This window comes from Paraburkholderia sp. GAS333, from assembly GCF_050435665.1.
In the GTDB taxonomy this organism is placed as follows: Bacteria; Pseudomonadota; Gammaproteobacteria; order Burkholderiales; family Burkholderiaceae; genus Paraburkholderia; species Paraburkholderia fungorum_A.
Genome location: NZ_JBNDKS010000010.1, coordinates 1 through 112,326 on the forward strand (window position 1 = coordinate 1; position 112,326 = coordinate 112,326).

At 61.0% G+C, this 112,326-nt stretch carries 118 protein-coding genes, 5 tRNA genes and 1 riboswitch; of the genes, 105 read left to right on the forward strand and 18 right to left on the reverse strand.

The annotated features are described in order from the left end of the window. Positions 1-200: 200 nt before the first annotated feature. The 11 genes from ABH945_RS32520 to rplL all read left to right on the forward strand — a co-directional run bounded on the left by ABH945_RS32520 (position 201) and on the right by rplL (position 5,396). Positions 201-286: transfer RNA gene (locus ABH945_RS32520), tRNA-Tyr, on the forward strand. A 40-nt stretch (positions 287-326) separates the two neighbouring features. Continuing rightward, positions 327-400: transfer RNA gene (locus tag ABH945_RS32525), tRNA-Gly, on the forward strand. A gap of 16 nt (positions 401-416) precedes the next feature. Beyond that, a tRNA-Thr gene (locus ABH945_RS32530) sits at positions 417-491 on the forward strand. A gap of 63 nt (positions 492-554) precedes the next feature. Continuing rightward, positions 555-1,745 (forward strand): elongation factor Tu, encoded by a 1,191-nt coding sequence (tuf, locus tag ABH945_RS32535; RefSeq protein WP_074762375.1) that lies wholly within the window; start codon positions 555-557, stop codon positions 1,743-1,745. A 64-nt stretch (positions 1,746-1,809) separates the two neighbouring features. Further along, a tRNA-Trp gene (locus ABH945_RS32540) sits at positions 1,810-1,885 on the forward strand. A gap of 36 nt (positions 1,886-1,921) precedes the next feature. After that, a complete protein-coding gene (gene secE, locus ABH945_RS32545; RefSeq protein WP_015003929.1) occupies positions 1,922-2,302 on the forward strand; it encodes a preprotein translocase subunit SecE in 381 nt (126 codons plus the stop codon). A gap of 1 nt (position 2,303) precedes the next feature. Beyond that, a complete protein-coding gene (gene nusG, locus ABH945_RS32550; protein WP_007180147.1) occupies positions 2,304-2,861 on the forward strand; it encodes a transcription termination/antitermination protein NusG in 558 nt (185 codons plus the stop codon). A 164-nt stretch (positions 2,862-3,025) separates the two neighbouring features. Next, positions 3,026-3,457 carry a 50S ribosomal protein L11 gene (gene rplK, locus ABH945_RS32555; protein ID WP_074762374.1) on the forward strand — a complete coding sequence of 144 codons (432 nt, stop codon included), beginning with the start codon at positions 3,026-3,028 and terminating at the stop codon, positions 3,455-3,457. Then, positions 3,458-4,156, forward strand: a complete 699-nt coding sequence (gene rplA, locus ABH945_RS32560; RefSeq protein ID WP_074762373.1) for a 50S ribosomal protein L1 — start codon at positions 3,458-3,460, stop codon at positions 4,154-4,156. It abuts the gene before it with no gap. A 301-nt stretch (positions 4,157-4,457) separates the two neighbouring features. Continuing rightward, positions 4,458-4,961 carry a 50S ribosomal protein L10 gene (rplJ, locus tag ABH945_RS32565; protein ID WP_074762372.1) on the forward strand — a complete coding sequence of 168 codons (504 nt, stop codon included), beginning with the start codon at positions 4,458-4,460 and terminating at the stop codon, positions 4,959-4,961. A 63-nt stretch (positions 4,962-5,024) separates the two neighbouring features. Continuing rightward, positions 5,025-5,396, forward strand: coding sequence for a 50S ribosomal protein L7/L12 (gene rplL, locus ABH945_RS32570; RefSeq protein WP_074762371.1), 372 nt, complete (start codon positions 5,025-5,027; stop codon positions 5,394-5,396). A 33-nt stretch (positions 5,397-5,429) separates the two neighbouring features. On the opposite strand, the gene ABH945_RS32575 is transcribed toward rplL, so the two are convergent. Beyond that, entirely contained in the window at positions 5,430-5,642 is a 213-nt protein-coding gene (locus ABH945_RS32575; protein ID WP_429253401.1) for a hypothetical protein, read from the reverse strand. Between the two features lie 124 nt (positions 5,643-5,766). Between ABH945_RS32575 and rpoB the strand changes: the two genes are divergently transcribed. The 38 genes from rpoB (at position 5,767) to dsbD (ending at position 38,157) form a co-directional block, all read left to right on the forward strand. Next, complete coding sequence (gene rpoB / locus ABH945_RS32580; RefSeq protein ID WP_074762370.1) at positions 5,767-9,873, forward strand: DNA-directed RNA polymerase subunit beta; 4,107 nt, start codon at positions 5,767-5,769, stop codon at positions 9,871-9,873. 21 nt (positions 9,874-9,894) lie between these two features. Continuing rightward, complete coding sequence (gene rpoC, locus ABH945_RS32585; RefSeq protein ID WP_074762369.1) at positions 9,895-14,133, forward strand: DNA-directed RNA polymerase subunit beta'; 4,239 nt, start codon at positions 9,895-9,897, stop codon at positions 14,131-14,133. A 246-nt stretch (positions 14,134-14,379) separates the two neighbouring features. After that, on the forward strand, positions 14,380-16,227 hold the full coding sequence (gene recQ, locus ABH945_RS32590) for a DNA helicase RecQ (protein ID WP_429253402.1): 1,848 nt from the start codon (positions 14,380-14,382) through the stop codon (positions 16,225-16,227). Between the two features lie 220 nt (positions 16,228-16,447). Continuing rightward, entirely contained in the window at positions 16,448-16,828 is a 381-nt protein-coding gene (rpsL, locus tag ABH945_RS32595) for a 30S ribosomal protein S12 (RefSeq protein WP_012434574.1), read from the forward strand. Positions 16,829-17,006: 178 nt separating this feature from the next. Next, on the forward strand, positions 17,007-17,477 hold the full coding sequence (gene rpsG, locus ABH945_RS32600) for a 30S ribosomal protein S7 (protein WP_006053291.1): 471 nt from the start codon (positions 17,007-17,009) through the stop codon (positions 17,475-17,477). A gap of 134 nt (positions 17,478-17,611) precedes the next feature. Beyond that, positions 17,612-19,714, forward strand: coding sequence for an elongation factor G (gene fusA, locus ABH945_RS32605; protein ID WP_074766162.1), 2,103 nt, complete (start codon positions 17,612-17,614; stop codon positions 19,712-19,714). Positions 19,715-19,762: 48 nt separating this feature from the next. Then, positions 19,763-20,953 (forward strand): elongation factor Tu, encoded by a 1,191-nt coding sequence (gene tuf / locus ABH945_RS32610; RefSeq protein WP_074762375.1) that lies wholly within the window; start codon positions 19,763-19,765, stop codon positions 20,951-20,953. Between the two features lie 136 nt (positions 20,954-21,089). Further along, the gene (gene rpsJ / locus ABH945_RS32615; protein WP_006998489.1) at positions 21,090-21,401 is read left to right on the forward strand and encodes a 30S ribosomal protein S10; all 312 of its coding nucleotides are present in this window, start codon (positions 21,090-21,092) and stop codon (positions 21,399-21,401) included. A gap of 201 nt (positions 21,402-21,602) precedes the next feature. Next, positions 21,603-22,262, forward strand: coding sequence for a 50S ribosomal protein L3 (gene rplC, locus ABH945_RS32620; protein ID WP_007180137.1), 660 nt, complete (start codon positions 21,603-21,605; stop codon positions 22,260-22,262). Continuing rightward, complete coding sequence (gene rplD / locus ABH945_RS32625; RefSeq protein WP_007180136.1) at positions 22,262-22,882, forward strand: 50S ribosomal protein L4; 621 nt, start codon at positions 22,262-22,264, stop codon at positions 22,880-22,882. Before rplC ends, rplD begins: the two co-directional genes overlap by 1 nt. After that, positions 22,879-23,193 (forward strand): 50S ribosomal protein L23, encoded by a 315-nt coding sequence (gene rplW / locus ABH945_RS32630; RefSeq protein ID WP_007180135.1) that lies wholly within the window; start codon positions 22,879-22,881, stop codon positions 23,191-23,193. The genes rplD and rplW overlap by 4 nt, the downstream gene beginning before the upstream one ends. 2 nt (positions 23,194-23,195) lie before the next feature. Further along, a complete protein-coding gene (rplB, locus tag ABH945_RS32635; protein WP_074766160.1) occupies positions 23,196-24,023 on the forward strand; it encodes a 50S ribosomal protein L2 in 828 nt (275 codons plus the stop codon). Positions 24,024-24,033: 10 nt separating this feature from the next. Beyond that, entirely contained in the window at positions 24,034-24,309 is a 276-nt protein-coding gene (gene rpsS / locus ABH945_RS32640) for a 30S ribosomal protein S19 (protein ID WP_054036552.1), read from the forward strand. Positions 24,310-24,316: 7 nt separating this feature from the next. Then, entirely contained in the window at positions 24,317-24,649 is a 333-nt protein-coding gene (gene rplV, locus ABH945_RS32645; RefSeq protein WP_197070230.1) for a 50S ribosomal protein L22, read from the forward strand. A gap of 11 nt (positions 24,650-24,660) precedes the next feature. After that, entirely contained in the window at positions 24,661-25,458 is a 798-nt protein-coding gene (gene rpsC, locus ABH945_RS32650; RefSeq protein ID WP_074766158.1) for a 30S ribosomal protein S3, read from the forward strand. A 2-nt stretch (positions 25,459-25,460) separates the two neighbouring features. Beyond that, complete coding sequence (gene rplP, locus ABH945_RS32655) at positions 25,461-25,877, forward strand: 50S ribosomal protein L16 (protein ID WP_042329259.1); 417 nt, start codon at positions 25,461-25,463, stop codon at positions 25,875-25,877. 10 nt (positions 25,878-25,887) lie between these two features. Then, positions 25,888-26,082 (forward strand): 50S ribosomal protein L29, encoded by a 195-nt coding sequence (gene rpmC, locus ABH945_RS32660; RefSeq protein WP_007180130.1) that lies wholly within the window; start codon positions 25,888-25,890, stop codon positions 26,080-26,082. Continuing rightward, positions 26,079-26,351, forward strand: a complete 273-nt coding sequence (gene rpsQ, locus ABH945_RS32665) for a 30S ribosomal protein S17 (protein WP_007180129.1) — start codon at positions 26,079-26,081, stop codon at positions 26,349-26,351. The genes rpmC and rpsQ overlap by 4 nt, the downstream gene beginning before the upstream one ends. A gap of 289 nt (positions 26,352-26,640) precedes the next feature. Then, positions 26,641-27,009, forward strand: a complete 369-nt coding sequence (gene rplN / locus ABH945_RS32670; protein ID WP_006052212.1) for a 50S ribosomal protein L14 — start codon at positions 26,641-26,643, stop codon at positions 27,007-27,009. Positions 27,010-27,018: 9 nt separating this feature from the next. Next, a complete protein-coding gene (rplX, locus tag ABH945_RS32675; RefSeq protein ID WP_074766156.1) occupies positions 27,019-27,327 on the forward strand; it encodes a 50S ribosomal protein L24 in 309 nt (102 codons plus the stop codon). Positions 27,328-27,344: 17 nt separating this feature from the next. Next, positions 27,345-27,884, forward strand: coding sequence for a 50S ribosomal protein L5 (gene rplE, locus ABH945_RS32680; protein WP_006052214.1), 540 nt, complete (start codon positions 27,345-27,347; stop codon positions 27,882-27,884). 7 nt (positions 27,885-27,891) lie between these two features. Then, the gene (gene rpsN, locus ABH945_RS32685; protein ID WP_006052215.1) at positions 27,892-28,197 is read left to right on the forward strand and encodes a 30S ribosomal protein S14; all 306 of its coding nucleotides are present in this window, start codon (positions 27,892-27,894) and stop codon (positions 28,195-28,197) included. 14 nt (positions 28,198-28,211) lie between these two features. Beyond that, on the forward strand, positions 28,212-28,607 hold the full coding sequence (rpsH, locus tag ABH945_RS32690; protein ID WP_006052216.1) for a 30S ribosomal protein S8: 396 nt from the start codon (positions 28,212-28,214) through the stop codon (positions 28,605-28,607). 18 nt (positions 28,608-28,625) lie between these two features. Continuing rightward, the gene (rplF, locus tag ABH945_RS32695; RefSeq protein ID WP_074766154.1) at positions 28,626-29,156 is read left to right on the forward strand and encodes a 50S ribosomal protein L6; all 531 of its coding nucleotides are present in this window, start codon (positions 28,626-28,628) and stop codon (positions 29,154-29,156) included. A gap of 12 nt (positions 29,157-29,168) precedes the next feature. Next, a complete protein-coding gene (gene rplR, locus ABH945_RS32700; RefSeq protein ID WP_012434568.1) occupies positions 29,169-29,534 on the forward strand; it encodes a 50S ribosomal protein L18 in 366 nt (121 codons plus the stop codon). A gap of 14 nt (positions 29,535-29,548) precedes the next feature. After that, entirely contained in the window at positions 29,549-30,067 is a 519-nt protein-coding gene (gene rpsE, locus ABH945_RS32705) for a 30S ribosomal protein S5 (protein ID WP_006052219.1), read from the forward strand. Between the two features lie 10 nt (positions 30,068-30,077). After that, positions 30,078-30,260, forward strand: a complete 183-nt coding sequence (gene rpmD / locus ABH945_RS32710; RefSeq protein WP_007180126.1) for a 50S ribosomal protein L30 — start codon at positions 30,078-30,080, stop codon at positions 30,258-30,260. Between the two features lie 29 nt (positions 30,261-30,289). Further along, positions 30,290-30,724 (forward strand): 50S ribosomal protein L15, encoded by a 435-nt coding sequence (rplO, locus tag ABH945_RS32715; RefSeq protein ID WP_011490050.1) that lies wholly within the window; start codon positions 30,290-30,292, stop codon positions 30,722-30,724. 46 nt (positions 30,725-30,770) lie between these two features. After that, positions 30,771-32,117, forward strand: coding sequence for a preprotein translocase subunit SecY (secY, locus tag ABH945_RS32720; protein ID WP_042329256.1), 1,347 nt, complete (start codon positions 30,771-30,773; stop codon positions 32,115-32,117). 8 nt (positions 32,118-32,125) lie between these two features. Next, positions 32,126-32,344, forward strand: coding sequence for a translation initiation factor IF-1 (gene infA / locus ABH945_RS32725; RefSeq protein ID WP_004521905.1), 219 nt, complete (start codon positions 32,126-32,128; stop codon positions 32,342-32,344). A gap of 20 nt (positions 32,345-32,364) precedes the next feature. Beyond that, entirely contained in the window at positions 32,365-32,481 is a 117-nt protein-coding gene (rpmJ, locus tag ABH945_RS32730) for a 50S ribosomal protein L36 (RefSeq protein WP_004199844.1), read from the forward strand. Positions 32,482-32,522: 41 nt separating this feature from the next. Then, positions 32,523-32,888, forward strand: a complete 366-nt coding sequence (gene rpsM / locus ABH945_RS32735) for a 30S ribosomal protein S13 (protein WP_012434566.1) — start codon at positions 32,523-32,525, stop codon at positions 32,886-32,888. Between the two features lie 28 nt (positions 32,889-32,916). Further along, positions 32,917-33,321: a 30S ribosomal protein S11 gene (rpsK, locus tag ABH945_RS32740; RefSeq protein ID WP_006052224.1), complete on the forward strand. Its 405-nt coding sequence runs from the start codon at positions 32,917-32,919 to the stop codon at positions 33,319-33,321. 147 nt (positions 33,322-33,468) lie between these two features. After that, complete coding sequence (gene rpsD / locus ABH945_RS32745; RefSeq protein ID WP_027800372.1) at positions 33,469-34,092, forward strand: 30S ribosomal protein S4; 624 nt, start codon at positions 33,469-33,471, stop codon at positions 34,090-34,092. A gap of 124 nt (positions 34,093-34,216) precedes the next feature. Continuing rightward, positions 34,217-35,194, forward strand: a complete 978-nt coding sequence (locus tag ABH945_RS32750; RefSeq protein ID WP_074766152.1) for a DNA-directed RNA polymerase subunit alpha — start codon at positions 34,217-34,219, stop codon at positions 35,192-35,194. A gap of 170 nt (positions 35,195-35,364) precedes the next feature. After that, the gene (rplQ, locus tag ABH945_RS32755) at positions 35,365-35,757 is read left to right on the forward strand and encodes a 50S ribosomal protein L17 (RefSeq protein WP_074766150.1); all 393 of its coding nucleotides are present in this window, start codon (positions 35,365-35,367) and stop codon (positions 35,755-35,757) included. Positions 35,758-35,951: 194 nt separating this feature from the next. Continuing rightward, entirely contained in the window at positions 35,952-36,284 is a 333-nt protein-coding gene (cutA, locus tag ABH945_RS32760; protein ID WP_074766148.1) for a divalent-cation tolerance protein CutA, read from the forward strand. Then, positions 36,277-38,157 (forward strand): protein-disulfide reductase DsbD, encoded by a 1,881-nt coding sequence (gene dsbD / locus ABH945_RS32765; protein WP_429253403.1) that lies wholly within the window; start codon positions 36,277-36,279, stop codon positions 38,155-38,157. The genes cutA and dsbD overlap by 8 nt, the downstream gene beginning before the upstream one ends. Positions 38,158-38,272: 115 nt before the next feature. Here dsbD and hemB read toward each other — a convergent pair whose 3' ends face one another. Beyond that, positions 38,273-39,271: a porphobilinogen synthase gene (gene hemB, locus ABH945_RS32770; protein WP_074766144.1), complete on the reverse strand. Its 999-nt coding sequence runs from the start codon at positions 39,269-39,271 to the stop codon at positions 38,273-38,275. A 250-nt stretch (positions 39,272-39,521) separates the two neighbouring features. Beyond that, entirely contained in the window at positions 39,522-40,175 is a 654-nt protein-coding gene (gene yihA, locus ABH945_RS32775; RefSeq protein WP_074766142.1) for a ribosome biogenesis GTP-binding protein YihA/YsxC, read from the reverse strand. Between the two features lie 217 nt (positions 40,176-40,392). On the opposite strand from yihA, the gene ABH945_RS32780 reads away from it, so the two are divergent. From ABH945_RS32780 to msrQ, 5 genes are all read left to right on the forward strand, one after another. Then, positions 40,393-41,046 carry a c-type cytochrome gene (locus tag ABH945_RS32780; protein ID WP_074766140.1) on the forward strand — a complete coding sequence of 218 codons (654 nt, stop codon included), beginning with the start codon at positions 40,393-40,395 and terminating at the stop codon, positions 41,044-41,046. 115 nt (positions 41,047-41,161) lie between these two features. After that, positions 41,162-43,384 (forward strand): cytochrome c biogenesis protein ResB, encoded by a 2,223-nt coding sequence (locus tag ABH945_RS32785; RefSeq protein WP_429253404.1) that lies wholly within the window; start codon positions 41,162-41,164, stop codon positions 43,382-43,384. Between the two features lie 4 nt (positions 43,385-43,388). Then, positions 43,389-44,597: a c-type cytochrome biogenesis protein CcsB gene (gene ccsB / locus ABH945_RS32790; protein ID WP_074766136.1), complete on the forward strand. Its 1,209-nt coding sequence runs from the start codon at positions 43,389-43,391 to the stop codon at positions 44,595-44,597. Between the two features lie 197 nt (positions 44,598-44,794). Further along, entirely contained in the window at positions 44,795-45,790 is a 996-nt protein-coding gene (gene msrP, locus ABH945_RS32795; protein WP_429253405.1) for a protein-methionine-sulfoxide reductase catalytic subunit MsrP, read from the forward strand. A gap of 9 nt (positions 45,791-45,799) precedes the next feature. Beyond that, a complete protein-coding gene (gene msrQ / locus ABH945_RS32800; protein ID WP_429253406.1) occupies positions 45,800-46,531 on the forward strand; it encodes a protein-methionine-sulfoxide reductase heme-binding subunit MsrQ in 732 nt (243 codons plus the stop codon). A 93-nt stretch (positions 46,532-46,624) separates the two neighbouring features. Here the strand turns inward: msrQ and lysA are convergent, their stop codons facing one another. Next, complete coding sequence (gene lysA / locus ABH945_RS32805) at positions 46,625-47,887, reverse strand: diaminopimelate decarboxylase (RefSeq protein WP_429253407.1); 1,263 nt, start codon at positions 47,885-47,887, stop codon at positions 46,625-46,627. Between the two features lie 9 nt (positions 47,888-47,896). Further along, a complete protein-coding gene (gene lptM / locus ABH945_RS32810; protein WP_074766128.1) occupies positions 47,897-48,241 on the reverse strand; it encodes an LPS translocon maturation chaperone LptM in 345 nt (114 codons plus the stop codon). Positions 48,242-48,276: 35 nt separating this feature from the next. Here lptM and cyaY point away from each other — a divergent pair, with 35 nt between their 5' ends. Further along, the gene (cyaY, locus tag ABH945_RS32815) at positions 48,277-48,597 is read left to right on the forward strand and encodes an iron donor protein CyaY (RefSeq protein WP_074766126.1); all 321 of its coding nucleotides are present in this window, start codon (positions 48,277-48,279) and stop codon (positions 48,595-48,597) included. Between the two features lie 90 nt (positions 48,598-48,687). Here the strand turns inward: cyaY and ABH945_RS32820 are convergent, their stop codons facing one another. Next, complete coding sequence (locus tag ABH945_RS32820; protein ID WP_429253408.1) at positions 48,688-51,084, reverse strand: penicillin-binding protein 1A; 2,397 nt, start codon at positions 51,082-51,084, stop codon at positions 48,688-48,690. A 253-nt stretch (positions 51,085-51,337) separates the two neighbouring features. Here ABH945_RS32820 and pilM point away from each other — a divergent pair, with 253 nt between their 5' ends. The 7 genes from pilM to ABH945_RS32855 all read left to right on the forward strand — a co-directional run bounded on the left by pilM (position 51,338) and on the right by ABH945_RS32855 (position 58,764). Beyond that, positions 51,338-52,330: a type IV pilus biogenesis protein PilM gene (pilM, locus tag ABH945_RS32825; RefSeq protein WP_429253409.1), complete on the forward strand. Its 993-nt coding sequence runs from the start codon at positions 51,338-51,340 to the stop codon at positions 52,328-52,330. Next, the gene (locus tag ABH945_RS32830; RefSeq protein ID WP_429253410.1) at positions 52,327-53,085 is read left to right on the forward strand and encodes a fimbrial assembly protein; all 759 of its coding nucleotides are present in this window, start codon (positions 52,327-52,329) and stop codon (positions 53,083-53,085) included. Before pilM ends, ABH945_RS32830 begins: the two co-directional genes overlap by 4 nt. After that, entirely contained in the window at positions 53,082-54,002 is a 921-nt protein-coding gene (locus ABH945_RS32835; protein WP_429253411.1) for a hypothetical protein, read from the forward strand. Before ABH945_RS32830 ends, ABH945_RS32835 begins: the two co-directional genes overlap by 4 nt. Further along, positions 53,999-55,741 (forward strand): type IV pilus secretin PilQ, encoded by a 1,743-nt coding sequence (locus ABH945_RS32840; protein WP_429253460.1) that lies wholly within the window; start codon positions 53,999-54,001, stop codon positions 55,739-55,741. Before ABH945_RS32835 ends, ABH945_RS32840 begins: the two co-directional genes overlap by 4 nt. 107 nt (positions 55,742-55,848) lie before the next feature. After that, the gene (locus ABH945_RS32845) at positions 55,849-56,400 is read left to right on the forward strand and encodes a shikimate kinase (protein ID WP_429253412.1); all 552 of its coding nucleotides are present in this window, start codon (positions 55,849-55,851) and stop codon (positions 56,398-56,400) included. Further along, on the forward strand, positions 56,400-57,485 hold the full coding sequence (gene aroB, locus ABH945_RS32850) for a 3-dehydroquinate synthase (RefSeq protein ID WP_429253413.1): 1,086 nt from the start codon (positions 56,400-56,402) through the stop codon (positions 57,483-57,485). Before ABH945_RS32845 ends, aroB begins: the two co-directional genes overlap by 1 nt. A gap of 73 nt (positions 57,486-57,558) precedes the next feature. Beyond that, positions 57,559-58,764 carry a deoxyguanosinetriphosphate triphosphohydrolase gene (locus tag ABH945_RS32855; RefSeq protein ID WP_429253414.1) on the forward strand — a complete coding sequence of 402 codons (1,206 nt, stop codon included), beginning with the start codon at positions 57,559-57,561 and terminating at the stop codon, positions 58,762-58,764. A 235-nt stretch (positions 58,765-58,999) separates the two neighbouring features. Here the strand turns inward: ABH945_RS32855 and ABH945_RS32860 are convergent, their stop codons facing one another. Beyond that, complete coding sequence (locus ABH945_RS32860; protein ID WP_074766111.1) at positions 59,000-59,380, reverse strand: DUF883 family protein; 381 nt, start codon at positions 59,378-59,380, stop codon at positions 59,000-59,002. 345 nt (positions 59,381-59,725) lie between these two features. Beyond that, positions 59,726-60,451, reverse strand: coding sequence for an OmpW/AlkL family protein (locus ABH945_RS32865; protein ID WP_074766109.1), 726 nt, complete (start codon positions 60,449-60,451; stop codon positions 59,726-59,728). A gap of 187 nt (positions 60,452-60,638) precedes the next feature. On the opposite strand from ABH945_RS32865, the gene ABH945_RS32870 reads away from it, so the two are divergent. From ABH945_RS32870 to ABH945_RS32880, 3 genes are all read left to right on the forward strand, one after another. Continuing rightward, positions 60,639-61,346: a transposase gene (locus ABH945_RS32870; RefSeq protein ID WP_042329221.1), complete on the forward strand. Its 708-nt coding sequence runs from the start codon at positions 60,639-60,641 to the stop codon at positions 61,344-61,346. Positions 61,347-61,641: 295 nt separating this feature from the next. Further along, the gene (locus ABH945_RS32875; protein WP_074766107.1) at positions 61,642-66,345 is read left to right on the forward strand and encodes a glutamate synthase-related protein; all 4,704 of its coding nucleotides are present in this window, start codon (positions 61,642-61,644) and stop codon (positions 66,343-66,345) included. A 117-nt stretch (positions 66,346-66,462) separates the two neighbouring features. Beyond that, positions 66,463-67,932: a glutamate synthase subunit beta gene (locus ABH945_RS32880; RefSeq protein ID WP_429253415.1), complete on the forward strand. Its 1,470-nt coding sequence runs from the start codon at positions 66,463-66,465 to the stop codon at positions 67,930-67,932. Between the two features lie 203 nt (positions 67,933-68,135). On the opposite strand, the gene ABH945_RS32885 is transcribed toward ABH945_RS32880, so the two are convergent. Beyond that, complete coding sequence (locus ABH945_RS32885) at positions 68,136-69,401, reverse strand: D-amino acid dehydrogenase (protein ID WP_429253416.1); 1,266 nt, start codon at positions 69,399-69,401, stop codon at positions 68,136-68,138. Positions 69,402-69,421: 20 nt separating this feature from the next. Then, positions 69,422-70,681 (reverse strand): MFS transporter, encoded by a 1,260-nt coding sequence (locus tag ABH945_RS32890; RefSeq protein ID WP_074766101.1) that lies wholly within the window; start codon positions 70,679-70,681, stop codon positions 69,422-69,424. A gap of 365 nt (positions 70,682-71,046) precedes the next feature. On the opposite strand from ABH945_RS32890, the gene ABH945_RS32895 reads away from it, so the two are divergent. Continuing rightward, positions 71,047-71,997, forward strand: a complete 951-nt coding sequence (locus ABH945_RS32895; RefSeq protein WP_074766099.1) for a tyrosine-protein phosphatase — start codon at positions 71,047-71,049, stop codon at positions 71,995-71,997. 247 nt (positions 71,998-72,244) lie between these two features. On the opposite strand, the gene ABH945_RS32900 is transcribed toward ABH945_RS32895, so the two are convergent. Continuing rightward, positions 72,245-73,543 (reverse strand): ATP-binding protein, encoded by a 1,299-nt coding sequence (locus ABH945_RS32900; RefSeq protein WP_429253417.1) that lies wholly within the window; start codon positions 73,541-73,543, stop codon positions 72,245-72,247. Next, the gene (locus ABH945_RS32905) at positions 73,540-74,280 is read right to left on the reverse strand and encodes a response regulator (RefSeq protein WP_074766095.1); all 741 of its coding nucleotides are present in this window, start codon (positions 74,278-74,280) and stop codon (positions 73,540-73,542) included. The genes ABH945_RS32900 and ABH945_RS32905 overlap by 4 nt, the downstream gene beginning before the upstream one ends. 594 nt (positions 74,281-74,874) lie before the next feature. On the opposite strand from ABH945_RS32905, the gene ABH945_RS32910 reads away from it, so the two are divergent. From ABH945_RS32910 to ABH945_RS32920, 3 genes are read left to right on the forward strand one after another with little or no spacing between them, the layout of a single operon-like run. After that, entirely contained in the window at positions 74,875-75,072 is a 198-nt protein-coding gene (locus ABH945_RS32910) for a DUF6726 family protein (protein ID WP_074766093.1), read from the forward strand. 2 nt (positions 75,073-75,074) lie between these two features. Next, positions 75,075-75,752: a hypothetical protein gene (locus ABH945_RS32915; RefSeq protein ID WP_429253418.1), complete on the forward strand. Its 678-nt coding sequence runs from the start codon at positions 75,075-75,077 to the stop codon at positions 75,750-75,752. Between the two features lie 52 nt (positions 75,753-75,804). Beyond that, complete coding sequence (locus tag ABH945_RS32920; protein WP_074766089.1) at positions 75,805-76,473, forward strand: flagellar basal body L-ring protein FlgH; 669 nt, start codon at positions 75,805-75,807, stop codon at positions 76,471-76,473. A gap of 106 nt (positions 76,474-76,579) precedes the next feature. On the opposite strand, the gene ABH945_RS32925 is transcribed toward ABH945_RS32920, so the two are convergent. From ABH945_RS32925 to ABH945_RS32945, 5 genes are all read right to left on the reverse strand, one after another. Beyond that, a complete protein-coding gene (locus tag ABH945_RS32925; protein WP_074766088.1) occupies positions 76,580-77,317 on the reverse strand; it encodes a response regulator in 738 nt (245 codons plus the stop codon). 92 nt (positions 77,318-77,409) lie between these two features. After that, positions 77,410-78,042, reverse strand: a complete 633-nt coding sequence (locus tag ABH945_RS32930) for a hypothetical protein (protein WP_429253461.1) — start codon at positions 78,040-78,042, stop codon at positions 77,410-77,412. A gap of 187 nt (positions 78,043-78,229) precedes the next feature. Beyond that, on the reverse strand, positions 78,230-78,691 hold the full coding sequence (locus ABH945_RS32935; RefSeq protein WP_074766084.1) for a hypothetical protein: 462 nt from the start codon (positions 78,689-78,691) through the stop codon (positions 78,230-78,232). A gap of 255 nt (positions 78,692-78,946) precedes the next feature. Continuing rightward, positions 78,947-79,750 carry an SDR family NAD(P)-dependent oxidoreductase gene (locus ABH945_RS32940; RefSeq protein WP_429253419.1) on the reverse strand — a complete coding sequence of 268 codons (804 nt, stop codon included), beginning with the start codon at positions 79,748-79,750 and terminating at the stop codon, positions 78,947-78,949. Further along, a complete protein-coding gene (locus tag ABH945_RS32945) occupies positions 79,747-81,498 on the reverse strand; it encodes an ABC transporter ATP-binding protein/permease (protein WP_074766080.1) in 1,752 nt (583 codons plus the stop codon). Before ABH945_RS32945 ends, ABH945_RS32940 begins: the two co-directional genes overlap by 4 nt. Positions 81,499-81,917: 419 nt before the next feature. Then, positions 81,918-82,041, forward strand: a riboswitch (TPP riboswitch). Positions 82,042-82,260: 219 nt separating this feature from the next. On the opposite strand from ABH945_RS32945, the gene ABH945_RS32950 reads away from it, so the two are divergent. The 28 genes from ABH945_RS32950 (at position 82,261) to tatC (ending at position 104,088) form a co-directional block, all read left to right on the forward strand. Then, on the forward strand, positions 82,261-83,397 hold the full coding sequence (locus ABH945_RS32950; protein ID WP_074766078.1) for an FAD-dependent oxidoreductase: 1,137 nt from the start codon (positions 82,261-82,263) through the stop codon (positions 83,395-83,397). A gap of 84 nt (positions 83,398-83,481) precedes the next feature. Next, positions 83,482-83,679: a sulfur carrier protein ThiS gene (gene thiS, locus ABH945_RS32955; RefSeq protein WP_074766076.1), complete on the forward strand. Its 198-nt coding sequence runs from the start codon at positions 83,482-83,484 to the stop codon at positions 83,677-83,679. A 30-nt stretch (positions 83,680-83,709) separates the two neighbouring features. Then, entirely contained in the window at positions 83,710-84,549 is an 840-nt protein-coding gene (locus tag ABH945_RS32960; RefSeq protein ID WP_143026269.1) for a thiazole synthase, read from the forward strand. Further along, positions 84,546-85,649: a thiamine phosphate synthase gene (gene thiE, locus ABH945_RS32965; protein ID WP_429253420.1), complete on the forward strand. Its 1,104-nt coding sequence runs from the start codon at positions 84,546-84,548 to the stop codon at positions 85,647-85,649. Before ABH945_RS32960 ends, thiE begins: the two co-directional genes overlap by 4 nt. A 94-nt stretch (positions 85,650-85,743) precedes the next feature. Beyond that, entirely contained in the window at positions 85,744-86,565 is an 822-nt protein-coding gene (locus ABH945_RS32970; RefSeq protein WP_429253421.1) for an ABC transporter ATP-binding protein, read from the forward strand. Then, positions 86,562-87,329: a lipid asymmetry maintenance ABC transporter permease subunit MlaE gene (gene mlaE / locus ABH945_RS32975; protein ID WP_074766070.1), complete on the forward strand. Its 768-nt coding sequence runs from the start codon at positions 86,562-86,564 to the stop codon at positions 87,327-87,329. Before ABH945_RS32970 ends, mlaE begins: the two co-directional genes overlap by 4 nt. An 89-nt stretch (positions 87,330-87,418) precedes the next feature. Further along, positions 87,419-87,964, forward strand: a complete 546-nt coding sequence (mlaD, locus tag ABH945_RS32980) for an outer membrane lipid asymmetry maintenance protein MlaD (protein ID WP_429253422.1) — start codon at positions 87,419-87,421, stop codon at positions 87,962-87,964. Positions 87,965-87,975: 11 nt separating this feature from the next. Next, a complete protein-coding gene (locus tag ABH945_RS32985; RefSeq protein ID WP_429253423.1) occupies positions 87,976-89,001 on the forward strand; it encodes an MlaA family lipoprotein in 1,026 nt (341 codons plus the stop codon). A 114-nt stretch (positions 89,002-89,115) separates the two neighbouring features. Beyond that, positions 89,116-89,748 (forward strand): MlaC/ttg2D family ABC transporter substrate-binding protein, encoded by a 633-nt coding sequence (locus ABH945_RS32990; RefSeq protein WP_429253424.1) that lies wholly within the window; start codon positions 89,116-89,118, stop codon positions 89,746-89,748. Beyond that, the gene (locus tag ABH945_RS32995; RefSeq protein ID WP_074766064.1) at positions 89,745-90,041 is read left to right on the forward strand and encodes an STAS domain-containing protein; all 297 of its coding nucleotides are present in this window, start codon (positions 89,745-89,747) and stop codon (positions 90,039-90,041) included. The genes ABH945_RS32990 and ABH945_RS32995 overlap by 4 nt, the downstream gene beginning before the upstream one ends. Before the next feature lie 169 nt (positions 90,042-90,210). Beyond that, complete coding sequence (locus ABH945_RS33000) at positions 90,211-91,143, forward strand: ABC transporter ATP-binding protein (RefSeq protein WP_429253425.1); 933 nt, start codon at positions 90,211-90,213, stop codon at positions 91,141-91,143. Beyond that, positions 91,140-91,895, forward strand: a complete 756-nt coding sequence (locus ABH945_RS33005) for an ABC transporter permease (RefSeq protein WP_074766060.1) — start codon at positions 91,140-91,142, stop codon at positions 91,893-91,895. Before ABH945_RS33000 ends, ABH945_RS33005 begins: the two co-directional genes overlap by 4 nt. A gap of 15 nt (positions 91,896-91,910) precedes the next feature. Beyond that, positions 91,911-92,150 carry a BolA family protein gene (locus ABH945_RS33010; RefSeq protein WP_074766058.1) on the forward strand — a complete coding sequence of 80 codons (240 nt, stop codon included), beginning with the start codon at positions 91,911-91,913 and terminating at the stop codon, positions 92,148-92,150. A 114-nt stretch (positions 92,151-92,264) separates the two neighbouring features. Continuing rightward, on the forward strand, positions 92,265-93,527 hold the full coding sequence (gene murA / locus ABH945_RS33015; protein ID WP_429253426.1) for a UDP-N-acetylglucosamine 1-carboxyvinyltransferase: 1,263 nt from the start codon (positions 92,265-92,267) through the stop codon (positions 93,525-93,527). Further along, complete coding sequence (hisG, locus tag ABH945_RS33020) at positions 93,524-94,210, forward strand: ATP phosphoribosyltransferase (RefSeq protein ID WP_429253427.1); 687 nt, start codon at positions 93,524-93,526, stop codon at positions 94,208-94,210. Before murA ends, hisG begins: the two co-directional genes overlap by 4 nt. 94 nt (positions 94,211-94,304) lie before the next feature. Continuing rightward, positions 94,305-95,642: a histidinol dehydrogenase gene (gene hisD, locus ABH945_RS33025; protein WP_429253428.1), complete on the forward strand. Its 1,338-nt coding sequence runs from the start codon at positions 94,305-94,307 to the stop codon at positions 95,640-95,642. Between the two features lie 201 nt (positions 95,643-95,843). Then, the gene (gene hisC / locus ABH945_RS33030; RefSeq protein ID WP_429253429.1) at positions 95,844-96,914 is read left to right on the forward strand and encodes a histidinol-phosphate transaminase; all 1,071 of its coding nucleotides are present in this window, start codon (positions 95,844-95,846) and stop codon (positions 96,912-96,914) included. Positions 96,915-97,028: 114 nt separating this feature from the next. Then, positions 97,029-97,616 carry an imidazoleglycerol-phosphate dehydratase HisB gene (hisB, locus tag ABH945_RS33035; protein WP_074766048.1) on the forward strand — a complete coding sequence of 196 codons (588 nt, stop codon included), beginning with the start codon at positions 97,029-97,031 and terminating at the stop codon, positions 97,614-97,616. Between the two features lie 160 nt (positions 97,617-97,776). After that, positions 97,777-98,418: an imidazole glycerol phosphate synthase subunit HisH gene (gene hisH, locus ABH945_RS33040; protein WP_429253430.1), complete on the forward strand. Its 642-nt coding sequence runs from the start codon at positions 97,777-97,779 to the stop codon at positions 98,416-98,418. Between the two features lie 223 nt (positions 98,419-98,641). Continuing rightward, a complete protein-coding gene (gene hisA, locus ABH945_RS33045) occupies positions 98,642-99,394 on the forward strand; it encodes a 1-(5-phosphoribosyl)-5-[(5-phosphoribosylamino)methylideneamino]imidazole-4-carboxamide isomerase (protein WP_074766046.1) in 753 nt (250 codons plus the stop codon). 264 nt (positions 99,395-99,658) lie between these two features. Then, positions 99,659-100,432, forward strand: coding sequence for an imidazole glycerol phosphate synthase subunit HisF (hisF, locus tag ABH945_RS33050; protein WP_074766594.1), 774 nt, complete (start codon positions 99,659-99,661; stop codon positions 100,430-100,432). A 1-nt stretch (position 100,433) separates the two neighbouring features. After that, complete coding sequence (gene hisI / locus ABH945_RS33055; protein ID WP_171910238.1) at positions 100,434-100,844, forward strand: phosphoribosyl-AMP cyclohydrolase; 411 nt, start codon at positions 100,434-100,436, stop codon at positions 100,842-100,844. Continuing rightward, on the forward strand, positions 100,841-101,218 hold the full coding sequence (locus tag ABH945_RS33060) for a phosphoribosyl-ATP diphosphatase (RefSeq protein WP_074766044.1): 378 nt from the start codon (positions 100,841-100,843) through the stop codon (positions 101,216-101,218). Before hisI ends, ABH945_RS33060 begins: the two co-directional genes overlap by 4 nt. Positions 101,219-101,340: 122 nt before the next feature. Continuing rightward, positions 101,341-101,736: a DUF4870 family protein gene (locus ABH945_RS33065; RefSeq protein ID WP_074766042.1), complete on the forward strand. Its 396-nt coding sequence runs from the start codon at positions 101,341-101,343 to the stop codon at positions 101,734-101,736. Positions 101,737-101,851: 115 nt separating this feature from the next. Further along, a complete protein-coding gene (locus ABH945_RS33070) occupies positions 101,852-102,217 on the forward strand; it encodes a histidine triad nucleotide-binding protein (protein WP_429253431.1) in 366 nt (121 codons plus the stop codon). A 247-nt stretch (positions 102,218-102,464) separates the two neighbouring features. Further along, on the forward strand, positions 102,465-102,704 hold the full coding sequence (gene tatA / locus ABH945_RS33075) for a Sec-independent protein translocase subunit TatA (protein ID WP_074766038.1): 240 nt from the start codon (positions 102,465-102,467) through the stop codon (positions 102,702-102,704). A gap of 39 nt (positions 102,705-102,743) precedes the next feature. Continuing rightward, positions 102,744-103,274 (forward strand): Sec-independent protein translocase protein TatB, encoded by a 531-nt coding sequence (gene tatB / locus ABH945_RS33080; protein ID WP_074766036.1) that lies wholly within the window; start codon positions 102,744-102,746, stop codon positions 103,272-103,274. 34 nt (positions 103,275-103,308) lie between these two features. Next, positions 103,309-104,088, forward strand: coding sequence for a twin-arginine translocase subunit TatC (tatC, locus tag ABH945_RS33085; protein ID WP_074766034.1), 780 nt, complete (start codon positions 103,309-103,311; stop codon positions 104,086-104,088). Positions 104,089-104,254: 166 nt separating this feature from the next. Here the strand turns inward: tatC and ABH945_RS33090 are convergent, their stop codons facing one another. After that, positions 104,255-105,481, reverse strand: a complete 1,227-nt coding sequence (locus tag ABH945_RS33090) for a Do family serine endopeptidase (protein WP_074766032.1) — start codon at positions 105,479-105,481, stop codon at positions 104,255-104,257. Positions 105,482-105,500: 19 nt separating this feature from the next. Here ABH945_RS33090 and ABH945_RS33095 point away from each other — a divergent pair, with 19 nt between their 5' ends. The 8 genes from ABH945_RS33095 (at position 105,501) to ABH945_RS33130 (ending at position 112,261) form a co-directional block, all read left to right on the forward strand. Next, positions 105,501-106,247 carry a Nif3-like dinuclear metal center hexameric protein gene (locus ABH945_RS33095; RefSeq protein WP_074766030.1) on the forward strand — a complete coding sequence of 249 codons (747 nt, stop codon included), beginning with the start codon at positions 105,501-105,503 and terminating at the stop codon, positions 106,245-106,247. Positions 106,248-106,477: 230 nt separating this feature from the next. Then, positions 106,478-107,098 (forward strand): ubiquinol-cytochrome c reductase iron-sulfur subunit, encoded by a 621-nt coding sequence (petA, locus tag ABH945_RS33100; protein ID WP_074766028.1) that lies wholly within the window; start codon positions 106,478-106,480, stop codon positions 107,096-107,098. Next, the gene (locus tag ABH945_RS33105; RefSeq protein WP_074766026.1) at positions 107,098-108,477 is read left to right on the forward strand and encodes a cytochrome b; all 1,380 of its coding nucleotides are present in this window, start codon (positions 107,098-107,100) and stop codon (positions 108,475-108,477) included. Before petA ends, ABH945_RS33105 begins: the two co-directional genes overlap by 1 nt. A 22-nt stretch (positions 108,478-108,499) precedes the next feature. Continuing rightward, on the forward strand, positions 108,500-109,255 hold the full coding sequence (locus ABH945_RS33110; RefSeq protein WP_429253432.1) for a cytochrome c1: 756 nt from the start codon (positions 108,500-108,502) through the stop codon (positions 109,253-109,255). Between the two features lie 95 nt (positions 109,256-109,350). Beyond that, positions 109,351-109,962, forward strand: coding sequence for a glutathione S-transferase N-terminal domain-containing protein (locus ABH945_RS33115; RefSeq protein WP_006052302.1), 612 nt, complete (start codon positions 109,351-109,353; stop codon positions 109,960-109,962). Positions 109,963-110,029: 67 nt separating this feature from the next. After that, positions 110,030-110,539, forward strand: coding sequence for a ClpXP protease specificity-enhancing factor (locus ABH945_RS33120; RefSeq protein WP_074766022.1), 510 nt, complete (start codon positions 110,030-110,032; stop codon positions 110,537-110,539). Positions 110,540-110,558: 19 nt separating this feature from the next. Beyond that, positions 110,559-110,634: transfer RNA gene (locus ABH945_RS33125), tRNA-Thr, on the forward strand. Between the two features lie 502 nt (positions 110,635-111,136). Further along, positions 111,137-112,261, forward strand: a complete 1,125-nt coding sequence (locus tag ABH945_RS33130) for a methyltransferase (RefSeq protein ID WP_429253433.1) — start codon at positions 111,137-111,139, stop codon at positions 112,259-112,261. The last annotated feature ends 65 nt before the right edge of the window (positions 112,262-112,326 follow it).

The following is a 112,326-nucleotide window of genomic DNA, read 5'->3' on the forward strand; positions in this document are numbered from 1 at the left end:
ATGATAGTGCGGATTGCCCGTGTGAAAGTAGGTAATCGTCAGGCTCCCCAGCAGCATCAGAAACCCCACCCCACAAAGGTGGGGTTTCTGCGTTTTTGAGCGTGGATTTACTCACTATATAAGTGAGAGCATATGATTCGGAACAGTCAAGAAGTTGTTGACAACAAGTGGTAGTTCCATCATAATCACTAGTTCTCCGCGGAGGGGTGCCCGAGTGGCTAAAGGGGGCAGACTGTAAATCTGTTGGCTTACGCCTACGTTGGTTCGAATCCAACCTCCTCCACCAGAATGCAAGCTGTAGTAGTTGTTGGGAATCCATAAGTTCTGCGGGTGTAGCTCAATGGTAGAGCAGAAGCCTTCCAAGCTTACGACGAGGGTTCGATTCCCTTCACCCGCTCCAGCAATACAGAAGTAGCGCCCATGTGGCTCAGTGGTAGAGCACTCCCTTGGTAAGGGAGAGGTCGGCAGTTCGATCCTGCCCATGGGCACCAGAAATACACGGTGATTGTTTGCGCCCGGCGCAACGTACGGAAAAATCCTCTTAGGAGTCGAAAATGGCCAAGGGTAAGTTTGAGCGGACCAAGCCGCACGTGAACGTCGGCACGATCGGTCACGTTGACCACGGCAAGACCACGCTGACGGCAGCGATCACGACGGTTCTGACCAAGAAGTTTGGCGGCGAAGCAAAGGCATACGACCAGATCGACGCGGCGCCGGAAGAAAAGGCACGTGGTATCACGATCAACACGGCACACGTCGAGTACGAAACGGCTAACCGCCACTACGCACACGTTGACTGCCCGGGCCACGCTGACTATGTGAAGAACATGATCACGGGCGCAGCGCAGATGGACGGCGCGATCCTGGTGTGTTCGGCTGCAGACGGCCCGATGCCGCAAACGCGCGAGCACATCCTGCTGGCCCGTCAGGTTGGCGTTCCGTACATCATCGTGTTCCTGAACAAGTGCGACATGGTGGACGACGCTGAGCTGCTGGAACTCGTTGAAATGGAAGTTCGCGAACTTCTGTCGAAGTACGACTTCCCGGGCGACGACACGCCGATCATCAAGGGTTCGGCCAAGCTGGCGCTGGAAGGCGATGCGGGCGAGCTGGGCGAAGTGGCGATCATGAATCTGGCCGACGCGCTGGATACGTACATCCCGACGCCGGAGCGCGCAGTTGACGGTGCGTTCCTGATGCCGGTGGAAGACGTGTTCTCGATCTCGGGTCGTGGCACGGTGGTGACGGGTCGCGTTGAGCGCGGCATCGTCAAGGTCGGCGAAGAAATCGAAATCGTCGGTATCAAGCCGACGGTGAAGACGACCTGCACGGGCGTGGAAATGTTCCGCAAGCTGCTCGACCAGGGTCAGGCAGGCGACAACGTTGGTATCCTGCTGCGCGGCACGAAGCGTGAAGACGTGGAGCGTGGCCAGGTTCTGGCGAAGCCGGGTTCGATCAACCCGCACACGCACTTCACGGCTGAAGTGTACGTGCTGAGCAAGGACGAAGGCGGTCGTCATACGCCGTTCTTCAACAACTACCGTCCGCAGTTCTACTTCCGTACGACGGACGTGACGGGCTCGATCGAGCTGCCGAAGGACAAGGAAATGGTCATGCCGGGCGACAACGTGTCGATCACGGTGAAGCTGATCAACCCGATCGCGATGGAAGAAGGTCTGCGTTTCGCAATTCGCGAAGGCGGCCGTACGGTCGGCGCTGGTGTGGTTGCAAAGATCCTCGAGTAAGCCAGTTAGTTCTCGTTGATCGGTAGTTTTAGGGGTTGGCGGTGTCGTCAACCCCAAATGGTTTAGGGGCATAGCTCAACTGGCAGAGCGTCGGTCTCCAAAACCGAAGGTTGGGGGTTCGATTCCCTCTGCCCCTGCCAACTTTCGCGTCGTGTATGGCGCTTCGTTAAGGTGTTATGGCGAATCCTTCCGTCGAAACTGTAAATACATCCGGCGACAAGCTGATGCTCGTCGCGGGCGTATTGTTGGTCTTGGCCGGGTTCGTGGGGTTCTTCTGGCTTAACGGTCAGGAATGGTACGTCCGCGGAGCTGCCTTGGCTGTTGGTGCTATCGCGGGTGTTGCAGTCGGTCTCCTCTCCGCGCCTGGCAAGGGTTTCATCGCTTTCGCCAAAGACTCGTACAAAGAAGTTCGCAAGGTTGTTTGGCCAACTCGTAAAGAGGCCACCCAAACAACGCTAGTAGTGTTCGGCTTCGTGTTTGTCATGGCAATCTTTCTTTGGGTTAGTGATAAATCCATCGAATGGGCGATTTTCTCGGTGATTCTGGGTTGGAAATGATATGAGCGATACTCCGGCGTCCCCGAGCGGCAAGCGTTGGTATGTGGTGCACGCCTACTCCGGCATGGAGAAGAGCGTGCAACGTGCGCTTCAGGAGCGCATTGAACGTGCTGGCATGCAGGACCAGTTTGGTCAAATCCTTGTTCCGACTGAAGAAGTGGTTGAGGTCAAGGGCGGTCACAAATCTGTGACCGAACGTCGTTTCTTCCCTGGCTACGTGCTGGTGGAAATGGAAATGACGGACGAAACGTGGCATCTCGTGAAAAACACGGCTAAGGTGACTGGTTTCGTCGGCGGTGCGCGTAATCGCCCAAGCCCGATTTCCCCGCGGGAAGTCGAAAAAATCATGTCGCAAATGCAGGAAGGCGTGGAAAAGCCGCGTCCGAAGACCCTGTTTGAAGTTGGCGAGATGGTTCGAGTGAAGGATGGTCCTTTCACGGATTTCAACGGCAGCGTCGAAGAAGTGAACTACGAAAAGTCGCGCGTGCGTGTTTCCGTTACAATTTTCGGCCGCGCAACGCCGGTCGAGCTGGAATTCGGCCAAGTCGAAAAGTTGTAATCCAGAATTCCACGGAGCGCACCAGATGGTGCGTTCCGTATTTCGCGCTTACGGTCCGCGTAATGGCCGTTGAGGAGCGTAAGTAGTTCAGTTTCGACGAACGCGCGCTATCACTCACTGAGCGCCTGGTTGTTTTCATCCGGCGTTCCAAAGAGGTTTTCAAAATGGCAAAGAAAATCATCGGCTTTATCAAGCTGCAGATCCCTGCAGGTAAAGCCAACCCGTCGCCGCCGGTCGGTCCGGCACTGGGCCAGCGCGGCCTGAACATCATGGAGTTCTGCAAGGCGTTTAACGCGCAGACTCAAGCACTGGAGCCGGGTCTGCCGACTCCGGTCGTGATCACCGCGTTCGCGGACAAGAGCTTCACGTTTGTTCTGAAGACGCCGCCGGCTACGGTTCTGATCAAGAAGGCAGCGAAGATCGACAAGGGTTCGAGCAAGCCGCATACCGACAAGGTCGGCACGATCACCCGCGCTCAAGCTGAAGACATCGCCAAGGCCAAGATGCCCGATCTGACGGCAGCTGATCTGGACGCAGCGGTTCGTACGATCGCTGGTAGCGCCCGCTCGATGGGCATCACCGTGGAGGGCGTGTAAATGGCTAAGCTTTCAAAGCGTCTGCAAGCATTTGCAGCCAAAGTTGATCGTCAAAAACTGTACGCGATCGACGAGGCTCTGTCGCTCGTCAAGGAATGCGCAAGCGCGAAGTTCGACGAGTCGATCGACGTCGCAGTGCAACTCGGCATCGACGCGAAGAAGTCGGACCAAGTGGTTCGTGGTTCGGTCGTTCTGCCGGCAGGTACTGGTAAGTCGGTTCGCGTCGCGGTGTTCGCTCAAGGCGAAAAGGCTGAGCAGGCTCGCGCAGCTGGCGCAGAAGTCGTCGGTATGGAAGACCTGGCTGAACAAGTCAAGGCTGGCAAGCTGGACTTCGACATCGTGATCGCTTCGCCGGACACGATGCGCGTTGTCGGTACGCTGGGTCAGATCCTCGGCCCGCGCGGCCTGATGCCGAACCCGAAGGTTGGCACGGTTACGCCGGACGTCGCGACTGCGGTCAAGAATGCCAAGGCTGGTCAGGTGCAATTCCGTGTCGACAAGGCGGGTATCATCCACGCCACCATCGGCCGTGCTTCGTTCGAGCCGACGGCTCTGCGTAGCAACCTGAATGCTCTCGTCGACGCGCTGCAAAAGGCGAAGCCGGCAACGAGCAAGGGTGTCTACCTGCGCAAGGTTGCAGTGTCGAGCACGATGGGTGTTGGCGTTCGCGTCGACCAGGCATCGATCGCTGCACAGTAATGAATCTCATCGCCTCGGCGTGAGTCGGGGCGGTTTTATGGGCTTTGGGCGGTTGCGAGGTGGCAGTATGCATCGCGCAACCGGTTGTCAAAGACCGTTGGTGGGCAAGCAGCAGGTAGGCGGGCCCTTAATTCAAGCCAACGCAGATGGCGAACCCGAAAAGGTTTTGTAGTGATGAAGCCGGTTGATCTCCGCAGTAATGCGGGTGTCAGGCGGTCGAAATACTCCTGACTGGTCGGACGCCGTTATTGAACGCGGTACGCATGGCGCACGCTGTGTGTATCGAATCTGGAGGTTAACCGTGCCACTCAACAAAGAAAGCAAGCAGGCCGTCGTCGCTGAGGTTGCCGCGCAAGTCGCGAAAGCCCAGACCGTGGTTCTGGCTGAGTATCGTGGAATCGCGGTTGGCGATCTGACCAAGCTGCGCGCGAAAGCGCGTGAGCAACAGGTTTACCTTCGCGTGTTGAAGAACACGCTGGCGCGTCGCGCTGTCGAAGGTACCCCGTTTGCTCCGCTGGCAGAGCAGATGACTGGCCCCCTGATCTACGGCATCTCGGAAGATGCAATTGCTGCTGCTAAGGTCGTCAACGACTTCGGCAAAACCAATGACAAGTTGATCATCAAGGCTGGTTCCTACGAAGGCAAGGTGATGGACAAGGCTGGCGTGCAAGCGCTGGCAAGCATCCCGAGCCGCGAAGAACTGCTCTCCAAGCTGTTGTACGTTATGCAAGCACCTGTTTCTGGCTTCGCGCGCGCTCTGGCCGCGCTGGCTGAAAAGAAACAAGGCGAAGAAACCGCTGCGTAACGCACTTCAGTCGAGCGTGATTGATCGCTGGCTGTATCCGAATTCAATTTAGGAGTATTTCAAATGGCAATCGCAAAAGAAGACATCCTCGAAGCAGTAAGCTCGATGTCGGTTCTGGAACTGAACGAACTGGTCAAGGCGTTCGAAGAGAAGTTTGGCGTGTCGGCAGCTGCTGTTGCAGTGGCAGGCCCGGCAGGCGGCGCTGCTGCTGCTGCTGAAGAGCAAACCGAATTCACGGTCAACCTGACGGAAGTCGGCGCGAACAAGGTTTCGGTCATTAAGGCTGTTCGTGAACTGACGGGTCTCGGCCTGAAGGAAGCGAAGGACCTGGTCGACGGCGCACCGAAGCCTGTTAAGGAATCGGTACCGAAGGCTGCTGCTGAAGAAGCCAAGAAGAAGCTGGAAGAAGCCGGCGCGAAGGCTGAAATCAAGTAAGTTTCAGCGCGCTGTGCGAAGGCTGGCGGTTTTTCACCGCCGGCCTTTTTGTGCTTTGTGGGGGCTACGTTTTTGCAGGCTTGTTTCGGCAGAAACGTCGTTCCTAGAAGCCAAAGAAAATCGCCATTCGGCAACATTGACCGGCGTTTCTCTTTGTCTTCTGAAGCGACTGCAGAAGGCAAGTTTGGTCGGGTAGCGGGCAACATAGGCATCCGCTGCCGTCAGCCAGCGGTTGGTAGCGGCCAACCACCAAGCTTCTAGGCTCGTTCAAGCCATCGGACGGCCATCGGGTCTCAGTCGGTGAACACTCGGGTTGTCTCATCAAGGTATCCTGCCTCGACAACAATGCCCGCCGTGATTCGGAGATCGTATGCAATATTCCTTCACCGAGAAGAAGCGTATTCGCAAGAGTTTTGCGAAGCGCCCCATCGTTCACCAAGTACCTTTCCTGCTGGCTACCCAGCTTGAATCATTCAGCACGTTTCTGCAAGCAGACACGTCGTCTACGCAACGCAAGCCGGAAGGCCTGCAAGCGGCGTTTACATCCGTTTTCCCGATCGTTTCGCACAACGGGTTCGCTCGTCTCGAGTTCGTCAGCTATATGCTGTCGCCGCCGGCATTCAACATCAAGGAATGTCAGCAGCGCGGTTTGACGTACTGCTCGGCCCTGCGCGCGAAAGTGCGTCTGGTGCTGCTCGACAAGGAATCGCCGAGCAAGCCGGTCGTCAAGGAAGTGAAGGAACAGGAAGTCTACATGGGCGAAATTCCGCTCATGACGCCGACCGGTTCATTCGTCATCAACGGCACGGAACGCGTGATCGTTTCGCAGTTGCACCGTTCGCCTGGCGTGTTCTTCGAACACGACAAGGGCAAGACGCACAGCTCGGGCAAGCTCCTGTTCTCGGCACGTATCATTCCTTACCGCGGTTCGTGGCTCGATTTCGAGTTCGACCCGAAGGACGTGCTGTACTTCCGCGTCGACCGTCGCCGCAAGATGCCGGTCACGATCCTGCTGAAGGCTATCGGCCTGTCGCCGGAACAGATCCTCGCAAACTTCTTCGTGTTCGACAATTTCACGCTGATGCCGGAAGGCGCGCAGATGGAATTCGTGCCGGAGCGTCTGCGTGGTGAAGTCGCGCGCTTTGACATCACCGACCGTGATGGCAACGTGATCGTCCAGAAGGACAAGCGGATCAACGCGAAGCACATTCGCGATCTCGACAACGCGAAGACCAAGTTCATCTCGGTCCCGGAAGACTATCTGCTCGGCCGCGTGCTTGCGAAGAACGTTGTCGACGGCGACACGGGTGAAGTCATCGCTAACGCGAACGACGAAATCACCGAAACCGTCCTCGACAAGCTGCGCGAATCGAAGATCAAAGACATCCAGACGCTCTATACGAACGATCTGGATCAAGGTCCGTACATCTCGTCGACGCTGCGTATCGACGAAACCGCGGACAAGATGGCCGCTCGCATCGCGATCTACCGCATGATGCGTCCGGGCGAACCGCCGACCGAAGAAGCGGTTGAGGCGCTGTTCAACCGTCTGTTCTACAGCGAAGACGCATACGACCTGTCCAAGGTGGGTCGTATGAAGTTCAACCGTCGCGTGGGTCGCGACGAGATCGTCGGCCCGATGACGCTGCTGGACGACGACATCCTCGCAACGATCAAGATCCTGGTCGAGCTGCGTAACGGCAAGGGCGAAGTGGACGACATCGACCACTTGGGCAATCGTCGTGTGCGTTGCGTCGGCGAACTGGCGGAAAACCAGTTCCGTGCAGGTCTCGTGCGTGTCGAACGTGCTGTGAAGGAACGCCTCGGCCAGGCCGAAAGCGAAAACCTGATGCCGCACGACCTGATCAACTCGAAGCCGATTTCGTCGGCAATTCGCGAGTTCTTCGGTTCGTCGCAGCTGTCGCAGTTCATGGACCAAACGAATCCGCTGTCGGAAATCACCCACAAGCGCCGTGTTTCGGCACTTGGCCCGGGCGGTTTGACGCGTGAGCGCGCTGGCTTTGAAGTCCGCGACGTGCACCCGACTCACTACGGTCGCGTGTGCCCGATTGAAACGCCTGAAGGTCCGAACATCGGCCTGATCAACTCGCTCGCTCTGTATGCGCACCTGAACGAATACGGCTTCCTCGAAACGCCGTATCGCAAGGTCGTGGACAGCAAGGTGACCGATCAGATCGACTACCTGTCGGCGATTGAAGAAGGCCGTTACGTGATCGCTCAGGCGAACGCGGCGGTTGCTGAAGACGGCTCGCTGACCGACGAACTGGTGTCGTCGCGTGAAGCGGGCGAAACGCTGATGGTCACGCCGGACCGCATCCAGTACATGGACGTGGCGCCGTCGCAGATCGTGTCGGTGGCAGCATCGCTGATTCCGTTCCTCGAGCACGATGACGCGAACCGCGCATTGATGGGTTCGAACATGCAGCGTCAGGCTGTGCCGTGTCTGCGTCCTGAAAAGGCCGTGGTCGGTACGGGTATCGAACGCACGGTGGCAGTCGACTCGGGTACGACGGTTCAGGCATTCCGCGGCGGTGTGGTCGATTACGTCGACGCAGGCCGTATCGTGATTCGCGTGAACGACGACGAAGCGGTTGCCGGTGAAGTCGGTGTCGACATCTACAACCTGATCAAGTACACGCGTTCGAACCAGAACACGAACATCAACCAGCGTCCGATCGTGAAGATGGGCGACAAGGTTGCTCGTGGCGACGTGCTGGCTGACGGCGCATCGACCGATCTGGGCGAGCTCGCGCTCGGCCAGAACATGCTGATCGCGTTCATGCCGTGGAACGGCTACAACTTCGAAGATTCGATTTTGATCTCGGAGAAGGTCGTTGCTGACGACCGTTACACGTCGATCCATATCGAAGAACTGAACGTCGTAGCTCGCGACACGAAGCTCGGACCGGAAGAAATCACGCGCGACATCTCGAACCTGGCTGAAGTGCAACTTGGCCGTCTCGACGAGTCGGGCATCGTGTACATCGGCGCGGAAGTCGAAGCAGGCGACGTGCTGGTCGGTAAGGTCACGCCGAAGGGCGAAACCCAGCTGACGCCGGAAGAAAAGCTGCTGCGCGCGATTTTCGGCGAGAAGGCTTCGGACGTGAAGGACACGTCGCTGCGCGTGCCGTCGGGCATGAGCGGCACGGTCATCGACGTGCAAGTGTTCACGCGTGAAGGCATTCAGCGCGACAAGCGTGCGCAACAGATCATCGACGATGAACTGAAGCGTTATCGCCTCGACCTGAACGACCAGCTGCGCATCGTGGAAGGCGACGCGTTCCAGCGTCTGGCACGTATGCTCGACGGCAAGGTCGCGAACGGCGGTCCGAAGAAGCTGGCGAAGGGCACGAAGATCGAACAGGCTTACCTGGAAGATCTGGATCACTACCACTGGTTCGACATCCGCCTCGCGGACGAAGAAGCAGCGGCACAGCTCGAAGCGATCAAGAACTCGATCGAAGAAAAGCGCCACCAGTTCGACCTCGCGTTCGAAGAAAAGCGCAAGAAGCTCACGCAAGGCGACGAACTGCCGCCGGGCGTGCTGAAGATGGTCAAGGTGTATCTGGCAGTCAAGCGTCGTCTGCAACCTGGCGACAAGATGGCTGGCCGTCACGGTAACAAGGGTGTCGTGTCGAAGATCGTTCCGATCGAAGACATGCCGTACATGGCCGACGGCCGTCCGGCTGACGTCGTTCTGAACCCGCTCGGCGTGCCGTCGCGGATGAACGTGGGTCAGGTTCTCGAAGTGCATCTGGGTTGGGCCGCGAAGGGTCTGGGCTGGCGTATCGGCGAAATGCTGCAACGTCAGGCGAAGATCGCTGAACTGCGCGAATTCCTGACCAAGATCTACAACGAGTCGGGCCGCGCTGAAGAGCTGGACAGCTTCACCGACGAGGAAATCGTCGAACTGGCGAAGAACCTGCGCGAAGGCGTTCCGTTCGCAACGCCGGTGTTCGACGGTGCGACGGAAGAAGAAATGTCGCGCGCGCTGGATCTGGCATTCCCGGACGACATCGCGAAGAACCTCGGCATGACGCCGTCGAAGAATCAGGTTCGTCTGTACGACGGCCGCACGGGCGAGATGTTCGAACGTACGGTAACGGTCGGCTACATGCACTACCTGAAACTGCACCACCTGGTCGACGACAAGATGCACGCGCGTTCCACGGGCCCGTACTCGCTCGTGACGCAGCAGCCGTTGGGCGGTAAGGCGCAATTCGGTGGCCAGCGTTTCGGTGAGATGGAAGTGTGGGCGCTCGAAGCGTACGGCGCATCGTACGTGCTGCAAGAAATGCTGACGGTGAAGTCGGATGACGTGACAGGCCGGACCAAGGTGTATGAGAACCTGGTCAAGGGCGATCACGTGATCGATGCAGGCATGCCGGAATCCTTCAACGTGTTGGTGAAGGAAATCCGCTCGCTGGGTATCGACATCGACCTCGACCGCAACTAATCGGACTACGGAGAGAAGGCAATGAAAGCTCTGCTCGATCTATTCAAGCAAGTCCAACAACCCGAAGTTTTTGACGCGATCAAGATCGGTCTGGCTTCGCCAGACAAGATCCGTTCGTGGTCGTTCGGCGAAGTGAAGAAGCCGGAAACCATCAACTACCGGACGTTCAAGCCGGAACGCGATGGTCTGTTCTGCGCGAAGATCTTCGGGCCGATCAAAGACTACGAATGCCTTTGCGGCAAGTACAAGCGCCTGAAGCATCGTGGCGTGATCTGCGAGAAGTGCGGCGTCGAAGTGACGCTGGCCAAGGTGCGTCGCGAACGGATGGGCCACATTGAGCTGGCCTCGCCGGTCGCTCACATCTGGTTCCTGAAGTCGCTGCCGTCGCGTCTGGGCATGGTGCTCGACATGACGCTGCGCGACATCGAACGCGTGCTGTACTTCGAAGCATATGTCGTGATCGACCCGGGCATGACGCCGCTGAAAGCGCGGCAGATCATGACCGAAGAGGATTACTACAACAAGGTCGAAGAATACGGTGACGAATTCCGTGCCGAGATGGGCGCGGAAGGCGTTCGCGAGCTGCTGCGCGCGATCAACATCGACGAACAGGTCGAGATGCTCCGTACCGAACTCAAGAACACGGGTTCGGAAGCGAAGATCAAGAAGTACGCGAAGCGCCTGAAGGTGCTCGAGGCTTTTCAGCGTTCGGGCATCAAGCCTGACTGGATGGTGCTCGAAGTGCTGCCGGTGCTGCCGCCGGAACTGCGTCCGCTGGTGCCGCTGGACGGCGGCCGTTTCGCGACGTCGGACCTGAACGACCTGTATCGCCGCGTGATCAACCGTAACAACCGGTTGAAGCGTCTGCTCGAGTTGAAGGCGCCTGAAATCATCGTCCGCAACGAAAAGCGGATGCTGCAGGAAGCCGTCGACTCGCTGCTCGACAACGGCCGTCGCGGTAAGGCGATGACCGGCGCGAACAAGCGTCCGCTGAAGTCGCTCGCTGACATGATCAAGGGTAAGGGCGGTCGTTTCCGTCAGAACTTGCTCGGTAAGCGCGTTGACTATTCGGGCCGTTCGGTGATCGTGGTCGGCCCGACGCTCAAGCTGCATCAGTGCGGTCTGCCGAAGCTGATGGCGCTCGAACTGTTCAAGCCGTTCATCTTCAACAAGCTCGAAGTGATGGGTGTTGCTACCACCATCAAGGCTGCGAAGAAGGAAGTCGAGAACCAGACGCCGGTGGTGTGGGACATCCTCGAAGAGGTGATCCGCGAACATCCGGTCATGCTGAACCGTGCGCCGACGCTGCACCGTCTTGGCATTCAGGCTTTCGAGCCGGTGCTGATCGAAGGTAAGGCAATCCAGCTGCACCCGCTCGTTTGCGCGGCGTTCAACGCCGACTTCGACGGTGACCAGATGGCTGTTCACGTGCCGCTGTCGCTGGAAGCGCAGATGGAAGCGCGCACGCTGATGCTGGCGTCGAACAACGTCCTGTTCCCGGCCAACGGCGATCCGTCGATCGTGCCGTCGCAGGATATCGTGCTCGGTCTGTACTACGCGACCCGCGAAGCAGTGAACGCCAAGGGCGAAGGCCTGACGTTCACGGGCGTCTCGGAAGCGCTGCGTGCGTACGAGAACAAGGAAGTCGAGCTGGTATCGCGCGTCAACGTGCGGATCACTGAAATGGTCCACAACGAAGACAAGTCGGAAGGCGCTCCGGCATTCGTGCCGAAGATCACGCTGTACGCAACGACCGTTGGCCGCGCGATCCTGTCGGAAATTCTGCCGCCGGGCCTGCCGTTCTCGGTGCTGAACAAGCCGCTGAAGAAGAAGGAAATTTCGCGCCTCATCAACACCGCGTTCCGCAAGTGCGGTCTGCGTGAAACGGTGATTTTCGCCGACCAGTTGATGCAGTCGGGTTTCCGTCTGGCAACGCGCGCTGGTATCTCGATCTGCGTCGACGACATGCTCGTGCCGCCGCAGAAGGAAACCATCGTCGGCGACGCCGCGAAGAAGGTGAAGGAATACGACCGTCAGTACATGTCGGGTCTCGTCACGTCGCAAGAGCGCTACAACAACGTGGTCGACATCTGGTCGGCAACGTCGGAAGCGGTCGGCAAGGCGATGATGGAGCAGCTGTCGACGGAACCGGTTGTGGACCGCGACGGCAACCAGACGCGTCAGGAATCGTTCAACTCGATTTACATGATGGCGGACTCGGGTGCTCGTGGTTCTGCAGTTCAGATTCGTCAGCTGGCCGGTATGCGTGGCCTGATGGCGAAGCCGGACGGCTCGATCATTGAAACGCCGATTACGGCGAACTTCCGTGAAGGCCTGAACGTGTTGCAGTACTTCATCTCGACCCACGGTGCACGTAAGGGTCTGGCTGATACGGCACTGAAGACGGCGAACTCGGGTTACCTGACGCGTCGTCTGGTCGACGTGACGCAGGATCTCGTGGTGGTCGAGGACGATTGCGGTACGTCCAACGGCGTCGCGATGAAGGCGTTGGTCGAAGGCGGTGAAGTCGTCGAAGCGCTGCGTGACCGTATTCTGGGTCGCGTAACGGTCGCTGACGTCGTCAATCCGGAATCGCAGGAAACGCTGTACGAAACGGGCACGTTGCTCGACGAAGATGCGGTCGAAGAAATCGAACGCCTCGGCATCGACGAAGTGCGCGTGCGTACGCCGCTGACTTGCGAAACGCGTTACGGTCTGTGCGCAGCCTGCTACGGCCGCGACCTGGGCCGCGGCTCGTCGGTCAACGTCGGTGAGGCAGTCGGTGTTATCGCTGCGCAGTCGATCGGTGAACCGGGCACGCAGCTCACGATGCGTACGTTCCACATCGGTGGTGCGGCATCGCGTGCGGCAGTGGCTTCGTCGGTTGAAGCGAAGTCGAACGGTACGGTGCGTTTCACGGCAACGATGCGTTACGTCACCAACGCGAAGGGCGAGCAGATCGTCATCTCGCGTTCGGGCGAAGCGATGATCACCGACGACCACGGTCGCGAGCGCGAACGTCACAAGGTGCCGTACGGCGCGACGCTGTTGCAACTCGACGGCGCGCAGATCAAGGCCGGCACGCAACTGGCAACGTGGGATCCGATGACGCGTCCGATCATCACCGAGTGGGGCGGTACGGTGAAGTTCGAAAACGTCGAAGAAGGCGTGACGGTAGCGAAGCAGATCGACGATGTGACGGGTCTGTCCACGCTGGTCGTGATCGACGTGAAGCGTCGTGGTTCGCAAGCGGCAAAGACGGTGCGTCCGCAGGTCAAGCTGCTCGACGCAAACGGCGAAGAAGTCAAGATCCCGAACACCGAGCATTCGGTGCAGATCGGCTTCCAGGTCGGCGCTCTGATCACCGTGAAGGACGGTCAGCAAGTGCAGGTCGGTGAAGTGCTCGCACGTATTCCGGTTGAATCGCAGAAAACGCGTGACATTACCGGTGGTCTGCCGCGTGTGGCGGAACTGTTCGAAGCACGTTCGCCGAAGGACGCAGGTATCCTGGCGGAAGTCACGGGTACGACGTCGTTCGGTAAGGACACGAAGGGCAAGCAGCGTCTCGTTATCACGGACCTCGAGGGCAACCAGCACGAGTTCCTGATCGCGAAGGAAAAGCAGGTTCTGGTGCACGATGGTCAGGTCGTCAACAAGGGCGAAATGATTGTCGACGGTCCGGCCGATCCGCACGACATCTTGCGTCTGCAAGGTATCGAAGCGCTGTCGCGTTACATCGTGGACGAAGTGCAGGACGTGTACCGTCTGCAAGGCGTGAAGATCAACGACAAGCACATTGAAGTGATTGTTCGTCAGATGCTGCGCCGCGTGCAGATTACGGACAACGGCGATACGCGTTTCATCCCGGGCGAACAGGTCGAGCGGTCGGATATGCTCGACGAGAACGACCGTATGATCGCGGAAGACAAGCGTCCGGCAACGTACGAAAACGTGTTGCTCGGTATCACGAAGGCGTCGCTGTCGACCGATTCGTTCATCTCCGCAGCGTCGTTCCAGGAAACGACCCGCGTGTTGACCGAAGCGGCGATTATGGGCAAGCGCGACGACCTGCGTGGTCTGAAGGAAAACGTGATCGTCGGCCGTCTGATTCCGGCTGGTACGGGTCTCGCGTTCCACAAGGCACGCAAGAGCAAGGAACTGTCCGACCGCGAGCGTTTCGATCAGATCGCAGCGGAAGAGTCGTTCGAATTCGGTACGCCGGAAACCCCGGCCGCCGAACAGCAGCACTCAGGCGAGTAAGTCCCAGCGGCGCAAGCCGCTTGGGGCTCTAGCCAGCGAAGCCGCTCAGTTTCGACTGAGCGGCTTTTTTTTCGACAAGACTGAGTGCTTTCACACCTGCTCCTGTCCCACGCACCGCGGGCGTCTTTTCTGTGCGTTTTTGTGGATTCGTAGCCCGGTTGGCTAACGTTGCCGCAAAGCGCGGGCGCGGCGCGAATGCGTTGGTAAAATTCGTGTTACCGGCTTTAGGCTGCTTCTTCCAAATACATGTCCCGTCCGCTCGAAATCCTCAACGAAGTTTTTGGTTACCCCGCGTTCAGAGGGCAGCAGGGCGAAATTGTCGATCACGTCGCCGGCGGCGGTGATTGTCTCGTGTTGATGCCGACGGGCGGCGGCAAGTCGTTGTGCTATCAGATTCCTTCGCTGGTGCGGCGTGAAGGTGGTTTCGGCACGGGCATCGTCGTGTCGCCGTTGATCGCGCTGATGCAGGATCAGGTGGCGGCGCTCACTGAAGTTGGCGTGCGCGCGGCGTATCTGAACTCGACGTTGTCGAGTGCGGAGGCAATGGCCACTGAGCGCGCGTTGCGCGAGGGCGAGATTGACCTGCTGTACGTCGCGCCAGAGCGTCTGATGACGCCGCGTTTCCAGGAGTTGCTGGAGCGATCGCGCATCGGCCTTTTCGCGATTGATGAGGCGCATTGCGTGTCGCAATGGGGGCACGATTTCCGGCCCGAGTACATTCAGTTGTCTGTACTGCACGAGCGATTTCCGAACGTGCCGCGCATCGCACTCACCGCTACGGCGGACGCGATCACGCGTGACGAGATCATCCACCGCCTGGCACTCGACGACGCGCGCGTTTTCGTGTCGAGCTTTGATCGGCCGAATATCCGCTATCGGATCGTCGAAAAGGACAACGCGCGTACGCAGCTGCTCGACTTCATTCGCGCTGAGCATTCGAAGCCGGACGGCACGACCGACGCCGGCGTGGTTTATTGCCTGTCGCGTCGCAAGGTCGAAGAGACGGCAGAGTGGCTGAAGGAAAAAGGTATGCGCGCGTTGCCGTATCACGCCGGTATGGATTTTGAGATCCGACAGAAGCATCAGGAGATGTTTCAGCGTGAAGAGGGCATCGTGATGTGCGCGACGATCGCGTTCGGCATGGGAATCGATAAGCCGGACGTGCGGTTCGTCGCGCATCTGGATTTGCCGAAGAGCGTCGAAGGGTATTACCAGGAAACAGGGCGGGGCGGCCGCGATGGAATGCCGGCGAATGCCTGGATGGCCTACGGTCTCGGCGACGTCGTGCAGCAGCGCAAAATGATCGACGAGTCGGACGCGGACGACGCCCATAAGCGCGTCCAAACGGGCAAGCTCGACGCACTACTGGGCTTGTGCGAAGCGGCCACTTGCCGACGCGTGCGCCTGCTCGCGTATTTCGGCGAATCGAGCAAGCCCTGCGGCAATTGCGACAACTGCCTTGAACCGCCCGCCACGTGGGATGCCACGCGCGAGGCGCAGATGGCGCTTTCCTGCGTGTTCCGCGCGCAACGGGCAAGTGGATTTCATTTCGGCGCCGGCCATCTGATCGACATCTTGCGCGGCAATAGCAGCGAGAAAATTTTGCAGCGCGGCCACGAAAAGCTCACCACCTTCGGTATAGGCGCGGCGCTTGGCGAACCGGAATGGCGCGCGGTGTTTCGTCAGCTCGTGGCGTTCGGTTACCTGACTGTGGACCACGAAGGTTTTGGTTCGCTGGTCCTGACCGAGGCGAGCAAACCGGTGCTCAAGGGCGAGCAGAATGTGACGATGCGTCGCTATGTGAAGCCGACTCGCACCCGTCAATCGTCCGGGCGTACGAGCGAACGTGCCGATCCTACGGTCGGCATGGGTCCGCGTGAACGTGCCCGTTGGGATCGGCTGCGCGCATGGCGTACAGAAACGGCAAAAAGCGACGGCGTGCCTGCCTACGTCATTTTCCACGACGCGACACTGGCAGAAATTGCCCGTAATGGCCCCGATTCCATCGAGGATTTGCGCGGCATTCCGGGCATGGGTGCACGTAAACTCGATCGTTTCGGCGACGAATTGCTGGAAGTCGTCGCGGCTGATTGAGCGCTCGTGACGGCTCATACAGATCGACAGGCCTGCGAAATATCGCAACCTGTTGACTCCCTTAGTATTTTCGGAATATTATGCTAGGTTCCGGTTCTTGGGATGCCTGCGCGCGGGGTTAACTCGCGAGTAAACAGACCGCCCGGAAGTTCGATGCGCAAGCGTTTCCGCTTTGCCCGGGAACATATGCGTCGATTTTGTTCAATTTCAGGAATAAACAATGCCAACCATCAATCAACTGGTTCGCAAAGGCCGCCAGTCGGAAACGACTAAGAGCAAGAGCCCGGCCTTGCAGGACTGCCCCCAGCGCCGCGGCGTGTGCACCCGTGTGTACACCACGACGCCTAAGAAGCCTAACTCGGCACTCCGTAAGGTTGCCAAGGTTCGTCTGACGAACGGCTTCGAAGTTATTTCGTACATCGGTGGTGAAGGCCACAACCTGCAGGAACACTCGGTCGTGCTGATTCGCGGCGGTCGTGTTAAGGACTTGCCGGGTGTGCGTTACCACATGGTTCGCGGCTCGCTGGATACCCAGGGCGTCAAGGATCGTAAGCAGGCTCGCTCGAAGTACGGCGCGAAGCGTGCCAAGGCTGGCAAGTAATTAGCCGGTCAGAGTAGTTTCAGGTCGCCTGCAAAGGCGGTAATAGCGGTGGTGCCGGAATAGCCGGTGCTGTCGAGTAAGTGGTCACCCGACCAGGCTGGTAAGTCTTAAAGATGAATCGGGTTAGTTGGTGGCCGCGGGGCTGAGTAGCTCCAACTGAAAAGTTAAAGGAAGAAACATGCCGCGTCGTCGCGAAGTCCCCAAGCGGGAAGTGTTGCCGGATCCGAAGTTCGGTAACGTTGATGTAGCTAAGTTCATGAACGTGCTGATGTTGTCCGGCAAGAAGTCGGTTGCTGAACGCATCGTGTACGGCGCTTTCGAACAGATCCAGACCAAGGGTGGCAAGGACCCGCTGGAAGTGTTCACGGTAGCGCTCAACAACGTCAAGCCGGTGGTCGAAGTTAAGAGCCGCCGCGTTGGTGGTGCAAACTATCAGGTTCCGGTCGAAGTGCGCCCGTCGCGTCGTATGGCATTGGCGATGCGTTGGCTGCGTGAAGCCGCGAAGAAGCGCAGCGAGAAGTCGATGGCCCTGCGTCTGGCAGGTGAACTCTCCGAAGCGGCCGAAGGCCGTGGCGGCGCAATGAAGAAGCGCGACGAAGTTCACCGGATGGCAGAAGCCAACAAGGCGTTCTCGCACTTCCGTTTCTAAGCTTCCCGAACCCGGGTTTAGCTGAAAAAGCGGAAAGAAATTCCGGGCGGGTGCGCTTACAAAGCGCCTCGCCCGTTTGTGTTACAGCGCGATGGGTATTTTCTCGCATCGCGTCATCCCAATAGAGGATCAAAGTGGCTCGCAAGACACCTATCGAGCGCTACCGTAACATCGGTATTAGCGCTCACATCGACGCCGGCAAAACGACGACGACCGAGCGCATCCTGTTCTATACCGGCGTGAACCACAAGATTGGTGAAGTTCACGACGGCGCTGCAACCATGGACTGGATGGAGCAGGAGCAGGAACGCGGTATCACGATCACGTCCGCTGCTACCACGGCTTTCTGGAAAGGCATGGCCGGCGACCGCGCTGAGCACCGTATCAACATCATCGACACGCCGGGTCACGTCGACTTCACGATTGAAGTTGAGCGCTCGATGCGCGTGCTCGACGGCGCGTGCATGGTCTACTGCGCTGTGGGCGGCGTTCAGCCCCAGTCGGAAACCGTGTGGCGTCAGGCTAACAAGTACAAGGTTCCCCGTCTCGCGTTCATCAACAAGATGGACCGTACCGGCGCGAACTTCTTCAAGGTCTACGATCAGCTCAAGCTGCGTCTGAAGGCGAATCCGGTTCCGGTCGTGGTGCCTATCGGCGCGGAAGAAAACTTCACGGGCGTCGTCGATCTGCTGAAGATGAAGGCGATCATTTGGGACGAAGCGTCCCAAGGCACGAAGTTCTCGTACGAAGAAATCCCGGCAGAACTCGTCGACACGTGCAACGAATGGCGCGAGAAGATGGTCGAAGCGGCTGCTGAGTCGAGCGAAGACCTGATGAACAAGTACCTGGAAGAGGGCGAGCTCTCCGAAGCGGAAATCATCAAGGGTCTGCGCGATCGTACGATCGCATGCGAAATCCAGCCGATGCTGTGCGGTACCGCGTTCAAGAACAAGGGCGTGCAACGGATGCTGGACGCCGTGCTCGACTTCCTGCCGTCGCCGATCGACATTCCGCCGGTTACTGGCGAACTCGAAAACGGCGAAAAGGCTGAGCGTCGCGCAGCCGACGACGAGAAGTTCTCGTCGCTCGCGTTCAAGATCATGACGGACCCGTTTGTCGGTCAGCTGATCTTCTTCCGCGTGTACTCGGGTACGACGAAGTCGGGCGACACGCTGCTGAACGCGACCAAAGACAAGAAGGAACGTCTCGGTCGTATTCTGCTGATGCACGCAAACCAGCGCGAAGAAATCAAGGAAGTGCACGCTGGCGACATCGCGGCTGCTGTCGGTCTGAAAGACGCGACGACGGGCGACACGCTGTGCGATCCGCTGCACCCGATCGTTCTCGAACGCATGATTTTCCCGGAACCGGTGATTTCGCAGGCTGTTGAGCCGAAGACGAAGCCGGACCAGGAAAAGATGGGTCTGGCACTGAACCGTCTGGCTCAGGAAGATCCGTCGTTCCGCGTTCAAACGGACGAAGAATCGGGCCAAACCATTATTTCGGGCATGGGCGAGCTCCACCTGGAAATTCTGGTTGACCGTATGAAGCGCGAATTCGGCGTGGAAGCAACGGTCGGCAAGCCGCAGGTTGCTTACCGCGAAACGATTCGCGGCAAGGCGGAAGACGTTGACGGCAAGTTCGTCAAGCAGTCGGGTGGTCGCGGCCAGTACGGTCACGCGGTCATCACGCTCGAGCCGAACGAACAAGGCAAGGGCTACGAATTCCTGGACGAGATCAAGGGTGGTGTGATTCCGCGTGAATACATCCCGGCGGTCGACAAGGGTATTCAGGAAACGCTGAAGGCAGGCGTGCTGGCAGGCTTCCCGGTCGTCGACGTCAAGGTTCACCTGACGTTCGGTTCGTACCACGACGTTGACTCGAACGAAAATGCTTTCCGCATGGCCGGTTCGATGGCGTTCAAGGAAGCAATGCGCAAGGCTCAGCCGGTCATCCTCGAACCGATGATGGCTGTCGAAGTCGAAACGCCGGAAGACTACATGGGCAACGTCATGGGCGACCTGTCGGGTCGTCGCGGCATTGTTCAGGGCATGGACGACATGGTTGGCGGCGGCAAGATCGTCCGCGCAGAAGTACCGCTGTCGGAAATGTTCGGCTACTCGACGTCGCTGCGTTCGCTGACCCAAGGTCGCGCAACGTACACGATGGAGTTCAAGCACTACGCAGAAGCACCGCGTAACGTGTCGGAAGCGATCATCAACGCCAAGTCGAAGTAATCGCGCGGCAAAGTCATTCAACGATTAACTTTTTGAAAGAAGAGAAACATGGCTAAAGGTAAATTCGAACGGACCAAGCCGCACGTGAACGTCGGCACGATCGGTCACGTTGACCACGGCAAGACCACGCTGACGGCAGCGATCACGACGGTTCTGACCAAGAAGTTTGGCGGCGAAGCAAAGGCATACGACCAGATCGACGCGGCGCCGGAAGAAAAGGCACGTGGTATCACGATCAACACGGCACACGTCGAGTACGAAACGGCTAACCGCCACTACGCACACGTTGACTGCCCGGGCCACGCTGACTATGTGAAGAACATGATCACGGGCGCAGCGCAGATGGACGGCGCGATCCTGGTGTGTTCGGCTGCAGACGGCCCGATGCCGCAAACGCGCGAGCACATCCTGCTGGCCCGTCAGGTTGGCGTTCCGTACATCATCGTGTTCCTGAACAAGTGCGACATGGTGGACGACGCTGAGCTGCTGGAACTCGTTGAAATGGAAGTTCGCGAACTTCTGTCGAAGTACGACTTCCCGGGCGACGACACGCCGATCATCAAGGGTTCGGCCAAGCTGGCGCTGGAAGGCGATGCGGGCGAGCTGGGCGAAGTGGCGATCATGAATCTGGCCGACGCGCTGGATACGTACATCCCGACGCCGGAGCGCGCAGTTGACGGTGCGTTCCTGATGCCGGTGGAAGACGTGTTCTCGATCTCGGGTCGTGGCACGGTGGTGACGGGTCGCGTTGAGCGCGGCATCGTCAAGGTCGGCGAAGAAATCGAAATCGTCGGTATCAAGCCGACGGTGAAGACGACCTGCACGGGCGTGGAAATGTTCCGCAAGCTGCTCGACCAGGGTCAGGCAGGCGACAACGTTGGTATCCTGCTGCGCGGCACGAAGCGTGAAGACGTGGAGCGTGGCCAGGTTCTGGCGAAGCCGGGTTCGATCAACCCGCACACGCACTTCACGGCTGAAGTGTACGTGCTGAGCAAGGACGAAGGCGGTCGTCATACGCCGTTCTTCAACAACTACCGTCCGCAGTTCTACTTCCGTACGACGGACGTGACGGGCTCGATCGAGCTGCCGAAGGACAAGGAAATGGTCATGCCGGGCGACAACGTGTCGATCACGGTGAAGCTGATCAACCCGATCGCGATGGAAGAAGGTCTGCGTTTCGCAATTCGCGAAGGCGGCCGTACGGTCGGCGCTGGTGTGGTTGCAAAGATTCTCGAGTAAAATCGCGAGTTGACCTTGCAGTACATGCAGTAAGTGGTGCCCGGAGCCGGGCGCCAGCCCCTCGCGGGGGCCCGGCTCTACGTTCTTTTACTATCTGGCGGCGCAATACCGCCTCGCTCTTTTCCAAGGAATTGTCATGCAGAACCAGAAAATCCGCATTCGCCTGAAGGCTTTCGACTATCGTCTGATCGATCAATCGGCAGCTGAAATCGTCGACACGGCCAAGCGGACTGGCGCGATCGTTCGTGGCCCGGTGCCCCTGCCGACCCGCATTCAACGCTTCGACATCCTGCGTTCGCCGCACGTCAACAAGACGTCGCGCGATCAGCTCGAAATCCGTACGCACCAACGTCTGATGGACATCGTCGATCCGACGGACAAGACCGTTGACGCACTGATGAAGCTGGACTTGCCGGCTGGTGTGGACGTTGAAATCAAGCTGCAATAAGGCTTTCAGAGCTTGCCCGGTAAGCCGGACAGCGCTAAGTCTTTGATTGCTTGCGGAAAACGAAAAGCCTTGCTATAGTGGTGGGCTTTTCGCGCATTTGCGCAAAAAAGTCGGTGTGCTGCAGCATGCATTCATGCCCGAAACGGCACCGGCATTTTGTAAATTAGCCCCGACCAATCGCAGTCGGGAATGGAGAAAACGATGAGCCTTGGACTCGTAGGTCGCAAGGTTGGCATGACCCGTATCTTCACGGCAGAAGGGGATTCGATTCCCGTTACCGTGCTGGACGTGTCCGACAACCGCGTGACGCAGATCAAGACTGTTGAAACCGACGGCTACACGGCCGTGCAGGTTGCATTCGGTACGCGCCGTGCATCGCGCGTGACGAAGCCTTTGGCCGGTCATCTCGCCAAAGCCGGTGTTCAAGCCGGTGAAATCCTCAAAGAATTCCAGATCGATGCTGCCAAGGCTGCCGAGTTGTCGAACGGCACCGTGGTCGGTCCCGACCTGTTCGAAGTAGGCCAGAAGGTCGACGTGCAAGGCGTGTCGATCGGTAAGGGCTACGCCGGTACCATCAAGCGTTACAACTTCGCATCCGGCCGTGCATCGCACGGTAACTCGCGCTCGCACAACGTGCCGGGTTCGATCGGTATGGCGCAAGATCCGGGTCGTGTTTTCCCGGGTAAGCGCATGACCGGTCACATGGGTGACGACACGGTAACGGTGCAAAACCTCGAAATCGCTCGTATCGACGCTGACCGCAAGCTGTTGCTGGTCAAGGGCGCCGTTCCGGGTGCGAAGGGTGGCAAAGTATTCGTTACGCCGGCCGTGAAGACGCGTGCCGTGAAAGGAGCGAAATAATGGAACTTAAGCTCCTGAATGCCAATGGTCAGGAAGGTGCAGGCGTTAGCGCGTCGGACGTAGTGTTCGGTCGCGATTACAACGAAGCCCTGATTCACCAGGTCGTGGTGGCGTATCAAGCGAATGCCCGTAGCGGCAACCGCGCGCAGAAGGATCGTGAGCAAGTTAAGCACACGACCAAGAAGCCGTGGCGCCAGAAGGGTACGGGCCGCGCCCGTGCCGGTATGTCGTCGAGCCCGTTGTGGCGCGGCGGTGGCCGGATCTTCCCGAATTCGCCGGAAGAAAACTTTTCGCACAAGGTCAACAAGAAGATGCATCGCGCAGGTCTCTGCTCGATCTTCTCGCAGCTGGCCCGCGAAGGCCGCATCTCGGTGGTCGACGAGCTGACGCTCGAAGCGCCGAAGACGAAGTTGCTGGCCGAAAAATTCAAGGCGATGGGTCTCGACTCCGTGCTGGTGATTACCGACACGGTTGACGAAAACCTGTACCTCGCGTCGCGCAACCTCGCCCACGTGGCGGTTGTCGAGCCGCGTTACGCCGACCCGCTGTCGCTGATCTACTTCAAGAAGATCCTGATCACGAAGGCTGCGGTCGCCCAGATCGAGGAGTTGCTGTCATGAGCGAGATTCGCAAGAACGATCATCGTTTGATGCAGGTCCTGCTCGCGCCGGTGATCTCCGAAAAGGCGACGCTGGTGGCCGACAAGAACGAGCAGGTTGTGTTCGAAGTCGCGCCCGATGCCACGAAGCAGGAAGTGAAAGCTGCAGTCGAGCTGCTGTTCAAGGTGGAAGTCAATTCCGTCAACGTGCTGGTCTCGAAGGGCAAAGCCAAGCGCTTTGGCCGCTTCATGGGCAAGCGCAAGGACGTGAAGAAGGCGTACGTCTGCCTGAAGCCCGGCCAGGAAATCAACTTTGAAGCGGAGGCCAAGTAATCATGGCAATCGTTAAAGTTAAGCCGACTTCGCCGGGTCGCCGCGCGATGGTCAAGGTGGTCAACAAGGATCTGCATAAGGGCAAGCCGTTCGCACCGCTGCTCGACGCGCAATCCACGACCGCGGGCCGTAACAACAACGGTCACATCACCACCCGCCATAAGGGCGGTGGTCATAAGCATCACTATCGTGTCGTCGATTTCCGTCGCAATAAGGACGGTATCGCAGCGAAGGTCGAACGTCTTGAGTACGATCCGAACCGTAGCGCGAACATCGCGCTGGTTCTGTACGCAGACGGCGAGCGCCGCTACATCATCGCTCCGAAGGGTATCACCGTCGGTCAGCAACTGATGTCGGGTTCGGAAGCTCCGATCCGCGCTGGTAACGCACTGCCGATCCGCAACATTCCGGTCGGTACGACGATCCACTGCATCGAAATGCTGCCGGGCAAGGGCGCGCAAATGGCGCGTTCGGCTGGTACGTCGGCGATGTTGCTGGCTCGTGAAGGCATCTACGCACAGGTCCGCCTGCGCTCCGGTGAAATCCGCCGCGTTCACGTTGAATGCCGCGCGACGATTGGTGAAGTTGGCAACGAAGAGCACAGCCTCCGTCAAATCGGTAAGGCTGGCGCAAACCGCTGGCGCGGTATCCGCCCGACGGTGCGTGGCGTTGCAATGAACCCGGTCGATCACCCGCACGGTGGTGGTGAAGGCAAGACGGCTGCAGGTCGCGATCCGGTGAGCCCGTGGGGCACGCCTGCTAAGGGTTATCGCACCCGCAGCAACAAGCGCACGACGAGCATGATCGTCCAGCGCCGTCACAAGCGTTAAGGAGTAGGCAATGGCACGTTCTGTAAAAAAAGGTCCGTTCTGCGACGCCCATTTGCTGAAGAAAGTTGAGTCGGCAGCCGCTGCACGTGACAAGAAGCCAATCAAAACCTGGTCGCGTCGTTCGACGATTCTGCCGGATTTCATTGGTTTGACGATTGCTGTGCACAACGGCCGTCAACACGTTCCGGTGTACATCTCGGAAAACATGGTCGGCCACAAGCTTGGCGAGTTTGCATTGACCCGGACGTTCAAGGGTCACGCAGCCGACAAGAAGGCTAAGAAATAAGGGGCTCATGATGGAAGTGAAAGCAATTCATCGCGGTGCCCGCATCTCGGCGCAAAAAACGCGCCTTGTGGCTGACCAGATCCGCGGTTTGCCGGTCGACAAGGCGCTGAACGTTCTGACGTTCTCGCCGAAGAAGGCTGCGGGAATCGTGAAAAAGGTCGTGCTGTCGGCGATCGCGAATGCGGAGCATAACGAAGGCGCCGATATCGACGAGCTCAAAGTAACGAGCATCATGGTCGACAAGGCTGCATCGCTGAAGCGTTTTACTGCGCGCGCTAAAGGCCGCGGTAACCGCATCGAGAAGCAATCCTGTCACATCACTGTGACGGTCGGGAATTAAGGGGTCATACGATGGGACAGAAAATTCATCCGACTGGCTTCCGTTTGGCCGTCAGCCGCAATTGGGCGTCGCGTTGGTACGCGAACAACAACAATTTCGCGGCGATGTTGCAGGAAGACATCGGTGTTCGTGAATACCTGAAGAAGAAGCTGAAGAACGCGTCCGTCGGCCGCGTGGTGATCGAGCGTCCTGCAAAGAACGCACGTATCACGATTTTCAGCTCGCGTCCGGGTGTCGTGATCGGTAAGAAGGGTGAAGACATTGAACTGCTGAAGTCCGAGCTGCAAAAGCGCATGGGCGTTCCGGTTCACGTCAACATCGAAGAAATCCGCAAGCCGGAAACCGATGCGCAACTGATCGCTGATTCGATCACGCAACAGCTCGAACGCCGGATCATGTTCCGCCGCGCGATGAAGCGTGCGATGCAAAACGCAATGCGTCTGGGTGCTCAAGGCATCAAGATCATGAGCGCTGGTCGTCTGAACGGTATCGAAATCGCTCGTACGGAATGGTATCGCGAAGGTCGCGTGCCGCTTCATACGTTGCGTGCTGATATCGACTACGCAACTTCGGAAGCGAAGACGACGTACGGCATCATCGGCGTGAAGGTGTGGGTCTACAAGGGCGACACGCTCGGCCGCAACGACGCACCGGTGGTTGAGGAAGTCGCCGAAGAAAAGCGTCCGCGCCGCAACGCACGTCCGGGTGGCGATCGCCGTCCGCGTCGCGATGGTGAAGGTGGTGGCCCGGCAGGTGCACGCCGTGGCGCTCCTCGTCGTGCTGGTGGCGACGGGAAGACTGGAGAATAACGATGCTGCAACCGAAACGCAGAAAGTATCGCAAAGAGCAGAAAGGTCGTAACACCGGTATCGCCACACGCGGCAACGCGGTGTCGTTCGGTGAGTTCGGCCTGAAGGCTGTCGGTCGTGGTCGCTTGACCGCGCGCCAGATTGAAGCGGCACGTCGTGCAATGACGCGTCACATCAAGCGTGGCGGCCGCATCTGGATCCGGATCTTCCCGGACAAGCCAATCTCGCACAAGCCGGCTGAAGTACGTATGGGTAACGGTAAAGGTAACCCTGAGTACTACGTCGCAGAGATTCAACCGGGCAAGATGCTGTACGAAATGGACGGCGTAACCGAAGAGCTGGCACGCGAAGCGTTCCGTCTGGCTGCAGCGAAGCTGCCGCTTAAGACGACGTTTATCGTGCGTCAGCTCGGCGCCTAAGGAGCAAATGATGAAGGCTTCCGAACTTCACCAGAAAGATCAGGCCGCGCTCAACAAGGAGCTGTCGGACCTGTTGAAGGCGCAATTCGGCCTGCGCATGCAACTCGCGACCCAGCAGCTCACGAACACGAGCCAGCTGAAGAAGGTCCGTCGCGACATCGCACGTGTGCGGACCGTCCTGACTGAGAAGGCGAACCAGAAATGAACGATAGCGTAAAAACCTCGCTCAAGCGGACGCTGGTCGGCAAGGTCGTCAGCAACAAGATGGACAAGACGGTCACCGTGCTGGTCGAGCACCGCGTGAAGCACCCGATCTACGGTAAGTACGTTGTGCGTTCGAAGAAGTACCACGCGCACGACGATGCGAACACGTACAACGAGGGTGACCTCGTTGAAATCCAGGAAACTCGTCCGATTTCGAAGACGAAGGCTTGGGTTGTTGCTCGCCTGGTCGAGGCTGCTCGCGTCATCTGACGCCGCAAGTTGTAGAAGTAATTGAAATCGCAGTAAGTTTCGCTTGCAAGACCGGGGTTATGTGATATGATCTCGGTCTTCCCTCTTTTATGGGAGCCCCGTCGCGGGCGAAGTTGGTGGGGGAAGCGGTTCGGGCGCCAGCCTGTTCCGAAGGATTCACCGGATTGCGATGGCGGGTTTCGTTTGCCGTCGCTGCTGTTCATACCCAAGCAGCCGATTGGCTGACGGGACCAAGACTGACCGGGTACGCCATGGTGGTGTGGCCGGATTAAGTTGGGAAAGATAAACCATGATCCAGACCGAAACTCGGCTTGAAGTGGCCGACAACACGGGTGCACGTGAAGTCATGTGCATCAAGGTGCTCGGCGGCTCGAAGCGTCGTTATGCCAGCATTGGCGACATCATCAAGGTGACCGTCAAAGAAGCAACGCCGCGCGGGCGCGTAAAGAAAGGCGAAATTTATAACGCCGTGGTGGTTCGCACCGCCAAGGGCGTTCGTCGTCAAGACGGCTCGCTGATCAAGTTCGATGGCAACGCCGCTGTGTTGTTGAATGCCAAGCTCGAACCTATTGGCACCCGTATTTTCGGGCCTGTTACGCGCGAGCTGCGCAGCGAACGATTCATGAAGATCGTTTCGTTGGCACCTGAAGTGCTGTAAGGAGTCGCGATGAACAAGATTCGCAAAGGTGACGAAGTTATCGTCATCACCGGCAAAGATAAAGGCAAGCGCGGCGTCGTGCTGTCCGTTGGCGAAGACAAAGTTATTGTCGAGGGTATCAACCTCGTCAAGAAACACGTCAAGCCGAACCCGATGAAGGGTACGACGGGCGGTGTGGAAGCCAAGACGATGCCGCTGCAAATTTCGAACGTCGCATTGGTCGACGCGAATGGCAAGGCGTCGCGTGTAGGCATCAAGGTCGAAGGAGACAAGAAAGTCCGTTTCCTTAAAACGACCGGTGCCGAGCTGAGCGCCTGACGCTGCGGAGTAAAAAAATGGCTCGTTTGCAAGAGTTTTACAAAGAAAAGGTTGTACCCGGCCTCATCGAGAAGTTCGGTTACAAGTCCGTGATGGAAGTGCCGCGCATCACCAAGATCACCCTGAACATGGGCCTTGGCGAAGCGGTTGCTGACAAGAAGATCATCGAAAACGCCGTTGGCGACCTGACGAAGATCGCAGGCCAAAAGCCGGTGATCACGAAGGCACGCAAGGCAATCGCTGGCTTCAAGATCCGTCAGGGCTATCCGATCGGTGCAATGGTCACGTTGCGTGGTCAGGCAATGTACGAATTTCTGGACCGTTTCGTGACGGTTGCGCTCCCCCGTGTGCGTGACTTCCGTGGCGTGTCGGGTCGTGCGTTCGATGGTCGCGGCAACTACAACATCGGTGTGAAAGAGCAGATCATTTTCCCCGAAATCGACTACGACAAGATCGACGCACTGCGTGGGCTGAACATCAGCATCACGACGACTGCGAAGACCGACGACGAAGCAAAGGCTCTGCTCGCCAGCTTCAAGTTCCCGTTCAGAAACTGAGGTTACCGTGGCTAAACTGGCACTGATCGAACGTGAAAAGAAGCGTGCTCGCCTGGCCGCTAAGTACGCTCCCAAGCGTGCTGAGCTGAAAGCGATCATCGGCGATATGAGCAAGTCGGACGAAGAGCATTACGCAGCACGTCTGGAACTGCAACAACTGCCGCGCAACTCTAACCCGACCCGTAAGCGCAACCGCTGCGCAATTACTGGTCGCCCGCGTGGCACGTTCCGTAAATTCGGGCTGGCGCGTAACAAGATTCGCGAAATCGCGTTCCGCGGCGAGATCCCTGGCCTGACCAAGGCGAGCTGGTAATAGGAGAAACGTAAATGAGCATGAGTGATCCTATCGCCGATATGCTGACTCGCATCCGCAATGCGCAGATGGTTGAGAAAGTCTCGGTGACTATGCCCTCGTCGAAAGTCAAGGTTGCGATTGCGCAGGTCCTGAAGGACGAAGGCTATATCGATGATTTCGCAGTGAAGTCCGAAGGTGCGAAATCTGAATTGAACATCGTGTTGAAGTACTACGCTGGCCGCCCGGTCATCGAACGCATCGAACGCGTTTCGAAGCCTGGTCTGCGTGTGTACCGCGGCCGTAACGACATCCCCGTGGTCATGAATGGCCTCGGCGTGGCAATCGTGTCGACGCCGAAGGGCGTGATGACGGACCGCAAGGCGCGTGCAACGGGCGTTGGCGGCGAAGTCATCTGCTACGTCGCTTAAGGCCGAAAGGAGAGAAACATGTCTCGAGTAGGTAAAAGCCCGATCGCGCTGCAAGGCGCAGAAGTGGCCCTGAGCGACGAACTGATTACCGTCAAGGGTCCGCTGGGTACGATTTCGCAGGCTGCTAACAGCCTCGTTAAAGTGGTGAACGACAACGGCACGCTGAAGTTCGAGCCGGTTGGCGAAAGCCGTGAAGCGAATGCGATGTCGGGCACGATGCGCGCACTGGTTGCGAACATGGTGAACGGCGTGACGAAGGGTTTCGAGCGCAAGCTGACGCTGGTTGGCGTCGGTTACCGCGCACAAGCGCAAGGCGACAAGCTGAATTTGTCGCTGGGTTTCTCGCACCCCGTGGTGCACCAGATGCCGGAAGGCGTCAAGGCTGAAACCCCGACGCAAACCGAAATCGTGATCAAGGGGATCAATAAGCAACAAGTTGGCCAGGTCGCTGCAGAAGTGCGCGGCTATCGCCCGCCGGAGCCCTACAAGGGCAAGGGTGTGCGTTACGCCAATGAGGTTGTGATCCTCAAAGAAACGAAGAAGAAGTAAGGGTGCGCAATCATGGATAAGACTCAATCTCGCCTGCGCCGCGCTCGTCAGACGCGTATCAAGATCGCTGAGCTGCAGGTCGCGCGTCTCGCCGTGCATCGCACGAACACGCACATCTATGCGCAAGTGTTCTCGCCGTGCGGCACCAAGGTGCTCGCCAGCGCGTCGACGCTCGAAGCCGAAGTGCGTGCGCAACTGGCTGATCAGACTGGCAAGGGCGGCAACGTCAATGCTGCGACCCTGATCGGTAAGCGCATTGCAGAAAAGGCTAAGGCTGCCGGCATCGAATCCGTCGCCTTCGACCGTTCGGGTTTCCGTTACCACGGCCGCGTGAAAGCGCTGGCTGATGCGGCGCGCGAAGCCGGACTCAAGTTCTAAGGGAAGAATTCGTCATGGCAAAGATGCAAGCGAAAGTTCAGGCTGACGAACGCGACGACGGCCTGCGCGAAAAGATGATTTCGGTCAACCGCGTGACCAAGGTTGTGAAGGGCGGCCGGATTCTCGGTTTTGCCGCACTGACCGTGGTTGGCGACGGTGATGGCCGCGTCGGTATGGGCAAGGGCAAGGCGAAGGAAGTGCCGGTCGCTGTTCAGAAGGCGATGGAACAGGCTCGCCGCAACATGTTCAAGGTGCCGCTTAAGAACGGCACCCTGCAACACGAAGTGCACGGTAAGCACGGCGCATCGATGGTCCTCCTGGCTCCGGCCAAGGACGGTACCGGTGTGATCGCTGGCGGTCCGATGCGCGCAGTGTTCGACGTGATGGGCGTGCAGAACGTTGTGGCCAAGAGCCACGGTTCGACGAACCCGTACAACCTCGTTCGTGCAACGCTCGACGGTCTGCGTAAGCAGTCCACGCCGGGCGACATCGCGGCGAAGCGCGGCAAGTCCGTCGAAGATATTCTGGGCTAAGGTGGACACCATGTCTGATAAAACTGTCAAGGTCCAGCTCGTCAAGAGCCTGATCGGCACCCGTGAAACGCACCGTGCTACGGTGCGTGGCTTGGGCCTGCGCCGACTCAACTCGGTTAGCGAGTTGCAGGACACGCCGGCTGTGCGCGGCATGATCAACAAGGTTTCGTACCTCGTTAAGGTCATCAGCTAAGCGGCTGACCAGGACTCAAGGAGTTGATAATGGAATTGAATAACCTGAAGCCGGCTGAAGGCGCGAAGCACGCAAAGCGTCGCGTTGGTCGCGGCATCGGCTCCGGCCTCGGCAAGACCGCTGGCCGTGGTCACAAGGGTCAGAAGTCGCGTTCGGGCGGCTTTCACAAGGTTGGCTTCGAAGGCGGTCAAATGCCGCTGCAACGTCGCCTGCCGAAGCGTGGCTTCACCTCGCTGACGAAGGAATTCGTTGGTGAAGTGCGTCTCTCTGATCTGGAAAAGCTGCCGGTCGACGAAATCGACTTGCTGGCTCTGAAGCAAGCCGGCCTGGTCGGTGAGCTGATCAAGAGCGCCAAGATCATCGCGACGGGCGAGCTCAAGCGCAAGGTCGTTGTGAAGGGTCTGGGTGCGACGAAGGGTGCGCGCGCTGCTATCGAAGCAGCCGGCGGCTCTTTTGCCGAGTAACGCGCAAGTTATTTGCCGTCACTAGCATTTGCATCGGAGAAGGTACTTGGCTAACAGCCCGAGTCTCGCAAAACCCGGTCGCAGCGCGGCGAAGTTTGGCGATCTGCGTCGGCGTGCAGTATTCCTGCTGCTGGCGTTGATCGTCTACCGTATCGGCGCGCACATTCCGGTGCCGGGTATTGACCCGGACCAGCTGGCGAAGTTGTTCCAAAGCCAGTCGGGCGGCATCCTTGGCATGTTCAACATGTTTTCGGGTGGCGCACTTTCGCGGTTCACGATTTTTGCGCTGGGGATCATGCCGTACATTTCGGCGTCGATCATCATGCAGTTGCTGGCGATTGTCTCGCCGCAGCTGGAAGCGCTGAAAAAGGAAGGGCAGGCGGGTCAGCGAAAGATTACGCAGTACACGCGTATCTTTACGGTCCTGCTGGCGACGTTCCAGGCATTCGGCATTGCCGTCGCCCTGGAAAATCAGCCGGGCCTGGTGATCGATCCGGGAATGGTGTTTCGGTTGACGACGGTCGTGACGCTGGTGACGGGCACGATGTTCCTGATGTGGCTGGGTGAGCAGATCACGGAGCGTGGGCTTGGCAACGGTATCTCGATCATCATTTTCGGCGGTATTGCAGCGGGTTTCCCGAATGCAATCGGTGGTCTCTTCGAATTGGTGCGAACCGGCTCGATGAGCATCATCTCGGCGATTATCGTGGTCGCGCTGATTGCTGCTGTGACGTATCTGGTGGTGTTCATTGAACGCGGCCAGCGCAAGATTCTTGTGAATTACGCCAAGCGGCAAGTCGGTAACAAGATTTACGGCGGACAGTCTTCACATCTGCCGCTGAAGCTGAATATGTCGGGCGTGATTCCGCCGATCTTTGCATCGTCGATCATTCTCTTCCCGGCAACTATCCTGAACTGGTTTAGTTCGGGGTCGCGTACCAGCTGGTTCGCAGACACGTTGCACAACGTGGCCGAAGCCCTTAAGCCCGGTCAACCCGTGTACGTGTTGCTGTACGCGTTGGCGATCGTTTTCTTCTGTTTCTTCTACACCGCACTGGTGTTCAACAGCAGAGAAACGGCCGACAACCTGAAAAAGAGTGGCGCTTTCGTCCCAGGCATCCGCCCGGGCGATCAAACAGCGCGGTATATCGACCGTATCCTCACGCGTCTGACGCTGGCTGGTGCGATCTACATCGTGTTTGTTTGTCTGCTGCCCGAATTTCTGGTGCTGCGCTGGAACGTGCCGTTTTATTTTGGTGGAACGTCGCTGCTGATCATTGTCGTCGTCACAATGGATTTCATGGCGCAGGTGCAGTCGTACGTTATGTCGCAACAGTATGAATCGCTGCTTAAGAAAGCTAATTTCAAAGGCGGCGGCGTCCCGATGCGTTGAAAGGACATATGGCCAAAGACGATGTTATCCAGATGCAGGGTGAAGTCATCGAAAACCTGCCTAACGCTACCTTCAGGGTGAAGCTGGAAAACGGCCATGTCGTATTGGGACACATATCCGGCAAGATGCGGATGCACTACATCCGAATCTTGCCGGGCGACAAGGTAACGGTTGAATTGACGCCTTACGATCTGTCGCGTGCGCGGATCGTGTTCCGGGCGAAGTGATTTGAAAAAAGGGTAATATCATGAAAGTGATGGCATCGGTTAAGCGCATTTGCCGCAATTGCAAGATCATCAAGCGCAAAGGCGTTGTGCGCGTGATTTGCAGCTCTGATCCGCGCCACAAACAGCGTCAAGGCTGAACGCCGCGCTTTTTGCTGCGCTTTTTGTTTGAGGAAAAACAATGGCTCGTATCGCAGGGGTTAACATCCCGAATCACCAGCATACCGAAATCGGCCTGACGGCTATTTACGGTGTCGGCCGCACGCGCTCGCGCGACATCTGCGTCGCTGCTGGTGTGGCATTTTCGAAGAAGGTCAAAGACCTGAACGACGCAGACCTCGAAAAGCTGCGTGAAGAAGTCGGCAAGTTCATCGTTGAAGGCGATCTGCGCCGTGAAACGACGATGAACATCAAGCGCCTGATGGATCTCGGCTGCTACCGTGGCGTTCGGCATCGTAAGGGCTTGCCCCTGCGCGGCCAGCGCACGCGTACGAATGCCCGTACGCGCAAGGGTCCGCGTCGTGCAGCGCAATCGCTGAAGAAGTAAGCGGAACTGACAGTTACAGGAAAACGTAATGGCTAAGGCTTCGAACAACTCCGCGGCGCAACGCGTTCGCAAGAAGGTCAAGAAGAACGTCGCCGAGGGCGTGGTTCACGTTCACGCGTCGTTCAACAACACCATCATCACGATCACCGATCGTCAAGGCAATGCACTTGCTTGGGCAACGTCGGGTGGTCAGGGCTTCAAGGGTTCGCGTAAATCGACTCCGTTTGCAGCCCAGGTGGCAGCCGAATCGGCTGGCCGCGTGGCGATGGAATACGGCGTGAAGAACCTCGAAGTGCGGATCAAGGGCCCCGGTCCTGGCCGTGAATCGGCGGTGCGCGCGTTGCATGGTCTTGGTATCAAGATCACGGCGATCTCCGACGTGACCCCGGTCCCGCACAACGGCTGCCGTCCGCCGAAGCGTCGTCGTATCTAAGACGCTTGTATTGCTAGCGCCTGTTGCCGCCCTGCGCGGCGGCAGGCTGCTTGCGCTATTGAATTGACTAAGCCCACCGTTCGACCCAAAGGGTTCGGACTAGCGCGAATGCATGCACTCGCGTGATTAATCAATGAAGGAATCAACGTGGCACGTTATATCGGCCCTAAGGCCAAGCTGTCCCGCCGTGAAGGCACTGACCTCTTCCTGAAGAGCGCCCGTCGTTCGCTGGCTGACAAGTGCAAGCTTGACAGCAAGCCTGGCCAACATGGCCGCACTTCGGGTGCACGTACGTCCGACTACGGCACGCAGTTGCGCGAAAAGCAAAAAGTTAAGCGTATCTACGGTGTTCTCGAGCGTCAATTCCGTCGTTACTTCGCTGAAGCTGACCGCCTGAAGGGCAATACTGGTGAAAACCTGCTGCAATTGCTCGAATCGCGTCTGGATAACGTCGTGTATCGCATGGGTTTCGGTTCGACGCGCGCTGAAGCACGTCAACTCGTGAGCCACAAGGCGATCACGGTGAACGGCGTTGTGTCGAACATCCCGTCGATGCAAGTGAAGGCAGGCGACGTCGTCGCAGTGCGCGAACAGAAGAAGAAGCAGGCGCGTATTCTCGAAGCGCTGTCGCTGGCTGAGCAAGGCGGTCTGCCGAGCTGGGTCGCTGTCGATTCGAAGAAGTTCGAAGGCACGTTCAAGTCGAAGCCGGAACGCAGCGACATCGCTGGCGATATCAACGAAAGCCTGATCGTCGAATTGTATTCGCGGTAATCGGATTAACGGCCGGGGCACCCTGTTTGCGATATGCAAGGGGGCGTCCCGGCTGTTTATTTTCAGGTTGTTACCGGTCAGCCTTATCGGTGTAACGAGCCGAGGGTATTGAAAAGGAAAACCTATGCAAACCAGTTTGTTGAAGCCCAAGATCATCGCTGTTGAATCGCTTGGCGAGAGCCATGCGAAAGTGGTCATGGAACCGTTTGAACGCGGTTACGGCCACACCTTGGGTAACGCGCTTCGGCGCGTGCTGCTGTCGTCGATGATCGGCTATGCGCCGACCGAAGTGACGATCGCAGGCGTCGTACATGAATATTCGACGCTCGACGGTGTGCAAGAGGATGTGGTCAACCTGTTGTTGAACCTGAAGGGTGTCGTGTTCAAGCTGCATAACCGTGACGAAGTGACGGTTACGCTGCGAAAGGAAGGCGAAGGCGTTGTCACCGCTGGCGACATCGAACTCGCGCACGACTGCGAAGTGATCAACCCGGATCACGTGATCGCGCATCTGTCGAAGGGCGGCAAGCTCGACGTGCAGATCAAGATCGAAAAGGGCCGCGGCTATGTGCCGGGCAACGTGCGTCGTTACGGCGAAGAGTCGGCCAAGATCATCGGCCGTATCGTGCTGGACGCGTCGTTCTCGCCGGTTCGCCGTGTGAGCTACGCCGTTGAAAGTGCTCGCGTCGAACAGCGTACCGACCTCGACAAGCTCGTGATGAACATCGAAACCAACGGTGTGATTTCGCCGGAAGAAGCGATCCGTCAATCGGCTCGTATTCTGGTTGATCAACTGTCGGTGTTCGCTGCACTGGAAGGCACCGAAGCAACGGCTGAAGCGCCGTCGCGTGCGCCGCAGATCGATCCGATCCTGCTGCGTCCGGTTGATGATCTCGAACTGACGGTTCGTTCCGCGAACTGCCTGAAGGCCGAGAACATTTACTACATCGGCGACCTGATCCAGCGTACGGAAAACGAGCTGCTCAAGACGCCGAATCTGGGCCGCAAGTCGCTGAACGAAATCAAGGAAGTCTTGGCGTCGCGTGGTTTGACGCTCGGTATGAAGCTCGAAAACTGGCCGCCGGCAGGTTTGGACAAGTAAGTCGAGACGTAATCCCGGGATAGAACCCGCCGCTGCACTGGCAAAGACGCGGATTTTCCTTTAAAATCCGCGTCTTGTCTTTTTTCACTACCGGCCCGTGCACTCATCACCTTCGGGTAGTTGAGCGCGATAGAAGAGCTGGACCAAAACTTTGAATCGAAGGAATTAACATGCGTCACCGTCATGGTCTGCGGAAACTGAACCGCACGAGCAGCCACCGTCTGGCAATGCTCCGTAATATGTCGAACTCGCTTATCGCGCACGAAGTCATCAAGACCACGCTGCCGAAAGCAAAAGAACTCCGTAAAGTTGTCGAGCCGCTGATCACGCTCGGCAAGAAGCCGTCGCTGGCAAATCGTCGTCTGGCGTTCAACCGCCTGCGCGATCGTGACTCGGTCACGAAGCTGTTCGAAGTTCTCGGCCCGCGTTACGCTACCCGTCCGGGCGGCTACCTGCGCGTCCTGAAGTTCGGTTTCCGCGTCGGCGACAACGCACCGATGGCACTGGTCGAACTGCTCGATCGTCCGGAAGTTGAAGAAGTCGAAGTGCAAGAAGCTGAGTAAGCTTTAAGCATTGAAAGAAAGCCAGGCAATCAGCCTGGCTTTTTTTTTGCGATTTTTCGGGCCGCAGGGCGATGGTTTTTGCGGTGGCCAACGCAACGTGACGCCCCTTGGGCCGTCAGCAGTCAGGCCGCCTGCGGCACCCCGAGCCTGGTGATACGATACCGGCACCTGAATCGTGCCTGGCTGGAGTTTGTGTGAGCGTAAATGTGACCTTGCTTCTGACGACGGTGCCGGACGCGGCCGTTGCCCAGAAACTCGCCGCGGATGCCCTTGCCGCGCGGCTTTGCGCTTGTGTCACGCAACTTGGCAGCGTTCAATCTAGCTATCACTGGCAGGGCGCGATCGAAACCGCGCAGGAAATCCAGTTGCTGTTCAAGACGAGCGTCGCCCGCGCGCTGGAACTGGAGCAGTTCATTCAGGCGCACCATCCCTACGACACGCCGGAAATCATCATGTGGCAGGCGTCGGCATCAGCCGCGTACGGCCAGTGGATCACTACCGAAACCCAACGCCCCCTCCATGTTTAACGGTCTCGACCGACGTGCGCGCCAAGCGCTGCGCACTGCATTTTTCCTGCTCGGCTGCGTGATTCTTGCGCAATTCGGCACGCCTGCCCGTGCTGACGATAACTTCCTGGATCCTGCCGTCGCGTTCAAATTCAGCGCGACCGAAAAGCCCGGCGAGGTAGATGTCACGTACAAGATTGCCGACGGCTACTACATGTATCGCGAGCGCTTTGCGTTTGCGACCCGCAACGGCACGGCCACGATTGGCGAGCCGCAATTGCCCGCCGGCCACGTCAAGTTTGACGAGACGTTCAACAAGAACGTCGAGACGTATCGTAACGAGCTGACGATCCGCATTCCGGTCAAGCAGGCGGCCGGCCCGTTCGATCTGGCGGTGACGTCGCAAGGGTGCGCGGATGCTGGCATCTGCTATCCGCCGATGGAGCGTGTGTACCACGTCAGCGGCGCTGCGTTGCAGCCGGCGGGCAGCGCGACGGCCCCGGCGACTACGGCCACGAATGCGACAAACCAGAAGTCCGGTACAGAAAACGAACCTTGGTACGAGCGCGCCACGAGCGCTGACTACGCGCAATCGTTGCTGCAAGGCGGCGGTTTCATCGCGATCATCGGGCTCTATTTTGTCGCCGGCGCCGTGCTTAGCCTGCTGCCCTGCTCGTATCCGATGATTCCGATTCTTTCGGCAATCATCATCGGCGAGGGTGCGCGGGTGACGCGTGCGCGCGGTTTTGCGTTGTCGCTGGCGTATGTAATCGGGATGGCGCTCGTTTATACGGCGCTCGGCGTCGCGGCGGCGCTGGTTGGACAGAGCCTCGGCGCGTGGTTGCAGAATCCGTGGGTGCTGGGCGCGTTCGGCGTCTTGTTGACCGTTTTTGCGCTGACCTTGCTTGCAGGATTCGACATTGCGTTGCCGCAGCGCTGGCAGGACGGCGTTTCGCGTGCGTCGACGGGACGCTCGGGCGGCAAGTTCGCTGCCGTCGCGGTGATGGGCGCACTGTCCGCCCTCGTAGTGGGCGCTTGCATGACCGCGCCGCTGTTTGCCGTGCTGGCGTTCATCGCTCACACGGGCAACGCGTTCCTCGGCGGCGCAGCATTGTTTGCGATGGGCCTTGGGCTCGGCGTTCCTCTGCTGATCATCGGTTTCGGCGCCGGAACGCTCCTTCCGCGCGCGGGTGCCTGGATGGATGGCGTCAAGGTGTTTTTCGGAGTCGTGCTGCTGGCCGCGGCGTTATGGATCGTGTGGCCGGTACTCGGTGCCGCAGCTCAAATGCTGCTGAGCGCGCTCTGGTTGCTGGTTGCCGCAGCGTCGCTGGGGTTGTTCTCGGCGGCATCCGTGGACGGGTCGATCTGGCGCCGCCTCAGCCGGGGTATCGGCGCGGCGCTCGCGATCTGGGCGGCCGTGTTGCTCGTGGGACTTGCCGCTGGCTCGTCCGATCCTCTTAGGCCGCTCGCAGTATTGGCCGCAAGGGGGGGCGTCGACAACGTGTCCAATAACGCGCCTGCCGCGCCTCAGAGCGATCTGACGTTTGCTCCGGTTCGCTCATCGAATGAGTTGGATCAGGCCGTCAAAACGGCTTCTCAGCCAGCCATGCTCGATTTTTATGCGGACTGGTGCGTCAGCTGCAAGGAAATGGAGAAGTTCACCTTTAGCGACGCGCGCGTGCAAGCCAAATTGAAGCAGATGAATCTGCTGCGCGCCGACGTCACCGCGAACAACGCCGACGATCAAACATTGTTGAAACGCTTTGGCCTGTTCGGGCCACCGGGCATTATTTTATTCGATCCGGCTGGCAAGGAGGTATTGCGCGTCGTCGGTTATGAATCTGCGGACAAATTCTTGCGCTCGCTGGATAAGGCGAGTGGGGCCGGGGTTTAATCAGCAAAGGCAAAACCGGCAGCCCTAATATAAAACGGAGGCGCGACCCTTGGGTCCGCCTCCGTTTTTTTTAAGCTCCAGTTAGCGTTAAAGCTAAAACCAGCAGCGCCTCAACCTACTTCTGCGCCCGCAAAATCCGCGCGGCATCCAGTGCGAAGTAGGTCAGCACGCCATCCGCGCCCGCGCGCTTGAACGCGAGCAGCGATTCCATCATCGCCTTGTCGTGATCGAGCCAGCCGTTCTGCGCGGCCGCCTTCAGCATCGCGTACTCGCCGCTCACCTGGTACACGTAAGTCGGGAACTGGAACTCGTCCTTCACGCGCCGTACGATATCCAGATACGGCATACCTGGCTTGACCATCACCATGTCCGCGCCTTCGTTGATGTCCGCCTGCACTTCGCGCAGCGCTTCATTCGAGTTGGCCGGGTCCATCTGGTACGTCATCTTGTTGCTTTTGCCGAGGTTCGTCGCGGAACCTACTGCATCGCGGAACGGGCCGTAAAACGCCGACGCGAACTTGGCCGCGTAAGCCATGATGCGCGTGTGGACGTGGTCCTCGCTCTCCAGCATCTCGCGGATTGCGCCAATCCGGCCGTCCATCATGTCCGACGGAGCGACGATGTCGACGCCTGCCTCGGCTTGCGCACGCGCCTGCTCGACCAGAATCTCGACGGTTTCGTCGTTGATCACATAGCCGGCTTCGTCAAGCACGCCGTCCTGGCCGTGGCTCGTGTACGGATCGAGGGCGACGTCGGTGAGGATGCCCAATTCGGGGAAATTTTTCTTCAGTTCGCGAACCGCGCGCGGGATCAGGCCGGCCGGATTGGTCGCTTCGCGGCCATCTGGCGTCTTCAGCGACGGCTCGATCGCGGGGAACAGCGACAGCACCGGCACGCCCAGCGCGACGCATTGCTCGGCGACACCCATCAGCAGATCGACCGACACGCGTTCGACGCCCGGCATTGACGGTACGGCTTGCCGCACGTTGGTGCCTTCGACGATGAACACGGGGTAAATCAGATCGTTGGTGGTGAGGATGTTTTCTCGCATCATGCGACGCGAGAAGTCGTCGCGGCGCATACGGCGCGGACGATAGTGCGGATAGAAGCTCATATCGAATCGAAGATCGTGGATGAATGGAGTGGACAAATCACGCCTGCCTCCGCTCCCGGAAACTTTTCGAGACAATGGTATATCATACCGATCGAGCAAGGCGCCTGGCGCTGACCTCCCCGCTTCTCCTCCCTGAGCGGGTGCCTGTCGTTTTTCGATTAGGCTGTTTGACCCGCCGTTTAAGCGGCGGGTTTTTTTATGGGCGAACGGAAATGATGGTTTCGCGCCCCTGGAGCAGCGGCGGTTGCGCTTACTCCGCAGCGTCCGCTTCGCCCTTCGCAGAAGGGATCAGCCAGCTTTCAACCAGCTCATGCGCTTCGTCGATCCCGACACGCTTGAGCGCCGAGAAAAGTTGCGCAGTCAGATCGCCGCGATAGCCCGCAGTGCGATATTCAGCCAGACCTTTCTGTGTCGCGCGCAACGCGTTGACGCTTTCCTGGCGGGTCAATTTGTCGCACTTGGTCAGCAGCGTGTGAATCGGCTTGCCGGTCGGCGCGAACCACTCGATCATGCGCCGGTCCAGATCGGTCAGCGGACGGCGCGAGTCCATCATCAAAATCATGCCGCGCAGTTGCGAGCGCGATTGCAGGTACGTGGACAGCAGCGCTTCCCAGTGAGCCTTCGCCGCCCCCGGCACTTCGGCGTAACCGTAGCCGGGCAGGTCGACCAGATACGCGGTCGGATCGTCTTCCTTACCCACCGAAAAATAATTGATGTGCTGCGTGCGTCCCGGCGTCTTGCTGGCGAAGGCCAGTCGCTTCTGATTGCACAGAATGTTGATGGCCGTCGACTTGCCGGCGTTCGAGCGCCCGGCGAAGCAGATCTCGGGTTGCGACGTGGCCGGCAGATCACGCAGGTGATTGACGGTCGTGAAAAAGCGGGATTGGTGGAGCAGGAAGGACATGATCAGGCCAGGATTCGAGACGCCGGGGAACCCGGAGTGGGGACGGGTCAAGCCCGACTGGCGTCTTAGCGATTAGCGAGTTATTGTACAATACGATGGTTTACTGAAAACCTGAGGAGGCCAGCCCGCGTGCCTTGGCGCGTTACTGGTGGTCACTCGGTCGCCGTCGTATTTTGCAAAACCTCTAAAATCCCACAAGACGAGACAGGGTGTGCGAATGAATCGACTGAGCAAGACTCTGATGGTGCTTCATGTAGCGGCAGGTCTTTCAGGTTTGGCAATTCAGGCACGAGCAGCAGATCCGGTCAAGCCGGACGTCAATCGGGGGCAGGCAATCGCGGTGCAGGTTTGCGCGTCATGTCATGGTGCAGACGGCAACAGTGCTGGCGGCGCATATCCGAAGCTGGCGGGTCAGCATCCTGAGTACCTCGTCAAGCAGCTCAAAGACTTCAAGATTCAGCCGGGCGCCAAACAGCCCGCGCGCAACAATGCGATCATGGCGGGCATGGCCGCGGCGCTGTCCGATCAGGACATGATCAACGTGGCAGCCTATTTCTCGACGCAAACCCCGAAGCCCGGTTACGCGCACAACAAAGACACGGTCGCGCTAGGTGAGAAGATTTATCGCGGCGGGGTTGCCGACAAGGGTGTGCCGGCCTGCGCAAGCTGTCACGGGCCGACCGGTCAGGGCATTCCCTCTCAGTTCCCGCGTTTGTCGGGGCAATGGGCGGAATATTCGGTGGCCCAGTTGCTGGCGTTCACGCAAGGTCCTGGCGCTCGTAATAACAACGACGCGATGCATGCGATAGCATCGCGTCTGTCGGACAGCGAGATCAAGGCTGTTGCCGATTACATCGCGGGCTTGCATTAAGAGTCCGCACGCAAGTGCAACCGTCCTGGCAAGGTCGGTACAAAACAAGAAAAGGGTGGAGGCTTCGTGTCTACGACAGCCTTTCACCCTTTTTTGCTGTTCAGTCGGAGTATGAATGAGCGTTACCACGTCGGGTTTGCAGTCGAAGTCGGGCAATCGCATCACGCGCAGCGTCGTCGAAGTATTGAGTTCGATGCGTTTTGCGATTGCGCTGCTCGTGATCCTGTCGATTGCCAGCATCATCGGCACCGTTCTCACGCAGGACGATCCGTATCCCAACTACGTCAATCAGTTCGGCCCGTTCTGGGCGGACATCTTCCGCTCGCTGAGTCTGTACACGGTGTACAGCTCGTGGTGGTTCATGACGATCCTCGGCTTTCTGATGGTGTCGGTGTCGCTATGCGTGATCCGCAACGCGCCGAAGATGGTCGCCGACGCGAAGAGCTGGAAGGACAAAGTCCGCGAAAACAGCCTGCGCGCGTTCCATCACAAGGGCGAGTTCGCGGTGAACGGCACGCGTGCGCAGACGTCCGCGGTGCTCGCCAGACTCTCATCGAAGCTCGGCTACAAGTTCGTCACGCGTGAGTCCGAAGGCGCGACGCTGATCGCGGCCAAGCGCGGCGCGTTGACCAAGTTCGGCTACATCTCCGCTCACCTCGCTATCGTTGTGATCTGCGTGGGCGGCCTGCTCGACAGCAATCTGCCGATCAAGCTGCAGATGTGGATGTTCGACAAGTCGCCGATCCGCTCGAACACCGTGATCAACGACATCACGCCCGACCATCGTCTGTCGCAATCGAACCCGACGTTCCGTGGTTATGCATGGGTGCCGGAAGGGCAGCACGTGTCGACGGCGATCCTGAACCAGCCCGACGGCTCGCTCATTCAGGACCTGCCTTTCTCGATCGAACTGAACAAGTTCATCGTCGATTACTACTCGACGGGCATGCCGAAGCTGTTCGCGAGCGACATCGTCGTGGTCGATCACCAGACGGGCGCGCGCATCCCGGCGCGCGTCGAAGTGAACAAACCGTTCACCTATGACGGCGTATCGATCTATCAGTCGAGCTTCCAGGACGGCGGCTCGCAGATGCAGATGACCGCCTTTCCGATGACCGGCGCGAGCGCGAAAACCGCGCCGTTCGGCGGCACGATCGGCGGCAATGCGCCGCTGAGCACTGCAACGCCGCTCGCAGATGGACAAACGGTCGAGTTCACCGACTTCCGCGCGATCAACGTCGAAAACATTTCGAACGGCAGTGGCCAGAACGACGCGCGCGGCGTTGCTGCGCATCAAACGTTGAAGGAAGCGTTCGACGAACGGCTCGGCTCGGGCGCTAAAACCTCGAAGCCACTCGATCTGCATAACGTCGGCCCGTCGGTCCAATACAAGGTGCGCGGCAAGGACGGCCAGGCGCGCGAGTACAACAATTACATGCTGCCGGTGGATGTGTCGGGCGAAAAAATGTTCTTGGCCGGCATGCGCGTGAATCCGGACGATCCGTTCCGCTACCTGCGCATTCCCGCCGACGCCGGCGGCACGGTCAAGGAGTGGATGAACCTGCGCGCGACGCTCGAAGATCCGGCCATGCGCACGACCGCCGCTCATCGTTTCGCGCAGCGCTCGGTGCCCGGTTCGAACCCCGAGTTGCAGCAGCATCTGGAAGAAAGCGCGCTGCGCGTGCTGACCCTTTTCGCGGGCGCCGACAACAGCATCAAGATGCCGGACGGCCAGCCGGTCGGTGGCTTCCAGGCCATCGCTGGTTTTATCGACCATTCGGTGCCGAAGGGCGAGCAGGAAAAGGCCGCCGGTCTGCTGCTGCGCATGCTCGAAGGCGCGACGTGGGACCTGTGGCAACTGTCCCGCCAGCAACTGGGCGAGCCCGAAGCGCAGGCCAACGCGGACGCCAGTCGCTTCGTGCAAAGTTCGATCAACGCGATATCTGACAGCTTTCTGTATGGATCGCCGGTCTATTTACAACTTGACTCGTTCAAGCAGGTGCAAGCTTCGGTATTTCAGTTGACGCGCGCGCCGGGCAAAAAAGTCGTGTATCTTGGCAGCCTGCTCCTCGTGTTAGGCATCTTTTCGATGTTCTACGTCCGCGAACGGCGCCTCTGGTTCTGGCTTAAAGATACCGATCACGGCACAAACGTCGTGATGGCGATGTCGAGCGCACGCAAAACACTCGACTTCGAAAAAGAGTTCGTCCAGACGCGCGACGCCGTAGGCGCTGCGCTCGGCGCGAAACTCACCGTAGCATCCGACGCCGACAGCGCCTCCAGCAAGCCCGGCCCTGCCGGCGCGCCGTCCGCCAGTTCACAAGATTCGACCCGGTAAGATCATGGACTTGACTCAGGTTTCCTCATCCTCCTCCGCATCGCGGCCCGACAAGACGTTCGCGAGCGAGACGCTCAATGTCGCGCAGTACGACGACCGGCCGTTCCTGAAGCGGCTCGGCGCGATCGACTGGCTGTTTGCCGTGGTGATGGTCGCGGGCGCGGGTTTTGCGCTGTCGCGCTATCACCCGTTCATGAATTACTACGACAAGCTTGTGCTGGTGTGCGCGGTGCCGGTGTTCATCACGCTCGGCTGGCGCTGGAAGCCGGTGCGTCCACTGATGGTGGGCATTGCAGCGCTGTCGCTGCTGGCCATCCAGATCTATCACGGCGACCTCAGCCGCGCCGATAACGCGTTCTTCCTCAAGTATTTCCTGTCGAGCCAGTCCGCGATTCTGTGGATGAGCGCGCTCTTCGTGTTCGCTACCGTGTTCTACTGGATCGGCCTGCTGTCGCGCTCGCCGACTGGCGCCGCGATCGGTTCGAAGATGACGTGGGCCGCAGTGGTGATGGGCTTTGTCGGCCTGATGGTGCGCTGGTACGAGTCCTACCTGATCGGCGCTGACGTCGGCCATATTCCAATCTCGAACCTGTACGAAGTGTTCGTGCTGTTCAGCCTGATCACCGCGCTGTTTTATCTGTACTACGAGCAGCACTACAACACCCGCGCGCTCGGCGCGTTCGTGCTGCTGGTGATCAGCGCGGCTGTCGGCTTCCTGATGTGGTACTCGGTCGCTCGCGACGCGCAGCAAATCCAGCCGCTCGTCCCCGCGCTGCAAAGCTGGTGGATGAAGATCCACGTGCCGGCGAACTTCATCGGCTACGGCAGCTTCGCGCTGTCGGCCATGGTCGGGGTCGCGTATCTGTCGAAAGAGCGTGGCGTGCTGGCCGACCGCCTGCCCGCGCTCGATGTGCTCGATGACCTGATGTACAAGTCGATCGCCGTCGGTTTCGCGTTCTTCACGATCGCGACGATTCTCGGCGCGTTGTGGGCCGCTGAAGCCTGGGGCGGTTACTGGAGCTGGGACCCGAAGGAAACGTGGGCGCTGATCGTCTGGCTGAACTACGCGGCCTGGCTGCACATGCGTCTGATGAAGGGGTTGCGCGGCGCGGTGGCGGCATGGTGGGCGCTGACCGGTCTGCTGGTCACGACCTTCGCGTTCCTCGGCGTGAACATGTTCCTGTCGGGCTTGCATAGCTACGGCAAGCTGTAAGAACCGTTGCTTCAGACGTTCAAGAAACCGCCGCGTGCTTTGCACCCGGCGGTTTTTTTATGGCGCGCGGAATATTCGCTGCATCCAAGGTGTTCGCTGTTGGAGTACCTATGGATGAGCGGCCGACGACCGCGCCCGCAGTCATCACTATGGCCCCGTAAGATGTGCGAATCGATGGGCCGTCAAGGAGCAGCAGGATGTGGATCAAACGCAGCGACAGAACAAAACTGACCGGCGACGACATTGCGCGCAGTGAAATCACGCCGCAGCGCGTTTTCGAGAACCGGCGGCGCGTGTTGCAGGCGGCCGGTGCGACGGCGCTCGGCGGCCTGATCGGCGCGCATGGCGAGGCGGCGCGGGCGGCCTATACGTCGCCGGACGCGAAAGCACAGAAGCTGGCCGCGAAGACCAACTCGCGCTTCGTCGCGCTCGACCAGGCCACGCCGTTCAAGGACATCACCACCTACAACAATTTCTACGAGTTCGGCACCGACAAGGCCGATCCCGCGCAGAACGCGGGGACGCTGCGGCCGCATCCGTGGAAGGTGAGCGTCGAGGGCGAGATCAAGAATCCGAAGGTGTATGACATCGACGAATTGCTCAAGCTGGCGCCGCTCGAGGAGCGGGTGTACCGGCTGCGCTGCGTCGAAGGATGGTCGATGGTGATTCCGTGGATCGGCATACCGCTGTCGGAATTGATCAAACGCGTGCAGCCCAACGGTAATGCGAAGTACGTGCAGTTCATCACGCTGGCCGATCCGTCGCAGATGCCTGGCCTGTCGACGCCCGTGCTCGACTGGCCCTATTCCGAGGGTCTGCGGATGGACGAAGCGATGAATCCGCTGACGCTGCTGACAATGGGCCTCTACGGGCAGGTTCTGCCGAATCAGAACGGCGCGCCGGTGCGCGTCGTGGTGCCGTGGAAGTACGGCTTTAAAAGCGCGAAGTCGCTGGTGAAAATCCGCTTTCTCGACAAGCAGCCGCCGACTAGCTGGAACACGTATGCGTCGAACGAGTATGGGTTTTATTCGAACGTGAATCCGAACGTGGATCATCCGCGCTGGAGTCAGGCGACCGAGCGACGTATCGGTGACGGTTTTTTCACGCCGAAGCGCAAGACGCTGATGTTCAACGGGTACGGGGATCAGGTTGCGTCGCTCTATCAAGGCATGGACCTGAAGAAGAATTTCTGAGGCACGACGATGGATTCCGATACGCAACCGGCCAGCGAGACCGAGTCCGAGCACAAGACGCAGCGTGCGCAAGCGGCAGGGTCTTATGTTTCATCCCGGACCATTCAGACGCCGAATAAGACTCGGCCTCCGAGCGGCGCGCGCTGGATCGCGCCAGCCAAGGTCGCCGTGTTCATCGCCGCTTGGTATCCGCTCGCGCGCCTCGTGTTATTCGGGATGACCGACCGGCTCGGCGCCAATCCGATCGAGTTCATCACGCGCTCGACCGGTCTCTGGACGCTGGTTTTTCTGTGCATCACGCTGGCCGTGACCCCGTTGCGCCGACTCACCGGCGTCGCGGCGCTCGTGCGTTTTCGCCGGATGCTCGGCCTCTACGCGTTCTTCTACGCGACGCTGCATTTCACGACTTATCTCTGGTTCGACAAGTGGTTCGACGTGGCGGCCATTCTGAAGGACATCGGCAAGCGGCCATTCATCACCGTGGGTTTCGCGGCGTTCGTGTTACTGATCGCGCTCGCGATAACGTCGCCGCGTGCAATGGTGCGCAAACTCGGCCGACGCTGGCAGACGCTGCATCGCGCGATCTATCTGATTGGCGCGCTCGCGATCCTGCATTTCTGGTGGATGAAGGCCGGCAAGCACGACCTGTTTCTGCCGAAGATTTACGGCGCGATCATGATCGTGTTACTGGGTTGGAGGTTGATTGCGTGGTTGCGTGGGAGTCGGTTGAGAACGCGTTGAGCGCTCGCGAATTCACTTGAGCACAGCACGAAAAAAAGGCGATGCCGCATTGGCATCGCCTTTTTTCATGTTGCTCGCGTCACCGCGTTGCGTTTACGCCGGCAGAATCGTTTCGCCCGCAAACAGCTGCTGAACCTCTTCGCGTGCACGAACCACATACACCTGTGTACCATCGACCATCACCTCGGCCGCACGCGGGCGCGTGTTGTAGTTGGAGCTCATCACGAAGCCATATGCACCAGCCGAGCGGATCGCCAGCAGGTCGCCAGGTTCGACGGCCAGCAGACGTTCACGGCCGAGCCAGTCGCCGCTTTCGCAAACCGGGCCGACGACGTCATACACGTGAGCCGGAGTGTCGCGCTTAACGACGGCGTCGATTGCGTGGTACGCCTCGTACATCGCGGGACGCGCGAGATCGGTCATCGCTGCGTCGACGATTGCGAAGTTCTTTTCCGCGCCCGGCTTCAGAAACTCGACGCGTGTCAGCAGAATGCCCGTGTTGCCGACCAGCGAGCGGCCCGGCTCGAAATACACTTCGCGATGGCCGTGGCCGCGCGCCTCGATACGATCCAGCACAGTACGCACGAACTCACCGATCTCCGGCGGAGTTTCGTCGTCGTAGGTAATGCCGAGGCCACCGCCTACGTCGATATGACGGATCTTCACGCCGTCCTGTTCGATCTGCTCGACCAGTTCCAGCACTTTGTCGACCGCGTCGAGGTAAGGCGCGACTTCGGTGATCTGCGAGCCGATATGGCAGTCGATACCGACCACGTCGAGATTCGCCATCGCTGCCGCCGCGCGATACGTGGCGCGCGCGTCTTCGAAAGCGACGCCGAACTTGTTCGACTTCAGGCCGGTGGAAATATACGGATGCGTTTTTGCATCGACATCAGGATTCACGCGAAGCGACACAGGCGCCTTCTTGCCCATTTCCGCCGCAACCGCGTTCAGCCGATCCAGCTCGGGAATCGACTCGACGTTGAAGCATTTGACGCCGGCCGCGAGCGCGTCGCGCATTTCGTTCGCATGCTTGCCGACGCCGGAAAACACGGTGTTTTCCGCTTTGCCGCCAGCTGCCAGCACGCGCGCCAGTTCGCCGCCCGACACGATGTCGAAGCCCGCGCCGAGTCGCGCGAACACGTTCAGCACCGCGAGATTGCTGTTGGCCTTGACGGCCACGTGAACCGTTGCGCGACGGCCGGCGCAAGCGCCCGCGTACGCGTTCCATGCAGCGGTGAGGGCGGCGCGCGAGTACACGTACAGCGGCGTGCCGAATTGTTCGGCGAGGGAGACGGCGGACACGCCTTCGGCGTGCAATACGCCGTCGACGTAGTCAAATGCGGATCGAGTCATGCGAAAGTCTTATTGAACGGGGGTGACAGCGGAGGCAGGCAATGGAGCCGAGGTGCCGGATGCTGCGGACTCGGGCGGTGCGGCAAGTTCTGTTTCCGGCGAAAGCGACATTGCCGTGCCCGAAGTATCCGGCACGGTGCCGGCTTCGGAGGCGTTGCTGGTGTCCGGTTTTACGTCATCTGGCGACGGTGCCTGCGTGCGGGTGGCCGGTGGGGCGGGTAGCGGCGGAACTTGGGGCAGATAGAGCGCCCCGCGTTGCCCGCAGCCGGCAAGTGCGCAACCTGCGAGAATGACCAAACCCGCTACAATCGCGCGGCCGGGCGCCGCCGCGCGCATCCGAGATACGACTCGCATGACTGTCCCTGAATAAATAATCGATGGAGTTTAGCATGTCCGATAGTGATTACCTGACCCGTGCGGAAGCCGCGCTAGCCGCTATCGAAAGCGCGCTCGACGACACCGAAGCCGACATCGAACTCGAGCGCAGCGGCAACGTGCTGACCCTCGAATTCGAGAACCGCTCGAAGATTATCGTCAATCTCCAGCCGCCGATGCGCGAGATCTGGATCGCCGCGAAAGCAGGCGGCTTTCACTACCGTTTCATCGACGGCGAATGGCGCGACACCCGCGGCGGCACGGAGTTTTTCTCCGCGCTGACGGAGTACGCGACGCAGCAGGCGGGTGAGCCGGTGGTGTTCAAAGCCCCCTAAACGCGGGCCTGGAAGTCACGCTGAAAACAGAACCGCCGCGCATCGGGCGCGGCGGTTTTTTATTGGGCCGAACGGAAGCTGACGGTGCCGTCAGTGTCCGCGGAACAGATTCATGATGTCCTGCTTTTCCTGCTCGCCGACCTGTTCGGGAGCGGCCGCTGCGGCACTCGCCTGGGCATCCAGCGTCGCCTGACTCACGCCGACCGTCGAAACGAAGCCGTTGCCCGGCGTGAAGTCGTCGAAATAGAGTTCCGAGCCGATTTCGTCGACGTCTTCGGGGCGGGGCATCTTGTACTCCGGCACGCCTTTGAGCGCGCGCGCCATGTACTCGACCCAGACCGGCAGCGCGAGGCCGCCGCCGGTTTCCTTGTCGCCGAGACTGCGCGGATTGTCGTAGCCGATCCACGCAATCGCCGTGAGCGTGTGCTGATAACCGGCGAACCATGCGTCGCGCGAATCGTTGGTGGTGCCCGTCTTGCCGCCAAGATCGGTGCGTTTGAGCACGTTGGTCTTGGCGCCCGTGCCGTGTTGCGCGACGCTTTGCAGCAGACTGTTCATCACGTAGGCATTGCGCGGGGCGATGGCGTGCGGCGCGTTTTGCGCCGCAATCAGTGGCTGCGCGTGCGAAACCACGATGCCGCGCTGATCGGTAACCTCAGCGATCAGATACGGATTCACCCGATAGCCGCCGTTGGCGAACACTGAAAACGCACCGGCCATCTGCAACGGTGTGACGAGACCGGCGCCGAGCGCCATAGGCAGATAAGCCGGGTGCCGTTCCGCGTCGAAGCCGAAGCGCGTGATGTACTGCTGCGCGTACTTCGTGCCGATCTGGTTCAGGATGCGGATCGACACCAGGTTCTTCGACTTCATCAGCGCGGTACGCATGGTCATCGGACCGTCGAAGCCGCCGCCGTAGTTCTTCGGTTCCCACGCCTGGCCACCGGTCTCCGCTGCGCTAAAAAACAGCGGCGCGTCGTTGATGATCGTGGCCGGTCCGAGTCCCTTTTCGAGCGACGCCGAATAAATGAACGGCTTGAAACTCGAACCCGGCTGACGCCATGCCTGCGTCACGTGATTGAACTTGTTCTTGTTGAAGTCGAAGCCGCCGACCAGCGCGCGAATCGCGCCGTCCTGTGGAATCACGGAGATAAACGCGCCTTCAACTTGCGGCAATTGCGTGATCGACCAGTCGCCGTCGTCGTTCTTGACCAGACGGATGATCGCGCCCGGCCGCACGCGCTGGTTCGGCTGCGCACGCGTGTTGAGCGCGGATTGCGCATAACGCAGACCGTCGCCCTGAATGGTCGCGGTATTGCCGTCGATGAAGGTTGCCTGAACCTGCTTCGGACTCGCCGCCGTGACGACTGCCGCGATGATTTCGCCGTTATCCGGATGTTCGAGCAGTGCGTCGTCGATCGCCTGTTCGCGGTCTTCCGCGTCGGACGGCAGATCGATGAACGCCTCCGGTCCGCGATAGCCGTGACGACGTTCGTAGTCCATCAGACCTTTGCGCAGCGCGCGGTAAGCGACGTCCTGATCGGCTGAATCGATCGTGGTCACGACGTTCAGGCCGCGCGTGTATGCCTCTTCGCGATACTGCGCGTACATCATCTGCCGCACCATTTCCGCGACGTATTCCGCGTGCACGCTGAACTCCTTGCCCGCGCCCTTCACGACAAGCACCTGTCTGCTGGCCTCGTCGTATTGTTCCTGGTTGATGTAATGCAATTCGACCATGCGCTCCAGGATGTACTCCTGACGAACCTTCGCGCGCTTCGGATTCACCACCGGGTTATAGGCAGACGGCGCTTTCGGCAGGCCCGCGAGCATGGCCGATTCAGCCAGCGTCAGATCCTTCAGATCCTTGCCGAAGTACACGCGCGCCGCGCTCGCGAAGCCATACGCGCGCTGACCGAGATAGATCTGATTCATGTACACCTCGAGAATCTGATCTTTCGTCAGCTTCGACTCGATCTTGTACGCGAGCAGCATCTCGTAAATCTTGCGCGTGTAGGTCTTTTCGCTCGACAGGAAGAAGTTGCGCGCCACCTGCATGGTGATCGTGCTCGCGCCTTGCGTGGCATGACCATTGGTCAGCGCAACGATGCCGGCGCGCGCGATGCCGGTCAGATCGACGCCGCCGTGGTCGTAAAAGCGCGCGTCTTCGATCGCGAGAATCGCCTTCTTCAGACTATCGGGCACGTCCTGGATATGCACGATGTCGCGCCGCTCTTCGCCGAATTCGCCGATCAGCACGTGGTCGGCCGTGTAGATGCGCAGCGGCACTTTGGGACGGTAGTCGGTCAGCGCGTCGAGCGAAGGCAGGTTGGGCGTTGCTACGACCAGTGCGTATCCGACCACCAGCAACACGCACAGAACGCCCGCGACGATCAGACCGAAAAACCCAATGATGAGCTTGAGCCACCACGGGCGTTTGCGCTTCTGAGGGGCGGGCGGCGGGGACGTAGGAGACGTTGATTGCATATGTGCACCAAAAAACAGTCCCGCGATTATAGCCGCCAGGGCCGTTAGCTTTCGGGTTGCTTACGAACGGTAGCCTGCAAGTCAGCGGGGCGCTCAGCGATGACTTCACTGTAGACGCTTTGATGCCATGCAGGGCGTGCGCTGAGCAACGTTGGCCGTTCGGCCGAGTGTCGCTCGGGCGGCTGTCTACGGACAATTCTTCCTCGTTACTCGCGTTCGAATGGTTCGTCGCGTGGATCAGAGGGAGGACGTGATGAGCTTCAGCAATTCGTGGCTTCAAGCTGTGAAATCAGGTGCGCAGCGTTTTGGCGCGGGGATCGATATCGGTTCGCAGGTCTTGCGGCTGGTGGTGGTGAGTCAGCGTTCGCGTGCTCGCGGCGCACTGCATCTGGAATACCTTTGCACCATGCCGCTGGGCGCAGGGGCAATGGCCGGCAGCGAGATCGTCGACCGGCACGCGATAGCGCGTGCACTGCGCGACGCGTTCGCCGGTTTGCCGCGCGGCTGTGCAACACATGCATTGCGATGCGCGATGGCGATGCCTGCATCGGCCACGTTGACCAGCATCGTGCCGTTCGCGCGGCTCGTCGCGCAAAGCCATTGCGTGGAAGACGGTGGACACGCGCTCGCTGGGCTAGAACCCGCCGTGATGAGCGAGGCCGAGCGCATCGCAGGGCTGGAGCGGCACGCGCTCGCGGTGGACTGGTTCGTCGACGAAAGCCCTTCGCCAATCCGCTCCGTGACGATCGCGGCCACAGCGCGCCAACATCTGGAAGCGCGAATGGAGTGCGCCGCGATGGCCGGTATTTCGCTGACGGCCGTCGACGGCGAGCCGCACGCGGCGCTGCGTGCAATGCGTTACGCGGCGAGTCACGAACTCGATCCGCACGAGCCTTATGTCGCGTTATGGATCGGCACGGACGGCGTGTACGGATGGCGCATCGTCGACGATGGCATCGCCGGTGAAATGCGGTATCCGGCGCCCGAGCACGCCGATCTCGCCGATGCGTTGCGTGACCTCGTCCACGGTCCCGTGCTGGACTGCGCTCTGGTGAGCGGCGAGGTCAATCTGCTCGACGGCGTGGGTTTCTCGCTCGCTGATATCGCCGACATATTGGGCTGTACGACGCTGCCGTTCGAATGCGCCGCGCTGGGAGACCGCACGCGGCAATTCGTCGATCCGTTGTTATACGAGCCGGCCGGAGCGGTGGCATTTGGACTCGCATTGCGCGGAGTGTGCGAATGACGCGCGACCTTTTGAACTCACCTCTGCTTTCCCGTCCGCGCAGATTTTCGCGTTCCGCGAGTTCGCAGGCATCACCTTCATCGCGCAAAGTGCGCGTCGCAAAACCATGGCTCGGCGGATTCAACCTGCTGCCTTATCGACAACGCAATGCGCGTCTTGCGCGTCGGCGCTGTCTGCGTGAATGGCTTGCTGCCGCACTGGCCGGGGTCGCCGCTGTTGTTGTTCTGGCCGCGTGGCAGGCATTCGAGAAGACGCGAACCGACGCTGAACGCGCATCGATTGAACGGTCTTTCACACAAATGGCCGTGCCGCTCGCCGAACACGCCAGATTGACGCGCGCGCAGGACGAGCAGCGCAAAGCCACGGCGCTCGCCATGAGCTTGTCGGAGCCGCTCACCCATTTGCGCGATCTGCTCGATGCGCTGAGTTTTGAACCCGGCAACGGCGTCGTGTTGCGGCAGTTGCGTCAGCGTGAACACGACACCGAATTGCTGGCGACTTCGCGGGGACATCTCGCTTCGGCCGAGTGGCTCAAACGCCTGGGAGGGATTCGCGGCGTGACGGGAACGGAGATGAGCGACCTCCATCGTCCAGTGTTGCGTGCTCACGCGCTCGCGGATGAGAGCGTGACCGGACCGATCGAGTTTGGCGCGCGGTTGCTCTGGGGCGAGCCGGTTTTAAAAGCGGTTCGTGCTGTCGCAGCCGCCGCGGCGTCGCGTCCTGTGAAGTCGGAAATTTCTGGAGGTACAAAATGAGCACGATCCTTGTCAAATCCGGCGGCGCGGCGAACAGCGCAATCTCGCTTTCTTCTTTAATGGCGCAGGCGAGGTTGCCGCTCGAAGCATGGAGTCGGCGGCGTCGCTGGCTCACGGCTTTGGCGATTGCCGCGCTGGTTTTTGGCGCGGGCGCGTATGGCTGGGTTGTTGCCGACTTGAGCAGTATCGAGGCGAGCCGCGTTGCGTTGGCGGCCAGCAAGCAGCGGCTCGCGGATGCTTCGCGCTCGCTCACGCAGTTGCCCTCGTTGCGTCGCGCGTTCGCCGCAATGCCCGCCGAGCCATCGCACGCACCCTGGAGTTCAGCGGACGACGTGCGCGTCGTCTCCGAGCTGGCCGCGCAAAATAGCGTGTCGTTGCAGGCGGTGGCGCCGGGTGCGCCGACCAGCGCGAACGCCGATGGCGGGCGTCCCTTGCAGATCACCGCCCACACCGACTTCGTGCATCTGATGGCGTTCATGCGCGGGCTTTCCGACTTGCCGGTGCTGATCGTGCCGGTCGACGTAACCGTCAAGCAGGATGCCGCCTCTCTATCGGTGAGCGCGACATTGCGCGTGTTCAATGTGCTGCGGCCGGCTGTGTCAGCCACTTCGACCGACGCCTTCAACGACGCAAGTCTCGATTCGGATGACGACGAAGACATCGTATTCTTCGACCCGTTTTCGCATCCGCAGATGCAAGCCGGTGACGATCTTCCCGATAGTTCGTTGCTGCGCGTGGTCGGATTGTTGCGCGACTTAACGCGCGGTCTGGCTTTGCTAGATACGCAGGATGGCTCGACAACCGTGACCTTCGGGCAACAGGTCGGGGCTGAGCGGGTCACGAGAATCGACGCGGATGGTGTCACGCTTGCTAACGGTGGCACGACGCGCACGCTGGCGCTGGCGGAGGCGTCCTGATGCGTATTGTTGATCCATCCGTTGCAGTGCACCCGAATGGCGGCGCGCAGGTTGCTCGCGGTTCCGGTATCGCACGCGCGCCGCGTGGCGCTCTCCTATATGTCGGCCTTTGCGTCAGCGCGACGTTGGGCGGCGGCGTTGCGCACGCGTCGATTGGGCCGCTGCCGCCGTTGCCCGCCTATATGCTGGCCGACGGTTCCGTTGCGGCGCAGTCCGATGCCTCGTACGACGCAGTGCCGCTGCCGCGTGCCGTCGCCGCAGAAGTGGCCAATCCATTTCGCGACGATTCATCGGACGATCCAGGCGTTGCGCGAAGTGCCACATCGTCTGACGGCGTGCCGCCCGAAGCCGACGCCAGCACATTTGCCGCCGCCGTTGAAGGTTCGGTCCCACTGCAAAGACGCCCGTCCGACCAGCCTCGCGACGACTCCACGAACGCCTCCGGCCTGGAAGGCCCGCCGGTGCCACTGCCGCCGCTCGAACGCCTGAGCGGCGCACCTAAAACCGCCGCCGACGCCCATCTTGCCGCCGACAACAAACCGATCTCCCTGAGCTTCCAGAAAGCCGAGCTCGGGGCGGTCCTCAAGGCCTTCGCCGAGTTCACGGGCCTGAACATCGTGGCGAGCGAGAAAGTGCGCGGCGTGGTCTCGTTGCGGCTCGACAAGGTGCCATGGCGAGCGGCATTCGACACCTTGCTCGACGTCAACAATCTGGCCATGGAGCGCCACGGCAATGTGGTCTGGGTCGCGCCCCAGGCGGAACTGGCGGCGCGTGAGCGACAACGTTTCGAAGCCCACGCGCGTGCCGCCGACCTCGAGCCGCTGGCGAGCCGCACGGTCCAGCTGCATTACGCGCATGCCGAAGATGTCCGGCGTCTGCTGACCGGCTCCGGCACCCAGCGCGTGCTGTCCAAGCGTGGTGCCGTGACGGCGGACCCGCGCACCAATCTCCTGTTCATTACCGACATTGAAGGGCGGCTCGCTCAGATTGAGACGCTGGTCGCCGCAGTCGACCGGCCGACCCGCCAGGTGCTGATCGAGGCGCATATCGTCGAAGGCGAGCATGGTTTTTCGCGCAATCTCGGCGTGAAGCTGTCGATGGCGGCCACTAACGCCGACGGTACGGCGAAAGGTTTGAACGGTAACGCGGACGGCACCGTCTACGATCTGTCGGCCCGGCCGATTTCAGGCTTCGACGCGGCAACCGCCGGCCTGACCCTATTCGCCGCCGCAGCCACCCGTCTGCTGAATGTCGAGCTGAGTGCACTCGAAGCCGAGGGGCGCGGGGAAATCGTGTCGAGTCCGCGTGTCGTCACGGCGGACCGGATGAAAGCGGTGGTCGAGCAGGGCACCGAGCTGCCGTATCAGGCGAAAGTGGGGCAGGGCGTGTCGGGCGTGCAGTTTCGCCGGGCTACGCTCAAACTGGAGGTCGAGCCGCAAATCATGCCGGACGGCCGCGTTGTGCTGGACCTCGACGTCGCCAAAGACAGCGTCGGCGAACAGACCGACGCCGGACCCGCGATCAACACCAAACACGTACAAACACGCGTCGAAGTCGAGGATGGTGGTACGGTGTCGATCGGCGGAATTTACGCGACCGACGACCGGGATGATGTGACTCGGGTGCCGCTCCTGGGCAAAATACCGTTTTTGGGCGCGCTTTTTCGCAACACCACACATCGTGACCAGCGCAGTGAACTGGCAATTTTCATCACGCCGCGCGTCGTCCAGAAAAATTAGGGATAGGGTGCCGTCGCTCGCCAGCGGCGGCGCTCAGGCTCGACAAGGCGGCTGCTTTGCCAGTAAGCTGCGGCACGAACCCATACCGGATTAGCCAGAGGACACCGTTGCAAGCGCGGGACGCACACGCCAATGTAATTTTCGTAGGGCTCATGGGGGCAGGGAAAACCACCGTGGGCCGGGCCATTGCGCGCCGTCTCGATCGCCCGTTCTTCGATTCCGACCATGAAATCGAAGCGCGCACGGGCGCGCGCATCCCTGTGATCTTCGAGCTGGAGGGCGAGGCGGGCTTTCGCGACCGCGAGGCGAGCGTGATTTCCGAGCTCACCGGGCGCGAAAATATCGTGCTGGCGACTGGCGGCGGCGCGGTTTTGCGGCCTGAAAACCGCACGGCGCTGCAGAACAACGGCGTAGTGATCTATCTGCGCGCCAATCCGCACGATCTGTGGCTGCGCACCCGGCGCGACAAGAACCGGCCGCTTCTGCAAACCGAAGATCCCAAGGCACGCCTCGAAGCGCTCTATGAAGTGCGCGACCCGCTGTACCGGGAATGCGCGCATTTCGTGATTGAAACCGGCCGGCCTTCGGTCAACGGACTCGTCAATATGGTTCTGATGCAGCTCGAGATGGCCGGCGTAGCCAAACATCCTGCTTCATAATGGACCGTATGATTACCGTCAACGTCGAACTGGGCGAGCGCGCCTACCCCATCCATATCGGTGCCGATCTGATCGGTCAGACGGCGTTGTTCGCGCCGCACATCGCCGGTAATTCGGTCACCATCGTCACCAACACCACCGTCGATCCGCTTTACGGCGACAAGTTGCGCGCCGCGCTGGCGCCGCTGGGCAAACAGGTGTCGACGGTCGTTTTGCCGGACGGCGAAGCGCACAAGAACCTCGAAACGCTGAATCTGATTTTCGACGCGCTGCTCGGCTCGCGCGCCGACCGCAAGACGACGCTGATCGCACTGGGCGGCGGCGTGATCGGCGATATGACCGGTTTTGCGGCTGCCTGCTACATGCGTGGCGTGCCGTTCATCCAGGTGCCGACCACGTTGCTGTCGCAGGTGGATTCGTCGGTGGGCGGCAAGACGGGTATCAATCACCCGCTCGGCAAGAACATGATTGGCGCGTTCTACCAGCCGCAGGCAGTGATCGCCGACATCGGCGCGCTGCGCACGCTGCCCGGGCGCGAACTGGCTGCGGGCGTCGCCGAAGTCATCAAGACCGGCGCGATCGCCGACGCAGGCTTCTTCGACTGGATCGAAGCCAATATCGATGCGCTGAACCGCTGCGAGCCGGAAGCGCTGACCGAGGCGGTCAAGCGGTCGTGCGAGATCAAGGCGTCGGTGGTCGCACAGGACGAGCGCGAAGGCGGCCTGCGCGCCATCCTCAATTTCGGCCACACGTTCGGCCACGCGATCGAAGCCGGACTCGGCTATGGCGAATGGCTGCACGGCGAGGCGGTCGGCTGCGGAATGGTGATGGCGGCGGATCTGTCGGTGCGCATGGGCTATCTCGACGCCGCGGAGCGCAAGCGCCTGGTCGACGTGATCGTCGCCGCGCATTTGCCGACCAAAGCGCCGTCGCTCGGCGCAGCGCGTTATGTCGAACTCATGCAGGTCGACAAGAAGGCGGAAGCCGGCGCAATCAAATTCATTCTGCTGAAGCGTTTCGGTGAGACGCTGATCACCCAGGCGCCCGACGCCGAAGTGCAAGCCACGCTGGCCGCCGCTATCTAGTTCGACGGAGCATTTTTCAGCGAGGCATCAAGCACCCGCGTCACGAGGCGCCGCCCATGTTTCGGAGAACCCGGTGACTGACAGGCGCAGCGACGAAGTACAGCATGACCCGGCGGCACGCATGGCGGTGCTCGCCGTGCCGACGCAGGACGCACTCGAAGCGCATCTCGCGCCTTACGCCGCGCATTCCGCGCAGTCGCACGGCCGCCGCTATCCCGAATCCGCGCCAGGCGCGCGCACCGAGTTTCAGCGCGACCGCGATCGTATCGTCCACTCCACGGCATTCCGTCGACTCGAATACAAGACGCAAGTCTTCGTGAATCACGAGGGCGATCTGTTTCGCACCCGTCTCACGCACAGTCTCGAAGTCGCGCAGATCGCGCGTTCGGTCGCGCGCAATCTGCGCGTCAACGAAGACCTCGTCGAGGCCATTTCACTTGCTCATGATCTCGGCCACACGCCGTTCGGCCATGCCGGACAGGACGCCTTGAACGAATGCATGCGCGAGCATGGCGGCTTCGAGCACAACCTGCAAAGTCTCGCGGTGGTCGACGATCTGGAAGAGCACTACGGCGCGTTTAACGGCCTGAATCTGTGCTTCGAGACCCGTGAGGGCATCCTCAAACATTGTTCGCGAGAGAACGCGCGGCGGCTGGGGGCGTTAGGCGAACGGTTTCTCGAAGGACGGCAGCCGTCCATCGAAGCGCAGATTGCGAATGTTGCCGACGAGATCGCCTACAACAACCACGACGTCGATGACGGTTTGCGTTCCGGTTTGCTCACCGTCGAGCAACTGGCGGAAGTGGAGTTGTGGCAGACGCATTACGAGACGGCGCGCGGCGATTATCCGCAGATCGAAGGACGCAGATTGATCCACGAAACGGTGCGCCGGATTATCAACGCGCTGATTGTCGACCTGATCGAGACGACCCAGTCGAATCTGGTGCGCCATGCACCGCAGTCGCTCGACGACGTGCGCGCCGCGCCTGCGCTCGTTGCGCATAGCGAAACGATGGCCGCGCAGGCGGCCACGCTCAAGCGCTTTCTATTCAAGAACCTGTATCGCCATTACCGCGTGATGCGTATGGCCAACAAGGCTCGTCGCGTGGTGGTGGGGCTGTTCGACGCATTCACGGAAGATCCGCGGCTGTTGCCGCCGGGCTATCAGTCAACGGACGCGGCGTCGCAACCCCGGTTGATCGCGCATTACATCGCTGGCATGACGGATCGATACGCGGTGAAGGAGTATCAGCGGCTCTTTGTGATCGACGACAACTAGGCCAGGCGGCGCGGTATTTTGAGCCGTCGGCGGCGGTGTCGCGCTTAGTAAGGATCAGCGTTCAAATAAACGCTGCCCTACACGCGCAATTCGCGACATGTTGCTGATGGGGCAGCGGCAGCCGCATCCATTTAGCTCATCACCAGACGGCGCGGCGCTTTAATTTCACGCAATCCGCGCGACCGACGGCCGCTCAGCGCGCGCCGTCGCCAACCGTCACGCAATTCGCAATCCGTCAGCGCAACCGCGACGCAAACAGCGCCCCCGCGATCAACGCAACCCCGCCGACGATCGCAATCGTCTGCCACGGGTTTTCATGCACGTAATCGTCGGCATCCGAGATCGCGACTTCGGCGCGTTCGCGCACGGCTTCACGGGTGTCGTTCAGGCGGGCGCGCGCGGCTTCCAGTTGTTTGCGCAACTTGCCGCGCAATGCCACGGCGTCGGCCTGGGTGCCGTCCGCCAAAGTGGACTCGAGTTCGGACATCAGCGTGCGCAGTTCGCCTGCAATATCTTCTGCCGCATGGCGGCTATGGCGGGCAATACGTCGCGCGCGGCGGCTCGTGCTCGTCCAGGATTCGCCGAGGGCGTCTCTCGTGTTCGGAAGTGCTGTCATGGTCGCTCCGTCGATGAGGGTCAAAAAGGTCCCACGCGTTTCATCATGACGCAGTGTTGCGTCGCGACGCGGGAAACACCATGCGAACGCAACTTCGGTGCCAAAGCTGAAACCCTCTCTGGACGGCAAAACCGTCTGAATTCATCAGCACATATTGCACAAGCCGGCGTAGTCGCGGGTTAAATTTACAAACGTTCGAGGTCGCATCCGGCGGCAGGCTCAAAAAATTGCCGTACGCCCTGCGCGCCAAAATAAAAAACGCCGTCACTGGATAAATGACGGCGTTGTCTAACCCGCGAAAATTCGACTAACCTAACTCAACGGCCCCAATTTTCTTCGAGAGCGTTAGAAACGGTAACCGATGTTGACGTACGTGACGATCGGGTTCAGCTTGATCTTGGTTTGCGACGTCGCGGTCAGTGTGCCGACCGGTGTATTCGCTGCGGTCGTCAGTTTGGCTGTCGTGCTGAGCGGCAAATAGGAGAGCGACACGCCCGCGAACCAGTGCTGATTGAATGCGTACGTGAAACCGGCATTAAACACGGGCTCCCACGAACTATCCGTAGAGACGCTGGTCGGACCATGCAGAACGTTTGCCTGGAACACGCCGTTGGTGATTTTTTCGTCCGTGAACCAGATGCGGCTCACGCCGACGCCAAGATACGGGCGGAACGAGGCGGTCGGTGCGTTGAAGTAGTACTTGAACAGCAGAGTCGGGCTCCACTGTTTTGCCGAACCCAGTTTGCCGTATTGTTCGAAGCTGCCCGTGCCGTTCAGAGCGAACTTGGGCGGGACGCCAATAACAAATTCGGTCGCGATGTGATCGGTGATGAAGTAGCCGGCGGTGAGGCCGAGGGTATCGGCGGAATCAAGCGATGCGCCGGTGTTGGGTTCGGTGATGTTGGTCGGGCTGCCGCCAAGGCTGGTTATCGTGAGCGGCTTGCTGCTCGATTGAGGCGCCAGGTGGAACCAGCCCGTCGTGAAGTAAATGGTACCGGCCGATTGCGCATGCGCTGCTGTTGACATGCAAGCTAACGCTGCGATCCCCGTTACGGCCTGTTTTAATTTCATATGTGCTCCTCCAAAAAAGGCCCGCTCATTATGACGAGAACGTTTGAAACTAACCATACGCGGCGGTTAGAGCTTTCTCCCTAAGCGCCGCGCGCTTTCTGGCCTGGCCGCGCCGCGTCGAACCTTTGGCGCATGCGGCTCTTCGGACCTTCGGGTATGTACCAACGCGACTATCGGATACTCCAGCATGGCACGGCTTGCACGTCTTTATGTCCCTGACCAGCCGCAGCACGTCATCCTTCGCGGGCTCGATCAGCAGCCCGCATTCGTCGACGACCAGGACTACGAACTCTTCATCGACTGCCTGAAGGCGGCTTCGCGCGACCATCACCTTTCGATCCACGCGTACGCGTTGATGCCTGGCGCCGTGCAACTGCTCGTCACTCCCACCGAGGAGTCGAGTCTGCCGAAAGCGATGCAGGCGGTGGGGCGTCGCTATGTGGCGCACTTCAACCGGCGTTACGCGCGTCGCGGAACCTTGTGGGAGGGTCGCTATCGTGCCACGGTAATCGAGGGCGAGCGCTACTTTTTGCTGGCGAGCCGGGTCGTCGAAATGTGTCCGGTGCGCGCGCAACTGGTGAGCGCGCCGGAAGATTACCGCTGGTCGAGTTACCGGCATCACATCGGCCTCACGCTCGACAGCCTGATCACCGACCACCCGTTGTACTGGTCGCTCGGCAATACGCCGTTCGAACGTCAACGCGCGTACCGCGAATTGTGCGAGCAGCCGCTCGACGAACGCGAAGCCAGCCAGCTTCAGCAGGCCACGCTAAAAGGCTGGGTTCTGGGCAGCGATACCTATCGCGAATGGGCTGCACGGGCCGCAAACAGGCGTGTATCGCCGCTGCCGCGCGGGCGGCCGCGCAAGGTCCGCGAGACGCCTCATACCCAATAAAGCGTTTCGCATCAAAGATCTGCACGAAAACGGCATCGCGCATGCCGTTTTCTTTTGCCCCAATTTGATATGGCACCATTAAAAATTAAGTGCGATGCACCAATTTGATAATTGGGGTTCGAACATAAGGTTTTATTTGCTATTCCATTGATTCGTCGCGTATATTCCGAATTCCGGCGCTTTTTCGTTACGCGTAGCATCTCAGCGTAGGTAGCGCCGTCGCAGTTGCAACGCAAACTGCGGCAATAGAAAAATGGTTTAACGGCCTGTCAGGCCCCCTACAGACGGTGTCCCCATGAACGACCACCTGCAACCGACTCATCCGGTTCCCGCCGCGCAAGGTCTGTACGACCCGCAAAACGAGCACGACGCCTGCGGCGTCGGCTTCGTTGCTCACATCAAGGGCCAGAAAAGCCACGAGATCATCGAGCAGGGTCTGAAGATTCTCGAGAACCTCGACCACCGGGGCGCCGTCGGCGCCGATCCGCTGATGGGCGACGGCGCGGGCATCCTGATCCAGATTCCGGACGGTTTCTATCGCGAGGAAATGGCGAAGCAGGGCGTGACGCTGCCGCCGTACGGCGAATACGGCGTTGGTATGGTGTTCCTGCCGAAGGAACACGCATCGCGCCTCGCCTGCGAGCAGGAACTGGAACGCACGGTGAAGGCCGAAGGCCAGGTCGTGCTGGGTTGGCGCGACGTGCCGGTCGATCACACCATGCCGATTTCGCCGACCGTGAAGGCGAGCGAGCCGCTGATCCGCCAGATCTTCATCGGTCGCGGCAAGGACATCATCGTGACGGACGCGCTCGAGCGGAAGCTGTACGTGATCCGCAAGACCGGCAGCCACCGCATCCAGGCGCTCAAGCTCAAGCACGGCAAGGAATACTTCGTGCCGTCCATGTCGGCGCGCACGGTGGTCTACAAGGGCCTGCTGCTGGCCGGTCAGGTCGGCGTGTATTACCGCGACCTGCAGGACGAGCGCACCGTTTCGGCGCTGGCGCTGGTTCACCAACGCTTCTCGACCAACACGTTCCCGGCGTGGGAACTGGCTCACCCGTACCGCATGATCGCCCACAACGGCGAAATCAACACGGTGAAGGGCAACGTCAACTGGCTCAACGCGCGTACCGGCGCAATCGCGTCGCACGTGCTCGGCGACGACCTGCCGAAGCTGTGGCCGCTGATCTACCCGGGCCAATCCGACACCGCATCGTTCGACAACTGTCTCGAACTGCTGGTGATGGCCGGCTACCCGCTCGTCCACGCAATGATGATGATGATCCCGGAAGCCTGGGAACAGCACACGCTGATGGACGACAACCGCCGCGCGTTCTACGAATACCATGCCGCGATGATGGAGCCGTGGGACGGCCCCGCCGCGATCGCGTTCACCGACGGCCGTCAGATCGGCGCGACGCTCGACCGTAACGGTCTGCGTCCGGCGCGCTACATCGTCACGGACGACGACCTCGTCATCATGGCGTCGGAAGCCGGCACGCTGCCGATCCCCGAGTCGAAGATCGTCAAGAAGTGGCGTCTGCAGCCGGGCAAAATGTTCCTGATCGACATGGAACACGGTCGCATCATCGACGACAAGGAGCTCAAGGACAACCTCGCGAACGCGAAGCCGTACAAGAGCTGGATTGACGCTGTGCGAATCAAGCTCGACGAAATCGAGGCGAAGGCCGAAGACGTCGCGACGGAACGCCGCGAAGCCGCTGCTTTGCTGGATCGTCAGCAGGCGTTCGGCTACACGCAGGAAGACCTCAAGTTCCTGATGGCGCCGATGGCGCAAGCCGGCGAAGAAGCGATCGGCTCGATGGGCAACGACTCGCCGCTGGCGGTCATGTCCAACAAGAACAAGACGCTGTATCACTACTTCAAGCAGTTGTTCGCGCAGGTCACGAACCCGCCGATCGACCCGATCCGCGAAAACATGGTGATGTCGCTGGTTTCGTTCGTCGGTCCGAAGCCGAACCTGCTGGACACGAACAACATCAACCCGCCGATGCGTCTCGAAGTGTCGCAGCCCGTGCTCGACTTCAAGGACATCGCGAAGATCCGCGCGATCGATCAGTACACGGGCGGCAAGTTCAGCTCGTACGAACTGAACATCTGCTATCCGGTGGCATGGGGCAAGGAAGGTATCGAAGCGCGTCTCGCGTCGCTGTGCGCGGAAGCCGTCGACGCCGTCAAGTCCGGCTACAACATGCTGATCGTGTCGGACCGCAAGACCGACCGCGACAACGTCGCGATCCCGGCGCTGCTGGCCACGGCCGCGATCCACACGCACCTCGTGCAGCAAGGTCTGCGCACGAGCACGGGTCTGGTCGTCGAAACCGGCTCGGCGCGTGAAACGCACCACTTCGCGTTGCTTGCGGGCTACGGCGCCGAAGCCGTCCACCCGTACCTCGCGATGGAAACGCTCGCGCAGATGGCAACCGGCCTGAAGGGCGACCTGTCGGCGGAAAAAGCGGTCTACAACTTCACCAAGGCAGTCGGCAAGGGCCTGATGAAGGTCATGTCGAAGATGGGTATTTCGACCTACATGTCGTACACCGGCGCGCAGATTTTCGAAGCGGTCGGCCTGGCTGAAGACCTCGTGGTGAAGTACTTCAAGGGCACGTCGTCGAAGGTTGGCGGCATCGGCCTGTTCGACGTCGCGGAAGAAGCGATCCGTCTGCACCGCGACGCGTTCGGCGACAACCCGATCCTCGCGAACATGCTCGACGCGGGCGGCGAGTACGCGTACCGCGTGCGCGGCGAAGAACACATGTGGACGCCGGATGCGATCGCGAAGCTGCAACACTCGGCTCGCAGCAACTCGTATCAGACGTACAAGGAATACGCGCATCTGATCAACGATCAGACCAAGCGCCACATGACGTTCCGCGGCCTGTTCGAATTCAAGTTCGACCCGACCAAGGCGATCCCGCTCGACGAAGTCGAGTCGGCGAAGGACATCGTCACGCGTTTCGCGACCGGCGCCATGTCGATGGGCTCGATCAGCACCGAAGCGCACGCTACGCTGGCTGTCGCGATGAACCGCATCGGCGGCAAGTCGAACACCGGTGAAGGCGGCGAAGACGCGAACCGTTATCGCAACGAACTGCGCGGCATTCCGATCAAGAACGGCGACACGATGAAGTCGATCATCGGCGACGAAGTGATTGCCGACATTCCGCTGAAGGAAGGCGACTCGCTGCGTTCGCGCATCAAGCAGGTGGCGTCGGGCCGTTTCGGCGTGACGGCGGAATACCTGGCGTCGGCCGATCAGATCCAGATCAAGATGGCGCAAGGCGCGAAGCCGGGCGAAGGCGGTCAGTTGCCGGGCCACAAGGTGTCGGAATACATCGGCAAGCTGCGTTACTCGGTGCCGGGCGTCGGCCTGATTTCGCCGCCGCCGCACCACGACATCTACTCGATCGAAGATCTGGCGCAGCTGATTCACGACCTGAAGAACGCCAACTCGGCAGCTAGCGTGTCGGTGAAGCTGGTGTCGGAGTCGGGCGTCGGTACGGTGGCTGCAGGTGTGGCGAAGGCCAAGGCCGATCACGTCGTGATCGCCGGTCATGACGGTGGTACGGGTGCGTCGCCGCTGTCGTCGGTCAAGCATGCCGGCACGCCGTGGGAACTCGGTCTGGCCGAAACGCAGCAAACGCTGGTGCTGAACCATCTGCGCGGCCGTATCCGCGTGCAGGCCGACGGTCAGATGAAGACCGGCCGCGACGTCGTGATCGGCGCGCTGCTCGGCGCGGACGAATTCGGTTTCGCGACGGCTCCGCTGGTCGTCGAAGGCTGCATCATGATGCGCAAGTGCCATCTGAACACCTGCCCGGTCGGCGTCGCGACGCAAGATCCGGTGCTGCGTGAGAAGTTCAAGGGCCAGCCGGAACACGTCGTCAACTTCTTCTTCTTCGTTGCTGAAGAAGCGCGCGAAATCATGGCGCAACTGGGTATCCGCAAGTTCGACGACCTGATCGGTCACGCCGAACTGCTCGACATGAAGAAGGGCATCGAGCACTGGAAGGCGAAGGGTCTGGACTTCTCGCGTGTGTTCTACCTGCCGCAAGTCGGTGCGGAAGTCGCGCGCAAGCACGTCGACGTGCAGGACCACGGTCTGGACAAGGCACTCGACCACACGCTGATCGAGAAGGCGAAGGCCGCGCTGGAAAAGGGCGAGCACGTGTCGTTCATCCAGCCGGTGCGCAACGTGAACCGTACGGTCGGCGCGATGCTGTCCGGCGCGATCGCGAAGAAGTACGGCCACGACGGCCTGCCCGACGACTCGATCCACATCCAGTTGAAGGGCACCGCGGGTCAGAGCTTCGGCGCGTTCCTCGCGAAGGGCGTGACGCTGGATCTGGTCGGCGACGGCAACGACTACGTGGGTAAGGGCCTGTCGGGTGGCCGCATCATCATCCGTCCGACCAACGATTTCCGCGGCAAGTCGGAAGAGAACATCATCTGCGGCAACACGGTGATGTACGGCGCGATCGAAGGCGAGTCGTTCTTCCGCGGCGTGGCAGGCGAGCGTTTCTGCGTGCGTAACTCGGGTGCGACGTCGGTTGTCGAAGGTACGGGCGACCACGGTTGCGAATACATGACGGGCGGCACGGTGGTCGTGCTCGGCGAAACGGGCCGTAACTTCGCAGCCGGTATGTCGGGCGGCGTCGCTTATGTGTTCGATCCGGACAGCACGTTCGCCGGCAAGTGCAACAAGTCGATGGTCGCGCTCGATCCGGTCTTGCAACAGGCCGAACAGGAACGCACGGTCGACAAGGGCCTGTGGCACTGCGAGACGACCGACGAGGCGCTGCTGAAGGGTCTCATCGAGCGTCACTTCCAGTTCACCGGTTCGCCGCGTGCGAAAGCGTTGCTCGAAAACTGGGATGCGTCGCGCCGTCAATTCGTGAAGGTGTTCCCGACCGAATACAAGCGCGCACTGGGCGAGCTGGCCGCGAAGAAGGCGAACAAGGAAGTTCTCGCCGCTTAACCAGCCAGATTGCTGCTCAGACGCAGACGTCACATTTAGCCGTACCCGCCGCCTCTCGACCATTCGACGCGCGGCGGGTCCAGATCACCCCTAGATACAGATAGAGAAGAGAACCACATGGGCAAGGCAACCGGTTTTCTCGAGTTCGAACGTCGCCACGAGACGTACGAAGCTCCGCTCACGCGTGTGAAGCACTACAAGGAATTCGTCGCGGCATTGAGCGACGACGAAGCGAAGATTCAGGGCGCACGTTGCATGGACTGTGGTATTCCGTTCTGCAACAACGGCTGCCCGGTGAACAACATCATCCCGGACTTCAACGACCTGGTGTTCCATCAGGACTGGAAGAACGCGATCGAAGTGCTGCACTCGACCAACAACTTCCCGGAGTTCACGGGCCGCATCTGCCCGGCACCGTGCGAAGCGGCGTGCACGCTCGGCATCAACAACGACCCGGTCGGCATCAAGTCGATCGAACACGCGATCATTGACAAGGCCTGGGCCGAAGGCTGGGTTGCGCCGCAGCCGCCGAAGCACAAGACCGGCAAGAAGGTCGCGGTGGTAGGTTCCGGCCCCGCGGGTCTCGCTGTCGCGCAGCAACTCGCGCGTGCGGGGCACGATGTGACGGTGTTCGAAAAGAACGACCGCATTGGCGGCCTGCTGCGTTACGGCATTCCCGACTTCAAGCTGGAAAAGTGGCTGATCGACCGCCGCATGCGTCAGATGGAAGCCGAAGGCGTCACGTTCCGCGCGAACGTGTTCGTCGGCAAGGAAGGCTCGCTGCCGGCCTGGATCGGCAACACGGCGAAGGAAACCATCACCCCGGCCGAGCTGAAAGAACAGTTCGACGCCGTTGTGGTGGCAGGCGGTTCGGAAACGCCGCGCGATCTGCCGGTGCCGGGCCGTGAGCTGGAAGGCATCCATTACGCGATGGAATTCCTGCCGCAGCAGAACAAGGTCAACGCCGGCGACAAGGTCGCGAACCAGTTGCTCGCGAAGGGCAAGCACGTCGTCGTGATCGGCGGCGGCGATACGGGTTCGGACTGCGTGGGCACGTCGAATCGTCATGGCGCGAAGAGCGTCACGCAATTCGAACTGCTGCCGCAGCCGCCGGAAGAAGAGAACAAGCCGCTCGTGTGGCCGTACTGGCCGATCAAGCTGCGCACGTCGTCGTCGCATGACGAGGGCTGCGAGCGCGATTGGGCGGTCGCGACCAAGCGCCTCGAAGGCAAGAACGGCAAGGTCGAGAAGCTGATCGCTGCGCGCGTCGAATGGAAGGACGGCAAGATGGTCGAAGTGCCGAACTCCGAATTCGAAATGAAGGCCGATCTGGTGCTGCTGGCCATGGGCTTCACGCAGCCGGTGTCGCCGGTGCTCGAAGCGTTCGGCGTCGACAAGGATGCGCGCGGCAACGTGCGTGCCGCGACCGAAGGCGACAAGGCGTATTACACGTCGGTGGACAAGGTGTTCACGGCGGGCGATATGCGTCGCGGCCAGTCGCTGGTGGTGTGGGCGATTCGCGAAGGCCGTCAGTGCGCGCGTTCCGTCGATGCATTCCTGATGGGTCATTCGGAACTGCCGCGTTAAGACGTCTCAAACCTGATTGCCGCCGGTTTTCGCCGTGTGAACAAAAGCGAAAGCCGGTCAAAGTTTGCAGGAAGAGGTGGAGACGACAATGTGCGACAGCTTAAGAAGCGGCACATACAGCGGTAGAACAAAGCGGTAAAAAACAGAGCCGGGCCACCTGAGAAGGTGGACCCGGCTTTTTAACGTGCGTGGTGACCGCCGCGTTACTTCCGGTAGCGCGCCAACGTCAGTCCATCGAGATCGATTTCCGGCTTGCGCTGCGTGATCAGATCTGCGACCACGCGTCCTGAACCCATCGACATCGCCCATCCGGTCGAGCCGTGACCGAGGTTCAGCCATAAATTGTCCACGCCCGACGGCCCGAGCAAAGGCGCACCGTCGGGCGTCATCGGCCTGCGTCCGACCCAGAAATGCGCGGACGTCGGATTGGCCGCATGCGGAAACCAGTCGCGCAGCACCTTCATCAACGTCTGCAACGCCTGCTCGCGCAAGGTGGTCTGGCCGTTGCCCAATTCAGCGGTGCCCGCAATTCGCAGGTTGTTGCCGAAACGCGTGATCGCGGTTTTCAACGACTCGTCCATCAACGCGGCGCGCGGCGCTTTTTCTTCGTCGGTGACGGGGAGCGTCGCCGAATAGCCTTTCACCGGATAGAGCGGCACCTTCACGCCGAGCGGCGCGAGAAGCTCCGCGCTGTCGACACCCAGCGCGACCACCACGGCATCGGCCAGCAAGGTCTCTGCGCCGTGTTCGCTGTCGACATGCACGCCATGCACCGCACCGCTTCGCACATCGAGCCCCGTGACGCGGGTATCGAAGCGAAAACGCACCCCGTTGCGCTCGCAGATCGCGCGCAATTCGCGGGTGAAGCGGGCGCAATCGCCGGCTTCGTCGTCGGGGAGATAGAGGCCGGAGAGCGGCGTCTCACGCGCCCAGCGCAGGCCCGGTTCGATCTCGATGCACTGCGCCGCGCTCACTTCCCGATGCGCGATGCCCGCGTCGCGCAACACGGTTAGCGCGGGCTGCGCCAGCTCGACGTCGTACTCGCTGCGAAACAGTTGCAGATAGCCCTGGCTGCGACCGTAATCGAACGGATGACGTCCGCGAAACTCATGCAGACAATCGCGGCTGTAATAAGCGATGCGCTGCATCCGCTGCTTGTTGACGCGGAAATGTTCGAGGTCGCATTCGCGCAGCCAGCGCGCGATCCAGCGCCATTGCGCCGGATCGAACGTAGGCCGGAAGATCAGCGGCGACGCGGGTTTGAACAGGTATTTGAGGATCTTGACCGGCATGCCAGGTGCGGCCCATGGCGTCACATAGCCCGGGGCGATCACGCCCGCATTGCCGAAACTGGTGGACAGCGCGACGTCGGGTTCGCGCTCGATCACCGTGACTTCGCAGCCTTGCTGGCCCAGGTAAAAAGCCGTGGCGACGCCAATGACGCCGCCGCCGAGAACAATCGTTTTCATGGATGAGTGCTGCTGCGAATTCAGGCGACCGAGCCAGTCGCACCGAGGACTTTGCCCTTCGTTTCCGGCAGACACAGTGCGGCAACGATCACGAGCAGATAACCCGCGCCGGCCACAATGCCCATTGCTTTAACGAGCGTCATGGTTTGCGACAGTGTACCGACCAGAATCGGAAAGAAGGAGCCGAGTCCGCGCCCGAGGTTGTAGCAGAAGCCTTGTCCGGAGCCGCGTATCGCGTTCGGATACAACTCCGACAGATACGCGCCCACGCCCGCGAAAATTCCCTGCACGACGATGCCGAGCGGGAAGCCGAGCGCGAGCATCATGCCGTCGGTGATGGGCAGCATCGTGTAGACCATGCCGAGCACGAACGAGCCGATCGCGAACAGCACGAACGACGCGCGCCGGCCGATCGTGTCGCACAGAATCGCGCCGACGATATAGCCGGTGAACGAGCCGACGATCAGCACGATCAGATAGCCGCTGGTGTTGAACACCGACAGATGGCGCACAGTTTTGAGGTAGGTCGGCAGCCACGTGGTGATCGCGTAATAACCGCCGAGCATGCCGGTGCACAGCGCGCTGCCGAGCAGCGTGGTTTTGAGGTGAACGCCCGAGAAGATCTGCAGGAAGTGCGACGTGTCGAAACCGTTCTCGCGCGCGCGGCGCGTTTCGAGAAAGATTTCCGGGTCGCTCACGTTACGGCGAATGTAGATGATCCACGCGGCGGGCAGCAGGCCGACCCAGAAGCACGCGCGCCACGCGTACTGTTCCGGCAGCAACGCGAACGACGCCCAGTAGACGATCGCCGCCGCCGCCCAGCCGAACGACCAGCTGCTCTGCACGGTGCCCACCGCTTTCGCGCGATGCTGCGGCGAGCGGATCGTCTCGGCCATCATGATCGTCACGACCGACCACTCACCGCCAAAGCCGATGCCTTGCAGCGTGCGCGTGGCCAGCAGTTGCCAGAACGAATGGGTGAAGCCCGACAGAAAAGTGAAGATCGCGAAGGTGGCGATGGTCCACTGAAGCACGCGGATGCGGCCGTAGCGGTCGGCAAGAATGCCCGCGAGCCAGCCACCGATTGCCGATGAGATCAGCGAACTGGTGGCGATCATGCCGGCTTCGCTTTTGGTCATGCCCCACGTCGCGATCAGCGTCGGAATGAGGAACGAGTAGATCATGAAGTCGAAAGCGTCGACTGCGTAGCCGCCGAACCCGGCGTAAAGCGTGCGCCGCTCGCGCGGACTCAGCTCGGTGAACCATTGGAGAGAGGGCATGTTTTGTTGTGGTCTCCAGGTCTTTTTGCGTGCCGGGGGCGTGATTGAAGGGCGTTTGTATTTTACGGGGATGCGGCGTTGTAAGGCACGCCAGGTCAAAAATGGCCGGCGGCGTTATCACGCGGCTCACGCGGTAACGACAAGGTAATAGCCGCTAAGGGAAAGGAAACACCGTTGAAACCGCTTCGACCGCCGACCGGCAGTGCATCCGCACCAGCAAACCCGCCGCAGGCTCGCGGAAGCCTTCCATACGTTTTCTTACCAACTACTACCATGTAACGTAAAACGGCGTAAGCACCGTTAAACTGCGCGCTCAGCCCCGAAGCTGCAATTCCGATCCCTCACGTCCGCGCCAGCCACGCCTAATGCCCGCAACCGCGAAAACCTGCTCGCTGTCCCACCGTGCCGCGAGCACGAGCCTGCGGACAGGTCCGGGCGCGCTGAGCCACATTTCTCCAGCGCGCCGGAGCTTCCTCAAAGGTTCCGCCAGTGCCTTGCTCTTCTCAGGGCTGGGCAGTTCGATGCTGTCCGCGTGCGGCGGCGGCAATCTCGAAACCGATCAGCCGGAAACGCCGCGCCTCGCGTCGGTGAGTAACTTTCGCGATCTCGCCGGGGCTTCGGTCGGCTATCTGACCGTCGACGGCAAGCAGATGCGCCGTGGCGCTTTCTTTCGCGCGAACGTGCTGACCTTCAGCAGCGCCGACCAGGCAACCGTCGACAAACTCGGTATCGCGTCGGTCTACGATCTGCGCACGCCGGGTGAAATCGCGCGAACCGCCGATGTCCTGCCGGACGGCGCGACTTCACAGACGTACAACGTGCTCGGCACCAGCGACTTCGTCGAGCCGACCTTCGCGACATCCGATGCCGCCACCTCGTTCATGGAAATGCAGGCGCGTTCGTACGTGTTCGGCGGCGCGCAGCGTGCCGCATTTGGCGCGCTGCTGACGCGTCTGGCCGACGGCGCGGGCGCGCAACTGTTCCATTCGAGCGCGGGCAAGGATCGCACCGGCTGGGTCGCGGCAGTGCTGCTGAGTATTGCCAACGTTCCGCTCGACGTCATCATGCAGGACTATCTGCTGAGCAATGTTTATCTGGCGCAGTCGATCCAGACGCAGACCGCCACGCTGCGCGCGCAGGATGGCGACGCGATTGCGACGGTCGAGGCGCCGTTGCTGAACGTTCAGGAGAGTTATCTGCAGGCCGGGTTCGACCAGGTGCAGGCGAGCTACGGCACGATGGCGAACTATCTGACGCAGGGCCTCGGCATGTCTCAGACGACGATCGATACGCTGCGCAGTCGGCTCGTGCGTTGAGTGGTGTGATTGGCCGCGAGGCGGTGAATCTCGCGCGGCGTCGAGCGCAATGAAACGCGGCGGCGCGTGAAGTCCGAACAAAGTAGACAAAGCCCGGACAAAAAAATGTCCGCCCAAAAAAACTGGGCGGACTGAGAAGGGCGGCATCGAGGTTGCCGGTGCTGACTATAAGGCCACGCCACTCGTCAAAGGCCACACCGTAAGGCTGCGTAAGTGGCCTCTTTCCCTCTCCATTCCCTTCGTTTCTTCAGCATGCCAGCGGTAGCGCCACGGGCAATTCGATCCGCACGTCCAGACCGCCTTGCGGATGATTGAGCACGTGACAACGTCCGCCGCGATCGTGCGCCAACCGCGCGACGATCGCGAGACCGAGCCCGCAATGACCTTCGCCTCCGCGCGCCGCGTCGAGCCGGACGAACGGCTTCATCGCCGCCGCGATGCGGTCGTCGGGAATGCCCGGGCCGCGATCGCGCACGCTGATTACCCAATGCCGGTCGTTTCGCGACGTGCTGATATCCACCGGCGGCGCGCCGTGTTCGAGCGCGTTGTCGACGAGATTCGTGACGAGGCGGTCGAGCAGCGTGCGCGGCAGTGCGAACGCGGAGCCCGCGCGCAGATCGAGTGTGAATAGCGGGGCGTCGCTGCTGTCGCCGAATGAATCGCTGGCCGCATCGCCGGACGAAAACTGTTCGCGCAGGAACTCGTCGACTTCGACAGGCGGCCCGGCATCGGCGGACTGACCGGCGAATTCGAGAAACTGCTGGACGATGTTGGTCAGCGAGTCGACATCGCGAATCAGACCCGCGCGCTCGTTCTCCGCCACCAGCACGCTCGCGCGCAGTTTGAGCCGCGTGAGCGGCGCTTTCAGATCGTGCGCGACGCCCGCGAGCATCACGGCCTGGTCGTCGCCGGCTTCGTTCAGGCGACGCATCATGTCGTTGAACGAACCGATCAGATCACGCAACTCTCGCGGACCCTGCACAGTCACCGGTTCAGGACGGCCACCAGAACCGAACGCACGAGCCGCGTCGGCGACACGTGATAGCGGCCGTTGCATTTGCCAGACCGCGAACAGCGACAGGATCAGCGCGGCAAGCAGCATCGACGCGCCTTCGACAAGAAAGCGCGGGCGCGGCGGCACGTCGACCGGCACGACCACCCAATTCGACTTGCCCGGGAACAGTACCCAGATGTGGGGCGGCCGCACGTCGTCGACGGCGATTTGCGTACCGATCGGCAGGTTGTCGCGTAGTTGCCGGCTCAGTTCGACCAGCGGACGTTCCGTCGGCGTGCGCAGATGCACGCTCGCCGGCATGTTCCAGGTGGGCACGAGATGCACGCGCATGGCGGGCGCGAGGGCGGCGCCCTTCACCGGCTCGCCGTTGATGGCCTGCAGCACCAGCAGAAGGCCACGCGCAAAGCCGTCGATTTCATGGCGCGGCGGCTGCATGATCACCAGCACGAACCAGCCGGCCTGAATCGCAAACAACACCGCCGCCGACAGCAACGCCATTCTGCCGAACAGCGTGTTCAGCGGGTTTTTCATGCGCTGGGCGGGGCCTCGTCGGCGAAAGGCGTGCCGTCGGCGTCGGGTACGAAGACGTAGCCTTTGCCGCGCACCGTTTGCACGTAGCAGGGGTTGGACGGATCGTCTTCGATCACGCGGCGCAGGCGCCAGATCGGCACGTCGAGGCTGCGGTCGCGGAACGCGAGATTGTCGCGATGCACGAGATCGTGAATCAGCACGCGCGACAACACCTTGTACGGATTGTTGACGAAGATCTTCAGGAGCGCGAACTCACTGTCGCGCAACGGCAGCTTGGTGTCGTCGCGCGTGAGCGAGCGGGTCGCGAAGTCGAGTTCGAACGGGCCGAACTTGTAGCGTTTGCGGGCTTCCGGCGCGCTGGTCGTGGACGGCCCCCGGCGGCGCAACACCGTGTGGATGCGCGCGAGCAGTTCGCGCGGATCGAACGGCTTGGTCAGATAGTCGTCCGCACCGAGCGAGAGCCCGACAATGCGATCGGCCACCGTGCCGCGCGCGGTCACGAAAATCACCGGGATGTCGTCGCCGGCGGCGCGCAGCGCGGTGAGCGCGCGCAGGCCGTCGGTGTTGGGCATCATGATGTCGAGCACGACGACCGACGGCCGTTCACGCTCGAGCCGGCGCTGGAGATGAGTGCCGTCGTGCAGCACGGACGCGTCGAAGCCGTTCGATTGCAGAAACTTGCATAGCAGATCGCGTACGACCGGATCGTCGTCGACGATAAGGACCTGTGGATTCATGCCGAAATTTTAAGCTGGTCCGCGTGACACGCGCTTCCCAGTTTTCTTACCAACACTTACGATCCCTCGCGCCAATCACGCCAACCCGCGTGTAAGGCCCGCCGTTCAAGGCTCACAGCATATTTCAACGAATCCGGACGGACCCTCGCGGAAGCTCGCGCGCATCCGTCCCGGAGCGCCTGAATTTGTCCGATGAAATATTTTGGGTGAATTGGGAACCCGAAGCAATTCCTCGCAATGGGTCGTAAGAACTGCCGGAAAGCGCGCTTTTCTTCGTGCATTACTCGCGAACAGGCAGAGAGATGATTCGTCGTGCAGTTCATTGCGTCGTACGCCGAAGCTCTCTCCGCCTGATGCGCTGGGCCGACAGCATGCGGCGTGAATCACAATCCAGCGCCATGCGAGGTTCTCATGACTATTAGCAACACTCTCACTTCAACCGCTCTTCCTGGGTTGACCCCAAAGCCGGCGGCAAAGCCTGCCGCGCCGAGCAATCCGGTTGCCACGACGCCCAAGGCTACCGCGACTCCGTCGCTGCCCACCGGGCTCGTCGGTCATAACGTCAATACGACTGCCTGATCCCAAGAGGCCCTTGTGTCGACCTCGAGAACATCTGAACGCCTGATACGTGTCGTTGCGTGGTTGACGCTCGGCGCGACGCTGCTGCCGCTCGGCGGCTGCGGCGTCGTTGCGCTGCCGTGCCGGCTGACTGCGGCCGCGGCGGACATCATCCCGGTCGTGGGCCATGCGGCGGCGACGCCGTTCAACGCATGTGCGTCGGCGATCGACTGATCATGACTCTCAAACGGACTGCCTGTGCCCTGGCGCTGCTTGGCGGCCTCATCCCGATGGCCGTGCAGGCGCAACCCGTCGCGCGTCAGGCGAAGGCGGCGAGTGCGGTGTCGAGAGATGCGCCCTTCGATTTTCGCGGCGTCCCGCTTGGCATCACGCTGGACGATTTCCGCGCCGGCTCGAAGGTGCGGGCGACGCCACCGGACAGCGTGCCCGTCTGCGAGACGGACGTGCAGGCGGGCGCGCTCGGCATGCGGCTGAAATCGCATGACAGCCTGACCGTCGCGTGCCGCTGGGCGCATCGCACGGACGACCATTGGACTGCCTCGCAGGCCGTGGTCGACGGCGCGCCCGCGCTGGAACACGTGCTGCGTTTTGCGCGGATCGACGGGCAAAGCGCGCTGCGTCTGTACGAGATTTCTTTTTTAATCGACGAGATCACCGCCGAAGATCTGCGCAATGCACTCGCAGGTCGATATGGGCCGCCACGTCTCGCGACGCAGAACGCGTCAATGGGCGTGTTGCCGACCTATATCTGGGAAAACGCGGTGAGTTCGATCACGTTGTGCTTCCTGCCGGGCAGCCGCAACGGCACGCTCACCTATCTGCTGAAAGGCTCCGATACCTGGGTGAAGTCGGTCGTGCGGCAATGGCAGGCAAGCGGCGCCGAGGCCGGTTGATGTTGATGAACCGTGTCCGTACGAACCCGGCCCATCGGGCCAAGGAGCATGCATGACTGCGCTACGTCTTACTGTCGCGCTCGGCGCCACGTTCTGGCTGGCGGCCTGCGCGAGCCATTCGGATTCCATCGTCGAAACGCCGATGGCGCCGCCGCTCGCGTCCACGCCGTTGAACATCAACACACAAGGCGCGATCTATCAGGCCGGACAGACGTTGCTGATGTATGAAACGCCACGCGCGCAACATATCGGCGACGTGCTGACGATCGTGCTGTCGGAGTCATATAACGGCAACAACAGCGCGACGGCTGCGGCGAGCCGTTCGAGCAGCATTACCGCCACCGCCGCCGATCAATCGACCAACGCGGCCGCGCGACTCGCGAGGCTGTTCAATATCGGCTCGGCGTCCACGACTTACGCCGGGCAGGGCAACATTACCGATACCAGCGCGATGACCGGCACGCTCGCCGTCACCGTGATCGGCACGATGCCGACCGGCAACCTGGTGGTGTCGGGAGAGAAAGTGATTTCGCAAAGCGGCAACCGCGATCGCTTGCGGCTCTCGGGCATCGTCAATCCGAAGGACATCGAATCGGGCAATTACGTCGAGTCGAGCAAGGTCGCGAACGCGCGCATCGAGCAGGCCGGCGTGGGGATGGTGTCCGATTCCACCACGATGGGCTGGCTGCAAAGAATGTTCATGAGCGTGCTGACTTTCTGACGCTCAAGAGAAAATGGGCGTTGCTTCGGTCTATGAAGCAACGCCCACGTCGAATGGTGTGTTGATACAGGTGAATTCACGCGCCGCATGCCGTGAAGACGGTGCTTCAGGCCAGCGTGCCACTCCGCTCAGCCGCACCGATCTCGCCGTCCGGCACGAACACGTAGCCGCGTCCCCACACGGTCTGCACGTAACGCGGTTCGGACGGGTCTACCTCGATTAGCCGGCGCAATCGCCAGATCGACACATCAAGGCTGCGATTGCGATGCGCCTCGCTGTTGCCGTGCAATTTCTCCAGCAACTGCGCGCGCGTGAGCACGGTCATCGCGTGCGTGACGAACACCTTGAGCATTGCGAATTCGCTGGAACGCAGCGAAATGCGTTCGCCGTCGCGGCGCAGTTCGCGCGCCGGGAAATTCACTTCGAAATGCCCGAAACGGTAGGGCGCACGCTGTTCAGGCGCGCTCGGCGCAATCGTGCCGCGACGGCGCAGCACCGTGCGGATGCGCGCGACCAGTTCACTCGGTTCGAAGGGTTTGCCGAGATAATCGTCGGCACCGAGTTCGAGACCGATCACGCGGTCGATCGGGTCGGCACGCGCCGTCAATAGAATCACGGGAATATCGTCGCCCGCGACGCGCAATGCGCGCAGCGCACTGATGCCGTCGAGTTCCGGCATCATGATATCGAGCACGATCAGCGCGGGACGCTCTTCCTGCAACGCGCGCTGAAGCGCCACGCCGTGTTCGAGCGTGGTGACTTTAAAGCCGCGTCCCTGCAGATATTCGCTGACGAGCTCTCGTACGACGGGGTCGTCGTCGACGACCAGGATGGATTGGTTCATTCAGGCCATCTTAGTGATCCTCACGCGCGGAGCAAAGCGCATGACGCTTTCGAATCCTTTCCCGCGTAAGACAAAGCAAGCAAACTGCGAACTTAATTGGCCTGCGACGTCTGAATGGTTTGCGGGGGGACCGGCGTGAATGCCTTTTTGTCGACCACCATCCGGTCGATCAGACCGGTGAGTTTGGTCGATGCCGACGAGAAGCGGTCGGTGTTGAGGCCGCCCGTTTGATAGCGTGCGGTGACGAGAATACGGCCGTCCTGGATCAACGTCAGGTCGATGATCGACAGATACTGGATCGATTCATCGCTGAACGAGCGGCGGCCGTAGTCGATCGCGGCGTTGTAGACGAGACGGGCCTCGCAACCAGCGGGTGAGGTGCCCGGATTGTAGACATCCGAACGAATTCCACGATGGCCGAGCGCCATTTGCAGCGACGGCACGAAATCGCCGACCGACACCGCCGGGTTCACCTCGATGCACACATGATGCAGATCGGCCGGCTGGCCGTTGACGAACGTCGGCGACGAATAGTTGGCGGCGATCGCGTAACCCGCCTGAATCACCGAACCGGTTGCGTCGGCGGCCGAGATCAGCGTCCATGCGCAACCGTTCAGCCCGAACGCGAGCGTGCCGGCGACGGCCAGCCACGCGCAGGGCCGCCGCAACATGACCCATGCAGTCCGTGGGACTCGCGTGAAAGCGTAAGCGTGGATGCTCGGCATGAAGGTCATGAGGCGTTGCCTGGTGGCGGTCAAAGGAAGCGGGATCGCAGCGGACGACAGCGTTTGCAGCGTTCAGGACTGCGTTTTCGGCGCCGTGTTCGCGACGGATTAGCGCCGTTTTCAGCGACGGGTTTTGCTTAAAGTCAGCGCCAGGTCGGCGCGAACTGAACGCGAACTCAGCGTGAAATTAGCGAACCACGCGCAGGCGCAATTCGTTTTGTCCCTGAACGCTTGCGGTGACGCTGACCCGGCGGTCGTCCGTCTTCACGATGAAATGCTGACGCGTCGGCGTGTTGACGTCGTGCACGACATTCGGGAAGCACGCGGCGATATCGGCGCCGATTTCCTCGAGCGGATCGTTGATCACGCCGTCGGCCTGCCAGTGCGCGCGCCAGTGGCAATCGTAGGAATGCTTGCTGGAGTTGCAGTCGTCGCCGTTTGCGACGCCCGGCAGGCGCGCGTCAGGTTGCGATTGCAACTGCTTGAAATCGGTGGCGTCGACGATGTGTTTGAGCGCGGGGCAAACGTCGGCGGGCTCGGCCGATTGAGCGGCTTGCGCTGCCTGCGCGGCACAGGTGAGCAGCAGGGCGGAGCCGAAAGCCAGCGCAAGGCGCTGGATCAAAGCAGAGGAGCGGCGATCGGATGACATGTGCGGAGAGTCCTGTAGCAGTGAATGACATGCGGACCGCACGTGGTACGGCCCGCACGACTATCGTCGCCGCCAGGCGGCATTTTCAAAGGGCGGAACAGCCCGCCCGCTTCGCAAATGCTTTCGAGTTGTTGTCGGGTATTTCTGGATGTTTCTTGATGTTGCCGGGCAGAGGTGCTTAGGCGGATTTTGTGATGATGTTTTGCTGCGTCGGCTGGGTGATTTCGGAAGCCGAAGCCGCGCTTCCATGTTCGCTCAGCCGAGCGTGAGACCGCCGTCGATATGAATCACCTGGCCGGTGATATGACGCGCTTCGTCCGACAGAAGAAACGCGATCAGCGCGGCAACATCGGCAGGTTCAGCGACATGGCCGAGCGGCGTTGCTTCGGCGGCGCGTTGCCATACCGATGCGTTATCGGCACTTGGGCCGCGATCCTTGCGGGTATAACCGGGCGCCACGCAATTAACGGTGACGCCGTACGGCGCCAGTTCAGCCGCAGCCGTTTTAGCCAGCGATTCAAGCGCTGCTTTTGCCGCCGCCGTCGCGGCAAACGGTGCGTCCGCGCGATAACGATGCGCGACGAAAGAACTCAGCGCGATCACGCGGCCGCGCTTTGACGTTTCCAGCGCGGGCATTGCGCGTTTGACGAGCGCCGCGAACGCGGCCGGCATCGCAGCAAAAGCGCTGCTGAATGAGTCGGGATCGAGCGCATTGAGCGCCTGACGTTGAGCATGTCCCGCGTTGGCGACCAGTTGATCGAGCGCGCCGAATGTCGCCAACGTCTGGTCGATCACATGTTCCGCGGCGCCACGTTCGGCGAGATCGCCGAATACTGTCGCGCAGATTGCGCCGCTCGCGCTGCATTCGGCGGCCACCTGCGCGAGACGTTCGCGGGCGGCATCGTCGGCGCCGCGCGAGTGCAACATCAACGATTGACGCGGCCCCGCGATACGACGCGCAAGCGTCGCGCCGATACCGGAACCGGCGCCGGTGATCAGCACGACGCGATCAGCCTTTGGGCTAATCACGTCGCCCGCATCGCGGCCGGCGTCGCTCATGCCGCGACAGGTTCGCCGGCACGCTCGACATCGAGCGTTTCTTCGTGGAACGCAGCCAGCGATTCGCGATGCGCGACGCTGACAATCGCCGCCTTCGGCAAGCGCTCGGTGAACAGGCGATAAAGACGCGCCTCGTTTTCCGCGTCGAGCGCGCTGGTCGCTTCGTCGAGGAACAGGTAGTCGGGCTTGTGCAGCAGCACGCGCGCACCGGCCAGACGCTGTTGCTCACCCGGCGACAGAATCCGCGTCCAGTGCCCCGATTCCTGCAGGCGATCCGCGTATTCCGACAGATGGCAGATGACGAGCGCCTCGCGGCATTCGTCGTCGGTATAGGTGTCGGCGGCCGAGGGGTAGGCGAGCGCCGCTTTCAGCGTGCCGATCGGCATATAACTGACCTGCGGAATGAACATCATGCGCGCGTTGACCGGTGCGTCGATCGCGCCGTCGCCAAACGGCCACAAGCCGGCGAGCGCGCGCATCAGCGTGCTCTTGCCCGCACCCGACGGACCCCGCACCAGCCAGCGCGAACCCGGCTCGATCGCGATATCGCGGATGCGCGACAGCGGGCTGCCGTTCGGCAGCGCGAGCTTGAGGCCTTCGGTGGAGAGGCGGTCTTCATCAACGAAATGCAGGTTGATGCCGCCATGTTCGGTAGCCGGCGACACCGACTCCTTCAGACGCGGCGCATGCACGACGCGCTTGAATTCGCGCAGCCGGTTCACCGTAGCGCGCCATTCGACGAGGCTGCCGTAACTGTTGATGAACCACGAGAACGAATCGCTGACGGTGCCGAACGCACTCGAAATCTGCATCAGCACGCCGAACGAGAACGCGCCGGCGAAGTAGCGGGGCGCGGCGACCACGATCGGGAAGATGATGGCGATCTGGCCGTAGAAGGCGGATACGAAAGTGAGCCGCTTGGTGTACTTCATCACCTGCCACCAGTTGTCGCGGATGCGGCCGAACAGCGAGTGCGCGTTCTTCTTCTCGACTTCCATGCCGTTGTAGAAGGCGATCTGTTCGGCGTTCTCGCGCAGCCGGATCAGGCCGAAACGGAAGTCCGCCTCGACTTTCTGCGCCTGGTAGTTGATCGGCACGAGCGGATGGCCCACCTTCTGGATGACGACCGAACCGATCACCGCGTACAGCGCCGCGGCCCACACCATGTAGCCGGGAATCTGCAGCGGCATGCCGCCGAGCGAGATGCTCAGCGCGCCGGCCAGCGACCAGAGGATCGTGATGAACGACACCAGCGTGACAACGGTGGACAGCAGGTCGAGGGTTAGCGACAGCGTGCTGGTGGCGAGCGATTGCAGGTCGTCGCTGATCCGCTGGTCGGGGTTGTCGGCGAGACGGTCGCGTTCGATCCGGTAGAAGGCGCTGTCTTTCAGCCACTCGTTCAGGTACCGGGTGGTGAGCCACTGACGCCAGCGGAATCCGAGCATCTGACGCAGATAACCGCGGTACACCGCGAGAATGATGAAGGCGAACGCGAGCAGCGAAAACACCATCAGCAGGTGCGGAAAATCGTGCACGTTCTTGCTTTGCAGCGCGTTGTAGAAGTCGGCGCTCCAGCGGTTCAGGCGCACATTGATCCACACGATAAGCAGGTTCATCACTACGATCGTGATGAGCAGGCCCCAGGCAACTTTTTTTTCCTCGGAGACCCAGTAGGGTTTGATCAGGCTCCAGGCGGAGACTTTTTCGTCTGGCGGCAGCGCGGGGCTGGCAGAGGTGGTCGGTGTCATGAGCGTCCTGATGAAGTGCTGGCCCGTTCGGAGCGGCCCGCTTGGGCAGACCCGGATGGGTTGGCTCGGTGCCGGGTTTCCCTTGCAGGCTGGCCCACCCTCGGGGCCGCTCTGCGGCGGATTCTCGGTACATGCCCGGGCGTCGTGCTCGACGAACGCGGTCCGGGTGAGCGTCCGATTCTGGCGCGAAGCCCTTAAGCGAAAATTAATTTTCGCTTAAGGGCTTCACCTCATGCCGTCGTGGCGTAAGCGGCTCGACAGGCCGTTCGCGCCGCGCTTCGACGACATGCGTCCGTGCATTGTGCCAGAGCGTTGCGCCCGCTCGCATCCGCGTAAAGAAATAGCGTGCCGGATCAATTCCGGCCGGCGCGACAGCCCGCTGGTTTGCGGGCTGCGCGCGTTTTATGGTCTAATGACCTTCGACGAAACAGGGGTGCTTCGCCCCTTGGCGGCGTGGTTTTCACGCCGTGGCGGCGAGGCTGAGAGAGACCCTTTGCACCCGATCCGGGTAATACCGGCGCGGGAAGTTTCCGGAAGCTACCAATCTTCCATTCCCCGCCGGGCGGCGTCCGTACATTCAGTGCGCGCGTGTTGTCCGGCCGGCTTTACCCGCCGGTTTCGTCCTGGGTACGTGCGATTTTTGCCGTACGGAAAGGACTCGATGACCGCCAATTCTTCAGATATGTGTTTTGCTCTTCGCCGCGTCGCTGCTGACGCGCCGTGCTTCAGCGTTGCCTTCGGCAACCGGACGGAGCGCGCACGATGAACCGTCCCACCTCCCCAACACCCGATTTCGCCGTGCTCGGCGGCGGTCTTAGCGGACGGCTGGTCGCGTGGCGTCTGGCAGGGCAGGGGCATCGCGTGGCGCTGTATGAGCGTGGCGACGCCGCCGGCACTCAGGCCGCAGCGTGGGTGGCAGCCGCGATGCTCGCGCCGCTCGCCGAAGCCGCCAGCGCGGAGTTGCTGATTACGCGGCTGGGCGCCAGTTCGCTCGACACCTGGCCGCAAGTGCTCGCGGAATTGCCCGAACCCGTGTTCTTCCAGCGCAACGGCACGCTGGTGGTCTGGCATCACGCGGATCGCACCGAAGCGCCTCTGTTCGAACGCCGGGTGCGTTCGAATGCGCCAGCCGAGTTGCTCGACGGCGGTTTCGTGACGCTGGCGGGTGCACAAGTCGGGGCAGCGGAGCCCGCTCTGGCAGGCCGCTTCAATCAGGGCTGGCTGCTGCCGCGCGAAGGTCAACTGGATAACCGTCAGGTGCTCGCCGCGCTGGCCGCGGGGCTCGCGCAACGCGGCGTCGACACTCACTGGAACACGCCGGTCGACGATGCCGCGCTGCCGCCCGCGCGCATCACGATCGACTGCCGGGGGCTCGGCGCGAAGCCCGCGCTGCCCACTTTGCGCGGAATTCGCGGCGAAGTTGCGCGTGTGCACGCTCCCGGCATCAAGCTGACGCGGCCGGTGCGGCTGCTGCATCCGCGTTATCCGCTGTATATCGCGCCGAAAGAGAACGATCTGTACGTGATCGGTGCGACCGAAGTCGAAGGCGAGGACATGTCGCCGGTCAGCGTGCGCTCGGCGCTCGAATTGCTGAGCGCGGCGTTTTCGGTGCATCCCGGTTTCGGCGAGGCTCGCATCCTCGAACTGAATTCGCAGTGCCGCCCGACGTTGCCGGATCACCGTCCGGCGCTGCTGTGGGACGGCGCGCAGACGCTGCGCGTGAACGGCCTGTACCGGCACGGCTACATGATCGTGCCCGAGGTCGCCGACGAAGCCGTCCGTTTCGCTTCAGCGCTGCTCGACGGCCGTGTGGGCGATGCCGACGCGTTCGCCGACTGGCGCCACGCCGCGCGCTGGAGCGAGCTTTTCCAACTGGATTCCGCGCGGGAGCCGGCATGAGCGTTGCGCGTCATAGGCGTTTTGCGCGATGCACTGTGCCGCTTCCGTCATCGATAGAACCTGCTTGAACCGTATTCGAACACCATGGACATTCATATCAATCAGAAGCCGTTGTCGTTGCCCGAAGGCGCGACTGTCGCCGATGCGCTCGCCGCGTTCGGCGCGCGTCCGCCGTTCGCGGTCGCGCTGAACGGCGATTTCGTCGCGCGCACCCAGCATGCCGCGCGCGCGCTGCAACCGGGCGACCGGCTCGATGTCGTGCAACCCGTGGCCGGTGGCTAAGCCCGCCACGCCTTGCCGGAGACAAAGACTATGCAAATGACTTCCCCCCAAACTGCTGCAACGGCTTCAACCGCCGACGCGCTCACGCTCTACGGTCAGACCTTCGCAAGCCGCGTGCTGCTGGGCACGTCGCGGTATCCGTCGCTGCAGTCGCTATCCGATTCGATCGACGCCGCGCGCCCCGGCATGGTGACCGTCGCGTTGCGCCGTCAGATGAACGAGGGCGGCGCCGAAGCCGGTTTCTTCGACCTGCTCAAGCGCCACGGCGTGCCGCTGCTGCCGAACACGGCGGGCTGCCTGACGGTCGGCGAAGCGGTGACGACCGCGCACATGGCGCGTGAAATCTTCGAAACCGACTGGATCAAGCTCGAACTGATCGGCGACGACTACACGCTGCAGCCTGACCCGGTCGGCCTGATCGAAGCGGCTGCGCAACTGGTCAAGGACGGCTTCAAGGTGCTGCCGTATTGCACCGAAGACCTGGTGATCGGCCGCCGTCTGCTGGACGCCGGCTGTGAAGCGCTGATGCCGTGGGGCGCGCCGATCGGCACCGGCAAGGGTGTGATCAATCCGTACGGCTTGCGCGTGCTGCGCGAGCGTCTGCCCGACGTGCCGCTGATCGTCGACGCCGGGCTCGGCGTGCCGTCGCACGCGGCTCAGGTGATGGAATGGGGCTTCGACGGCGTGTTGCTGAACACGGCCGTGTCACAGGCCACGCACCCCGATGCGATGGCGCGCGCCTTTGCACTGGGTGTCGAAGCGGGCCGCCAGGCTTATCTGGCGGGGCCGATGGCCGAGCGCGAAAGCGCGCACGCGAGCACGCCGGTGGTCGGCATGCCGTTCTGGCACCAAGACGGGAGCGCCGCATGACGCAAACACTGGCATTGAAAGACCGCGATTTGTTCTGGCCGCCAGCCGACGAACTCACCGAAGCCGCCGAGCGCATCCGCGCCCGTCTCGGCGACTGGCCGCCGACGCACGCGCCGTGGCGCATCTGCCTGAGCGCGCCGGACGCGCCGAACGGCGGCGACCTGATCGTGATCGCCGACGCCCAGCAGCACGGCGAGCAGGTGGCGCGCTGGCAGGTGCAGGGCGCGGGCGTGATCGAAGCCGCGCAAGGCAAGGCCGCGCTGCATCTGGGCGGTGAAACGTATCGTCTCAAAGGCCATCTGGCGGAAGACTGGATTGCCGCGCTGGCTGCGTTTCTGGATTGCGGTTTCGATCCGCATGACGCGCTGGTCCTGGCACTCGCCTGGCGCGACGGCGACGAAACCCGCGCAGACGATGCATTCCCGACCGATATCACACGCTTTCCGCGTCTTACCGGCTTGCCGGCTGCACCGGCGAAGGCGTTTCCGCGCTGCCCGGACCGGCTCGGTCTCTATCCGGTGCTGCCGACCGCCGAGTGGGTCGAGCGGGTGGTCGGTTTCGGCGTGAAGACGGTTCAGTTGCGCCACAAAGCGGCCGAACCCGCCGACGAACTGAAGCACGAAATCGCTCGTAGCGTGGCCGCCGGCCGCGCGCACGACGCGCAGGTTTTCATCAACGATCACTGGCGGGCGGCGCTCGAGGCGGGCGCTTACGGCGTCCATCTTGGTCAGGAAGATGTGCATACCGCAGACCTGTCGGCGCTGGCCGAGGCCGGCATCCGGCTGGGTCTGTCGACGCACGGTTTCTACGAAATCCTGAAGGCGCTGCACTTCCGGCCGAGCTACATCGCGCTGGGCGCAGTCTTCCCGACGACGACAAAGGTCATGCCGACGGCGCCACAAGGCCTCAAGCGCCTCGCCCGTTACGTGCGCCTGCTGGACGGCGTGGTGCCGCTGGTGGCAATCGGCGGGATCGATCTGGAGGTTTTGCCGCAAGTGCTGGCCACTGGCGTCGGTTGCGCGGCGGTGGTGCGGGCCGTGACCGAAGCGTCCGATCCGGCGGCTGCCGTTTCTGCACTGCAACAAGGGTTTACGCAATAATCGTCAGACTTCGTCAAGGGACAGGGCCCTTCACGGCAGCATTTGCATGATGGCCCTATAATTCGGCCTTCCGTGTAAAAGGACTGTCAGTTTCGTGTCTTCCTCCCCCGAGACCTTACTCGAGCTGCGCGACGTCGACTTCGGTTACGCCGACCGGCTCGTCCTGTCGAACCTGAATCTGCGCTTCAGGCGCGGCCAGGTCGTCGCGGTCATGGGCGGCTCGGGGTGCGGCAAGACCACGGTGCTGCGCCTGATCGGCGGTCTGGTGCGCGCGCAGCGTGGCCAGATCCTGTTTCAGGGCCAGGACATCGGCCGGCAAACGCGTGACGGCCTGTACGCGTTGCGCCGCAAGATGGGCATGCTGTTCCAGTTCGGCGCGCTGTTCACCGATATGTCGGTGTTCGAAAACGTCGCCTTCGCATTGCGCGAACACACCGACCTGCCCGAAGATCTGCTGCGCGACCTCGTGTTGATGAAGCTCAACGCGGTCGGTCTGCGTGGCGCGCGCGATCTGCTGCCGTCGGAGATTTCGGGCGGCATGGCGCGGCGTGTCGCACTGGCGCGCGCCATCGCGCTCGATCCCGAGCTGATGATGTACGACGAGCCGTTCGCCGGTCTCGATCCCATCTCGCTCGGCATTACCGCGAACCTGATTCGTGCGCTGAATCAGGCACTTGGCGCAACGTCGCTCCTGGTTACGCACGACGTGCCGGAATCGTTCGCGATCGCCGACTACGTCTACTTTCTCGCCAACGGCGGCGTTCACGCTGAAGGCACGCCCGCCGAACTGCGCGCGTCGACCGATCCGACGGTGCGGCAATTCATCGACGGCGCGCCCGACGGCCCGTTCAAATTCCATTACCCGAGCAAGACGCCGCTGGCGGCGGACTTCGGCATCGGCGGAGGTCAGTCATGATCAGTGCGATCGGTCGCTCGGTGATCGGCGGGCTGGGCACGGCCGGCTACGCCACGCGGTTTTTCCTGCGGCTGCTGCTCGAATTTTTCCCGTTGCTGCGCCGTCCGCGTCTTGTCACGAAGCAGATCCACTTCGTAGGTAATTATTCGCTGGTGATCATTGCCGTGTCGGGGCTGTTCGTCGGTTTCGTGCTCGGCTTGCAAGGCTATTACACGCTGAACCGCTATGGCTCCGAGCAGGCGCTGGGGCTGCTGGTCGCGCTGTCGCTGGTGCGCGAACTCGGGCCGGTGGTGACCGCCTTGCTGTTCGCCGGCCGCGCGGGCACGTCGCTGACGGCGGAAATCGGCTTGATGAAGGCAGGCGAGCAACTCACGGCAATGGAAATGATGGCCGTCGACCCCGTCAAGGTCGTGGTCGCGCCGCGCCTGTGGGCGGGCATTATCTCGATGCCGATCCTCGCCGCGATCTTCAGCGCGGTCGGCGTGTTCGGCGGCTATGTGGTGGGCGTGCTGCTGATCGGCGTGGATTCAGGCGCGTTCTGGTCGCAAATGCAAGGCGGCGTCGACGTGTGGCGCGACGTGGGCGCGGGGGTCATCAAGAGCGTGGTGTTCGGCCTCGCGGTGACGTTCGTTGCGCTGTTTCAAGGCTACGAAGCCAAGCCGACACCGGAAGGCGTGTCGCGTGCCACGACGAAAACCGTCGTGTACGCGTCGCTCGCGGTGCTCGGGCTCGATTTTCTGCTGACTGCATTGATGTTCAGCTAAGACTGCGCTGCACGTTTTCGTCCGGGGTCCGATAGCGGGCCGCCCGGCGGGAAGCGTCGACGGCGTGGCGGATTCACTTTGGGATGACGATGAAAAAGACTGCTCTCGACTTCTGGGTCGGCCTGTTCGTGGTGCTGGGTTTCGTGGCGTTGCTGTTTCTCGCGCTGAAGGCCGGCAACATGAGCTCGTTGTCTTTCCAGGCAACGTATCCGGTCAAACTCAAGTTCGACAATATCGGCGGACTCAAGGCGCGCGCGCCTGTGAAGAGTGCGGGCGTGACGGTCGGCCGGGTCGCGTCGATCGGCTTCGACAGCAATGCGTACCAGGCCGTTGTCACGATCGATCTCGACAAGCAATATCAGTTTCCGAAGGACACGTCCGCGAAGATCCTGACGTCGGGTCTGCTCGGCGAGCAATACATTGGGCTCGAACCCGGTGGCGACACCGAAATGCTTAAAGCGGGCGACACGATCTCGATGACGCAATCGGCCATCGTGCTGGAAAATCTGATTGGACAGTTTCTGTATAGCAAGGCCGCGGATTCGGGTGCATCGAAACCTGGTGCGTCGGCGCCCGCGTCGGCCGCTCCGGCTCCGGCGCCGGGTCTGCCTGCTTCCGGCGCCGCCGGCCAATAAGGAGAATAAGAATGCTGACCACACGTATCGGGGGCGCGCGCGCCTTTCGGCTGGGCAAAGTGGCGATAGCCGCGGCGCTGCTTGCCGGCTGCACGACAGTGCAGACGCCGACCAAGGGTGATCCGTTAGAAGGCCTTAACCGCACCATTTTCACGGTCAACGACAAGGTCGACCAGTACGCGCTGAAGCCGGTCGCCAAAGGCTACGTGTGGCTCACGCCGCAGCCGGTGCGCGACAGCGTGACGAACTTCTTCTCGAACATCGGCGACGTCTACATCGCGGCGAACAACCTGCTGCAGTTGAAGATCACCGACGGTGTCGAAGACATCATGCGGATCGTGATCAACACGGTGTTCGGTGTTGGCGGTCTGTTCGACGTGGCGACGCTGGCCAAGCTGCCCAAGCACGACAACGACCTCGGCCTGACGCTCGGTCACTACGGCGTGCCGGCGGGTCCTTACCTGGTGCTGCCGCTATTCGGGCCGAGTACCGTCCGCGATGCCGTGGGTTCGATCGGCAATTACTATGTGAATCCGCTGAGCTACATCCATCCGGACGGGCTGAGCTGGGCACTGTACGGCGTGAATATCGTCAATACGCGCGCGAATCTGCTGAACGCGAGCGACGTGCTGGAAGGCGCGGCGCTCGACAAATATTCGTTCGTGCGTAATGCGTACCTGCAGCGTCGCCAGTATCTGCTGTCCAACGGCAGCCGGAACCCGCAATCGCAGGCGCTGCCGAACTACGACGACGAAGCGCCTCTGCCCAAGTACGACGACGTCGACGGCGGCGCAGCCGGCGCACCGGCCGCTGCGGCGGCGGGCACGGCGGGTGCTGCAGCAAAGCCGGCTCCGGCATCGGGCGCGGTGACTGGCGCGCCTGAAACCGGCAGCAATGCGCAGGCTCCGGAAGCCGCGTCCGGCAGCGCGGAAACGCCGCCGCTCGACCTGAACGGCGGCCCCGAAACGACGCAGATTCCGGCCGGCCAGTTGGTTCCGCCGCAGCGTTTCAACTTTCCGTCATTCAAATTGCGCTAAACGTGCAGCCGTAACAGATCGATACGACTCTCGCAGTTTGCGCATGGATTGCTGTCGAACTCGCGTGGTAAGGTCGGCTCAAACGGTTGCACTATTTTTAAGGCAAGGCTCGATATGAAAAAATTTTTCCTGATTCCGCTGTTTGCTGCGTTGTTCTCGTTCGTCAGTGCAGGTGCATCGGCACAAACTGTCGACAGCAATTCGCCCGATGGCATGATCAAGACCGTCACCCAGCAGGTGATCGACGCGGTTCGCAGCGATAAGTCGATCCAGCAGGGCGACATCTCGCACATCACCAAACTCGTCAACGAAAAGATCCTGCCGTACACCGATTTCCGCCGCACCACGCAACTGGCGATGGGCCGTAACTGGCGCAGCGCCACGCCGGCGCAGCAGGACCAGGTCGTCGAACAGTTCAAGATGCTGCTGATCCGCACTTACTCGGGCGCGCTCGCTCAGGTGCGCGACCAGCAGATCCAGTACAAGCCGTTCCGCATGAATCCGGATGACACCGACACGGTGGTGCGCTCGGTCGTGATGAACAACGGCTCGCCGATCGAACTCGACTACCGTCTGTACAAGACGCCGCAAGGCTGGCGCGTGTATGACATCAACGTGCTCGGCGCATGGCTGATTCAGGCGTATCAGCAACAGTTCAACGAACAGATCCAGCAGAAGGGCGTGGACGGACTGATCGCGTTCCTGACGCAGCGTAACCAGCAACTCGCCGCAGGCAAGCAGTCGTGAGCGAAGTGCTGAGCCCCGTCGCGAACCGCTTCGAAAGCGGCGCGACGCTCACCCACGAGAGCGCGAAAGCCGCGCTCGCGGCGGGTTTGCAACGTATCGCGGCAGGCGCGAACGGCGTGGATTGCGCGCCGCTCGCGCAATTCGATTCGTCCGCGCTGGCGGTTCTGCTCGCGTGGGAACGCGCTGCCCAGGCACGCGGTATCAAGTTTGAGATTGTGAATCTGCCGGCTGGTCTCGCCAGTCTCGCGCAAGCCTACGGCGTCGATACGCTTCTGTCATCGTCCCGACATTGACGCTTCACTAGCGTCATCCCCAATCCCCCAAGCGGGGCGGGGCCACTGATTTTTGCCCTATAATCAAACGTTTTTTGGGGCATCTAACCGGCCCCAATTTCGTCTCTCCCAGCATTTTTGCGCCCCCTCAGGGCTCCTTTAGGCGCCGCGTCCCACGCGGCCCATAGTCATGTCAGCCATAGAAATTCGTAACGTCAAGAAGCGCTACAAGGACTTGCAGGCGCTCAAGGGCGTCAGCCTCACGGTCGAAGAAGGCGAGTTCTTCGGACTGCTCGGTCCGAACGGCGCGGGTAAGACGACGCTCATCAGCATCCTCGCCGGTCTCGCGCGCGCCGATGAAGGCAGCATCGCGGTCCGTGGCCACGACGTGGTGACCGACTTCCGCGACGCGCGCCGCTCGCTCGGCGTGGTGCCGCAGGAGCTCGTATTCGATCCGTTCTTCACCGTCCGCGAGACGTTGCGCATTCAGTCCGGCTACTACGGGCTGCGCAACAACGACGCGTGGATCGACGAGATCATGGCCAATCTCGACCTCACCGACAAAGCCGACGCCAACATGCGCGCGCTGTCGGGCGGCATGAAGCGCCGCGTGCTGGTCGCGCAGGCGCTGGTGCATCGTCCGCCGGTGATCGTGCTCGACGAGCCGACCGCGGGCGTCGACGTCGAGTTGCGTCAAACGTTGTGGAAATTCATCTCGCGCCTGAATCGCGAAGGTCACACGATTGTGCTGACCACGCACTATCTGGAAGAAGCCGAGTCGCTGTGCGATCGCATTGCGATGCTGCGGCGCGGCGAGGTGGTCGCGCTCGAACGCACCAGCGCGCTGTTGCAGCGCTTTGCCGGTATGCAACTGTTCGTGCGTTTCGCGCAGGGCGTGCTGCCCGCCGAGTTGCGTCCGCTCGAAGTGGAAAGCGGCGCGGGTAACGGCAATGGCCGTCAGCATCTGCTGCGTCTGTCGAGCTATGACGAGGTCGAGACGATTCTCGCGCAGTGCCGCGCAGCGGGCTGTACGTTCGAAGAAATCGAGGTCCGCAAGGCCGACCTCGAAGATGTGTTCGTTCAGGTGATGAACGGTCCGGAAGTGATCGAGGGGCTTGCATGAGCGGTTTTCGTACGCTGTTTTACAAGGAACTGCTGCGGTTCTGGAAGGTGGCGTTCCAGACCGTGCTCGCGCCGGTCATCACCGCGCTGCTGTATCTGACCATCTTCGGCCATGCGTTGCGCGGCCATGTGCAGGTGTATCCGGGTGTCGAATACACGAGCTTCCTGATCCCCGGTCTCGTGATGATGAGCGTGTTGCAGAACGCGTTCGCTAATAGTTCGTCGTCGCTGATCCAGTCGAAGATCACCGGCAACCTCGTGTTCGTGCTGCTGCCGCCGCTGTCGCACTACGAGATGTTCGCCGCTTACGTGCTCGCCGCGGTCGCGCGCGGGCTCGCGGTCGGTTTCGGCGTGTTCATCGTGACGATCTGGTTCATTCCGGTCAGCTTCACCGCGCCGCTTTACATCATTCTGTTCGCGATTTTCGGCGCGGCGATTCTTGGCACGCTCGGCCTCATCGCCGGTATCTGGGCCGAGAAGTTCGACCAGCTGGCCGCGTTCCAGAACTTTCTGATCATGCCGCTCACGTTCCTGTCGGGCGTGTTCTATTCCACGCACACGCTGCCGCCGGTCTGGCGCGAAGTGTCGCGGCTCAATCCTTTTTTCTACATGATCGACGGCTTTCGCTACGGTTTCTTCGGGATGTCGGATATCAATCCGCTCGTGAGCCTTGCGATCGTCGCCGGTTTCTTTGTGGTGCTGGCCGCGATCGCGATGCGCATGCTCGCGACCGGCTACAAACTGCGCCACTGATCAGGAGCTTCTCTCATGTTGCCGACTCCAGAACAGGTCAAGCAATACATCGCCGCCGGACTCGCTTGCGAGCATCTTCAGGTTGAAGGCGATGGCCAGCATTTCTTCGCGACCATCGTGTCGCCGAGCTTCGAAGGCAAGCGCCCGATCCAGCGCCATCAACTCGTGTATGCGGCGCTCGGCGACCGCATGCGCGAAGAAATCCACGCGCTCAGCATGAAGACGCTGACGCCCGCCGAATGGCAGAACGCGTAATCTGGAAATTTAGTGCGAATTACTCAAGATGGACGCGACGCCGGTAGCGGCGCGTCGAACACAAAAGTCAACGCAGCCCAGGCTGATGGCCGGGCAGATCAGGAACTGACAGGCATGGATAAACTCGTCATTGAAGGTGGCTACCCGCTGTCGGGTGAAGTCGTCGTCTCGGGTGCGAAGAACGCGGCGTTGCCGATCCTGTGCGCGGCGCTGCTCTCCGCGGAGCCGGTGCATCTGGAGAACGTGCCCGATCTGCAGGACGTTCGCACGATGCTCAAGCTGCTCGGCCAGATGGGCGTGAGGATCGAGAGCGGCGAAGGGCGGGTGTCGCTGGACGCGTCGAAGGTCGACAACGTCGTCGCGCCGTACGAGATGGTCAAGACCATGCGCGCGTCGATCCTCGTGCTCGGCCCGCTGGTCGCGCGCTTCGGTCACGCGCGGGTGTCGCTGCCGGGCGGCTGCGCAATCGGCGCACGTCCGGTGGATCAGCACATCAAGGGTCTTCAGGCGATGGGTGCCGAGATCACGATCGAGCACGGCTTCATCGAAGCGCGCGCGAAGCGTCTGAAGGGCGCGCGCATCGTCACCGACATGATCACCGTGACGGGCACTGAGAACCTGCTGATGGCGGCGGTGCTCGCCGAAGGCGAGACCGTCATCGAGAACGCGGCGCGTGAGCCGGAAGTCAGCGATCTGGCGCATCTGCTGGTGTCGATGGGCGCGAAGATCGAAGGCATCGGCACGGATCGCCTCGTGATTCAGGGCGTCGACAAGCTGCACGGCGCGAAGCACACGGTCATTCCTGATCGCATCGAAGCCGGAACGTTCCTGTGCGCGGTGGCCGCAGCCGGTGGCGACGTCACGTTGCGCAAAGTGCGTCCGCTGATTCTCGAAGCCGTGACTGAAAAGCTGCGCGAAGCCGGCGTCACGATCGACGAAGGCGACGACTGGATGCGCGTGCGCATGGACAAACGTCCGGCCGCCGTGACGTTCCGCACGTCCGAGTACCCGGCGTTCCCGACCGACATGCAGGCGCAGTTCATGGCGCTGAACACGATCGCGGACGGCACCTCGCAGGTCGTCGAAACGATCTTCGAAAACCGCTTCATGCACGTGCAGGAACTGAATCGCCTCGGCGCAAGCATCACGATCGACGGCAATACCGCGCTCGTGAACGGCGTCGAGAAGCTGTCGGGCGCGAAGGTGATGGCGACCGATCTGCGCGCGTCCGCAAGCCTCGTGATCGCTGCGTTGCGTGCCGAAGGCGAGACGCTGATCGACCGTATCTATCATCTGGATCGCGGCTACGACCGGATGGAAACCAAGCTCAACGCAATCGGCGCGAAAGTGCGTCGCGTGTCCGGGAGCCAGGCATGAGTTCGATGCCGCAAACTTCGTCGTCGCCGGCGGTGAACGCACCGCTCACGCTGGCGTTGTCGAAAGGGCGTATCTTCGAAGAAACGTTGCCGCTGCTCGCCGCAGCCGGCATCGAAGTGACTGAAGATCCGGAAACCTCGCGCAAGCTGATTCTGCCGACTACCGACGCGAACGTGCGCGTGATCATTGTGCGAGCGACCGACGTGCCGACCTACGTCGAATACGGCGCAGCCGACTTCGGCGTGGCAGGCAAGGACGTGCTGCTCGAACATGGCGGCGGCGGTTTGTATCAGCCGGTCGACCTGGATATCGCGCGCTGCCGGATGTCGGTCGCGGTCGCGGCGGGTTTCGATTACGCGAACGCGGTGCGCCAGGGCGCGCGCCTGCGCGTGGCGACCAAGTACGTTGAAACCGCACGTGAGCATTTTGCCGCCAAGGGCGTTCACGTCGACCTGATCAAGCTGTACGGTTCGATGGAACTGGCACCGCTGGTCGGCCTCGCCGACGCGATCGTCGACCTGGTCAGCTCCGGCAATACCCTGCGTGCCAACAATCTTGTCGAGGTGGAGGAGATCATGCAGATTTCGTCGCGCCTCGTTGTGAACCAGGCGGCGCTGAAGCTCAAGCGCGCCGCATTGCGGCCGATTCTCGACGCGTTCGAACGCGCGTCGCAAGCCGGCTGAGCGGCGTGATGGCGTGATGGCGCGAGCGTGGTCCGGTCGTGGTCACGCTGTCCTTCACCCGCTATCAGGCGCGCCTTACCGAAACGGATAACGTATGTCTATCAAGATTCGCAAACTCGATTCCACCGCTCCCGACTTCCACAAGTCGCTGCACGCGGTGCTCGCGTTCGAGGCGAGCGAAGACGAAGCAATCGAGCGCTCGGTCGCGCAGATTCTGACCGACGTGAAGGCGCGCGGCGACGCGGCGGTGCTCGAATACACGAACCGCTTCGACCGGCTCGACGCGAAGAGCGTCGGCGCGCTCGAATTGCCGATGTCGGAACTGGACGCGGCGCTCGAAAGCCTGGAGCCGAAGCGCCGCGCGGCGCTCGAAGCGGCGGCGGCGCGGGTGCGCGGTTATCACGAGAAGCAGAAGATAGAGTGCGGCAGCCATAGCTGGCAGTACACCGAGGCCGACGGCACGGTGCTGGGCCAGAAGGTCACGCCGCTGGATCGCGCGGGCATCTACGTGCCGGGCGGCAAGGCGGCGTATCCGTCGTCGGTGCTGATGAACGCGATTCCGGCGCGGGTGGCCGGCGTGCGTGAAATCGTCATGGTCGTGCCTACGCCGGACGGCGTGAAGAATCCGCTGGTGCTCGCTGCTGCGCTGCTGGGCGGCGTGGATCGCGTGTTCACGATCGGCGGCGCGCAGGCGGTGGCGGCGCTGGCCTACGGCACGGAAACCGTGCCGGCGGTCGACAAGATCTGCGGCCCCGGCAACGCGTATGTCGCGTCGGCGAAGCGTCGCGTGTTCGGCACGGTCGGCATCGACATGATCGCCGGACCGTCGGAAATTCTGGTGCTGTGCGACGGCACAACCGACCCGCGCTGGGTCGCGATGGACCTGTTCTCGCAGGCCGAGCACGACGAACTCGCGCAGTCCATCCTGCTGTGTCCGGACGACGCATTCATCGCCCGCGTCCACGACGCGATCAACGAATTGCTGCCGACCATGCCGCGCCGCGACGTGATCCGCCAGTCGCTCGAAGACCGGGGCGCGCTGATCAAGGTGCGCGACATGGCCGAAGCCTGCGCCATCGCCAACGAAATCGCGCCGGAACACCTCGAAATCTCGGCGCTGGAACCGCATCAGTGGGGTCAACTGATTCGCCATGCCGGCGCGATTTTCCTTGGCCGCTACACCAGCGAGAGCCTCGGCGACTATTGCGCAGGCCCGAATCACGTGCTGCCTACGTCGCGTACCGCACGGTTCTCGTCGCCACTGGGTGTCTATGATTTCTTCAAGCGCTCCAGTGTGATCGAAGTCAGCGCGGAAGGCGCGCAGACGCTCGGCGAGATCGCCGCCGAACTTGCCTACGGTGAAGGCTTGCAGGCGCACGCCCGCAGCGCCGAATACCGGATGCGGCAGAACAACAACAACGAACGCGGCTAATGCCAATAGCGGGCGTGGCGCCGCGCAGCTGATGCAGAAGATGTAAGACGCCGGGGTGTCCAGCCGATACCCCCCGCGAACTTCAGCGACAGATTGCAGGCGCCAGCCCGTTCAAAAACGACAATACAGACGAGCCGGAACGGCCCGTGTGCCGCCCCGAAGCCAGGGCGGCACGTTATTCGCGTCCCGTTCCCGAGACCTATGACGACACCACACGACATCATCCGCGGCGACGTGCTCGCCATGACGAGCTATCCGGTTCCGGACGCGACGGGCTTCATCAAGCTCGACGCGATGGAAAATCCGTTTTCGCTGCCGCCTGTGCTGGCCGCGCATCTCGGCGAGCACCTCGGCGGGGTGGCGCTGAATCGCTATCCGGCGCCGCGTCCCGAAGCGTTGATCGAAAAGATCAAACGCGTGATGGGTGTGCCGACCGGCTGCGATGTGCTGCTCGGCAACGGCTCGGATGAAATCATCAGCATGCTGTCGATCGCGTGTGCGAAGCCGGGCGCCAAGGTGCTCGCGCCGGTGCCGGGTTTCGTGATGTACCAGATGTCGGCGAAGCTGGCGAACCTGGAATTTGTCGGTGTGCCGCTGAAAGCCGATTTCTCGCTCGACACCGAAGCGATGCTCGCGGCCATCGCCGAGCACCAGCCGGCGATCGTCTACCTCGCGTATCCGAACAACCCGACCGGCACGCTGTTCGACGAAGCCGACATGGAGCGCATCATCGCCGCCGCGAGCACGAGCCTCGTGGTGATCGACGAGGCGTATCAACCGTTCGCGCAGCAAAGCTGGCTGCCGCGCGCCGACGAGTTCGACAACGTCGTCGTGATGCGCACGGTGTCCAAACTCGGACTGGCAGGCATCCGCCTCGGCTATCTGGTCGGCAAACGCGTCTGGCTCACCGAACTCGACAAAGTGAGGCCGCCGTACAACACCAACGTGCTGACGCAGGCCGCCGCCGATTTCCTGCTCGATCACGTCGACGTACTCGACGCGCAAGCCGCGCAATTGCGCGAAGAACGCACCCGGCTCGCCGATGCAGTGGCCGCATTGCCGGGCGCCGAAGTGTTCCCGAGCGCCGGCAACTTCCTGCTGGTGCGCGTGCCCGATGCGTCCGTTCTGTTCGAAACCCTGCTCACTGCACGGGTTCTGATCAAAAACGTGAGTAAAATGCATCCATTGCTGGCCAATTGCGTGCGTTTGACCGTCGGTTCCCCCGAAGAAAATGCGCAATTGCTCGCCGGACTGAAACTCGTGCTGCATTGAACGGCTTGCCGAACGGCCGCGTGAGCGCTCTCCGCCAAACTGGACAGCGCGCGCGGCCAGCCGTTTTTCCACCCCACACTACTATCGCTTTCTAGCTCGATTCGAGGAATTACCATGCGCCTTGCGGAAGTCGTTCGCAACACCAGCGAAACGCAGATCCGTGTGAAGATCAATCTGGACGGCACCGGTCAGCAGAAGCTGGCCACCGGCGTGCCGTTTCTGGACCACATGCTCGACCAGATTGCACGGCATGGATTGTTCGACCTCGACATCGAAGCGCATGGCGACCTGCATATCGACGACCACCATACGGTCGAAGATACCGGCATCACGCTCGGCATGGCCGTCGCGAAAGCGATCGGCGACCGCAAGGGCATTCGCCGTTACGGTCATTCTTACGTGCCGCTCGACGAAGCGCTGTCGCGTGTCGTGATCGACTTCTCCGGCCGTCCGGGCCTCGAATTCCATGTCCCGTTCACGCGGGCGCGCATCGGCACGTTCGACGTCGATCTGTCGATCGAGTTTTTCCGCGGCTTCGTCAATCATGCGGGCGTGACGCTGCATGTCGACAACCTGCGCGGCCTGAATGCCCACCATCAGCTGGAAACGGTGTTCAAGGCGTTCGGGCGTGCGTTGCGCATGGCCACCGAACTGGACGAGCGCGCCGCAGGACAGATTCCGTCGACCAAGGGCAGCCTCTAAGCGACGCATTGACCCATGCATATCGCGTAATCCATGCAGCATGGGTCGTTCGACGCGGAACTCGCGCTACGAAGCCGGACCTGAATCAAAAGCAGGCATTTGCAGTACAGACGGCGAAAATCGGCGTCGGTGGATTGAAGGCATTGCAGCCAAATTTGAGATGAAAACTTCGATAGCGATTGTGGATTACGGAATGGGCAACCTGCGTTCGGTTGCCCAGGCATTGCGCAAGGCCGCGCCGGAAGCGGACGTGGCGATCGTCGACCGGCCCGAAGCGATCCGCGCGGCCGATCGCGTGGTGCTGCCGGGGCAGGGCGCGATGCCCGACTGCATGCGCAGTCTCGCCGAGTCCGGCTTGCAGGAAGCGGTGCTTGAAGCGTCGCGCAGCAAGCCGCTGATGGGCGTGTGCGTCGGCGAGCAGATGCTGTTCGACTGGAGCGCCGAAGGCGATACGCCGGGCCTCGGCCTGCTGCCGGGTAAGGTGCTGCGCTTCGATCTGGAAGGTCAGATTCAGGACGACGGTTCGCGCTTCAAGGTTCCGCAAATGGGCTGGAACCGCGTGCGTCAGGCGCAGCCGCATCCGCTGTGGGACGGTGTCGCCGACAACGCGTTCTTCTATTTCGTGCACAGTTATTACGTGCAGCCGGACAACGCGGCCCATACGTCGGGCGAAACGGTGTACGGCGTGCCCTTTACCTCGGCGGTAGCGCGGGATAACATCTTCGCCACCCAATTCCACCCGGAAAAGAGCGCCGACGCGGGGCTGCGCGTGTATCGCAATTTCGTGCACTGGAACCCGTGAGCGCCTTTCTTCATCCCGTAGCCATGCAACGTCCCGCCACAAGCGGGGTGTCTGCCATGCGCCACAACCGTAGCACCACGATTTCGCTCGACCTGCTCGCGAACGACGCACCGCAAGGGCGTCGAAAGAGTTGTACTAAACTAGCGAAACGGCGTTCAGACGGACTGGTCGACCAGCCGCTGCCGCCAACCTTCAACCCCTTCCCAGACAACACCCGATTGCTATGCTGCTGATTCCCGCCATCGACCTGAAAGACGGTCACTGTGTCCGCCTCAAACAAGGCGATATGGACCAGGCGACGATATTTTCCGAGGAACCGGCGGCAATGGCCCGACATTGGGTCGACCGTGGCGCCCGTCGTTTGCACCTCGTCGATCTGAACGGCGCGTTCGCCGGCAAGCCGAAGAACGAAGACGCGATCCGGGCGATCATCGAAGAAGTGGGCGGCGAGATCCCCGTGCAGTTGGGCGGCGGTATCCGCGACCTGAACACGATCGAACGCTATCTGGACGACGGTCTGTCGTACGTGATCATCGGCACGGCGGCGGTGAAGAATCCGGGCTTTCTGCAGGACGCCTGCACGGCGTTCGGTGGCCATATCATCGTCGGGCTGGACGCGAAAGACGGCAAGGTTGCGACCGACGGCTGGAGCAAGCTGACCGGCCACGAAGTCGCCGATCTCGCGCGCAAGTTCGAGGACTACGGCTGCGAATCGATCATCTACACGGACATCGGCCGCGACGGCATGCTGCAAGGCATCAACATCGAAGCGACGGTGCGTCTCGCGCGCGCGGTGAAGATTCCGGTGATCGCAAGCGGCGGTCTGTCGAATCTGACCGACATCGAATCGCTGTGCGAAGTCGAAGACGAAGGCATCGAAGGCGTGATCTGCGGCCGCGCGATTTATTCGGGCGACCTGGACTTCGCGGCGGCGCAAACGCTGGCCGACCGTCTGCGCGAATCGGACGACGCTTAATACAAGGCAGCTTGCCGCAGCCGCAAACGGCGGCCGTTTGTGGTTGCCGTGCCTTGCGGCCGGATTCGATGGCGGCATCCGGTTAGCGCGTCCGGTCTTTCGCGGCACGCCACAACCGGCAACGCGGCACGCCGGCAAGACGCAGCAAACCGTGTCGGCATGACCTCACGCGCGGCGCGACGCGGCTCATCGCGCCGGCACCGTGCCGCTTTCCTGCTTGCGGGCGAGCGGCCTCATCAGCGGTATTGGCAGAATTGCAAGATCATGGCTCTAGCTAAACGCATCATCCCCTGTCTCGACGTCACGGCTGGCCGCGTGGTCAAGGGCGTCAACTTCGTCGAACTGCGCGATGCAGGCGACCCGGTCGAAATTGCCCGCCGTTACGACGATCAAGGCGCGGACGAACTTACCTTCCTCGACATCACCGCGACGTCGGATCAGCGCGATCTGATCCTGCCGATCATCGAAGCCGTGGCTTCGCAAGTGTTCATCCCGCTGACGGTCGGCGGCGGCGTGCGCGCGGTCGAGGACGTGCGGCGCTTGCTGAACGCGGGCGCGGACAAGATCAGCATGAACTCGTCGGCGGTGGCGAATCCGCAACTCGTCAAAGACGCGACGGACAAATACGGCTCGCAATGCATCGTCGTCGCGATCGATGCAAAGCGCGTTTCCGCCGATGGCGAAGCGCCTCGCTGGGAAGTGTTCACGCATGGCGGCCGCAAAGCCACCGGCCTCGAAGCGGTCGAATGGGCGCGCAAGATGGCCGAACTCGGCGCAGGCGAAATCCTGCTGACCAGCATGGACCGCGACGGCACCAAGAGCGGTTTCGACCTCGCGCTCACGCGCGCGGTGTCGGACGCGGTGCCGATTCCGGTGATCGCATCGGGCGGCGTCGGCAACCTGCAGCATCTGGCCGACGGTATCAAGAACGGTCACGCGGACGCTGTGCTGGCCGCGAGCATCTTCCACTACGGCGAACACACCGTGGGCGAGGCCAAGCGCTTCATGGCCGATCAGGGCATTTCGGTGAGGTTGTGACGTGGTGAATCCCTCGGCAGTGAATTGGCTCGACAAGGTCAGGTGGGACGCGAACGGCCTCGTACCGGTGATTGCACAGGAAGCGTCGACGAACGACGTGCTGATGTTCGCGTGGATGAACCGCGAAGCTCTGGCGAAGACCATTGAATTGGGCCGCGCGGTGTATTTCTCACGCTCGCGTCAGCGCCTGTGGTTCAAGGGCGAGGAGTCTGGCCACGTGCAGCATGTGCATGAAGTGCGGCTCGATTGCGACGAAGACGTCGTGTTACTGAAGGTCGAGCAGGTGTCGGGCATCGCGTGCCACACCGGCCGTCACTCGTGCTTTTTCCAGAAATTCGAAGGCTCGGTGGACGATGGCGACTGGGTTGCCGTCGATCCCGTGCTGAAAGACCCCGAACACATCTACAAATGACGCAATCCACGCAAGCTTCCACGAACGACACGCTGCTGCGTCTCGCGGCGATCATCGACAGCCGCAAGGGCGGCGATCCGGACGTTTCCTATGTGTCCCGTCTTTTCCACAAGGGCGACGACGCGATTCTGAAGAAGATCGGCGAAGAAGCCACCGAAGTCGTACTGGCCGCGAAGGACACGCGCCACGGCGGCGCGCCGAAGGCGCTGGTTGGCGAAGTCGCGGACCTGTGGTTCCACTGCCTCGTGATGCTGTCGCACTTCGACCTGAGCCCGGCGGACGTGCTCGCCGAACTCGAGCGCCGCGAAGGCCTGTCGGGTCTCGAAGAAAAGGCGCTGCGCAAGAGTCTCGAGCGCGAACAGAACGGCGATTGAACCGTGACCGGGCAGGGCGGGCGTCGCTTGCGTGCCAATTGATCGCGCCCTGCTTGAAGTTGGCCGCTCCGGCGTCCACATTGCTCTGAACGTATCTGACGCATCTTCGGGAGGACGCAAGCATGGAACAGTCGCACGAGAGCTATCCGCCGCCGGTCTACCGCAACGCGATGGAGCCTGAGCGTGAGCGCAGCCTGCGCACGCTTACCCACGTGCTGTATGCGTTGTACGCGGTCCACTGGCTGACGGGCGGGCTGACGATCCTCATCGCGATCATCATCAACTACGTGAAGCGGCCCGATGTGGTGGGCACGCCGTACGAAGCCCACTTTCAGTGGCAGATCCGCTCTTTCTGGCTGTGCCTGCTCGGTTATGCGATTGGCGGCGTGCTGCTGTTCGTCGTGATTGGCATACCGGTTCTGTGGGCCGTCAGCATCTGGATGTTGTACCGTATTATCAAAGGCTGGCTGTATCTGTACGATAACAAGCCGCTTGCGAATCCGCGGGGCTGGGTCTGAACGCTGGCCGCTTTCGACCGCTTCTGACCATGGTTAATCGGGTCCGACCTTCGATCCGTCACGCCAGCCCGCGGCGCCGCGTTTCTCGCTCCAGTCATACTGCGTCAGGAATACGATGAGTCACGACCCGAATTGCCTTTTCTGCAAGATCGCCGCCGGCGAGATTCCGTCCACCAAAGTCCACGAGGACGAAGAATTCGTAGCGTTTCGCGATATCCGTCCCGCCGCTGAAACGCACGTGCTGGTGATTCCGCGCAAGCACATCGCCACGCTGACCAACTGCACCGAAAGCGATGCTCCGCTGCTTGGTAGAATGTTAGTTTTGGTGGCGCGTCTGGCCGATCAGCTTGGCGTGGCGTACACCGGCGGTGAAACGGGCTTTCGCACGGTAATCAATACCGGGCCGGGCGGCGGACAGGAGGTGTATCACCTGCACGCGCACATCCTCGCCGGGCCGCGGCCCTGGCAGCGAATGGGCTGATCACGCCGCGTGTGTCGCGACGTCCATGGTGAATTCTCGTCGTGGACAATGAACGCCGCCGTTGTTTTTACCGCAATGTAATAACGGCGACGCGCTTACCCGGCCACAATCACCTGAATTGCCGGCGAGTGAATCGGAAGGGTCGGCGGTAACGTATAGATGAAGCGTCAGCGCTTCGAGTCACGCCGCAAGGCGCACGAATTTTTTGCCGCATCGCGATGCGGTGTCGGGGTTAAGGAGAGTAGTCATGGGTTCGTTGAGTATTTGGCATTGGCTGATCGTGTTGTTGATCGTGGCACTCGTGTTCGGCACGAAAAAGCTGCGCAATATTGGTACTGACCTGGGTGGCGCGGTCAAGGGCTTCAAGGAAGGCATGAAGGAAGCCGAAACGCCGGGCAGCGAAGCGCAACAGCGCGAACTGCCGCGCAACGGCGCGGTCGATGTGGAAGCGAAGGAAAAGACGCCGAATTCCGGCGATTACCGCTAAGCCGCGGCTTACCCGCGTTACTGACGGACATTCCACTTCATGCTGGACCTCGGTCTAACCAAGATGGCGCTGATCGGCGTCGTCGCGCTGGTCGTTCTCGGGCCAGAGCGCCTGCCTCGCGTAGCCCGCACGGCGGGCGCGCTGTTTGGCCGCGCACAGCGATATATCAACGACGTGAAGTCTGAAGTCACGCGTGAAATCGAACTCGACGAATTGCGTCGGATGAAAACCGAGTTCGAAACAGCCGCGACCAATGTGCATACCTCTGTTCAGGACAACCTGCGCCAGCACGAATCCGAACTGAACGATGCGTGGAACAGTGGAACGTCGGTGTCGCCGAGCATCGCCGGCGGCGCGCTGGAAGACGTCGGCAATTCGGCCAGCAATTCGTCGTGGCCGGTCAGCACGCCGTCCGCCACGCCCAAACGCAAGAACTGGCGCGTCAAGCAGACCGCCATGCCCACGTGGTACAAGCGTGCCACGACCCGCCGCACCCGCGTGCAATCGGGTGCTGCGCGCGTTGCGCGGCATACGCCGGCCACCATGCGTCGTCCGACGCGGTTCTTCTGATGATCAGAACGACAATCTCTAACCGAGGGCCGGCGTGAGCGACCCCCAGCAAACCCAGACCGAAGGCACTGAAGAGACCTTCATTTCCCACCTCGTTGAATTGCGCGACCGCATCATTCGCGCGGGCATTGCCGTCATCGTGGTGTTTATCGGGCTCGTGTATTGGGCGCCAGACATCTTCCGGCTGCTGGCACGCCCGCTGATGCAGAACTTGCCGAAGGACGGCAAGATGATCGTCACCGACGTCACCGGCTCGTTCTTCGTGCCGATGAAGGTGACCATGATGGTCGCGTTCGTGATCGCGCTGCCCATCGTGCTGTACCAGATCTGGGCATTCGTCGCGCCGGGGCTTTATCAGCACGAGAAGAAGCTGGTCGTGCCGCTGGTGGGCAGCAGTTATGTGCTATTCCTGTGCGGCATGGCGTTCGCGTATTTCGTGGTGTTCCCAACCATCTTCCGTGTGATGGCGCATTACAACGCGCCGCTCGGCGCGGAAATGACGACGGATATCGATAATTACCTGAGCTTCGTGCTCACCATGTTTATCGCGTTCGGCGTGACGTTCGAGGTGCCGATCGTCGTGGTGCTGCTGGTCCGCATGAACCTGCTGACCATCAAGAAGCTGAGGGAAATCCGGCCGTATGTGATTGTCGGCGCGTTTGTGATTTCGGCTGTGGTCACCCCGCCTGACGTGTTCTCGCAGCTGATCCTGGCGATTCCGCTGATCGTGTTATACGAGGCGGGGATCATCGCGGCGCGTCTGATTGTGGGCAAGCAGCCAGCGGTGATTGAAGAGGCGAATCCGCCGAGTTGAATTGAGTGCGGGGTTTAGCGCGGGTTTCGGGCGCTGGACCTAGAGGTAAAAACAAAAGGGGCAGTCCGATATGGACTGCCCCCTTTTGTTTTGCTGCTGTCGCTAACCGCTAACCGCTAACCGCTAACCGCTAACCGCTAACCGCTAGCTTGCAGCGCTTGATTCATCAACCGCCGTCATCATCCTGCTGATCGCCACCACCGCCGTTATCGTCGGTAGGCTGTTTCGGCGGAGGCGGGCGCTTGCCGATGGTGACGTCCAGATCGATCTCGCGACCTTTGCGCACCAGATGCACTTTCGCGGCCGTCCCCGGCTTGATCTGAGCGATCACGTTCAACAGACGCGTGGTATCAGTGATCTCTTCGCCATTCACACTGATCAGGATATCGCCCGGCTTGATGCCTGCGCGATCCGCGGGGCCGCTCTTCAGCACGCCCGCGACAATCGCGCCCGACTTCTGCTCCAGCCCGAACGACTCGGCGATCTCCGGCGTCACGTCCTGCGGCTCGACGCCGATCCAGCCGCGCGTGACCGAGCCCGTCGTGATGATGCTTTCGAGCACGCTACGCGCCGTCGACACGGGAATCGCAAAACCAATCCCAAGCGAGCCGCCCGAGCGCGAATAAATCGCGGTGTTGATGCCGAGCAGATTGCCGTTCACATCGACCAGCGCGCCTCCCGAGTTGCCCGGATTAATAGCCGCGTCGGTCTGAATGAAGTTCTCGAATGTGTTGATGCCGAGGTGATTGCGGCCAAGCGCGCTGACGATCCCCATGGTCACCGTTTGCCCGACGCCGAACGGATTGCCGATCGCCAGCACCACGTCGCCGACCCGTGTCTGGTCCATGCGGCCGAGCGTGATGGTGGGCAGGTTGGTCATATTGACCTTGAGCACGGCAAGATCGGTTTCCGGGTCGACGCCGATCACCTTGGCATTTGTGGTGCGACCATCGGCCAGCGCGATTTCGATCTGGTCGGCGCCGTCCACGACGTGCTGGTTCGTTAGAATGTAACCTTCCGAACTCACTATTACGCCGGAGCCGAGGTTGGATGCGGGTTGCTCCTCCTGCTTGCGCTTGTTCTTGTCGCCGAAGAAATAGCGGAACAGAGGATCTTTCGCGCGAGGGTCGGGCGGCAGTGAGCCATCCTTGCTGGAGAACACATTGACGACCGCGGGCATCGCCTTTTGCGCAGCGTCCGCATAGGACGCCTGGGCTGGCCCGCTGCCGATGCCTGGCGCCACTTCCCGTAGGGCGACGATGGGTTCGGCGAGTTGCTTGCCGAATTGCCCTTGACGCTGGAGCCACTGCGGTTTGAGGGTCGCAATGATGAACATCAGCGCCAACAGCACAGTCACCGCTTGGGCAAAGAACAGCCAAAAGCGTCTAAGCATCTGAAGACTAGAGGTTTATATGGATCGGATCGAACTTGAATTGTACTTGAACAATCTTCTTGAAACCGCGCGCTTCAAGGACTATTGCCCCAATGGATTGCAGGTCGAGGGGCGTCGCAAAATCAACAGGATCGCGACCGGCGTGACCGCTTCGGTGGCCTTCCTGGAAGCCGCGCTCGATTGGGGCGCGGACGCTGTACTAGTCCATCACGGCTACTTCTGGCGCAACGAAGCACCGCAGATCACCGGCCGCAAACACGCGCGTCTCAAACTGCTGATTGCGAACGACCTCAACCTGTTCGCGTATCACCTGCCGCTCGACGACCATCCCACGCTTGGCAACAACGCGCAGATCGGCGAGAAGATGGGCTGGATCAGCGACGCGCGCTTCGGCGAGAACGACCTCGGCTGGCTCGCCACGTTTCCGATGCCGATCACACTCGCGCACTTCACCGCGGAAATCGAACAAACGCTTGGTCGCACGCCGCTCGTATTCGGCGACCCGGATCGGCAACTGCGTCGCGTGGGCTGGTGCACGGGTGCTGCGCAAAACATGTTCGACGCCGCGATCAACGCGGGCGCCGACGTCTATCTGACCGGCGAAGTGTCGGAGTCGGTGATGCACACCTCGGCGGAAAGCGGGGTCGCTTTTCTCGCAGCCGGACACCATGCAACGGAACGTTTTGGCGTGCAGGCGGTGGGCAAACATCTGTCCGAGCAATTCGATATTGAGCACGTCTTTATCGATATCCCTAATCCCGTTTGAATTTGAAAGTTTTGCGAATTGCATTAACGAAGAAAAAGCGCTGATTAACGCAGAGGGCACTTAAAAGGGGGCGCAAAAAAGTTTGCGGACCGTACGGAGAAACCCTGATTTATCAAGGGCTTCGCACGGTTTTTGGCAATCAGCCCTTGTAAATGGCGACTCCATTCACGCAAACTAGCGGCGGTAGAAGCGACGTGAAGGAAAAATCCAACTCAGAAGTGGGGCGTGTGATGCGAGACAAAGAAGATGAACGCGTCGACGGCAGCCGCCGGAACTGGCTGGTAGCGACGACCGTAGCAAGTGGCATAGGAGGCGTTGCCATTGTCGTACCCTTTGTTAGTTCGTTTGCACCATCTGAAAAGGCCATGGCCGCAGGCGCCCCGGTCGAAGTTGATATCAGTAATCTCAAGCCCGGCGACATGGTCACCGTCGCCTGGCGCGGCAAACCGGTGTGGGTCATCAACCGCACCGACCAGATGCTCGCCGATGTACAGAAAGCCGATAACGAAGTAGCCGATCCCCGCACAAAAAATCCTTTTTCGATGCCGTTGCCGGAGTACTGCAACAACGAGTTCCGTTCACGCGCTGAGAACAAACATCTTCTAGTCGCCGTTGCTGTGTGCACCCATCTGGGCTGCACGCCGACGCCACGCTTCCAGGAGGGTGCGCAACCCAATCTTCCAGACAACTGGCCAGGCGGCTTTCTATGCCCTTGCCACGGCTCGACCTACGACATGGCCGGCCGCGTCTTCAAGAACAAACCCGCGCCCCAGAACCTCGACATCCCGCGATTCATGTTCACGTCGGCGACCAGCCTCGTGATCGGCAAGGACGAGAAAGGAGAAGCGTAATGGCGATCGAGCACGACGTAGAGACGACCGGGCTGGTCGGCTGGATCGACCGGCGCTTTCCGCTGACCTCCACCTGGAAAAAACACGTTTCCGAGTACTACGCGCCGAAGAACTTCAACTTCTGGTACTTCTTCGGTTCGCTCGCGTTGCTGGTGCTGGTCAACCAGATCGTCACCGGCATCTTCCTCACGATGAACTACAAGCCCGACGCGACGCTCGCGTTCTCGTCGGTCGAGTACATCATGCGCGAGGTGCCGTGGGGCTGGCTGATCCGCTATATGCACTCCACGGGCGCGTCGATGTTTTTCGTCGTCGTGTATCTGCACATGTTCCGCGGGCTGATGTACGGCTCGTATCGCAAGCCGCGCGAACTGGTGTGGATTTTCGGCTGCCTGATCTTCCTGTGCCTGATGGCCGAGGCGTTCTTCGGCTACCTGCTGCCGTGGGGGCAAATGTCGTTCTGGGGCGCGCAGGTGATCGTGAACCTGTTTTCGGCGATTCCGTTCATCGGGCCGGATCTGTCGCTGTGGATTCGCGGCGACTATGTCGTCTCGGACGTCACGCTGAACCGCTTCTTCGCGTTTCACGTGATCGCGATTCCGCTGGTGCTGGTCGGGCTGGTGGTCGCGCACCTGGTCGCGCTGCACGAAGTGGGATCGAACAATCCCGACGGCATCGAGATCAAGGCGAAGAAGGACCCGGACGGCATTCCGCTCGACGGCATTCCGTTCCACCCGTATTACTCGGTGCACGATTTCATGGGCGTGACGGTGTTCCTGTTCATTTTCGCGGCGATCATTTTCTTCGCGCCGGAAATGGGCGGGTACTTCCTGGAGTCGAATAACTTCGTTCCGGCGAATCCGCTGCAAACGCCGCCAGAAATTGCGCCGGTTTGGTACTTCACGGCGTTTTATGCAATGCTTCGCGCCACCACCGATCCATTCAAGATCGTGCTGATGATCGTGATCGCGTTGCTCGGCCTGCTCGCGCTGGTGCGAGCACGCGGCAAGTGGAAGCTTGGCCTGCCGGTGCTCGCCGTGCTGGTGATTCTGGCGATGGCGTTCACCGAGTCGAAGTTCTGGGGCGTGGTGGTGATGGGCAGCGCGGTGATTTCGCTGTTCTTCCTGCCGTGGCTCGACCGCTCGCCGGTGAAGTCGATCCGCTACCGGCCGTTTTTTCACAAGGTCTTCTACGGCATCTTCGTGATCGCGTTCCTGACGCTGGGCTTCCTCGGCACCAAACCGCCGTCGCCTGCTTCCACGCTGATTGCGCAGATCTGTGCATTGATCTACTTCGCGTTTTTCCTCGGTATGCCGTTCTGGACGCGGCTTGGCACGTTCAAGCAGCCACCCGAACGGGTGCGGTTCAAGCCTCACTAATCGCGGGCCAGGAGAACACGAAATGAAAAAACTGCTTTCGACGTGCGCGCTGATCGGCGTGACACTGCTTGCGTTGCTGGCCGCTCCGGCCTACGCGGACGAGAATTTCCCTCTCGACCGCGCGCCGGATAACGCGGACAATTTCGCTTCTTTGCAGCACGGCGCGCAATTGTTTGTAAACTACTGCCTGAATTGCCACAGCGCGAACCTGATGCGCTACAGCCGGCTCACCGATCTCGGCATCACGCCGGCCGAGATTCAGTCGAACCTGCTGTTCACCAGCGACAAGATCGGCAACACGATGACCATCGCGATGCGCCCGGAAGACGCGAAAGCGTGGTTCGGCGCAGCGCCACCGGATCTGTCGGTGGAAGCGCGGGCGCGTGGCAAGGACTGGCTGTACACGTATCTGCGCAGCTTTTATCGCGACAATACGCGGCCAACCGGCTGGAATAATCTCGTGTATGAGAACGTGAGCATGCCTCACGTGCTGTGGCAGCTTCAGGGGCAGCGTGCGGCGAAATTCGGTGATGAAACCGATGAAAAAACCGGCGAAACGGTACACAAATTTGTCGGCTTCCAGCAGCTCACTCCGGGGACCATGTCGCCGGTAGATTATGATTCTGCTGTGGCCGACCTCGTGTCGTACCTGTCATGGATGTCCGAACCGACCCAGAAAACCCGCAAGCAACTTGGCGTGTGGGTGCTGATGTTCCTCGGTATCCTGAGCTTTTTCGCCTGGCGACTGAACGCCGCGTACTGGAAACATATCAAATAATCACGCCGTCACCCGGCGTGGGGCCGGCGCCAGGAAGAACCTGCTGAACGGTTTTTCCGCGCGCTGGCCTTTCAGCTTTTTGAGGAAACGTAAATATGATGGTTCTGTATTCCGGCACTACTTGCCCGTTCTCCCAGCGCTGCCGGCTGGTGTTATTCGAAAAGGGCATGGACTTCGAGATCCGCGACGTCGACCTGTTTAACAAGCCGGAAGACATCGCCGTGATGAATCCGTACGGTCAGGTACCGATTCTCGTCGAACGGGACCTGATTCTGTACGAATCGAACATCATCAACGAATACATCGACGAGCGCTTCCCGCACCCGCAACTGATGCCGGCCGACCCGGTTCAGCGCGCCCGCGCCCGCCTGTTCCTGCTGAACTTCGAAAAGGAACTGTTCGTGCACGTCGGCACGCTCGAAAACGAAAAGGGCAAGGCTGCCGAGAAGAATCACGAGAAGGCACGTCTCGCGATCCGCGATCGTCTGACGCAACTCGCGCCGATCTTCCTGAAGAACAAGTACATGCTCGGCGAAGAGTTCTCGATGCTCGACGTCGCGATCGCTCCGCTGCTGTGGCGTCTGGACCACTACGGCATCGAGCTGTCGAAGAACGCCGCACCGCTGATGAAGTACGCCGAGCGCATTTTCAGCCGCCCGGCTTATATCGAAGCGCTGACGCCTTCGGAAAAGGTGATGCGTCGTTGAGTTTGGCTATGGGGCGAGGGCGCCGCGCATAGACTGCGCGGGCCCGCGCCCGGTAAGAGGACTGTAGATGCAAGAGATTTCCACCAAGCCTTACCTGTTGCGCGCGCTTTACGAGTGGTGCACGGATAACGGCTACACGCCGCACATCGCCGTTCGGGTCGACAACCAGACGCGCGTGCCGCGTCAGTTCGTGCGCGACAACGAGATCGTGTTGAACATCAGCTTCGAGGCCACCAGCCAGTTGCAGATGGGCAACGAGTGGATCGAGTTCAGCGCGCGTTTCTCCGGCAAATCGCACAAGATCGAAGTGCCGATCGCGAATATTCTCGCGATTTACGCACGCGAAAACGGCCAGGGCATGGCGTTCCCGGTCGAATCGGCGGGGGGCGAGGCGCAGGATTCGGGCGCCGACGCGCAAGCGGTCGACGAAGTCGAAGCACCGGCTGCGCCGCGCGCGGTCGAGACTTTGTCGGCAGCCGATCTGGCGGCGAAAGCCGAGAGCGCAACCGACAATCCGCAACCTGACGACGATGGAACAAAAGGTGGCGGAAGGGCTCGCCTTAAGATCGTGAAATGAAGTAGAATCACGGCCTCATGCCGGCTTAGCTCATCAGGTAGAGCGCTTGACTTGTAATCATGAGGTGGCGGGTTCGAGTCCTGCAGCCGGCACCAGTTGTACGAAACGGGGTTTCTGTTCAGTCAGAAACCCCGTTTTTTATTGTGCGCGTGGATTGGCGATTTTGCTGTCAAAAAGGCGGAATTTGGCTGAATGCGACGGTTCACGTTAGGGGCTCGCGGCAGGGTTCAATGCGTCGTCGCAAGTTCGCTGAAACCCGCGAAAGGCTTGCCGGGCCGTGCTTCCGGGCTGTCTGGAAGGCGCGTCAAAGGAGCTGAAAAGCCATTGGTCACACACTCACCGGTGAGGCCGCGAACGGCCCAAAATCACCATATCTCTTTCACCTTGTCGATTGTGGATTTTTTTGTCTACATTTGATGTGTTTCGATACTCACCCTAGCCGTTCCGGTCGACGAATAGCCCGCCGCGAAGCCGCTTCGCAGAGGTACTATTCGGGCGTCAGTCGGCATTGCTATCAAGTACTCCGTCCGGCGGGCAACGCCCCCGACGACGCAACGTCTCATCGCGTCACTCCCGCAACACCGATCCCACCTCATCATGACCAGCCCCGCATTCATTATCTGGCCCGAAGCTGAAGGCCCCCGTTCCGCGCGTTGGCGCTCCGAAGCGAACGTGCCGCCGCCCAAGCGCGTGATCGTCGCGGATGACCGGACGACCGCCGACTCGGCCTACCGCCTCGCCTGTGAAGGCACGGCGCTGCTGTGGAACGGCGACTTCCAGAACGCTCGCCAGTTGCTGCAGGCGGTCACTCGCCGGTTGGAGCGCAAACCGCGTAAGCAGGGCGAGACGCCGGTCGACGCATTCAACCTGCATCGGCAGGCGCAGTCGCAACGCGCGCGCACGCTCGGCATGATCCTGATTCCGCTCGACGCCGCTTACGGCATTCCGCTGCGCCGCGCGCCGGATGTGGCGCAAGCCTGCATCGAAACCTATGGGCCGTCCAATGAAGAAGCGTCGGTCGTGTCGCTGCGCGAACTGCTCGGACTGATCGGCGCGCACGAGTGGCGCAAGAAGGGCGTCGAGATTCCTGCGCTTGCCGAGCGGATTCATCCGCATTACGGGGTGTTTTCGCCGGTGCGCGGTGAATATGTGGATCTGGTCGCGCGCACGCCGCTGCCTTCGCTAAACAAGGCGTTCGATATCGGCACGGGTACGGGCGTGCTTGCCGCGTTGCTGGCGAAACGCGGCGTCAAGAAAATCTTCGCAACCGATCAGGATCCGCGAGCGCTAGCCTGTGCGCGTGAAAACCTCACGCGTCTCGGCTATGACCAGCAGGTTGAGATTGTCCAGACGGATCTGTTCCCGGAAGGCCGCGCGCCGCTCGTGGTGTGCAATCCGCCGTGGGTGCCGGCGCGGCCTGCGTCGCCGGTCGAGTACGCGATCTACGATCCGGAGAGCCGCATGTTGCTCGGTTTCCTGAATGGTCTCGCAGAGCATCTGTCGCCGGGCGGCGAGGGCTGGCTGATCATGTCGGATTTCGCCGAGCACCTGGGCTTGCGGACGCGCGAATGGTTGCTGGCTGCGATCGAGAAAGCAGGGCTGACGGTGGTCGGGCGTGAGGACATTCGTCCGCGGCATCCGAAGTCGACCGATGAAACGGATGCACTGCATCAGGCGCGTGTGGCCGAGGTGACGTCGTTGTGGCGGTTGAAGCCGCGGTAACGAGTGGTGCGGTGAGCCGATGAGCGCGGCGTTGATGCGTCGGCGCGTGTCGCCGGGTTTTGCAT

Coding starts and splice junctions, on each gene's coding strand:
- tuf (WP_074762375.1), top strand. CDS start 555: ATGGCCAAGGGTAAGTTTGAGCGGACCAAGCCGCACGTGAACGTCGGC.
- secE (WP_015003929.1), top strand. CDS start 1,922: ATGGCGAATCCTTCCGTCGAAACTGTAAATACATCCGGCGACAAGCTG.
- nusG (WP_007180147.1), top strand. CDS start 2,304: ATGAGCGATACTCCGGCGTCCCCGAGCGGCAAGCGTTGGTATGTGGTG.
- rplK (WP_074762374.1), top strand. CDS start 3,026: ATGGCAAAGAAAATCATCGGCTTTATCAAGCTGCAGATCCCTGCAGGT.
- rplA (WP_074762373.1), top strand. CDS start 3,458: ATGGCTAAGCTTTCAAAGCGTCTGCAAGCATTTGCAGCCAAAGTTGAT.
- rplL (WP_074762371.1), top strand. CDS start 5,025: ATGGCAATCGCAAAAGAAGACATCCTCGAAGCAGTAAGCTCGATGTCG.
- rpoB (WP_074762370.1), top strand. CDS start 5,767: ATGCAATATTCCTTCACCGAGAAGAAGCGTATTCGCAAGAGTTTTGCG.
- rpoC (WP_074762369.1), top strand. CDS start 9,895: ATGAAAGCTCTGCTCGATCTATTCAAGCAAGTCCAACAACCCGAAGTT.
- recQ (WP_429253402.1), top strand. CDS start 14,380: ATGTCCCGTCCGCTCGAAATCCTCAACGAAGTTTTTGGTTACCCCGCG.
- rpsL (WP_012434574.1), top strand. CDS start 16,448: ATGCCAACCATCAATCAACTGGTTCGCAAAGGCCGCCAGTCGGAAACG.
- rpsG (WP_006053291.1), top strand. CDS start 17,007: ATGCCGCGTCGTCGCGAAGTCCCCAAGCGGGAAGTGTTGCCGGATCCG.
- tuf (WP_074762375.1), top strand. CDS start 19,763: ATGGCTAAAGGTAAATTCGAACGGACCAAGCCGCACGTGAACGTCGGC.
- rpsJ (WP_006998489.1), top strand. CDS start 21,090: ATGCAGAACCAGAAAATCCGCATTCGCCTGAAGGCTTTCGACTATCGT.
- rplC (WP_007180137.1), top strand. CDS start 21,603: ATGAGCCTTGGACTCGTAGGTCGCAAGGTTGGCATGACCCGTATCTTC.
- rplD (WP_007180136.1), top strand. CDS start 22,262: ATGGAACTTAAGCTCCTGAATGCCAATGGTCAGGAAGGTGCAGGCGTT.
- rplW (WP_007180135.1), top strand. CDS start 22,879: ATGAGCGAGATTCGCAAGAACGATCATCGTTTGATGCAGGTCCTGCTC.
- rplB (WP_074766160.1), top strand. CDS start 23,196: ATGGCAATCGTTAAAGTTAAGCCGACTTCGCCGGGTCGCCGCGCGATG.
- rpsS (WP_054036552.1), top strand. CDS start 24,034: ATGGCACGTTCTGTAAAAAAAGGTCCGTTCTGCGACGCCCATTTGCTG.
- rplV (WP_197070230.1), top strand. CDS start 24,317: ATGATGGAAGTGAAAGCAATTCATCGCGGTGCCCGCATCTCGGCGCAA.
- rpsC (WP_074766158.1), top strand. CDS start 24,661: ATGGGACAGAAAATTCATCCGACTGGCTTCCGTTTGGCCGTCAGCCGC.
- rplP (WP_042329259.1), top strand. CDS start 25,461: ATGCTGCAACCGAAACGCAGAAAGTATCGCAAAGAGCAGAAAGGTCGT.
- rpmC (WP_007180130.1), top strand. CDS start 25,888: ATGAAGGCTTCCGAACTTCACCAGAAAGATCAGGCCGCGCTCAACAAG.
- rpsQ (WP_007180129.1), top strand. CDS start 26,079: ATGAACGATAGCGTAAAAACCTCGCTCAAGCGGACGCTGGTCGGCAAG.
- rplN (WP_006052212.1), top strand. CDS start 26,641: ATGATCCAGACCGAAACTCGGCTTGAAGTGGCCGACAACACGGGTGCA.
- rplX (WP_074766156.1), top strand. CDS start 27,019: ATGAACAAGATTCGCAAAGGTGACGAAGTTATCGTCATCACCGGCAAA.
- rplE (WP_006052214.1), top strand. CDS start 27,345: ATGGCTCGTTTGCAAGAGTTTTACAAAGAAAAGGTTGTACCCGGCCTC.
- rpsH (WP_006052216.1), top strand. CDS start 28,212: ATGAGCATGAGTGATCCTATCGCCGATATGCTGACTCGCATCCGCAAT.
- rplF (WP_074766154.1), top strand. CDS start 28,626: ATGTCTCGAGTAGGTAAAAGCCCGATCGCGCTGCAAGGCGCAGAAGTG.
- rplR (WP_012434568.1), top strand. CDS start 29,169: ATGGATAAGACTCAATCTCGCCTGCGCCGCGCTCGTCAGACGCGTATC.
- rpsE (WP_006052219.1), top strand. CDS start 29,549: ATGGCAAAGATGCAAGCGAAAGTTCAGGCTGACGAACGCGACGACGGC.
- rpmD (WP_007180126.1), top strand. CDS start 30,078: ATGTCTGATAAAACTGTCAAGGTCCAGCTCGTCAAGAGCCTGATCGGC.
- rplO (WP_011490050.1), top strand. CDS start 30,290: ATGGAATTGAATAACCTGAAGCCGGCTGAAGGCGCGAAGCACGCAAAG.
- infA (WP_004521905.1), top strand. CDS start 32,126: ATGGCCAAAGACGATGTTATCCAGATGCAGGGTGAAGTCATCGAAAAC.
- rpmJ (WP_004199844.1), top strand. CDS start 32,365: ATGAAAGTGATGGCATCGGTTAAGCGCATTTGCCGCAATTGCAAGATC.
- rpsM (WP_012434566.1), top strand. CDS start 32,523: ATGGCTCGTATCGCAGGGGTTAACATCCCGAATCACCAGCATACCGAA.
- rpsK (WP_006052224.1), top strand. CDS start 32,917: ATGGCTAAGGCTTCGAACAACTCCGCGGCGCAACGCGTTCGCAAGAAG.
- ABH945_RS32750 (WP_074766152.1), top strand. CDS start 34,217: ATGCAAACCAGTTTGTTGAAGCCCAAGATCATCGCTGTTGAATCGCTT.
- rplQ (WP_074766150.1), top strand. CDS start 35,365: ATGCGTCACCGTCATGGTCTGCGGAAACTGAACCGCACGAGCAGCCAC.
- dsbD (WP_429253403.1), top strand. CDS start 36,277: ATGTTTAACGGTCTCGACCGACGTGCGCGCCAAGCGCTGCGCACTGCA.
- hemB (WP_074766144.1), bottom strand. CDS start 39,271: ATGAGCTTCTATCCGCACTATCGTCCGCGCCGTATGCGCCGCGACGAC.
- yihA (WP_074766142.1), bottom strand. CDS start 40,175: ATGTCCTTCCTGCTCCACCAATCCCGCTTTTTCACGACCGTCAATCAC.
- ABH945_RS32780 (WP_074766140.1), top strand. CDS start 40,393: ATGAATCGACTGAGCAAGACTCTGATGGTGCTTCATGTAGCGGCAGGT.
- ABH945_RS32785 (WP_429253404.1), top strand. CDS start 41,162: ATGAGCGTTACCACGTCGGGTTTGCAGTCGAAGTCGGGCAATCGCATC.
- ccsB (WP_074766136.1), top strand. CDS start 43,389: ATGGACTTGACTCAGGTTTCCTCATCCTCCTCCGCATCGCGGCCCGAC.
- msrP (WP_429253405.1), top strand. CDS start 44,795: ATGTGGATCAAACGCAGCGACAGAACAAAACTGACCGGCGACGACATT.
- msrQ (WP_429253406.1), top strand. CDS start 45,800: ATGGATTCCGATACGCAACCGGCCAGCGAGACCGAGTCCGAGCACAAG.
- lysA (WP_429253407.1), bottom strand. CDS start 47,887: ATGACTCGATCCGCATTTGACTACGTCGACGGCGTATTGCACGCCGAA.
- lptM (WP_074766128.1), bottom strand. CDS start 48,241: ATGCGAGTCGTATCTCGGATGCGCGCGGCGGCGCCCGGCCGCGCGATT.
- cyaY (WP_074766126.1), top strand. CDS start 48,277: ATGTCCGATAGTGATTACCTGACCCGTGCGGAAGCCGCGCTAGCCGCT.
- ABH945_RS32820 (WP_429253408.1), bottom strand. CDS start 51,084: ATGCAATCAACGTCTCCTACGTCCCCGCCGCCCGCCCCTCAGAAGCGC.
- pilM (WP_429253409.1), top strand. CDS start 51,338: ATGAGCTTCAGCAATTCGTGGCTTCAAGCTGTGAAATCAGGTGCGCAG.
- ABH945_RS32830 (WP_429253410.1), top strand. CDS start 52,327: ATGACGCGCGACCTTTTGAACTCACCTCTGCTTTCCCGTCCGCGCAGA.
- ABH945_RS32835 (WP_429253411.1), top strand. CDS start 53,082: ATGAGCACGATCCTTGTCAAATCCGGCGGCGCGGCGAACAGCGCAATC.
- aroB (WP_429253413.1), top strand. CDS start 56,400: ATGGACCGTATGATTACCGTCAACGTCGAACTGGGCGAGCGCGCCTAC.
- ABH945_RS32860 (WP_074766111.1), bottom strand. CDS start 59,380: ATGACAGCACTTCCGAACACGAGAGACGCCCTCGGCGAATCCTGGACG.
- ABH945_RS32865 (WP_074766109.1), bottom strand. CDS start 60,451: ATGAAATTAAAACAGGCCGTAACGGGGATCGCAGCGTTAGCTTGCATG.
- ABH945_RS32870 (WP_042329221.1), top strand. CDS start 60,639: ATGGCACGGCTTGCACGTCTTTATGTCCCTGACCAGCCGCAGCACGTC.
- ABH945_RS32875 (WP_074766107.1), top strand. CDS start 61,642: ATGAACGACCACCTGCAACCGACTCATCCGGTTCCCGCCGCGCAAGGT.
- ABH945_RS32880 (WP_429253415.1), top strand. CDS start 66,463: ATGGGCAAGGCAACCGGTTTTCTCGAGTTCGAACGTCGCCACGAGACG.
- ABH945_RS32885 (WP_429253416.1), bottom strand. CDS start 69,401: ATGAAAACGATTGTTCTCGGCGGCGGCGTCATTGGCGTCGCCACGGCT.
- ABH945_RS32890 (WP_074766101.1), bottom strand. CDS start 70,681: ATGCCCTCTCTCCAATGGTTCACCGAGCTGAGTCCGCGCGAGCGGCGC.
- ABH945_RS32895 (WP_074766099.1), top strand. CDS start 71,047: ATGCCCGCAACCGCGAAAACCTGCTCGCTGTCCCACCGTGCCGCGAGC.
- ABH945_RS32900 (WP_429253417.1), bottom strand. CDS start 73,543: ATGAAAAACCCGCTGAACACGCTGTTCGGCAGAATGGCGTTGCTGTCG.
- ABH945_RS32905 (WP_074766095.1), bottom strand. CDS start 74,280: ATGAATCCACAGGTCCTTATCGTCGACGACGATCCGGTCGTACGCGAT.
- ABH945_RS32915 (WP_429253418.1), top strand. CDS start 75,075: ATGACTCTCAAACGGACTGCCTGTGCCCTGGCGCTGCTTGGCGGCCTC.
- ABH945_RS32920 (WP_074766089.1), top strand. CDS start 75,805: ATGACTGCGCTACGTCTTACTGTCGCGCTCGGCGCCACGTTCTGGCTG.
- ABH945_RS32925 (WP_074766088.1), bottom strand. CDS start 77,317: ATGAACCAATCCATCCTGGTCGTCGACGACGACCCCGTCGTACGAGAG.
- ABH945_RS32930 (WP_429253461.1), bottom strand. CDS start 78,042: ATGCCGAGCATCCACGCTTACGCTTTCACGCGAGTCCCACGGACTGCA.
- ABH945_RS32935 (WP_074766084.1), bottom strand. CDS start 78,691: ATGTCATCCGATCGCCGCTCCTCTGCTTTGATCCAGCGCCTTGCGCTG.
- ABH945_RS32940 (WP_429253419.1), bottom strand. CDS start 79,750: ATGAGCGACGCCGGCCGCGATGCGGGCGACGTGATTAGCCCAAAGGCT.
- ABH945_RS32945 (WP_074766080.1), bottom strand. CDS start 81,498: ATGACACCGACCACCTCTGCCAGCCCCGCGCTGCCGCCAGACGAAAAA.
- ABH945_RS32950 (WP_074766078.1), top strand. CDS start 82,261: ATGAACCGTCCCACCTCCCCAACACCCGATTTCGCCGTGCTCGGCGGC.
- thiS (WP_074766076.1), top strand. CDS start 83,482: ATGGACATTCATATCAATCAGAAGCCGTTGTCGTTGCCCGAAGGCGCG.
- ABH945_RS32960 (WP_143026269.1), top strand. CDS start 83,710: ATGCAAATGACTTCCCCCCAAACTGCTGCAACGGCTTCAACCGCCGAC.
- thiE (WP_429253420.1), top strand. CDS start 84,546: ATGACGCAAACACTGGCATTGAAAGACCGCGATTTGTTCTGGCCGCCA.
- mlaE (WP_074766070.1), top strand. CDS start 86,562: ATGATCAGTGCGATCGGTCGCTCGGTGATCGGCGGGCTGGGCACGGCC.
- mlaD (WP_429253422.1), top strand. CDS start 87,419: ATGAAAAAGACTGCTCTCGACTTCTGGGTCGGCCTGTTCGTGGTGCTG.
- ABH945_RS32985 (WP_429253423.1), top strand. CDS start 87,976: ATGCTGACCACACGTATCGGGGGCGCGCGCGCCTTTCGGCTGGGCAAA.
- ABH945_RS32990 (WP_429253424.1), top strand. CDS start 89,116: ATGAAAAAATTTTTCCTGATTCCGCTGTTTGCTGCGTTGTTCTCGTTC.
- ABH945_RS33000 (WP_429253425.1), top strand. CDS start 90,211: ATGTCAGCCATAGAAATTCGTAACGTCAAGAAGCGCTACAAGGACTTG.
- ABH945_RS33005 (WP_074766060.1), top strand. CDS start 91,140: ATGAGCGGTTTTCGTACGCTGTTTTACAAGGAACTGCTGCGGTTCTGG.
- ABH945_RS33010 (WP_074766058.1), top strand. CDS start 91,911: ATGTTGCCGACTCCAGAACAGGTCAAGCAATACATCGCCGCCGGACTC.
- murA (WP_429253426.1), top strand. CDS start 92,265: ATGGATAAACTCGTCATTGAAGGTGGCTACCCGCTGTCGGGTGAAGTC.
- hisG (WP_429253427.1), top strand. CDS start 93,524: ATGAGTTCGATGCCGCAAACTTCGTCGTCGCCGGCGGTGAACGCACCG.
- hisD (WP_429253428.1), top strand. CDS start 94,305: ATGTCTATCAAGATTCGCAAACTCGATTCCACCGCTCCCGACTTCCAC.
- hisC (WP_429253429.1), top strand. CDS start 95,844: ATGACGACACCACACGACATCATCCGCGGCGACGTGCTCGCCATGACG.
- hisB (WP_074766048.1), top strand. CDS start 97,029: ATGCGCCTTGCGGAAGTCGTTCGCAACACCAGCGAAACGCAGATCCGT.
- hisH (WP_429253430.1), top strand. CDS start 97,777: ATGAAAACTTCGATAGCGATTGTGGATTACGGAATGGGCAACCTGCGT.
- hisA (WP_074766046.1), top strand. CDS start 98,642: ATGCTGCTGATTCCCGCCATCGACCTGAAAGACGGTCACTGTGTCCGC.
- hisF (WP_074766594.1), top strand. CDS start 99,659: ATGGCTCTAGCTAAACGCATCATCCCCTGTCTCGACGTCACGGCTGGC.
- ABH945_RS33060 (WP_074766044.1), top strand. CDS start 100,841: ATGACGCAATCCACGCAAGCTTCCACGAACGACACGCTGCTGCGTCTC.
- ABH945_RS33065 (WP_074766042.1), top strand. CDS start 101,341: ATGGAACAGTCGCACGAGAGCTATCCGCCGCCGGTCTACCGCAACGCG.
- ABH945_RS33070 (WP_429253431.1), top strand. CDS start 101,852: ATGAGTCACGACCCGAATTGCCTTTTCTGCAAGATCGCCGCCGGCGAG.
- tatA (WP_074766038.1), top strand. CDS start 102,465: ATGGGTTCGTTGAGTATTTGGCATTGGCTGATCGTGTTGTTGATCGTG.
- tatB (WP_074766036.1), top strand. CDS start 102,744: ATGCTGGACCTCGGTCTAACCAAGATGGCGCTGATCGGCGTCGTCGCG.
- ABH945_RS33090 (WP_074766032.1), bottom strand. CDS start 105,481: ATGCTTAGACGCTTTTGGCTGTTCTTTGCCCAAGCGGTGACTGTGCTG.
- ABH945_RS33095 (WP_074766030.1), top strand. CDS start 105,501: ATGGATCGGATCGAACTTGAATTGTACTTGAACAATCTTCTTGAAACC.
- petA (WP_074766028.1), top strand. CDS start 106,478: ATGCGAGACAAAGAAGATGAACGCGTCGACGGCAGCCGCCGGAACTGG.
- ABH945_RS33105 (WP_074766026.1), top strand. CDS start 107,098: ATGGCGATCGAGCACGACGTAGAGACGACCGGGCTGGTCGGCTGGATC.
- ABH945_RS33110 (WP_429253432.1), top strand. CDS start 108,500: ATGAAAAAACTGCTTTCGACGTGCGCGCTGATCGGCGTGACACTGCTT.
- ABH945_RS33115 (WP_006052302.1), top strand. CDS start 109,351: ATGATGGTTCTGTATTCCGGCACTACTTGCCCGTTCTCCCAGCGCTGC.
- ABH945_RS33120 (WP_074766022.1), top strand. CDS start 110,030: ATGCAAGAGATTTCCACCAAGCCTTACCTGTTGCGCGCGCTTTACGAG.
- ABH945_RS33130 (WP_429253433.1), top strand. CDS start 111,137: ATGACCAGCCCCGCATTCATTATCTGGCCCGAAGCTGAAGGCCCCCGT.